The 115,343-nt window shown below is 63.4% G+C and carries 79 protein-coding genes (2 of these 79 running past the window's edge); 36 read left to right on the forward strand and 43 right to left on the reverse strand.

The features are described from left to right. A protein-coding gene (locus HKK54_RS31915; protein WP_169389051.1) for a sugar MFS transporter crosses the window boundary here: on the forward strand, positions 1–1,065 show its 3' portion. 159 nt of this gene lie to the left of the window's left edge; only the last 1,065 of its 1,224 coding nucleotides appear in the window; the start codon falls outside the window, past its left edge; its stop codon occupies positions 1,063–1,065. A 285-nt stretch (positions 1,066–1,350) separates the two neighbouring features. Beyond that, entirely contained in the window at positions 1,351–2,502 is a 1,152-nt protein-coding gene (locus HKK54_RS31920; protein ID WP_169389052.1) for an MFS transporter, read from the forward strand. 45 nt (positions 2,503–2,547) lie between these two features. Here HKK54_RS31920 and HKK54_RS31925 read toward each other — a convergent pair whose 3' ends face one another. The 8 genes from HKK54_RS31925 to HKK54_RS31960 all read right to left on the reverse strand — a co-directional run bounded on the left by HKK54_RS31925 (position 2,548) and on the right by HKK54_RS31960 (position 11,104). Further along, a complete protein-coding gene (locus HKK54_RS31925; RefSeq protein ID WP_169389053.1) occupies positions 2,548–3,162 on the reverse strand; it encodes a type III secretion effector protein in 615 nt (204 codons plus the stop codon). After that, entirely contained in the window at positions 3,152–3,499 is a 348-nt protein-coding gene (locus HKK54_RS31930; protein WP_169389054.1) for a hypothetical protein, read from the reverse strand. Before HKK54_RS31930 ends, HKK54_RS31925 begins: the two co-directional genes overlap by 11 nt. 161 nt (positions 3,500–3,660) lie before the next feature. Then, on the reverse strand, positions 3,661–3,987 hold the full coding sequence (locus tag HKK54_RS33760) for a hypothetical protein (RefSeq protein ID WP_237151034.1): 327 nt from the start codon (positions 3,985–3,987) through the stop codon (positions 3,661–3,663). 94 nt (positions 3,988–4,081) lie between these two features. Further along, positions 4,082–5,062: a type III secretion protein gene (locus HKK54_RS33765; protein ID WP_237151035.1), complete on the reverse strand. Its 981-nt coding sequence runs from the start codon at positions 5,060–5,062 to the stop codon at positions 4,082–4,084. 216 nt (positions 5,063–5,278) lie between these two features. Beyond that, positions 5,279–7,684, reverse strand: coding sequence for a TonB-dependent siderophore receptor (locus HKK54_RS31945; RefSeq protein WP_169389055.1), 2,406 nt, complete (start codon positions 7,682–7,684; stop codon positions 5,279–5,281). Between the two features lie 96 nt (positions 7,685–7,780). Next, positions 7,781–8,755 carry a FecR family protein gene (locus HKK54_RS31950; protein WP_169389407.1) on the reverse strand — a complete coding sequence of 325 codons (975 nt, stop codon included), beginning with the start codon at positions 8,753–8,755 and terminating at the stop codon, positions 7,781–7,783. Between the two features lie 32 nt (positions 8,756–8,787). Beyond that, positions 8,788–9,288 carry a sigma-70 family RNA polymerase sigma factor gene (locus HKK54_RS31955; RefSeq protein ID WP_010172852.1) on the reverse strand — a complete coding sequence of 167 codons (501 nt, stop codon included), beginning with the start codon at positions 9,286–9,288 and terminating at the stop codon, positions 8,788–8,790. A gap of 67 nt (positions 9,289–9,355) precedes the next feature. Then, positions 9,356–11,104: a helix-turn-helix domain-containing protein gene (locus HKK54_RS31960; RefSeq protein WP_010172854.1), complete on the reverse strand. Its 1,749-nt coding sequence runs from the start codon at positions 11,102–11,104 to the stop codon at positions 9,356–9,358. Positions 11,105–11,293: 189 nt separating this feature from the next. Between HKK54_RS31960 and HKK54_RS31965 the strand changes: the two genes are divergently transcribed. From HKK54_RS31965 to HKK54_RS32025, 13 genes are all read left to right on the forward strand, one after another. Continuing rightward, positions 11,294–11,893, forward strand: a complete 600-nt coding sequence (locus tag HKK54_RS31965; protein ID WP_010172856.1) for an amino acid synthesis family protein — start codon at positions 11,294–11,296, stop codon at positions 11,891–11,893. 300 nt (positions 11,894–12,193) lie between these two features. Continuing rightward, positions 12,194–13,141, forward strand: a complete 948-nt coding sequence (locus HKK54_RS31970; RefSeq protein ID WP_169389056.1) for a flavin reductase family protein — start codon at positions 12,194–12,196, stop codon at positions 13,139–13,141. Positions 13,142–13,163: 22 nt separating this feature from the next. Further along, positions 13,164–14,675, forward strand: coding sequence for an aldehyde dehydrogenase (locus HKK54_RS31975; protein WP_169389057.1), 1,512 nt, complete (start codon positions 13,164–13,166; stop codon positions 14,673–14,675). Between the two features lie 18 nt (positions 14,676–14,693). Beyond that, entirely contained in the window at positions 14,694–15,770 is a 1,077-nt protein-coding gene (locus HKK54_RS31980; RefSeq protein ID WP_169389058.1) for an LLM class flavin-dependent oxidoreductase, read from the forward strand. Continuing rightward, positions 15,770–16,582: an alpha/beta fold hydrolase gene (locus tag HKK54_RS31985; RefSeq protein ID WP_169389059.1), complete on the forward strand. Its 813-nt coding sequence runs from the start codon at positions 15,770–15,772 to the stop codon at positions 16,580–16,582. The genes HKK54_RS31980 and HKK54_RS31985 overlap by 1 nt, the downstream gene beginning before the upstream one ends. Next, on the forward strand, positions 16,575–16,970 hold the full coding sequence (locus HKK54_RS31990; protein WP_169389060.1) for a carboxymuconolactone decarboxylase family protein: 396 nt from the start codon (positions 16,575–16,577) through the stop codon (positions 16,968–16,970). The genes HKK54_RS31985 and HKK54_RS31990 overlap by 8 nt, the downstream gene beginning before the upstream one ends. Positions 16,971–17,149: 179 nt before the next feature. Then, positions 17,150–18,346 carry a quaternary amine ABC transporter ATP-binding protein gene (locus HKK54_RS31995; protein ID WP_029615997.1) on the forward strand — a complete coding sequence of 399 codons (1,197 nt, stop codon included), beginning with the start codon at positions 17,150–17,152 and terminating at the stop codon, positions 18,344–18,346. Next, a complete protein-coding gene (locus tag HKK54_RS32000) occupies positions 18,339–19,235 on the forward strand; it encodes an ABC transporter permease (RefSeq protein WP_169389061.1) in 897 nt (298 codons plus the stop codon). The genes HKK54_RS31995 and HKK54_RS32000 overlap by 8 nt, the downstream gene beginning before the upstream one ends. Before the next feature lie 72 nt (positions 19,236–19,307). Then, on the forward strand, positions 19,308–20,333 hold the full coding sequence (proX, locus tag HKK54_RS32005) for a glycine betaine/L-proline ABC transporter substrate-binding protein ProX (protein ID WP_010172868.1): 1,026 nt from the start codon (positions 19,308–19,310) through the stop codon (positions 20,331–20,333). 226 nt (positions 20,334–20,559) lie between these two features. After that, on the forward strand, positions 20,560–22,047 hold the full coding sequence (locus HKK54_RS32010; RefSeq protein WP_169389062.1) for an NAD-dependent succinate-semialdehyde dehydrogenase: 1,488 nt from the start codon (positions 20,560–20,562) through the stop codon (positions 22,045–22,047). Next, positions 22,044–23,429 carry an aspartate aminotransferase family protein gene (locus HKK54_RS32015; RefSeq protein ID WP_169389063.1) on the forward strand — a complete coding sequence of 462 codons (1,386 nt, stop codon included), beginning with the start codon at positions 22,044–22,046 and terminating at the stop codon, positions 23,427–23,429. Before HKK54_RS32010 ends, HKK54_RS32015 begins: the two co-directional genes overlap by 4 nt. A gap of 166 nt (positions 23,430–23,595) precedes the next feature. After that, complete coding sequence (locus tag HKK54_RS32020) at positions 23,596–24,084, forward strand: Lrp/AsnC family transcriptional regulator (RefSeq protein WP_169389064.1); 489 nt, start codon at positions 23,596–23,598, stop codon at positions 24,082–24,084. Between the two features lie 63 nt (positions 24,085–24,147). Next, positions 24,148–24,705: a GNAT family N-acetyltransferase gene (locus HKK54_RS32025; protein WP_169389065.1), complete on the forward strand. Its 558-nt coding sequence runs from the start codon at positions 24,148–24,150 to the stop codon at positions 24,703–24,705. Here HKK54_RS32025 and HKK54_RS32030 read toward each other — a convergent pair. Beyond that, a complete protein-coding gene (locus tag HKK54_RS32030; protein ID WP_169389066.1) occupies positions 24,683–25,567 on the reverse strand; it encodes an EamA family transporter in 885 nt (294 codons plus the stop codon). The genes HKK54_RS32025 and HKK54_RS32030 overlap by 23 nt on opposite strands. A gap of 116 nt (positions 25,568–25,683) precedes the next feature. On the opposite strand from HKK54_RS32030, the gene HKK54_RS32035 reads away from it, so the two are divergent. Continuing rightward, entirely contained in the window at positions 25,684–26,469 is a 786-nt protein-coding gene (locus HKK54_RS32035; RefSeq protein WP_169389067.1) for an AraC family transcriptional regulator, read from the forward strand. Positions 26,470–26,535: 66 nt separating this feature from the next. On the opposite strand, the gene HKK54_RS32040 is transcribed toward HKK54_RS32035, so the two are convergent. From HKK54_RS32040 to HKK54_RS32075, 8 genes are all read right to left on the reverse strand, one after another. Continuing rightward, a complete protein-coding gene (locus tag HKK54_RS32040; RefSeq protein WP_169389068.1) occupies positions 26,536–27,519 on the reverse strand; it encodes a hypothetical protein in 984 nt (327 codons plus the stop codon). Positions 27,520–27,707: 188 nt separating this feature from the next. Continuing rightward, entirely contained in the window at positions 27,708–29,063 is a 1,356-nt protein-coding gene (locus HKK54_RS32045; protein ID WP_169389069.1) for an MATE family efflux transporter, read from the reverse strand. A 22-nt stretch (positions 29,064–29,085) separates the two neighbouring features. Beyond that, the gene (locus tag HKK54_RS32050; RefSeq protein ID WP_169389070.1) at positions 29,086–29,649 is read right to left on the reverse strand and encodes a DUF2239 family protein; all 564 of its coding nucleotides are present in this window, start codon (positions 29,647–29,649) and stop codon (positions 29,086–29,088) included. A 50-nt stretch (positions 29,650–29,699) separates the two neighbouring features. Continuing rightward, complete coding sequence (locus HKK54_RS32055; protein WP_169389071.1) at positions 29,700–30,656, reverse strand: AAA family ATPase; 957 nt, start codon at positions 30,654–30,656, stop codon at positions 29,700–29,702. Positions 30,657–30,659: 3 nt separating this feature from the next. Next, positions 30,660–31,703, reverse strand: a complete 1,044-nt coding sequence (locus HKK54_RS32060; RefSeq protein ID WP_169389072.1) for an aliphatic amidase — start codon at positions 31,701–31,703, stop codon at positions 30,660–30,662. A gap of 15 nt (positions 31,704–31,718) precedes the next feature. Next, positions 31,719–32,066 carry an FmdB family zinc ribbon protein gene (locus HKK54_RS32065; protein WP_010172894.1) on the reverse strand — a complete coding sequence of 116 codons (348 nt, stop codon included), beginning with the start codon at positions 32,064–32,066 and terminating at the stop codon, positions 31,719–31,721. A 2-nt stretch (positions 32,067–32,068) separates the two neighbouring features. Continuing rightward, positions 32,069–33,298, reverse strand: coding sequence for a formamidase (fmdA, locus tag HKK54_RS32070; RefSeq protein ID WP_010172896.1), 1,230 nt, complete (start codon positions 33,296–33,298; stop codon positions 32,069–32,071). A gap of 937 nt (positions 33,299–34,235) precedes the next feature. Then, the gene (locus HKK54_RS32075) at positions 34,236–34,706 is read right to left on the reverse strand and encodes an Lrp/AsnC family transcriptional regulator (protein ID WP_169389073.1); all 471 of its coding nucleotides are present in this window, start codon (positions 34,704–34,706) and stop codon (positions 34,236–34,238) included. Positions 34,707–34,830: 124 nt separating this feature from the next. Here HKK54_RS32075 and HKK54_RS32080 point away from each other — a divergent pair, with 124 nt between their 5' ends. Continuing rightward, the gene (locus HKK54_RS32080) at positions 34,831–36,075 is read left to right on the forward strand and encodes a methionine gamma-lyase (RefSeq protein WP_010167187.1); all 1,245 of its coding nucleotides are present in this window, start codon (positions 34,831–34,833) and stop codon (positions 36,073–36,075) included. A 185-nt stretch (positions 36,076–36,260) separates the two neighbouring features. After that, positions 36,261–36,962, forward strand: coding sequence for a helix-turn-helix transcriptional regulator (locus tag HKK54_RS32085; RefSeq protein ID WP_169389074.1), 702 nt, complete (start codon positions 36,261–36,263; stop codon positions 36,960–36,962). Positions 36,963–37,025: 63 nt separating this feature from the next. Here HKK54_RS32085 and HKK54_RS32090 read toward each other — a convergent pair whose 3' ends face one another. The 5 genes from HKK54_RS32090 to HKK54_RS32110 form a co-directional block, all read right to left on the reverse strand. Then, positions 37,026–38,984 (reverse strand): MacB family efflux pump subunit, encoded by a 1,959-nt coding sequence (locus tag HKK54_RS32090; RefSeq protein WP_169389075.1) that lies wholly within the window; start codon positions 38,982–38,984, stop codon positions 37,026–37,028. Positions 38,985–38,987: 3 nt separating this feature from the next. Further along, on the reverse strand, positions 38,988–40,139 hold the full coding sequence (macA, locus tag HKK54_RS32095) for a macrolide transporter subunit MacA (protein WP_169389076.1): 1,152 nt from the start codon (positions 40,137–40,139) through the stop codon (positions 38,988–38,990). 831 nt (positions 40,140–40,970) lie between these two features. Next, positions 40,971–52,388 (reverse strand): non-ribosomal peptide synthetase, encoded by an 11,418-nt coding sequence (locus HKK54_RS32100; RefSeq protein WP_169389077.1) that lies wholly within the window; start codon positions 52,386–52,388, stop codon positions 40,971–40,973. After that, positions 52,385–65,305 (reverse strand): non-ribosomal peptide synthetase, encoded by a 12,921-nt coding sequence (locus tag HKK54_RS32105; protein WP_169389078.1) that lies wholly within the window; start codon positions 65,303–65,305, stop codon positions 52,385–52,387. Before HKK54_RS32105 ends, HKK54_RS32100 begins: the two co-directional genes overlap by 4 nt. A 1,043-nt stretch (positions 65,306–66,348) precedes the next feature. Next, positions 66,349–72,627, reverse strand: coding sequence for a non-ribosomal peptide synthetase (locus HKK54_RS32110; protein WP_169389079.1), 6,279 nt, complete (start codon positions 72,625–72,627; stop codon positions 66,349–66,351). Positions 72,628–73,113: 486 nt separating this feature from the next. On the opposite strand from HKK54_RS32110, the gene HKK54_RS32115 reads away from it, so the two are divergent. Further along, the gene (locus tag HKK54_RS32115; protein WP_010167166.1) at positions 73,114–73,908 is read left to right on the forward strand and encodes a helix-turn-helix transcriptional regulator; all 795 of its coding nucleotides are present in this window, start codon (positions 73,114–73,116) and stop codon (positions 73,906–73,908) included. Then, the gene (locus HKK54_RS32120) at positions 73,908–75,395 is read left to right on the forward strand and encodes an efflux transporter outer membrane subunit (RefSeq protein WP_237151036.1); all 1,488 of its coding nucleotides are present in this window, start codon (positions 73,908–73,910) and stop codon (positions 75,393–75,395) included. Before HKK54_RS32115 ends, HKK54_RS32120 begins: the two co-directional genes overlap by 1 nt. Before the next feature lie 783 nt (positions 75,396–76,178). Here HKK54_RS32120 and HKK54_RS32125 read toward each other — a convergent pair. The 6 genes from HKK54_RS32125 to HKK54_RS32150 form a co-directional block, all read right to left on the reverse strand. Next, positions 76,179–77,519, reverse strand: coding sequence for a PQQ-dependent sugar dehydrogenase (locus HKK54_RS32125; RefSeq protein ID WP_169389080.1), 1,341 nt, complete (start codon positions 77,517–77,519; stop codon positions 76,179–76,181). Positions 77,520–77,653: 134 nt separating this feature from the next. Further along, a complete protein-coding gene (locus HKK54_RS32130; protein WP_169389081.1) occupies positions 77,654–78,619 on the reverse strand; it encodes a pyridoxamine 5'-phosphate oxidase family protein in 966 nt (321 codons plus the stop codon). Between the two features lie 2 nt (positions 78,620–78,621). Further along, positions 78,622–79,521 carry a LysR family transcriptional regulator gene (locus HKK54_RS32135; protein ID WP_169389082.1) on the reverse strand — a complete coding sequence of 300 codons (900 nt, stop codon included), beginning with the start codon at positions 79,519–79,521 and terminating at the stop codon, positions 78,622–78,624. After that, positions 79,521–80,441: a LysR family transcriptional regulator gene (locus tag HKK54_RS32140; protein WP_169389083.1), complete on the reverse strand. Its 921-nt coding sequence runs from the start codon at positions 80,439–80,441 to the stop codon at positions 79,521–79,523. The genes HKK54_RS32135 and HKK54_RS32140 overlap by 1 nt, the downstream gene beginning before the upstream one ends. Positions 80,442–80,629: 188 nt before the next feature. Next, positions 80,630–81,250 carry a glutathione S-transferase family protein gene (locus HKK54_RS32145; protein ID WP_169389084.1) on the reverse strand — a complete coding sequence of 207 codons (621 nt, stop codon included), beginning with the start codon at positions 81,248–81,250 and terminating at the stop codon, positions 80,630–80,632. Between the two features lie 124 nt (positions 81,251–81,374). Then, complete coding sequence (locus HKK54_RS32150) at positions 81,375–82,247, reverse strand: LysR family transcriptional regulator (RefSeq protein ID WP_169389085.1); 873 nt, start codon at positions 82,245–82,247, stop codon at positions 81,375–81,377. Positions 82,248–82,388: 141 nt separating this feature from the next. Between HKK54_RS32150 and HKK54_RS32155 the strand changes: the two genes are divergently transcribed. The 3 genes from HKK54_RS32155 to HKK54_RS32165 are packed head-to-tail and all read left to right on the forward strand — an operon-like array spanning position 82,389 to position 85,594. After that, positions 82,389–83,741 carry a GntP family permease gene (locus tag HKK54_RS32155; RefSeq protein ID WP_169389086.1) on the forward strand — a complete coding sequence of 451 codons (1,353 nt, stop codon included), beginning with the start codon at positions 82,389–82,391 and terminating at the stop codon, positions 83,739–83,741. A 19-nt stretch (positions 83,742–83,760) separates the two neighbouring features. Beyond that, positions 83,761–84,534, forward strand: a complete 774-nt coding sequence (locus HKK54_RS32160; protein WP_169389087.1) for a glucose 1-dehydrogenase — start codon at positions 83,761–83,763, stop codon at positions 84,532–84,534. A 13-nt stretch (positions 84,535–84,547) separates the two neighbouring features. Further along, positions 84,548–85,594: an L-idonate 5-dehydrogenase gene (locus HKK54_RS32165; protein WP_169389088.1), complete on the forward strand. Its 1,047-nt coding sequence runs from the start codon at positions 84,548–84,550 to the stop codon at positions 85,592–85,594. Positions 85,595–86,560: 966 nt separating this feature from the next. Here the strand turns inward: HKK54_RS32165 and HKK54_RS32170 are convergent. The 3 genes from HKK54_RS32170 to HKK54_RS32180 form a co-directional block, all read right to left on the reverse strand. Then, positions 86,561–87,355: an ABC transporter permease gene (locus HKK54_RS32170; RefSeq protein WP_169389089.1), complete on the reverse strand. Its 795-nt coding sequence runs from the start codon at positions 87,353–87,355 to the stop codon at positions 86,561–86,563. Then, positions 87,352–88,029, reverse strand: a complete 678-nt coding sequence (locus tag HKK54_RS32175; RefSeq protein ID WP_169389090.1) for an ABC transporter ATP-binding protein — start codon at positions 88,027–88,029, stop codon at positions 87,352–87,354. The genes HKK54_RS32170 and HKK54_RS32175 overlap by 4 nt, the downstream gene beginning before the upstream one ends. Before the next feature lie 198 nt (positions 88,030–88,227). Beyond that, complete coding sequence (locus tag HKK54_RS32180; protein ID WP_169389091.1) at positions 88,228–88,692, reverse strand: metallophosphoesterase family protein; 465 nt, start codon at positions 88,690–88,692, stop codon at positions 88,228–88,230. Positions 88,693–88,885: 193 nt separating this feature from the next. Between HKK54_RS32180 and HKK54_RS32185 the strand changes: the two genes are divergently transcribed. After that, positions 88,886–90,091, forward strand: coding sequence for a DUF1835 domain-containing protein (locus tag HKK54_RS32185; RefSeq protein WP_169389092.1), 1,206 nt, complete (start codon positions 88,886–88,888; stop codon positions 90,089–90,091). Here the strand turns inward: HKK54_RS32185 and HKK54_RS32190 are convergent. Beyond that, positions 90,088–91,029, reverse strand: a complete 942-nt coding sequence (locus HKK54_RS32190; RefSeq protein ID WP_169389093.1) for a LysR family transcriptional regulator — start codon at positions 91,027–91,029, stop codon at positions 90,088–90,090. The genes HKK54_RS32185 and HKK54_RS32190 overlap by 4 nt on opposite strands. A gap of 98 nt (positions 91,030–91,127) precedes the next feature. Here HKK54_RS32190 and HKK54_RS32195 point away from each other — a divergent pair, with 98 nt between their 5' ends. The 12 genes from HKK54_RS32195 (at position 91,128) to HKK54_RS32250 (ending at position 106,665) form a co-directional block, all read left to right on the forward strand. Next, positions 91,128–92,345 (forward strand): MFS transporter, encoded by a 1,218-nt coding sequence (locus tag HKK54_RS32195; RefSeq protein ID WP_169389094.1) that lies wholly within the window; start codon positions 91,128–91,130, stop codon positions 92,343–92,345. Between the two features lie 119 nt (positions 92,346–92,464). Next, the gene (locus tag HKK54_RS32200; protein ID WP_010167111.1) at positions 92,465–93,385 is read left to right on the forward strand and encodes an ABC transporter substrate-binding protein; all 921 of its coding nucleotides are present in this window, start codon (positions 92,465–92,467) and stop codon (positions 93,383–93,385) included. After that, positions 93,382–94,500: a phosphotransferase gene (locus HKK54_RS32205; RefSeq protein ID WP_169389095.1), complete on the forward strand. Its 1,119-nt coding sequence runs from the start codon at positions 93,382–93,384 to the stop codon at positions 94,498–94,500. Before HKK54_RS32200 ends, HKK54_RS32205 begins: the two co-directional genes overlap by 4 nt. Next, the gene (locus tag HKK54_RS32210) at positions 94,497–95,369 is read left to right on the forward strand and encodes a sulfurtransferase (protein WP_169389096.1); all 873 of its coding nucleotides are present in this window, start codon (positions 94,497–94,499) and stop codon (positions 95,367–95,369) included. Before HKK54_RS32205 ends, HKK54_RS32210 begins: the two co-directional genes overlap by 4 nt. Positions 95,370–95,495: 126 nt before the next feature. Next, positions 95,496–97,643 (forward strand): TonB-dependent siderophore receptor, encoded by a 2,148-nt coding sequence (locus HKK54_RS32215; protein WP_169389097.1) that lies wholly within the window; start codon positions 95,496–95,498, stop codon positions 97,641–97,643. 12 nt (positions 97,644–97,655) lie between these two features. After that, a complete protein-coding gene (locus tag HKK54_RS32220) occupies positions 97,656–98,492 on the forward strand; it encodes a 5'-nucleotidase, lipoprotein e(P4) family (RefSeq protein ID WP_010167104.1) in 837 nt (278 codons plus the stop codon). A 15-nt stretch (positions 98,493–98,507) separates the two neighbouring features. Beyond that, a complete protein-coding gene (gene pnuC / locus HKK54_RS32225) occupies positions 98,508–99,089 on the forward strand; it encodes a nicotinamide riboside transporter PnuC (RefSeq protein ID WP_010167102.1) in 582 nt (193 codons plus the stop codon). 139 nt (positions 99,090–99,228) lie between these two features. Further along, positions 99,229–100,047 (forward strand): ABC transporter substrate-binding protein, encoded by an 819-nt coding sequence (locus HKK54_RS32230; RefSeq protein WP_010167100.1) that lies wholly within the window; start codon positions 99,229–99,231, stop codon positions 100,045–100,047. Beyond that, the gene (locus tag HKK54_RS32235) at positions 100,044–100,874 is read left to right on the forward strand and encodes an amino acid ABC transporter permease (protein ID WP_010167098.1); all 831 of its coding nucleotides are present in this window, start codon (positions 100,044–100,046) and stop codon (positions 100,872–100,874) included. The genes HKK54_RS32230 and HKK54_RS32235 overlap by 4 nt, the downstream gene beginning before the upstream one ends. Before the next feature lie 25 nt (positions 100,875–100,899). After that, entirely contained in the window at positions 100,900–102,273 is a 1,374-nt protein-coding gene (locus HKK54_RS32240) for an LLM class flavin-dependent oxidoreductase (protein WP_169389098.1), read from the forward strand. Between the two features lie 82 nt (positions 102,274–102,355). Next, positions 102,356–103,087, forward strand: a complete 732-nt coding sequence (locus tag HKK54_RS32245; protein ID WP_010167094.1) for a UTRA domain-containing protein — start codon at positions 102,356–102,358, stop codon at positions 103,085–103,087. A 107-nt stretch (positions 103,088–103,194) separates the two neighbouring features. Then, positions 103,195–106,665 (forward strand): hypothetical protein, encoded by a 3,471-nt coding sequence (locus tag HKK54_RS32250; RefSeq protein ID WP_169389099.1) that lies wholly within the window; start codon positions 103,195–103,197, stop codon positions 106,663–106,665. Positions 106,666–107,140: 475 nt separating this feature from the next. Here HKK54_RS32250 and HKK54_RS32255 read toward each other — a convergent pair whose 3' ends face one another. The 11 genes from HKK54_RS32255 to sctJ all read right to left on the reverse strand — a co-directional run. Next, positions 107,141–107,599: an REP-associated tyrosine transposase gene (locus HKK54_RS32255; RefSeq protein ID WP_010167089.1), complete on the reverse strand. Its 459-nt coding sequence runs from the start codon at positions 107,597–107,599 to the stop codon at positions 107,141–107,143. A 435-nt stretch (positions 107,600–108,034) separates the two neighbouring features. Next, complete coding sequence (locus HKK54_RS32260; RefSeq protein ID WP_169389100.1) at positions 108,035–109,081, reverse strand: EscU/YscU/HrcU family type III secretion system export apparatus switch protein; 1,047 nt, start codon at positions 109,079–109,081, stop codon at positions 108,035–108,037. Between the two features lie 3 nt (positions 109,082–109,084). Next, a complete protein-coding gene (gene sctT, locus HKK54_RS32265; RefSeq protein ID WP_003208312.1) occupies positions 109,085–109,897 on the reverse strand; it encodes a type III secretion system export apparatus subunit SctT in 813 nt (270 codons plus the stop codon). A 6-nt stretch (positions 109,898–109,903) separates the two neighbouring features. Continuing rightward, positions 109,904–110,173 (reverse strand): EscS/YscS/HrcS family type III secretion system export apparatus protein, encoded by a 270-nt coding sequence (locus HKK54_RS32270; protein WP_010167085.1) that lies wholly within the window; start codon positions 110,171–110,173, stop codon positions 109,904–109,906. Between the two features lie 10 nt (positions 110,174–110,183). Further along, positions 110,184–110,837: a type III secretion system export apparatus subunit SctR gene (sctR, locus tag HKK54_RS32275; RefSeq protein WP_169389101.1), complete on the reverse strand. Its 654-nt coding sequence runs from the start codon at positions 110,835–110,837 to the stop codon at positions 110,184–110,186. Then, on the reverse strand, positions 110,834–111,835 hold the full coding sequence (gene sctQ, locus HKK54_RS32280) for a type III secretion system cytoplasmic ring protein SctQ (RefSeq protein ID WP_169389102.1): 1,002 nt from the start codon (positions 111,833–111,835) through the stop codon (positions 110,834–110,836). The genes sctR and sctQ overlap by 4 nt, the downstream gene beginning before the upstream one ends. Next, positions 111,832–112,281 (reverse strand): YscO family type III secretion system apparatus protein, encoded by a 450-nt coding sequence (locus HKK54_RS32285; protein WP_169389103.1) that lies wholly within the window; start codon positions 112,279–112,281, stop codon positions 111,832–111,834. The genes sctQ and HKK54_RS32285 overlap by 4 nt, the downstream gene beginning before the upstream one ends. A gap of 16 nt (positions 112,282–112,297) precedes the next feature. Continuing rightward, positions 112,298–113,620, reverse strand: a complete 1,323-nt coding sequence (locus HKK54_RS32290; RefSeq protein ID WP_169389104.1) for a FliI/YscN family ATPase — start codon at positions 113,618–113,620, stop codon at positions 112,298–112,300. Beyond that, on the reverse strand, positions 113,617–114,195 hold the full coding sequence (locus HKK54_RS32295) for a FliH/SctL family protein (protein ID WP_010167076.1): 579 nt from the start codon (positions 114,193–114,195) through the stop codon (positions 113,617–113,619). The genes HKK54_RS32290 and HKK54_RS32295 overlap by 4 nt, the downstream gene beginning before the upstream one ends. Continuing rightward, positions 114,188–114,805: a type III secretion protein gene (locus tag HKK54_RS32300; RefSeq protein WP_169389105.1), complete on the reverse strand. Its 618-nt coding sequence runs from the start codon at positions 114,803–114,805 to the stop codon at positions 114,188–114,190. Before HKK54_RS32300 ends, HKK54_RS32295 begins: the two co-directional genes overlap by 8 nt. Further along, on the reverse strand, positions 114,802–115,343 hold the 3' portion of the coding sequence (sctJ, locus tag HKK54_RS32305; RefSeq protein WP_169389106.1) for a type III secretion system inner membrane ring lipoprotein SctJ. The gene runs 241 nt beyond the window's last position; the window shows 542 of its 783 coding nt (coding positions 242–783); the start codon falls outside the window, past its right edge; its stop codon occupies positions 114,802–114,804. Before sctJ ends, HKK54_RS32300 begins: the two co-directional genes overlap by 4 nt.

The raw sequence follows: 115,343 nt of genomic DNA on the forward strand, positions 1-115,343 counted from the left end.
AAGGCCCAGTCCGGGCTGTTGCAAGGCGCGTATTTCGGCGCGTACTTCCTGATCGCCCTGCCGGCGGGGCTGTTGATGGACCGCCACGGCTACAAGGCGGGGATCCTGCTGGGCTTGTGCCTGTATGCGGTGGGCGCATTGCTGTTCATGCCGGCGGCAGCGGCGGCGAGCTTTGCATTTTTTCTGTTCGCGCTGTTCGTCATCGCCTGCGGGCTGGGTTGCCTGGAGACCGCGGCCAACCCGTACGCCACAGTGCTGGGTGAACCCCAGGGCGCCGAGCGACGGTTGAACCTGGCGCAGTCTTTCAACGGCCTGGGTCAGTTCTTCGGCCCGCTGATTGGCGGCGCGATGTTCTTCAGCGCCGGCAGCACACCGGCTTCGGACATGAGTTCGTTGCAGACCACCTATGTCGTCATCGCCGTTCTGGTGTTGCTGGTGGCGCTGTTGATCGCCCGTACGCCGCTGCCGGATCTACGCGCCCAGGAGCAGGCCCTGCAACCCGTGGCCGGCAAGGGGCTGTGGCAGTATCCGGAATTCGTCGGTGGGGTGATCACGCAGTTTTTCTACGTGGCGGCCCAGGTCGGGGTCGGTGCATTTTTCATCAACTACGTCACCGAACATTGGGCGCAGATGGGCAGCCAGCACGCGGCCTACCTGCTGTCGATCGCGATGCTGGCCTTCATGTGCGGGCGTTTTTTCAGTACCTGGTTGATGGGCCGCGTCAGCGCGCAGAAACTGTTGCTGATTTACGCGCTGATCAACATCGCGCTGTGCGCGCTGGTGGTGATTGGGTTGGAGGGCATCTCGGTGATCGCGCTGATTGCGGTGTTCTTCTTCATGTCGATCATGTTCCCGACGCTGTTCGCCATGGGCGTGAAAAACCTCGGCCCCCATACCAAGCGCGGCAGTTCGTTCATGATCATGGCGATTGTCGGCGGTGCGCTGATGCCGTACCTGATGGGCAAGGTAGCGGACAACAGCACGGTTGCGCTGGCGTACCTGTTGCCGATGGGATGTTTCGTGATTGTGGCGGTGTATGCCCGTAGTCGCCTGCGCCATCAATGAGGCCGCTGGAGGGTCGGCCTGGAAGGTGGTAATCCGCCGCAAGAAGCCCGGGGTTCGCCAGTTCTCGCAGGGATTACGCACCTTCCAGGCCACCTCGCACATCAAGCGATTACTCGTCCTACACGCTGATAGTGGTGGGAAAGGCCAATCGCGTTCCATGCTTCTGAAAAAATGGTTGGCTCGCTGTTCAGGCACGCCAAGGGAACCCGGCTCGCTCGATACGGCCTGATGTGCAAGGATGTTGCGCTGCACATCGTTCGTTGAACGCAAAACCAAGGATTTTTCATGACTGCCATCAGCACCCCAGCGCCCGTGGTACCCGGGCGGCTGGAGCAAATGTCGACCCGCATCGCCTTTTTTATCGCAGGTTTCGGCATCGCCGCCTGGGCCCCGCTGGTACCTTATGCCAAGGCCCGCGCCCAACTCAATGAGGGCACCCTCGGTCTGTTGCTGCTGTGCCTGGGGGTGGGTTCGATGATCGCCATGCCCGTCGCGGGGGCCCTGGCATCGCGCTACGGTATCCGGCGCGTGGCCACCGGCGGGACCATTCTGATCTGCCTCGGCCTGCCGATGCTGGCCACCGTCTCTTCCATTCCGTTGCTGATGGCCGCACTGTTTGTATTTGGTGCCGGTCTGGGCATGGTGGATTCCACCGTCAACCTGCAGGCGGTGATCGTCGAACGGGTCAGCGGCAAGACCATGATGTCGGGCTTCCATGGGTTGTTCAGCCTGGGCGGGATCGTCGGTGCGGCAGGTGTCAGCGGGCTGCTGGGGCTGGGCTGGTCGCCGTTCCAGGCCACTCTCGCCGTCATCGTCGTGATGGCGGTGGCCTTGCTCAAGGCCGGGCCGCACTTGCTGCCCTACGGCAGTGAAAGCTCCGGGCCGGCCTTTGCCGTGCCCCACGGCGTGGTGCTGTTTATCGGTTGCCTGTGCTGCATTGTGTTTCTCGCCGAAGGCGCCGTGCTGGACTGGAGCGCGGTGTTCCTGAGTGCCGAGCGCGGCCTGGATGAAGCCTATGCGGGCCTGGGCTACGCAGCCTTTGCCTTGACCATGACCGTCGGTCGCCTGACCGGCGACCGGATTGTCCGGCGCCTGGGCGCCACCCGGGTGATCGTCTTCGGCGGCGCCCTCGCCGCAGCCGGCATGCTGCTGGCCACGCTGTTCCCGGCGTGGGAAACCGCCCTGCTGGGGTATGCGCTGGTAGGTGCCGGGTGTTCGAACATCGTCCCGGTGTTGTACACCGCCGTCGGCAAGCAGACCGTCATGCCGGAACACATTGCGGTGCCCGCCATCACCACCCTGGGTTATGCGGGCATTCTTGCCGGCCCTGCGGTCATCGGCTTTATCGCCCACGGCAGCAGCCTGAGCACGGCCTTTGTGCTGATCGCCGTGTTGCTGATCGGTGTGGCGATCAGCGGAAAGATACTGCGGGTATAACCGGCATTCCCCTACCGCCTCCTACCGTGAGGCGGCACCCGGGGCTTATCGGTTTTTGTGGTGCTCAAGCCAGCGATCAAGGGTTTTGTTGCTGAGCCAGCCCGCCTGATGATGACTGCCAAACATCCGCAGGCCACCGCCATGGGCGCTTTCCAGTGACTGGAGCAACCCGGGGCGGTCGACAATATTCTTCGCCATATACACCTGCTGTTCATCGTATTTCTTCCGCGCCAGCCCTGTGGCGGGGTCCAGGACCGGTTCACCGTGACCATCGAGCTCGTCCGGGTCCTTGCTCATGGCAACCAGCAACTCAATGTTGACGTAGCCGATGTGTTCAAAGAACCCCTTGCGGTCCCGGGACCTGTCACGCAACTCGGTAAACATCGCCTTGAACACCCGCACGAGTTCAGCGTTGCTCTTGGCGTGGAAAGGGTCCGGGCTGAAGGCACTCGGATCGCTGTTGCCGAACACCACACTCTCGGCCTGCGCCAGGCTTTGCGTGGTGATGTAGCCATCCTGATCGGTGATCGCATCGATCAGGCGCGGGCGCTGGACAAGCGCCTTGGCCAACAAAATCGCACGGTCGAACTTCTGATTGTCGCCGACTCTTTTGGCGGCGATTCGCTGCAGCGAAGACAGCCTCAGTCCGTCACGTTTCATGGAGTTCTTTCAGCGTGGCAAAACTGATTTTCAACGCTTTCACCAACTCGCTGTCCGGCAGGTGAAGGTTGGGATTGGGCTGGCCGGCGCGCGGGGCAACACCGTTCTGCAGCGTTCGATGATGCGGCACGACTTCATAGGGCCTGGCCGACCGCAACGGTGGCCGGTAACCGGAAGAACGAACAGACGTGGCGCCGGGTGAGTGGCTGGCTTGTCGGCCACCACCCGTGGCTTCACTTGAAGCGGCCTGGACAGTGCGCAATGCCTCATCCGGTGTTGCGTCAAACCGGCCTGTACCGCCGGGCTGCAGGTAGCCTGACCCGCCATCAATTCTCATGTTTTATCTCCACCAATTTTAGATCCACGCTTGCCGCTTCATCACACCCGGTGACAGCCGTATCGCGCGCGCGACCAACAAGCCAAAGATCTGTGGTGCGCGGGCGGCGATGGTTCCGCAGTCGCGAAGTGTTCCAATGACAACATGTAAAAACCGAAAACTCAGTCAGCTTTTCGTGCCTGCGGCGCCCCCGGTTTCGCCGCCTGCCAAAGGCGTTTGATCGCGCCGACCATAGCCCCCAGCACTGAGCACAACGGGCTTGGCACAGACGCTTGGGTGGAAGGCAACTGCCCCTGGGGCAACATGCCTTTGATGAAGTCGTCAGCAGCCGGGGCCTGAAACTTGCGCTGCCCCGTGAAGTTCTTCACGCGCCGGGCTTCGGCACCCTCTTCATGTGTGTTGCCCGGCGGCAAGGCCGCTGTGCCCGCCGGCGGATTACAGGCTGGCCGGGAGCCGGGATTGCGCGATCCAAACGACGTTGAATTCATGTCTGAGCCCTGGCGGGGAGTTTAAACACAGTGGAATGATCAACGCGGGAAATCGCGCCACGAAGGGTTCGCGGCGTGATCGGGTTCAACGGGTTTAGCGCGACAACCAGCGCAGGGCGTCCTTGACGATCTTGCCGTCGTTATCCCGGCTGCCGATATTGTCCATTTGCTTCAACAGGCTGGAGCGTTGGGTAACTTCCCGGGCCAACTGGATGAGCGAGTCCTGCCTTGGGTTCCCGGTCAAAGGCGATGCGGCCATGCGTTGCAGGTCTTTGATACTGATGGAGCTGCTCCAGAAACCGCCCTTCAGGGCATTGAAGTCCTTCAACATCTGCTCGGCGATCTGTTTGTCGCTCTGGTACTTCAACGGGTTGTCGGAATTGAGCACGGCGTCGAGGTCTTGCCGGGTGATTCGACCATCCAGATTGCCGGTCCCGCCACGTCGATCAAAAGCCTGCATCACCTCGGGACGGCGCAGCAGTTCCCGGGCCAAAAGGATGTTCTGGTCACTGGCCTCGTTACCGGTCAACCGTTTGCCCGCCACACTCTCCAGGCTTTCCCGAGTGACGTAGGACTTGCCCGGCGCCCTGAACGCGTTGAAGTTGTCCTTGAGCAACTCCCCCAGTTGATCGTTGCTGCGCCTCGAATAGTGGGGGTCCGGGCGACCGAAGCCAGGCTCGGGCTTGCCGGGGGTCGGACGGCAACACGCGGGATCTGGCCGGTGTGGATTGAAAGGGTCAGGACGGCCATAACCGGGGCCGGGACGGAAGGGGTTGAACATCGACGTCAGGCTATTCAGAAGCCCCTGCAACTGTCCAATCAGCCCACCCAGGAAGCTGTTGGGATTTGACGCAGGGAATGAACCGGGGGCAAAGCCACGGGGATCCACAGTGCTCTGCACCTGCGGGCCGGCGAACATCGGGCCGGCTTTATTATCCGGGGTGCCGAAACTGACGGCGACCGACTCTTGGCCGGAAGGTGAGCGTGTCAGCGTTAACGTGACGGTATCGGCCTTGGACTGCTCGGGTGTATTGGAGGAAGTGGAAGGGGATTGATTGAGTGAGGGTACCGACATAAGCATCTCCGGTTCGGCGTATTGACACGATTCACTCTCGGATCAAAGGCACCTCGACGATGCAAGGTATCCCATGGAAAGTGGGCACCTCCTTGTGTGGCAGACCTGTCGGATTCAGTTCCTGCGGACGCAGAAAATCGTTCGCAAAAGAGTAGGAAGAAAGGCTGTGGCGAGGAAGCGTGTCCCCTCGCCACAAAGAACTACCGATACCAGGGATCAGAACCCTACGCTGGCCTGCACAAAGAATGTGCGCGGTTCGCCCAGGTAAATCCCCGAGTTGTTGTCGCTGGAGCGGGTGTAATGCTCCTGGTTGAATACGTTCTTGACCCCAACGCCCAGCTTCAGGTTCGACAGCTGCGCACCGAAGTCATAACCGCTGCGCACGTTGACCGAAACATAGCCGGGAATATCCCCGTACTGGCCGTCGGCAGTCGGCTGGGTGATATAGGTGGTACCGGTGCCCGGCGCACGCTGGCCGGACTGCGCGTAGACGTCCAGGTTGTGGGTCCAGTGGTTGACGTCGTAGCGCAGCCCAACGGTGGCCACTTCACGGGAGTACAGCGGCAAGTCGCGGCCCTTGAAGGCAACGTCGCCTTCGGAGGTAGCCTTGGTGTAAGTAAAGCCGGCGTTGGCGGTCAGGCCGTCGAGGCGCGGGTCCAGGTTCGACAGGTCGTAGTGGGCCGAGGCTTCGATACCTTCGTGCTTGGTGGCGCCGAGGTTGGTCCAGCCCACATCGTTGCTGACGTATTGCAGCTCGTCCGAGAAGTCGATGTAGAACAACGTCACTTCGCCGCCCCAGACGTTGTCGTTGTAGCGGGTACCGATCTCGTAGGTCTTGGCTTTTTCCGGGTTCAGGCCGTTCGCGGTCTGGTCGCCGTTACCGCCCTGGCCCAGCTGGAAGTACTGCAGGCTGCCGAAGGACGTTTCGTAGTTGGCGAACAGTTTCCAGGCATCGGAGACGTGGTACATCACGCTCAGGGCCGGCAGCGGTTCGTTGTTGTGGATCTCGCGGCGCTTCTCCTGAACCATCGCGCCGTTCAGGCCCACCACCGGGCGGTCGTGCCATTCGGTGCGGATCTGCTCAAAGCGAATGCCCGGGGTGACGGTCCATTTGCCGATATCAATCTTGTTATCGATATAGAACGAGTTGGCCTCGGTGCCACCGGTACGGTCCTGGTAAACGTGGCCGTCACTCTGGCCCACAGGCGTCGGCACGTTGTTGACCAGCGCCAGGCTGGTGGCCTGCTCGTGCATGCCTTCCTTGAGGTAACGATACCCGACGCTGACTTCCTGGGTGCTCGGCCCCACGTCAAACACATGGGACACCCGCGGCTCGATGCCGAAGGTGTAGTAGGTGCGCGGGTAGGAACCCAGGGTCTTCAGGTCGCGGTTGGCGATGTTGCTGCCGCGGAAACTGTCGGAGTAGTAGGTCAGCACTTCAGCCTGGGTGCGGTCGTCGATCTGCCGGATGTACTTGAACGACATATCCTTGCGCCGGCCATTGAAGTTGTCCCAGTCACGCACCGATTGATACGGGTTGGCGTCGTACTGCTTCTGGGTCAGGCCACCGGGCATGTCAGCGCTGGCGTCGTAGTAGTGGAAGTTCAGCGAGAAATCGTCTTGATCGGTCGGCGCCCAGTGGGTCTTGAAGATCACGTCGTCGATGTCGTTGGAGTTGTTGCGGTCGCGGTAGCCGTCACCCTTGGTCCCGGAATACAGCAACGCAGCGCCGATACCGTTGTCGGCAGTGCCGCCGATGAAGGCGTTTTCAATGTGTTTCCAGCCGCCGTGCGCTGCGGTTTCCAGCGTGGTGCCGACTTCACCGGAAAACTTTTCCGGGATGGCACGGGTCACGAAGTTGATCACGCCGCCGACGTTCTGTGGCCCATAACGCACGGAACCCGCGCCGCGAACCACGTCGATGCTGTCGAGGTTGCCCGAGGAAATCGGTGCCATCGACAACTGCGGCTGACCGTACGGAGCAAATGCCGCCGGTACGCCATCGATCAAAACAGTGGAGCGCGGAGACAGGCGCGACGTCAGCCCGCGTACGCCGACGTTAAGGGAAATATCGCTGCCGCCGGTGCCGTTGGCTTCCTGCACCTGCACACCGGGAATGCGCCGCAGCACGTCACCGACGTTCATCGCGCCCTGCTCCACCATGGCCTCACGGCGCACAACGGTACGCGCGCCCGGGTGGTTCTGCACCACTTCGGCATTCGCGTCGCCCAGCCAGTCGCCGACCACCTTGATGTCGGTGGCGCCCAGCTCCAGCGGCGAACCCGCCTCACCGGTGCCCTTGGCGAGCGGGCGCAAGGTCACGGAGCCGGCATCGATCTGGTAATCCAGGCCGCTGCCTTGCAGCAATTGGCGCAGGGCTTGCTCCGGCGACAGGTTGCCGTCCACGGCCGGGGCTTGTTTGCCGGCCACCATGTCGGGGCTGAAAAACACTTGCAGGGACGTTTGCTGGCCCAACTGGCTCAAGGCCGAGCCCAGGGACTGGGCCTGGATATGAATCGCGTCGTCGGCATAGGCAGCCGGCAGTGCGGCGCTGACGGCCAGGGCGAGGGCAAGGGGTGCCCAGCGGGATGATTTATTGTTTTTCACGGCGAGTTTTTTCACGTCGAACGGAGTCCTGTGATCGCAAGAGAGTGCGGCTGTTAATGCAAACCAGTTGCAGTTGCACAAGAAGACGAAGAACTCGGAAAAAACCTGAATCTATCGTGAAATTATTTCCTGGCTACCGTCAGGCAAGGTGCGCAGGGCCACCGGAAGAATGTGCGGCAAGGCCTTGAGCAAGGCGTCGGTGTCGGTGGATTTGAACACGCTGGTCAACCGCAGGTTGCTCACCGCAGGCGCACTGACCCGCAACGGTTGCTCGCGGTAACGCGAGACTTCCCGGGCCACTTCACCGAGGGTGGCGTTGTTGAACACCAGTTTGCCAGTGCGCCAGGCCGTCAGCTCTTCTGGGTTGACCGCGTAGGCAGTCGCCACCTGACCCTGGGCATCCACATGGGTGCCCCGACCGGCCGTGAGCATCACGATTTCATCGGGTGAGCGCCCTTGCACCTTGACCGTGCCGGCCTCGACCACCACGCGGGTCTGGTCGTCATCGCGGCGCACGTCGAAACGCGTACCGGTGACCGTCACCTGCCCTGCCCCGGCCTCCACCACAAAGGGCCGGCTGGTGTCGTGCTCGACGCTGAACATCGCCTCACCCTGCTTGAGTTCGATGCCACGCTGGCCTTTTACATAGTGCACCGCCACTACACTGCGGCTGTTCAAATCCATCAGCGAACCATCGGGCAACGCCACCTGCCGGCGCTCCCCCAATGCGGTGCGGAACTCGGCGTTGTACGTCGCCGGATGATCCAGGCCGCTGAACAACCCAAGGCCCAGGGCCACCGCCAGCACACTGGCCGCCACTGCATAACGCAGCACGGGCCGGCGTTTCGCGCGGGGTTGCGGGGCATCGCACAACGCCTGCAAGCGCGCCTTGGGCAACAGGTCGGTGGCGCTCCACAAGCCTTGCAGCACATCAAATTCATACTGGTGTTCGGCATGCTCCGCACGCCAGGCATCAAAACGCTCGCGTTCTTCGACGCTCAGTTGGCTGTCCTGCACACGCACAAACCACTGCGCCGCCTCGTCGCGGGCCGTCGCACTGCCGCAGGCACACTCACGGGTATCCATCATGGAAGATCCTGTTTCAAAGCGGGCATTGGTCATGGTGCCATCGCATCCAGGCGGTCACGTAGATGCCGCAGGGTGCGGATCATATACTTTTCCACCATGTTTTTAGACAGGCCCAGGCGCTCGGCGATTTCCTGCTGGGTCAGGCCCTCGATTTTCTGCCAGATGAAAATCTTGCGGCAATTGAGCGGCAGCTCGGCCAGCGCCCGCTCGATGGAGTCCGCCAGCTGGATTGCGTGCATGAAATGCTCCGGGTCGCCACTGTGGGGCGAACGCTGATCAAAGGCTTCCAGGGCCATCGCCTCCCGACGGTCCTCGCGGCGATAAGCGTCAACGGCGATATTGCGCGCCGTTTGATGCAGATAGGCGCGAGGTTGCTCAACCTCGGTGGACCTCGACTCAAGCACCCGCACAAAGGTATCGTGGGCCAGGTCTTCGGCCTGCTGACGGTTTCTCAGGCGGCGCGTCCAGGTCCCGATCAACTCTTCGTAGTGCTCGAAAAAGCCTGGTCTGCGGGGCGGCTGAGGAATCATCAAGGGAGCACTGGGAAGGCGGGACGTGAATAGTAATGCTTCCTATTAAGTGGAGCAATGCTACCCGTCAGCTATCAATCACCCGCTGCAAATGAATCGCCAACTCCGTGGCAAACCGCCGCTCCGGCGTTTCCACATCAATCCCGAACAACTCCTGGATCCGCGCCAGCCGGTAGCGCAGCGTCGTCACATGCACCCCCATCGCGTCCGCACAGGCCTGGCTGCGGCAGCTTTCCCGCAGGTACGCTGTCAGGGTTTCCAGGTACGGCGTCTGGTGCTTGCGGTCATGGGCGAGCATCGCGCCGACGCTGTCGTTGACGAAGGTGCGAATATCCTCGCCGCCCACGGCCGCGACGAAGATCGGGATCGGCCCGAAATCCTGATCGGAGATCGGCCCGCTGCGGCCGAACGAACGGGCAATCTCGATCAGCCGCCGGCAGCGCTCCCACGCAGCCGGATAATCCGCCAACACCCGGCACACGCCGCTGGCCAGCAGGATCGGCTCGGCGCCCAGGTAGTGCGCCAGGTCGTCCGCAATCTGGCGTTTGATTTTGCTCAGGCGCTCGCCTTCCGCCGGCACCAGGCACACCAGCCCGTTGTCGACGATGATCACCGTGGCCTGCATCCCCGCCCGTTGCAGGATGCGGGCAACGTTGTGGTGCAGGTTCTTCGCCTCCCGGGCCTTGGCGCCGTAGTCGATGATGATCATCTGCTGCGGCGTGCTGAAGCTGATGCCCAGGCGTTGGGCGCGTTGCTGGATGTCATCGGCATCGCGCCAGCGGCCTTCGAGCACTTCGAACAGCAACTCGGTCTGGGTGCGGGTTTCAAACCGAAAGCGGATAAAGCTGCGCATCATCTGCACGCTCAAAGCGAACTTGGCGCTTTCCAGCATCAGCAAATCCAGCTCGTTGACCGGCACCGCCACCGGGAACAGCACCAGCGCGCCCACCAGTTCGTGGTCGACCATCAACGGTTCGATCTGCGCCCGCAACGTAAACTGGCGCTGGCCATCGTCAAGGAACAGGTTGACCGTGTTGCGCAGGGCGCTGCGCAAGCTTTCCTGGGCCGCCTTGGTGATCTGCACGCTGAGCACCCCGGCGACCGCGGCCTGCCAGGCGTTATCGTCGAACAAGGCGGTATCCGGCGAGCGCCCCGCCACCACCTGGTTGGCGGTGAAGTCCACGGCGATCACCGGGTTGGGCAACTGGTCGCCCACCATCAGCGACAACGACGTCACCGAGCCGCCGCCCAACACGTGTTCCAGCATCGTGGTGTGCACATGCAACGCCTGCTGCAGGCGCTCGGCGGCGCGACGCTCGGCTTCCAGCTGGCGCTGGCGCTCCACGGCAATGGCGCCCAGGTGGATGATCATGCCAAGGAACACCCGGTCTTCTTCCGACACGTCCATCAGCGTGCGGGAAATCACGCTGAGCACCATGGGCCGACCGTCGAAGTCGGTGCAGTTCATCGGCATCACCATCACCGTGCGGTAATCACGCTCCAGGGATTCACGGCGGTAGCCGGGGTACTCGCATTCGCGCACGTCGCGGATGAACACCGCCTCGTTGCGTTGCAGGGCGGTCATCACCGGGCTGGACGACAGCTCCCAGCAATCCACCAGCGGGCGCTGCACCAGGGTCGGGTCGTGGCGGGCGATGACGTGGCCGAAGCCGGCGTCCATGTCGATGGCCATGATCGAGCTCATGGTCCAGTGGGTGTGGCGGCAACTGGCGTACACCAACTGGTGCAGCATCGACTGCAGATCACCGCCGGAGTTGATCTGACTGGCCACATCGCGCAACGACAGTATCTGCATTTCTCGATTCAAGGCACTCACCCGAACAAGGAGGTCACGGCAGCCACGTTGCCTGCCAGGCCCGCCCGATACTTGCGCCGGTTCAGAGCAATGTCCAGCGGATTTGCACTCGTAAACCATGGAAGACGCTGTTGGCCGATGCTCCTAGCCTAAGGCCACAACCAACAGCCACAAGGGCGACGAGTCATCATGAATCTGGAAAATCTGGGCGTCAGGAAGTACTGCACCTTTATCGAAGAAACCTTTATCGAAGGCGGCAAGGACGCCGGCAAACCCATCACCCTGATCGTGGTCGCCGCCGTGTTGAAAAACCCTTGGGCCGGCCAGGGCTTCGTCGAAAACCTGCGCCCCGAGATCCTGCGCCTGGCTCCGGGCTTGGGTTATGAAATGACCCGCCGCCTGATCGCCCTGATGCCCGGCGGCAAGGTCGAAGCCTTCGGCAAGGCAGCCGCTGTGGGGGTCAACGGTGAAATCGAACATGCCTCGGGCCTGATCCACACCCTGCGCTTCGGCAACCTGTTCCGCGAAGCCGTGGAAGGCACCGCCTACCTGAGCTTCACCAACACCCGCAACGCCCCCGGCGCCCTGCTCTCGCTGCCGATGGTGCACAAGAGCGAAACCGGCAAGCGCTCGCACTTTCTCACCGCCAACTTCCAGGTCGCCGATGCCCCGGGCCCCGACGAAGTGCTGATCGCCATCGGCGCCAGTGATGGCTCCCGTGCCCACCCACGGATTGCCGACCGCTACCAGGACATGGCGGAGATGGAAGCGGAACAGCCGAAGGACTGACGTTTGACTGAAAAACTACGCTCAATTGTGGCGAGGGAGCTTGCTCCCGCTGGGTCGCGGAGCGGCACCATGAGTCCCGCCATGGTCCGCCTGAAAGAACCCGGTTGCCTTTGTGGAGCTGCTTCGCAGCCCAGCGGGAGCAAGCTCCCTCGCCACAGGGTTGATGTATTTGCCATAGAAATGCCGGAGCACTGCGAACCGAAGCAAAACTTTCACCTTCGTTACCATTTTTCGACGCAAGCCCACGGTTTCCCTTCCTCGTAGGCTTGCTTCACACCACAAGAACAAAGGAGTACCCCGATGCCGAGCACCGTGATCAGCGCCAACGTTGCAGCCGTCGATCCGGGCGCCTTGCGCCAGGCCTTCGGCACCTTCGTCACCGGCGTCACCGTCATCACCACCCATGACGCCGACGGCAACCCTCGTGGCATGACCGCCAATTCGTTCACTTCGGTGTCCCTCGACCCGCCGCTGCTGCTGGTGTGCGTGGGCAAGTCCGCCGCCAGCTACACCGCGTTTGCCGGCACCGAACAGTTTGCCGTGAACCTGCTGCATGAAGGCCAGGTCGACGTCTCCGGCACCTTTGCCTCCAAGTCGCCGGACAAGTTCCACACCGTCAACCACGACACGGTGCACACCGGCGCGCCGATCCTCACCGACAGCCTGACCTGGTTCGACTGCAGCGTGCACCAGCGCATCGAAGCCGGCGACCACCTGGTGCTGATCGGCCAGGTGCGCGCCTTCGGCACCAGCCCCAAGCTGCCGCTGTGTTTCTGCCGGGGCCGCTACGCCAACATCCAGGACCCGCTGCCCGCCAGCTGGCTGGACTCCCACAAGATGATCATCGGCTACCTGATCGAAGCCGGCGGCGGGATCCTGTTCCGCGCCGATGGCCAAGGCGGCTGGACGCTGCCGGTGGCCGGCAAGCGCAAAGGCTTTATCGACGCCGGTCACAGCGCGCTGCCGGTGGAGCAGGAATCGACCTTCCTGTACTCGGCCTTCGATGTCGACGACACCGACCCCGGCTACCTGATCTACCGCGCCCAGCTCGGCCCGTTCGACGCCGAGCTGCCCGACACCCTGCGTTTCTTCCCGCTGGACGACTTGCCCATCGAACAGATGCCGGTCAATGAACTGCGCTCGGTGGTGCGCCGTTATGCCCGCGAGCGCCAGAACCAGCAGTTCGGCATCTACACCGGCTCCGCCGCCAGCGGCCGCATCGCGATGCTCGAAAACGCGCCCCTTTGACACGCACCTACAGGACTCCTGCATGAAAACCACGGTCAGCGCCCTTGAGGGCAACCGCCTCAACCTGTTTATCGACGGCCGCTTCGTTGCGCCTGCCAGCGAAACCTACGTCGACAGTTTCGACCCCACCACCGGCCAGCCCTGGTACCAGTTTGCTCAGGCCGATGCCGGTGATGTCGCCCGCGCGGTCGCCTCGGCCCACAAGACCTTCAACGACCCGCACTGGCGCAACATGACGCCCACGGCGCGGGGCAAATTGTTGTACCGCCTGGCCCAACTGGTGGCCGAGCACGCCGAAGAACTGGCCCTGCTGGAAACCCGCGACAACGGCAAGCTGCTGCGGGAAATGCGCGCCCAGATGAGCGCCCTGCCCGATGCCTACATCTACTTCGCCGGCATGGCCGACAAGCTGCAAGGCGAGGTGATTCCGGTCAACAAGCTCAACCAGCTCAACTACAGCAGCCGCGAGCCGTTGGGCGTCGTCGGCATGATTACCCCGTGGAACTCGCCGCTGATGCTGCTCACCGGCACCCTCGCGCCGTGCCTGGCCATCGGCAACACCGTGGTGATCAAACCGTCGGAACACGCCAGCGCCTCCACCCTGGCCCTGGCCGAGCTGATCATCGAAGCCGGCTTCCCGGCAGGCGTGGTCAACGTGGTCACCGGCAACGGCGCCGTCACCGGCGATGCATTGACCCGCCACCCGGACATCGCCAAATACGTGTTCACCGGCAGCACCGAGACCGGTCGGCGCATCGCCGGCAACGCCGCCAACAACCTGGTGCCGTGCCAGATGGAATTGGGCGGCAAATCCCCTCACGTGGTGTTTGCCGATGTCGATATCGACACCGCCGTGAACGGCGTGGTCTCCGGGATATTCGCCGCCGCCGGGCAAAGTTGCGTGGCCGGTTCGCGCTGTTTTGTCGAGGCGCCGATCTACGACAGATTCGTCGAAGCCCTGGTTGCCCGCACTCAACAGATCACCGTCGGCCACCCGATGGAAGAACACACCGACATCGGTCCGCTGGCCCTGCAAGCCCAACTGCAAAAGCTCGAAGGCTACATCGCCAGCGGTGCCAACCAAGGCGCGCAGATTGCCGTCGGCGGCAAACGCCCCAACGCTGCGAACCTGTCCGAAGGCTGGTACTTCGAACCCACGGTGATGGCCAACGCCAGCAACGACATGCCGTTCATGCGCGACGAATTGTTCGGCCCGGTAGTGGGCGTGATGCCCTTCACCACCGAAGCGCAAATGCTCAGCCTGGCCAACGACACCCACTACGGCCTGGCCTCCGGCATCTGGACGCAGAACATCGACCGCGCAATGCGTTTTGCCAACCGCATCGACGCCGGCACGGTGTGGATCAACACCTACCGCAGCTCGGCCTACATGTCCGCCAATGGCGGTTTCAAACACAGCGGTTATGGCCGTCGCGGCGGCTTTGACGTGATGCGCGAGTTTTCCCGGGCCAAGAACGTGGTCATCGATTACTCCGGCGAAATGCAGGACCCCTTCGTCATTCGCCTGCGCTGATTATTCAAGGAGCACCTTATGAAATTCGCCGTATCCCTGAGCATGGAACGCTTCTCGCCGGACGTGCCGATGCAGACCGTCATGGCCAACCTGCTGGAGCTGGCAAAGATCGCCGATGCCGGCGGCTTTGAAACCCTGTGGACCTCCGAGCACCACACCCTGGAATGCACCATCGCGCCCAACCCGTTCCAGACCCTGACCTGGCTCGGCCAGCACACCGAGCGCATCCGCCTGGGGACCGCGACCCTCGCCGCGGCCTACTGGCATCCGATCCGCCTGGCGGGCGAAGCCGCGCTGTGTGATCACCTGACCCAAGGCCGGCTGGAGTTCGGGATTGCCCGGGGCTCCTACCAGTACGAATTCGACCGCATGACCCCCGGCCTGCAACAGCAGGAAGGCGTGGGCTACATGAAGGAACTGGTGCCGGCGGTGCAAAAGCTCTGGACCGGTGACTACGCCCACGACGGCCACTACTGGAAATTCCCGCAGACCGCCGCCGTGCCCAAGCCCTTGCAAAAAGGCCACCCACCGATCTGGGTGGCCGCACGGGACCCGGGCACGTTTGATTGGGCGGTGAGCATCGGCGCGAACATCCTGTCCACCCCGCTCTCGCTGCCGGCGGCCGAAATCGCGGTGCTCGGCGAGAAGTTCAACAAGGCGGTGGCCGACAACCCCCACGTGCCGCGCCCGCGCTTCATGATGCAGCGCCGCACCTGCGTGTACGCCAATGCCAACGACTGGGAACTGCCGGTCAAGCACAGCATGGACTTTGGCCGCGCCTTCGAAAACCTGATGCAGAACATCGGCACCGTGCACAACGGTTTCCCCGAGCCGGTGCCGTTTGAAAGCGTGCGCGGCAAAGACAACTACAACCCGGAAAACCTGCGGCGCAACCTGATGTTCGGCACCCCCGAGGAGATCATCGAAAAACTGCTCGACTACGAAGCCGCCGGCGTCGACCAGTATTGCCTGGGCCTGACCTTCAACCTGCCGTTCGAACTGCAGAAGCAGACCCTGCGCCTGTTCATCGATGAAGTGATGCCGTTCTTCGCCGAGCGCGAACGCGCAAAACAACGCGACAAGGTCAGCGCGTGATGAGCCAGGCACAACGTTTCAGCGTGGCCAACGTCACGCTCAACTACCGCCTGGACGGGCATGGGCCGCGCCCGCTGGTGTGCATCCATGGCGTGGGCTCCAGCCTTGAGGCGTGGGCCGAGACGGTGGCCGGCTTGCAGGAGCAATTCACCGTGCTGACCTTCGACCTGCGCGGCCACGGCCAGTCGTCCCGTACACCCGGGCGTTACGAGATTGATCACTTGGTGGGTGAGGCGCTGGCCCTGGCGGATCACGTGGGTTTCAAGCAGTTCGACCTGGCCGGGTTCTCGTTGGGCGGGTTGATCGCCCAGCGCATGGCCCTGACGCACCCGGCGCGGGTGCGCCGGTTGGTGCTGCTGTCGACCGTGGCCGGGCGTAACGCCGAGGAGCGCGAGCGGGTGCAGGCGCGGCTCGCCGCCTTGCAGGCAGGGGAGCCCGTGGCCCACTACGAGGCGTCGTTGTCGCGCTGGCTGACCGAGGACTTTCAGGCACGCCATCCCGAGGCCGTCACCCGCCTGCGCCAACTGAATGCCGAGAATGACCCCGGCTGTTATGCCGCGGCGTATCGCATCCTCGCCGAGTCGGATTTCGGCGAGCAACTGTCACGGATCCACTGCCCCACCCTGATTGCCACCGGTGCCGACGATGCCGGCTCCAATCCGCGCATGGCCGCGTTCATGCATGCGCACATCGAGGGCTCGCAATTGCAGATTCTGCCGGGGCTGCGCCATTGCATTCTGATCGAGGCGCCGCAACGGGTGGCCGCCCTGATACGCGATTTTCTAACCGATTCGGAGACCCATCATGGATAAATCATTGCAGGCCCAAGGCGAAAGCGTTCGCCGCCAGGTCCTCGGCGATCGCTACGTCGACCAGGCCCTGGGCCGCGCCGACGACTTTTCCCGGCCCTTCCAGGCGGTGCTCAACGAGTACTGCTGGGGCATGGTCTGGACCGACGACAGCCTGGACCTCAAGCAACGCAGCCTGCTCAACCTCGGCATGCTCGCGGCACTGGGGCGCATGGACGAATTCGGCACGCATTTTTGCGGCGCCATTCGCAACGGCCTGACGGACGACGAACTGCGTGCCGCCCTGGTGCAGATCGCGGTGTACTGCGGTGTGCCAGCGGGTGTCGAGGCGTTTCGCGTGGCCCGCAACGCCCGGGAAAGCATGGTTCCATCGGATACCACGACCGGTTGACGCCCAACCCTTGCACTCGCCACACCGCTCATGCTGTAAGTGCCCAGGCACCCCAACAAGAAATTTTTGCGACTGCACCTTGCGTCGTCATAGCTCGAAGATTTTTAACTGCCAGTAGCCCAAAAATTTCTATTGATGAAGTTTTCCGCAGATAGCAAAACAACAATTGGAGGCAATTGGTGAGCGAACGACTAAAGATTGAGAACCTCTACAAGGTCTTCTCCTCCACGCCCGACAGAGCCATGCAGCTCTTGACCGCCGGGGCCAGCAAAGATCGGATCCTGGCCGAGACCGCCACCGTGGTCGGCCTCAACAACGTATCGCTGTCGATTCCAAGCGGTGCGATCTACATGATCATGGGCCTCTCGGGCTCGGGCAAATCCACCCTGGCGCGTTGCATCAACCGCCTCAACGAACCGACCGCGGGCAAGATCCTGCTGGACGGCGAAGACCTGGTGACCCTCGACGAACACCAGCTGCGGGAAGTGCGCCGCACGCGCATCTCCATGGTGTTCCAGCACTTTGCCCTGCTGCCGAATAAAACCGTGATCGAGAACACCGAGTTCGGCCTCAAGCTGCGGGGTGTCTCGGCGGCCGAGCGGCGCAAACGCGCCCTGGAAGTGCTGGCCATCGTGGGCCTGGCCAAGTGGGCCGATCACCCTCCCCACGAACTGTCCGGCGGCATGCGCCAGCGCGTCGGCCTGGCCCGTGCACTGGCCACCGACGCCGACGTGCTGATCATGGACGAAGCCTTCAGCGCCCTCGACCCGCTTATCCGCACCGAGATGCAGGACGAGTTGCTGCGCCTGCAACGCACCCTGAAAAAAACCATCCTGTTCATCACCCACGACTTCCAGGAAGCCCTGAAGCTGGGCACGCGCATCGCGATCATGGCCGACGGCCAAGTGGTGCGCGAGGGCACGCCCCAGGAAATCGTGATGGACCCGGGCAGCGATTACGTCGCGGCGTTCACCCGGGAGGTGGACCGTTCGCGGTTGTTCGACGCGCGCTCGATCATGGAGCAGGCACACACGCTGCTGGTACAGGGCGACACCCGGGTGGTGGGCAATGACAGCGCGGCTGCCTTTGTGCTCAACACCAGTGGCAAGGCCGTCGGCGTGCTGGACTCGGCGGCGCTGCTGGCGGTGGGCGGCGGTGCCGATGCGCTGCAACGGTTGTCGAGCCAGTTTGTGTGCGTGCCGGCCAGCGCCAAACTGGTGGAAGTCGCACGCCTGCTCAAACCGGGTTTGCCGGTGGCGGTGGTGGACGGCGACGGGCTGTTCGTCGGCACCCTTAACAGCGCGCACATTCTTGATTGCATAGCCAGCGTCCCGGCCCCGCGCCCTGCCGCTGCGGAGGTTGCACAGCATGCTTAGTTCAGAAGACCTCGCGGTTTTACCCGTAGACCAATGGATCAGCCAGGGCGTGGAGTGGCTGGGGATTCATCTGCGCCCGATGTTCCAGGCGATCCGCTGGCCGGTGGAGCATTTGCTGGGGCTGAGTGACACGGTGATCCATGCGATCCCGTTCCCGATCATGGTGCTGCTGATGTTCCTGATCGCCTATCGCGCCGCGAGCCTGGGGGTGGCGGTGTTCAGCGCCGTGGCCCTGGTGGTGATCGCAGCGCTGGGGGTGTGGGACGAGGCCATGACCACCTTGTCGCTGATCACCACGGCGATCGTGATCTGCATGGTGGTGGGCATTCCGGTGGGCATCTGGTGCGCCCGCAGCGAGCGGGTGTGGGGCGTGATGCGGCCGATCCTCGACATCATGCAAACCACGCCGACCTTCGTGTACCTGGTGCCGGTGGTGATGCTGTTTGGCGTCGGCACGGTGTCGGGTGAAGTGGCGGTGGTGATCTCCGCCTGCCCACCGCTGATTCGCTTTACCTACCTGGGCATTCGCATGGTCGACACCGAACTGGTGGAAGCCGGCCACGCCTTTGGTGCGGACAAGCGCCAATTGCTGTGGGAGATCCAACTGCCCCTGGCGATCCCGACCATCCTCGGCGGCCTCAACCAGACCGTGCTCACGGCCATGGTGATGTCGGTGGTGGTGGCAATGATCGGCGCCGAAGGCCTGGGCCTGGTAGTGCTGCAAGGCCTGGGGCGGATGGACGTGGGCCGCGCGGCCGTGGGCGGGATTGCCATCGTGCTGCTGGCGATGATGCTCGACCGAATCACCCAGAACCTGGCGCAACCGACCGTGCGCAAGCGCAAGTCGCTGTTCAAGCGCCTGCTTAATCCCAACCCGGTAAACGCTTAAAACTACAAGAAATCATGAATGCCCGTTGTTGACTGCCAACCCTGACCATAACGAGAAAAAAAAGAGGAAATCATGATGCATCCATTCAAAGCCTTGCTTGGATTTGCAGCAGTGTTGTACCTGGCAAGTACGCAGGTGTGGGCCGAGGATTTGCCAGGCACCGGCAAGACCATCCGCTTCGTGCAATCGGAAAGCACCGGCGGCAACTACGTACTGACCAAAATCGCGATCGAGGCCACCAAGCGCCTGGGTTACGCGAGCAAGTTGAGCACCGTGAACACCACGCTGTTCTTCCCCGCCGCCGCCCAGGGTGACCTGGATTTGTCGATGGACGTGACCTTGCCGATGCTGCAACCCAGCTTTGACAAGGTGAAGGACCGCACCGAGGTGGTGGGCGCAGGCTTCATTACCGGCGCGGGCTACAACGGCTACATGATCGACAAGAAAACCGCCGACGCGTATGGCATTACCAGCCTGGAACAAATGAAAGACCCGAAAATCGCCGGGCTGTTTGGCAAGGACGGCAAGGCCAACCTGATCAGCTGTGACCCGGGTTGGGGCTGTGGCGACGTGGTGGATTACCAGCTCGACAAGTTCGGCCTCAAGGACACGGTGAACCCGGTGCGCGGCAAGTACGAAGCGCTGATGTTCGAAAACGTCGCTCGTCTGAAACGTGGCGAGCCGGTGTTTTTCTATGCGTGGGCGCCGTCGTGGATGACCAACACCATGGTGCCGGGCAAGGACGTGGTGTGGCTGCCGACGCCGTTTGATGCATTGCCGGGGAATGTGCCGAGCACCACGTCGGCACTCACGCCCGGGGTTGCCGGGTGTGCCGGCGGGGCTGATCCGTGCCGCATGGCCATGGCGGCGTGGAACTGGTACGCGATCGGCAACAAGCAATTCATCGCGGCGAACCCGGCGATCAAGAAGCTGGTGGAGCAGATGACGTTCTCCCAGGCCACCTGGAGTTACTGGGAAAAAACCATCAGCGCCGACGGCTCCAGCGAACGCAATATTCGCAAGCTGGCGGAGGACTGGATGAAGGACAACCAGGCGACGTTTGACGGCTGGGTAGCCACCGCAAAAACCGCGAAGTAACACCGATTCAATGTGGGAGCTGGCTTGCCTGCGATAGCGATGTTGAATTCACCGTCGCCATCGCAGGCGAGCCAGCTCCCACAGTTGATTTTCACCCGCCGCAAAAAAAACTGTTTTGGCGGGAGCAATCAGAAAAAACCCACTGCCCCACCCCCACCAAACCACCAATCCCGACTGCGCCCCTGCCCTAGCATTACTCCCACTCAGACGAACCGGAGTGAACCCCATGACCTACAACCACCCGCTGCTGTTCAAGGCCCTGTGCTACGTCGACGGCCATTGGGTCCACAGCGCCAGTGCCAGCACCGTGGCCGTGCATAACCCGGCGAACCAACAGTTGATCGGCCATGTGCCGATGCTGGAAAAACCCCAGATCATCGCCGCCATCGACGCCGCCCACCGCGCGTTTGCCGCGTGGCGCGAACAGAGCCTTGATACCCGCGCCACACTCCTGCGGCGCTGGGCAGCACTGATCCTCGAACACCAGGAGGACCTCGCCCGCATCCTCAGCCAGGAGCAAGGCAAACCGCTTGCCGAAGCCCGCGGCGAAATCGCCTATGCCGCAAGCTTCATCCCGTGGTTCGCCGAAGAAGCCCGGCGCCTCTACGGCCAGAACATTCCCAGCCATATACCCGGCGCGCACCTGGGCACGGTCAAGGAACCCGTGGGCGTCTGCGCCCTGCTCACGCCGTGGAATTTCCCCTCGGCGATGATCACCCGCAAGGCCGCCGCCGCCCTCGCCGCCGGTTGCACGGTGGTGGTCAAGCCGGCCCATGAAACCCCCTACTCGGCCCTGGCCCTGGCGCAACTGGCCGAGGAAGCCGGCTTCCCGCCGGGGGTGTTCAACGTGGTGCTGGGCGAACCGCAGATGGCCATGCAAACCCTGGTGCAGGACAGCCGCGTGCGCTCGGTGAGCTTCACCGGCTCGACCCGGGTCAGCAAGCTCGTGCTGCAAGCAGCGGCCCGGGAGGTGAAAAAGGTCGCGCTGGAACTGGGCGGCAATGCGCCGTTCATTGTGTGCGCCGACGCCGACCTTGGGCAGGCGGTGAAGGTCGCGGTCGAAGCCAAGTTCCAGACTTCCGGCCAGGATTGCTGCGCCGCCAACCGGATCATGGTCGATCGCTCGATCTACCCCGAATTCCTCAGCCGTTTTGCTGCCGCCGTGCGTGAGTTGCGGGTCGGCCCGGCCGTGATCGACGGCCAAGAGCAACGCGTCGACATCGGCCCCCTGATGCACCAGGCCGCCTTCGACGTCACCGCCGAGCGCGTGGCCGACGCCCTGGAGCTGGGCGCGCAACGCCTGGCAGGCGGCGAAGCCCACGCCTTGGGCGGGCTGTTTTACCAGCCCACGGTGCTCGCCGACGTGACCCCGCAGATGCGCATCTACCGCGAAGAAAACTTCGCGCCGATTGCCGGGGTGATGCCGTTCGACTCGATTGAACACGCCATCGAGATGGCCAACGACACCGAATACGGCCTGGCCGCCTACATTTGTTCCAACCGCCTGGACCTGATCTACCCGCTGATCCGCCGCCTCGACCACGCCATGATCGCGGTCAACGGGGTGAAATTCACCGGTCATCCGATTCCCTTCGGCGGCATGAAAGCCTCGGGCCTGGGCCGTGAAGGCGGCGCCGAGGGCTTCGAAGCCTTTGTCGAAACCAAATACTTTTGCCTGCACCACCAAGGCCAATTCCAAGGAGAGCAACCATGAGCCAAGCACTCGAAAGCCTGTTCGAACAAGACCGCGCGCACTTCATGCACCCGTCCACCCACGCCCATGATCACGCCAGCGGCGCACTCAAGGGCCGCATCATCCAGAGCGCCTCGGGCATCCGCATCCGCGACCACGAGGGCCGTGAATTCATCGATGCATTCGCCGGCCTGTACTGCGTGAACATCGGCTATGGCCGCACCGAAGTCGCCGACGCCATCTACAAGCAAGCCAAGGAACTGGCCTACTACCACACCTACGTCGGCCACTCGACCGAGGCGATCATCGAGCTGTCGAGCCGCATCATGGACTGGGCGCCCGAGGGCATGAAAAAGGTCTACTACGGCCTGTCCGGCTCCGACGCCAACGAAACCCAGATCAAGCTGGTGCGTTACTACAACAACGTGCTGGGCCGCCCGCAGAAGAAGAAAATCATCTCCCGTGATCGCGGTTATCACGGCTCGGGCATCATGACCGGCAGCCTCACGGGTCTCGCGGCGTTCCACCAGCATTTCGACCTGCCGGAACAAGGCATCCAGCACACCGTTTGCCCCCACTGGTACCGCAAGGCGCCGGCGGGTATGGACGAGGCCGCGTTCGTGCGTTACTGCGCCGATGAGCTGGAAAAAATGATCCTCGCCGAAGGCCCCGACACCGTCGCTGCCTTCATTGGCGAACCGGTGATGGGCACCGGCGGCATCGTGGTGCCGCCGGCCGGTTACTGGGCAGCGATTCAGGCGGTGTTGAACAAGTACGACGTGCTGTTGATCGCCGACGAAGTGGTCTGCGCCTTCGGCCGCCTGGGCTCGAAAATGGGCAGCCAGCGCTACGGCATGCGCCCGGACCTGATTACTACCGCCAAGGGCCTGACCAGCGCCTATGCGCCGCTGTCGGCGGTGATCATCGGTGAGAAGGTGTGGGACGTGATTGAAAAGGCCTCCACTCATGAAGGCGCCATGGGCCACGGCTGGACCTACTCCGGGCACCCGATCTGCGCGGCCGCGGCATTGGCCAACCTGGATATCCTGGAGCGGGAAAACCTCACCGCCAATGCGGATGAAGTCGGCGGCTACCTGAACCGTCGCCTGCGCGAAACCCTCGAAGGCCACCCGCTGGTGGGCGAAGTGCGCGGTGACGGCATGCTCGCCGCCGTGGAGTTCATGGCCGACCGGGAGCAGCGCACGCCGTTCGATGCGGCCTTGAAAGTGGGCCCCAGGGTATCGGCCGCCTGCCTTGAACGCGGCATGATCGCCCGGGCCATGCCCCATGGCGACATCCTCGGCTTTGCACCACCGCTGATCCTGACCAAGGCCGAGGCCGACCTGATCGTCGACATCACCAAGGGCGCGATCGACCAGGTGGCCGGCGAAGTGTTGGGCTGATGAGGTAGCCTGTGGGAGCTGTCGAGCTTTAGCGAGGCTGCGATAGCGGTGGGTCAGGCAACATCAATGTTTGCCGTCCCGACGCCATCGCAGCCTCGCTAAAGCTCGACAGCTCCCACCCTTTAGTGGCCTGATATTTACCCGCCCGCTTCAGAGTCTGTTCGCAATGCACAAGCTTGACCGCTACGACCTGAAAATCCTGCGCATCCTCTCCGAGGACGGGCGCATCACCAAATCAAGCCTGGCCGAGGCCATCAACCTCTCGGTAACGCCCGCCTGGGAGCGCGTGCGCAAGCTGGAAAGCGCCGGCCTGGTCAAAAGCTATCGCGCCGTGATCGACTGGAACCAGGTGTTCAAGAGCCAGCAACTGCTGGTGGAAATCACCCTCGCCCGGCACACCGCCCAGGACATGCGCCGCTTCGAACAACGCATGAGCGACGCCCCCGAAGTGGAGTTCTGCTACGCCACCGGCGGCGGCGTGGACTACATCGCGATGATCCGCGCTGCCGACATCGATCAGTACCAACGCTTCATCGACCAGCTACTGATGGAAGACCTGGCCATCGAGCGCTACTTCACCTACATCGTCACCAAAACCATCAAGACCACCGGCGCATTGCCGGCCCAGGCGCTGGACGACCCGGCCTCCTCCTGACCCTTGTACAACCCCCGCAATCCCGGCAGGATTGCGCCCGTGACTTTCACGGACGAGCACCTTATGACCCTGCCTTTTTTCGCCCCTGTTCTCCTCACCACCGAGCGCCTGGGCCTGCGCCCTCCCCATCAGGATGATTGGCGCGCGCTGTTCGCGATCTGGTCCGACCCCGAGGCCATGCGCTACTTCTCCTTCCCCACCATGACCCGTACCGAGCAGGCCGTCGAACGCTTCGGCCAACTGATGGAAGCGTCGGTTGCCGGTGAAGACCTGGTGTGCATGGTGGAGTTGCTGGCCACCGGCGAGGTGATCGGCAGCTGCGACCTGTTCAATGTCGACGAGCAATGCCGCCGCGCCGAAATCGGCTTCACCCTGAACCGCCAGCACTGGGGCCAGGGCTACATGAGCGAAGCCGCCCACGCCGTGATCGACCACGGCTTCAATACTGCCGGGCTGCGTCGCCTGGAAGCCGACATCGACCCGCGCAACCTGGGCTCGGCAAAACTGCTTGAGCGCCTGGGGTTTGTTCGCGAAGGCCTATTGCGCGAGCGCTGGGTGGTGGGCGATGAGGTCTCGGACAGCGCACTGTATGGCCTGCTCAAGCGTGACCGCCCTGCCTGACCCACAACGGGCGCCCCTTTCTCAGGCCCACGAACAAGGCCAGCAGAATCAGGCCCATGGCCTGCCACTGCGAAACCCCGGGGCGCTCGCCCAGAATCAGCATCGAGCTGACGATGCCGAACACCGGGATCAGCAGCGACAGAGGCGCCACCCGGGACACCGGGTACTCGCGCAGCAGCAAGTTCCAGCCCCAGTAACAGAAGTGCGTCGCGCCATACACCTGGAACGCCAGCGAGAACACCGCCACACCGTTCAACTGGGCCGGCAACGCGATAAAGGCTTGCGGGCCGTCCAGCCACACCGTCAACAGCACCAGCGGCAGCGGTGCAAACAGGCTCGCCCAAACCACGAAGGCAAAGATCTCGCGCACACCGGAAACCTTGATGATGATATTGCCGATGCTCCAGGCCAGCGCGCTGAACAGCACCAAGGCAAACCCCAGCATCGTGGCCGACCCTTGTACGCCCACCAGCATGCCCAGCAAGCCCATGGCCGCCAGCAGCACGCTGATCAATTGCGGCAGGGAAAGGCTTTCGCGGAACAGCAGCACACCCCAGCCCATCGTGAAAAATGCGCTGAACTGAATCAGCAGCGATGCACTGCCGGGCGGCACGCCCATGGCGATCCCGAGGTTGATCAGGGCCCACATCGCCACCCCGAATATCAAGCCGTAGGCGGCCAGCCACTTCAGCGCAACCTGGGGTCGTTTCACCAGGAACACCCAGGGCAACGCCGCCAGGGTGAAACGCAGGGCCGTCAGCAACAGCGGGTTGATCTCGGCCAGACCCAGCTTGGTGATGGGGAAGTTGAGCCCCCACACAGCCGTCACCAGGACGGCCAGTAACAGGTGTTTGTGCTTCATGGTGACGGGGTCCGTTTGCTCGGTGGCACGGCGAGGGGCCATGCGTTCGGGCAATTTTTTCGCAAACTGTCATGGCCCGCCTGCGATTGTGGGTCAACAAAGGCTAGAATCAGGCCATGCCCGATATTCATCCCTACGAAAACACCCCCCGCGACGTGGTCGTGACCGCGATCGACTATGCCGACGGCGAACTGTTCCCCGCCCACGCCCACCCGCGCGGGCAGTTTGCCTATGCCAGCCGGGGTGTCATCACCGTCTACACCGCCACCGGCAACTGGGTCGTGCCGCCGCACCGGGCCATCTGGGTACCGCCCCATGTGTCACACGCCATGCTGATGCGCGGGCCAGTGACGATGCTCAACACCTACATTCGCCCGCAGGCGGCGCGGCGGCTGGCACTGCCCCAGGCGTGTCAGGTGCTGGACGTATCACCGTTGCTTGGGCAGTTGCTGGAGAAGGCCGTTGAGGTGCCTGCGCGTTATGCGGCGGGGGGGCGCGACAGTTACCTGATGGGTTTGCTGCTGCACGAAATCGCGCAGATGCCGGTGTTGCCACTCTGCGCGCCGTTGCCCGCCGAGCCGCGATTGGCAAAGGCTTGTGAGACGTTTCTGGCCGAGCCCTCACTGGAAGTCAGCATTGATGCCATGGCCCTCGACGCCGGCATGAGCCGCCGGACCTTTACCCGGCAGTTCCGCCAGGCCACGGGCATCAGCTACCTGCAATGGCGCCAGCAAGCCTGCCTGCTGGCGGCGATTGTGCGTCTGGGTAACGGCGAACCGGTGACGAGGGTGGCGCTGGACTTGGGGTATAGCAGCCCGAGTGCCTTTGCGACGGTGTTCAAGCGTGTATTGGGCGAGGTGCCCAGTCGGTATTTCAGCGGAGTGCGCACACAGGGCGGCTAATGCGACGAATCAGGCCCGCCTGACGAAGCCAAGGCCGCCTGACGGCAACCTTGACGTGCCCTGTCGTCATTCAGATGGTTTAGACAAACTGGATTTCAAGTTCGTGAGATCGCTCGTGCCGATCAGGCCGTCCACTTTTCCGTCATCCGTAGCCGCTGAGTCCATGCGACGTATCAAATCAGGGTGTTTAAGAAGCGCTTTGGCCAGTGCTTTTGCTTCATCGCTAAATACCCTCGTTGTCGGCCGTTCCCCAGCGGCCTCCCTGATGTCATCCGTACTTACAAATCTCTCATCCGGCCTCAGAAACGTAGAGAATAAGTTGTCGAAGTTTTCAACAAGTTGTAACTCACTCATGTAGTCGTGTGGATTGGAAACCTTATCTAGAGCGTCTCTGGTGATACGACCATCAAGTGTCCCATCGCCCTTGTCGAGTTGGTTAAAGAAGGTGCCTTTTTCCAATAGCGCGTTGGCCAGGTTTATCTCTGCCTTGGACGCTGGCTTACCATCCGAGCGCTCTCCGGAAGCGACGGAGGTAAGGGAATCATGGGTGATGGCCCCGTCTTTGTCTGCCAGTGAACTGAAGGCGGCGAGCGCGTAATCGGCAAGTTGCGCGTCACTGTTGCCGGCAAACGGATTTGCCTGCCCCGTGCCCTTGTCAGAGTTCTCTACCCTTTGGCGCTGCAGGCCGTCGCCCTTCCCCCCAACTGGCAAGTCCTTATTTTTTTCATCGGCCTTGGGCGGTTCCCACTCAGACTTCGGCACCAACTTACTGTTCAATTCAGGGCGTCGCAGAACTTCGTTGGCCAACATCGTCATATTGTCCTCGGCCACCCTGCCGGTCATTGGGCGATTGGCAATTTCACGAAGTTGTTCTTGCGTGACGTTCCCGGTATCGGGGTCCCGGAACAGGTCAATGTTGGCATTGAATACCCCGCCTATGTCTCGCTTGTTTGCATTGACATAGGGGTTGGAGCCCTGTGAAGAGTTAGTGCCCTGACCGAATTGATTCGAACCAGGTGCTTGCGTCTGCGGCATGTTCACTGATGACATGAATATTTACTCTCTAATGGGTTGGGTCGTCTGCTTCCCTCCAAGACCAACGTAGATCAGCGCCCTGACAAGTCGCCTTCATACGTCAGTACTTGGACCACTGTTCTGTGGTAATCAGCCAAAAAAGAGTTCCAAATCAACGTTCCCCCTGAGGGACACTGTTCATCATCTTGTAAGAAAGCCGCCCCTCACACCAGTCGCTTGATTTGCTTGTGCCGCCATACCAACCGGTAATACGCCGTCTGCAACGCCAACATCGCCAGGTACGTCACTGGAAAGGCCATCCACACCCCTTCCAGCCCAAACCGCGCATTGAGCAGGTACGCCACCGGCAACTCCACCCCCAACACACAAAAGATCGAAATCCCCACCGGCACCAGCACCACCCCGCTGGCCCGCATGATCCCGCCCACCACCGCCTGGAAGCCAAACACCAGGATGCTCCAGAGCATGATGTGCAGCAGGTGTTCAGCCTTCACCCGCGCGTCCACGTCGGTAATGAACAACCCCAGCAGCCAGTGTGATAACCCATACCCCAGCACAATCAAGCCGCCGGTCAGGCACAGGTTAATCAGGATCCCGGTGCGCAGGATCGGCCCGATCCGCTCCAGTCGCCCGGCCCCGATCGCCTGCGCCCCAAGAATCGAGGCGGTGATGGCGATCGACAGCGCCGGAAACTGCACATAGTTGACGATCTGCGTCACCGCCCCATACGCCGCTGTCGCCTGGGAACCATGGCTGTTGACCAGCGCCAGAATCACCAGCTCCGACAGCGACAACACCACCATCTGCAAGCCGGTGGGCAGGCCGATACGCAGGACCTTGCCGAGGATCACCCGGTCCAGCCGCAGCGCCGCCATCAACTCGCGGTCCGGCGCCATCACGTGGTTTTTATGGCGCAGGCGCAGTACCAGAAAGGTCATCGCCAGGGCGTTGCCCACCAGCCCTGCCAGCACCGCGCTCTGGATACCCATCGGCGGCAAACCCAGCCAGCCCTTGATCAACGCCGGGGTCAGCACCAGGCCCACGGTGGTCGACACCACCAGCGCCAGCAACGGCGACACCGTGTCGCTGACGCCCCGCAGCAGTTGGGTGAACAGGATGAACACCAGCAGCAGCGGCATGATCAACATCATCATCTGCGCATAACCCACCGCGTCGTCCAGCACGTCCACCGGCGTACCCAGCGCGAGCATGGCCGGGCGGGCGAACACGCTGCCCAGCACCGCTGCGATCACCCCGATCAGGGCGCCAAGGGTCAGGGTGGCGCCGGTGATCGACTTGACCATCGAGGTTTCCTGGGCGCCCCAGGCCTGGCCGATCAGCACCGAAGCACCGGCCCCCAGGCCAATCACCAGGGCGATAAAGAAAAACACGATAGGGAACATCCCCGACACCGCCGCCAACGCCTGGGTGCCGAGCATCTGCCCGACATAGATGCCGTTAAGCGTGCCGGAAAAGCTCTGGAGGAAATTGGACAGCACCATGGGTGCCAGAAAGATCAGGTAGATCTGCCACAACGGTCGTTGCTGGGTGACTTCCATGAAGGTTCGGATCTCGATGCAATTAGGCAGGGAAAGCGTTGCGTGATAACCAGGCCAGGTACAGCTGCACATCCACCGGCCAGTGCGCAATCTTGTTGGAAAAGTCAGCGCCGTCCTGGGCAAACAGGGCCCGCGAGGCTTCTTCAAACCCCGGCAGGTCGCCGCCGATGGCGCTCATGAAACGATAGCTGGATTCCTTCGCCTGACGTCGCTGATCGTGCTCGGCATGGGCATTGCGTGCTTCATCCACCAGCCGGCGCAAGGCCGCCGAGGCGCCGCCGCGTTGTTGCCCCAGCCACTCCCAATGCCGGGGCAACAGGGTCACTTCACGCGCGACCACCCCAAGCTTTGGTCGGCCTACGGAAGGTGACGCTGGCACTTCGGGCTCGGTCACCGCGACCGCCGGCTGTTGGGGGGCGTAGCCGGCCGGCCAGGGATAGTCGACCTGGGCACCGCTGGCGTCATCGAACACCAGCAAACTGCCCGCCGACAGATCGAGGCTTTTCAGGTTTTTGGCGACGTCGGCATAAGAGCCGGCGGCCACGCGTTGGTGGCCAAGGAAGGCAGTGCAGTGTGATGCGCTCATGACTTTTACCCGGAGTATATTGTTTTACCCGGGTTATATTAGCCTGAAATTCAGGGGATGCAAGTCGCCTGTTGCGAAACCACCAAACGATCGCTGCCGACCGTCGCCCCCATGGGCCCCACACTTGGTTCGCGCAAAACGCATTCGGCAATCGCCGGTTCCAGCTCGACCCGCAGCCGACGGCCCAGGGCGCGCGCACCAAAGCGCGCGTCATGGTCGCGGCACAGCCAGGCCCGCGCCGAGTCATCCAGCACCAGCGAGCGTTGCTGCGCCGCCAAGCGTTGATTGAGTTTGCCGAGTTCCACCTCAAGCAGCGCTTCAAGCCATTGATGGTCGATGGGCTCGAACATCAGGATGCGGTCGATGCGGTTGAGAAATTCCGGCTCGAAATGGCGGTGCAAGGCGTCCTCCAGCACCCCCGCTTCACCACGGCCCCACCAGCGCAGCGGAGCAAAACGCTGCCGATGCCGACGCGCCTGCTGGGCGCCGATATTACTGGTCATGAAGATCAGGCTGTTGCGAAAGTCCAGGGTGCGAGCGCCGCCCGCCAATGTCAGCTGGCCGTTTTCAAGAATGCCCAGCAGGCTGCGCACCACTTCCTGGCTGGCCTTTTCCAGTTCGTCGAACAGCACGATACCCGGGCGGCTGTAGCTGCCCTGAATCAGTTCACTGTTGAACAGGCTGATGCCCTCCTTGCTGCCGACATAACCCGGCGGTGCGCCGGTCAGGGCGGCGGCGTAATGCTCCTGGGCCAGGGTGTGCATGTCGATACGGCAGAACCCGTCGGCCCGCCCGTGCAATGCCTGGGCCAGCAGCCGGACAATTTCCGTCTTGCCGACCCCGGTCGGCCCCATGAACAGGTTGACGCTCAATGGCCGCTCCCGCTCGCCGATGTCGGCCTTGACCACCTTGAGCAAGCCTTCCACCTGGGCCAGGGCCGCGTCCTGGCCGACAATCCGGCTGCGCAGCAAGGCCATGACCTGGGCCGGTTCAAAGGTAAACCGCATGCCTTAACCCGCCGTTTTTTCTTGACCGCCATGGGGCAGTTGCCCCACCGGGCATTCGGCGACACCGACCGTACTGCGGGTGAAGGCCTCGACATTCTCCCGGGCCTTTTGCGCGTCCAGCACCCAGGTGCGGTAGAACTCGAACGGACACTCCGCCACGCCCTTGTCCCCGTCGCCCGAGGCGTGCATGCCGGTGTAGCCACGGTGCAGCAGCTTGAACAGGTGGTTCTGCGACTGGTCGTTGGCCCGCGCATCGCGAATCTGCGAGACCGAGAGCTGGGCGTACTGAATGCCCATTTCTTCCTCGCCGCACTCCCCCAGGGTACGGCCATCGAAACCAATAATCGCCGAGTGCCCGAAGTACGAATACACCCCGTCGAACCCCGCCGCATTCGCCACCGCCACATAGCAGTTGTTCGCCCAGGCCATGCTCTTGGACATCTGCACCTGCTGCTCCTTGGCCGGGTACATATAGCCCTGGCAACGCACGATCAGCTCGGCGCCTTTCATTGCGCAGTCACGCCAGATCTCCGGGTAATTGCCGTCGTCGCAGATGATCAGGCTGATCTTCATGCCCTTGGGCCCGTCGCACACGTAGGTGCGGTCGCCCGGGTACCAACCCTCGATCGGGCACCACGGAATGCACTTGCGATAACGCTGGACGATCTCCCCCAGGTTATTGATCAGCACCAGCGTGTTGTACGGTGCCTTGTGCGGGTGTTCTTCGTGGCGCTCACCGGTCAGGGAAAACACGCCCCAGGTGTTGGCCTGGCGACAGGCCGCCGAGAAAATCGCCGTCTCCTCGCCGGGAATGCTCGCGGCGGTGGCCATCATCTCGTCGTGGTCGTACATGATGCCCATGGTGCTGTATTCGGGGAACACCACCAGGTCCATGCCGGGCAAACCCTGCTTCATGCCGACAATGATGTCGGCAATCTTCTTCGCGTTATCGATGACCTCGGCCTTGCTGTGCAGGCGCGGCATCTTGTAGTTCACGACAGCAACGCCGACCGTGTCCGGGCTGCTGGAAATGTCGCCATGGCGCATTGCAAATCTCCTCGGTCAGTGACTGATCATCCAGGGCCGCGGCCCGGTCTTGGTCTTGAGCCCCAGCGGGTTGGCCTTGCTCGGCACCACCGGTTTGCTGGTGCCACAGCAACTGCAACCTGCCGGGTGCTTGCGCGCCTCCTGATATTCGCCGACGGTTTGTGGCGCATGGGCGCTGCGCTCGTTACCGGCAATGGCCTTGCGCTGGTTGGCCGACAGCGTGGTCAGCGCCGGCGCCGACAGCAGCAACTGCCCGCCCGGGCTGTCGCAATACGGGCACTGGCTGGGTTCGTGACGCTGGGCCATGGGCCGCAGCATCGTGAAGGTGCCGCAGGACTCACAGGCGTATTCGTAGGTCGGCATGGCTACAGGTCCGGTGCGATGGGCAGGTCGATACTGCCGTCGAGGAATTTGGTCGGACCGCTGGCGTTGGGGTTGATGTCGAACTCGAAGATCTCGGTCGGCAACCACAACGTCGCGCAGGCGTTGGGAATGTCCACCACGCCGCTGATATGTCCCTGCACCGGTGCCGAGCCAAGCAACGCATACCCCTGGGCTGGCGAGTAGCCGAACTTGGTCAGGTAGTTGATCGCATTGAGACAGGCCTGGCGGTAGGCGACGTTGACGTCCAGGTAGTGCTGCTGGCCCTGTTCGTCGACGGAGATGCCTTCGAAGATCAGGTAATTCTTGTAGTTGGGAGTGATCGGGCTTGGCTTGAACACCGGGTTCTTGATCCCGTACTTGGCCATGCCGCCCTTGATCAGCTCGACTTTCATGTGCACCCAGCCGGCCATTTCGATAGCGCCGCAGAAAGTGATTTCGCCGTCGCCCTGGCTGAAGTGCAAGTCACCCACCGACAGGCCGGCGCCGTTGACGTACACCGGAAAATAGATCTTCGAACCGCGGGACAAATCCTTGATATCGCAGTTGCCGCCATGCTCACGGGGCGGCACGGTGCGGGCGCCGGTGGCGGCGGCATCGTCACGGGCCGAGCCCTTGAGCTTGCCCATGTGTGCAGTGGCAGCCAGCGGCGCGTTGGCCAGGGGCGGTACGCGGGTCGGGTTGGTGTCGATCAGTTCCTGCTCGCGGCGGTTCCAGTCGGCGAGCATCACCGGGTCGGGCAGGCAGCCGATCAGGCCGGGGTGGATCAGGCCGGCGAAGTTCACGCCCGGGATGTGCCGGGAACTGGTGAACATGCCCTTGAAATCCCAGATGGCTTTTTGTGCGCTGGGGAAGTGGTCGGTAAGGAAGCCGCCGCCGTTCTGGCGCGAGAAGAAACCATTGAAACCCCACTGGGAGTCGGCCTTGGCGCCGATGTCGAGCAGGTCGACCACCAGCAGGTCGCCGGGTTCGGCGCCGTGTACGCCCACCGGGCCGGACAGGTAATGCACGGTGGACAGGTCGACGTCGCGCACGTCGCTGGCGTCGTCGTTGTTCTTGATGGCGCCGGCGGTCCAGTCGTAGGTTTCGAGGATGAAGTCATCGCCGGGTTTGACCCAGCAGGCCATCGGGATGTCCGGGTGCCAACGGTTGTGGATTTGCTCGTTTTCGGTGACGGGTTGGTTGAGGTCGACTTTGATCAGGGTGTCGGTCATCGAGGTGCTCCCGGAGGGTGGGTTGGCTGTCGGGAGCAGTCTCGCGGGATGGGGTTGGGCGGGGAATACGTTGGATGACGTATGCGTCTTTGGGGTTGGGGGGTATATCCGTTTTTTGGGTGATGGCTGATATGGGTTCCGCTCTTACAGCGGGTCACTTTTGAAAGGAGCCCAAAAGTAACCAAAAGGCTCTTGCCCCACCACTCGGCACCTCGCTAATGCTCGGTGTGCCCTCACTCCGGCATTACTCCGCGGGCCGCCGCGACGGGGCGTCCCTGCCCCGTCGCGGCTAAACCGGCGTCCTGCCGGTTTACCCGCTCCGTACTACCTGCGTTCGGCCAGCGTGGTTTAACGGGGCGCCTAAGATCAAGATCAAAAGCAGATCAACAGCACAGCGGCCTACAGGCCGGCTTGAGTGGTGTGAAGCAAAGGCAACATCAAGATCAACATCTACAGCGGGCACGGTCAAATGTGGGAGCTGGCTTGCCTGCGATGGCATCGCCTCGGTGTACCTGAAAAACCGAGGTGTCTGCATCGCAGGCAAGCCAGCTCCCACAGAAAAGCAGAGGTGCATCAGTTTCAGCTTTGGCTTTCGCTTTGGCTTTTGCTCTGGCTTCTACCACTCAAGCCGGCCTGTAGGCCGCTGTGCTCTTGCTTTTGATCTTGATCTGGCTCTGACTGCCCCAATAAGCCCGAGGCCGAACGCAGGGGGTGCGGAGCGGGTAAACCGGCAGGACGCCGGTTTAGCCGCGCTGGGCCAAGGATGGCCCATCGCGGCGGCCCGCGGAGCATCGCCGGAGTGAGGGAACACCGAGCCTAGGCGAGGTGCCGACAGGCGGGGCAGAGCCCTTTGGTTACTTTGGGGCTTTTCCAAAGTGACCCGCTGTAAGAGCGGAACCCATATCAGCCGTTACCGCAGAAATGGATATGTACACCCTCACTCCGGTAAAGGAATCACCCGCAACGGCCTCACCGACTTATAAGAAAAACTCGAATAAATCTCCTTAACACACGGCAAGCTCTGCAACACCTCCCGCGCAAACTCCCCAAACGACTCCAGATCCTTCGCCACCACTTCCAGCAAAAAATCATACCGCCCGGAAACGTTATGGCACGCCACAACCTCGGGAATCTCCAGCAACCGCTGCTCAAACGCCCGGGCAACCTCGCGGGTGTGCGTGTCCATCATGATGCTGACAAACGCCGTCACCCCATACCCCAGCGCCTTGGGCGACAGGATCGCCTGATAACCGCCGATCACCCCGCTGTCTTCAAGGTTCTTCACCCGCCGCCAACACGGCGAAGTGGTCAGCGACACCCGCTCCGCCAACTCCGCCACGGTCAACCGCGCATTGCCCTGCAAAGCGTTTAAAAGCGCCTTGTCAGTCCGATCCAGATGAACAGGCATATCTTGCCTCAAAACGTCATTTTTATTGTTTTTCATCCCAATCTACCGGGTTTTCCCGGCAAACTATGGAACGTTCGGCCGCAGTTATAAGCATAGCATTGTAGGAAATAAGGAGCGTCCGACCATGAAAAATAAACACAATACGTTCGGCTTTTCCACACGTGCCATCCACCACGGCTACGACCCCCAGGACCACCACGGCGCCCTCGTGCCGCCGATTTACCTGTCGGCAACCTTCGCCTTCCCCACTGCCGAATACGGCGCCGCCTGCTTTGCCGGTGAAGAGAGCGGGCACTTCTACACCCGCATCTCCAACCCCACCCTGGCCCTGCTGGAAGCGCGCATGGCCACCCTGGAAAACGGCGAAGCGGCCGTAGCCTTCAGCTCCGGCATGGGCGCGATTGCCGCGACGTTCTGGACCCTGCTGCGCCCCGGTGACGAGATCATCGTCAGCCAGACGCTTTACGGCTGCACCTTCGCCCTGCTGCACCACGGCATCGGCGAATTCGGCATCAAGGTGCGCCACGTCGACCTCACCGACCCGAACGCCCTGCGTGAGGCCATCAACCCGGCCACCCGGATGATTTACTTCGAAACCCCGGCCAACCCCAACCTGCAACTGGTGGACATCGCCGCCGTCGCCGAGATCGCCCACCAGCAACCCGGCATCACCGTGGTGGTGGACAACACCTACTGCACGCCCTACCTGCAGCGCCCGCTGGAAATGGGCGCCGACGTGGTGGTGCACTCGGCCACCAAATACCTCAGCGGCCATGGCGACATCACCGCCGGGATCGCGGTCAGCAGCCAGGCCCTGGCCCAGCGCATTCGCCTGCAAGGGCTCAAGGACCTGACCGGCGCGGTGATGTCGCCCCAGGACGCCGCCCTGCTGATGCGCGGCCTCAAGACCCTGGCCCTGCGCATGGACCGCCATTGCAGCAATGCCCTGGCCATCGCCGAAGCCTTGCAGGCCCATCCCCTGGTGGAATGGGTGACCTACCCCGGCCTGCGTTCCTTCCCGCAGTACGAATTGGCCGCGCGGCAGATGAAGCAGTCCGGCGGCATGATCGCGTTTGAACTCAAGGGCGGCATCGACATGGGTCGACGCTTCATGAACGCCCTGAAGCTGTTTACCCGGGCGGTAAGCCTCGGGGACGCCGAGTCACTGGCCCAGCACCCGGCCAGCATGACCCACTCCACCTATACCCCGGAACAACGCGCCCACCACGGGATTTCCGAAGGGCTGGTGCGGCTTTCCGCCGGCCTGGAAGATGTCGCTGACTTGCTGGCCGACGTTGCCCAGGCACTGAACGCCTGCGCCGTGAAGCCCAAATCCCGGGCGGTGCAACAAAACGTTCATCACGCTTGAAGTAAATTCACCAGCAGGCGCGACGTTTATCAATAGCCCGGCCTGAAAAGGTCGGGCTTTTCCCGTTGCGCCCTGCACCGCAAAAAATTTGATCCATTCATTGGCCCGTTTGCGACAGCCTGTACTAGCATACGAGGCGGCAGTCATGGATATCACTGCCCTGTACGCCGCCCTCCTTGAAACTCATGGATGAAATGATGAACTCACACCTGTTCCCTCACATTGGCAAAGTCATCGCCAGCACCGGCAGCCGGCATTTCCCGCGCATGCTGCACGACCTGATCCTCACCCAGCTGGCGGTCGACGCCACGCACATCACCCAGATGCCCGTGAGTTCAAAGGCACACGCTCCGCGCAAGGCCGGCAGTGCCCGTGTACAGGGCATCAGCCCGGTGTACACCGACCCGGTGCTCGAACTGGACGAGGCCCAGGCCGCCGCACAACTGCACCTGACCCGGCGCAAGGATGACGTCAGCTACGTGCTGTCGGTGTATCGCGCCAACCCGTCACAGAGTTTTTCCCAGCAGGAACGGATCATCCTGCAAGACTTCTCCTCCCTGCTGCTGCCCATGGTTGAAAAGCACATCAGTGCCCTGCAACCCACTGGCCCGGACAGCGAAGCACCGCAGCAACAAGGCATCGACACCTTGCGCCGGCGCTTTGAAGAACGCCTTGCGCAATCGGGCCTGGCCCTTTCCAGCCGCGAGCTTGAGGTATGCGTAGGGTTGCTGGCCGGGCGTACCGCACCGGAACTGGCGGAGCAACTGGCATTGAAGGTCAACACCATCGAGAGCTACCTCAAGCGGGCGGCGATCAAGATGGGCATCAGCGGCCGGCATTCGTTGATGCGGTGGATGTATTCCGCAGAAGAAAACACAGCTCTCTAGAACACCGAGGAACAAATGTGGGAGCGGGCTTGCTCGCTCCCACATTTTGATCCTCTATTCAGCTTAATCCCGCGCCAGGGCCTCGATTGGATCCAGCCGCGCCGCATTCCTCGCCGGCACAAATCCGAACACAATCCCGATCAACGTCGAGCACGCAAACGCGGTGACCACCGAGCCCAGGGAAAACACCATTTCCCACTCTTTCACAAACAACGAAAACAGATAGCCAATGGCGAATGACAGCGAGATGCCGATCATCCCGCCAATCAGGCAGACCATCACCGCTTCCACCAGAAACTGCTGGCGAATGTCCGATTGCCGTGCGCCCACCGCCATGCGAATCCCGATCTCGCGGGTGCGCTCGGTCACCGACACCAGCATGATGTTCATCACCCCGATGCCGCCCACCAGCAATGAAATCACCGCAATCAACGACAGCAGCAACGCCAGGGAACGGCTGGTTTTCTGCACCGTCTGCATGATGCTGTCGAGGTTGTTGGTGAAGAAATCCTTGGTGCCGTGTCGCTGCAACATCAGCTTGGTGACGTTCTCTTCCACCACCTTGCTGGGCTGGCCGTCCTTGATGCGCACGGTGATGCTGTCCAGATGGCGCTGGCCCAACAGCCGCCCCGCTGCCGTCTCATAAGGCACCCACACGTTCAGCGCCTTGCTGGCGGCGAACATGTTTTTGTTGTCCGCCGTCACCCCGATCACCGTGCACGGCAGGCTGCCCACCAGGATCACCTGGCCCAGCGGATCCACGCCGGGACCGAACAGCCGATGGCGCGTGTTGTGGTCAATCACCACCACCTGGGCCTGGCGCCGGGCGTCGCTTTCACTGAAGGTAATCCCGGCTTCGAGCTTCAGGCCCTTGACCTGGAAATAGCGGTCGCTGACGCCGTTGACCTGGGCGTCCAGGTCGATGTTGCCGTAGCGCAGCAACAGGTTGCGCCCCACCACCGGCGTGGCGCTGTCGACGTAATACAGCTGGTTCAGCGCGTCCACATCCGACGGCAACAGCGTCTCGATGGCCGAGGCACGGCTGTCACCGAAACTCTTGCCGGGAAAGATATCGATGGTGTTGCTACCGATGGCCTGGATGTCCTTGAGCACGTAGCGCTTGGCGCCTTCGCCGATGGCCGAGATCGACACCACCGACGTGATGCCGATGACAATACCGAGCATGGTCAACAAGGTGCGCATGCGATGGGAAATCAGCGCGACCCAGGCCATGTTGAAGGCCTCCTTGAACAGCCCGAGGCTCGCCACCAACTTGCGCGCACCGCTGCGCTTGGGTTCGATGGGCGTCTCGGTGGGCAGGTCCAGGCCGACACTGTCATTGGCGCGGTCACTGACAATCTCCCCATCGCGCACCTCAATGATTCGCTGGGCATTGGCCGCCACTTTCGGGTCGTGGGTGACGATGATCACCGTGTGCCCGGCGGCGTGCAGCTCGGCCAGGATGCGCATCACTTCCTTGCCGCTGTGGGTATCGAGGGCGCCGGTGGGTTCGTCGGCGAGGATCACCTCCCCGCCGTTCATCAAGGCCCGGGCGATACTCACCCGCTGTTGCTGGCCGCCGGACAGCTGGCTCGGGCGATGGGTCAGATGCCCCGACAAGCCCAACCGCGCCAGCAATTCTCCCGCGCGGCTATGCCTGGCCGTTTCCGGCGTACCGGCATAAATCGCCGGCATCTCAACGTTGTGCAACGCGCTCAGATGCGCCAGCAAGTGGTAACGCTGAAAGATAAAACCGAAGTAGTCGCGGCGCAGCTCCGCCAGTTGCTCATCACCCAGGGTGCGGGTTTCGATGCCATTGATCTTGTAGCTGCCGGCCGTGGCGTAGTCGAGGCCACCGAGGATGTTCATCAGGGTGGATTTACCCGAACCCGAGGCCCCGGTGATCGCGACCATTTCCCCGGCATGGATGGTCAGGTCAATACCCTTGAGGGCAATGAATTCGCGGTCACCGGCCATGAAACTGCGGACGATGCCTTTAAGTTCCAACAGTGGCTGAGTCATCAATCAGCCCCCCGCCACGGCGGGCGACGGGTCGCCGATCACCACCTTGTCGCCTTCGGCCAGGCCATCGAGGATCTGCACCTTGACGTTGTTGTTGATGCCGGTCTGCACCTGCCGCGTGTTGGCCTTGCCCTTGGCGTCCACCACCCGCACCGGGAAACTGCCGTCGGCATTACGCGGGCCGAGTGCGGCCACCGGCACCGTCAGCGCCGCCTTGGCGGTGTCGAGCACGATGCGCACCTGGGCGGTCATGGCGATGCGCAGGCGGTGGTCGGGGTTGGGTACGTCGAACAGTGCGTTATAGAACACGGCAGTGTTTTGCTTAGGCGTGCCGGCGGTCTGGGTTTCGAGGAAGTTTTGCGGGGCCGGTTCGGTGCCGCGCAGTTTGGCGTAGTAGCGCTTGTCGGCCTCGCCGAGGATGGTGAAGTACACCTGTTGGCCGGGGCTGATGTGGATCACGTCGGCCTCGGAGACCTGGGCCTTGACGGTCATGGTGTCCAGGTCGGCGAGCTTGAGCAGCACCGGCGCCAGTTGGCTGGCGATCACGGTCTGGCCTTCCTGGGTGACGATGCCCACCACATCGCCGTCGATGGGCGCGACGATGCGGGTGTAGGCCAGGTTGATCTTGGCGGTGTCGATCTGGATATGGGCGCTTTTGATCTGGGCGTCGAGGGACAGCAGGTTGGCGCGCTGCACTTCATAGTTGGACTCGGCGGTCTCGAAGTCCTGGCGGGAGACGGATTCGTCCTCTTGCAGGCCCTGATAGCGTTCGTAGACGGATTTGGTTTCCTTGAGTTGAGCGGCGGTGGCGCGGCGTTGGGCCTGGAGGTTTTCTTCATCGACCTCGGCTTTGCGCAGGGTGTTTTGCAGGATCAACGGGTCGATTTCGGCGAGCCATTGGCCCTTCTTGACCTTGTCGCCGACCTTGACCTTCAGGGACTTGAGCTGGCCGGAGACCTGGGCGCCGACGTCGACCTGTTTGACGCCTTCCAGCAGGCCGGTGGCCAGGACCGCGTTTTCGATGTCACTGCGTTCGGCGGTCGCGGTCAGGTATTGCGGCGCGTCTGCGGGGGCCTGCACGGTGTAGATGATCAGGCCCGCTGCGACGGTCAACACCAGGGCCAATCCTGCTTTTCGATACTTTGACTTTTCCATAAATGACCATGAGAGGTGTTGAAGTTGTCCGGCTTTTGGCTCGGGGTACATATCCGTTTTTTTGGTAACGGCTGATATGGGTTCCGCTCTTACAGCGGGTCACTTTTGAAAAGCGCAAAAGTAACCAAAACGCTCTTGCCCCACCACTCGGCACCTCGCTCAGGCTCGGTGTGCCCTCACTCCGGCATTACTCCGCGGGCCGCCGCGACGGGGCGTCCCTGCCCCGTCGCGGCTAAACCGGCGTCCTGCCGGTTTACCCGCTCCGTACTACCTGCGTTCGGCCAGCGTGGTTTAACGGGGCGCCTAAGATCAAGATCAAAAGCAGATCAAGAACACAGCGGCCTACAGGCCGGCTTGAGTGGTGTGGAGCAAAATCAAAAGCTAAAGCGGGCACGGTCACCTGTAGGAGCTGGCTTGCCAGCGATGGCATCAAATGGGTCTGCCTGATGCACTGAGGTGTCTGCATCGCCGGCAAGCCAGCTCCTACAAAAAAGCCGCTCTTGCCTTTGCTCCTACCACTCAAGCCGGCCTGTAGGCCGCTGTGCTCTTGCTTTTGATTTTGATCTGGCTCTGACTGCCCCAATAAGCCCGAGGCCGAACGCAGGGATTGAGGAGCGGGTAAACCGGCAGGACGCCGGTTTAGCCGCGACGGGCCAGGGACGGGCCGTCGCGGCGGCCCGCGGAGCAATGCCGGAGTGAGGGAACGCCGAGCCACAGCGAGGCGCCGACAGGCGGGGCAGAGCCCTTTGGTTACTTTGGGGCTTTTCCAAAGTGACCCGCTGTAAGAGCGGAACCCTAAGTGGCCGTTACCGCAGAAACGGATATGTACACTCACAAAACCCGCTCCCCAACAAAAACCCCATCCCGCCACCAAGCCGCCAAACTCAACACATTCGGCGCCTTGAGCAGCGAAAAATGATTCCCGGGCCCATACCAAACTTCCAACGACCCGGTGCACTGGCGCCACCCCTCAACCATCAACCCCTGCTCCCGCAGATTCCCCGCCGCATCCAGGGTCGGATCCTCCGCCAACACCAGCCGCACCGGCCCGTCATACCGCCGAACAGGCCGATAAACCGTGCGCAACGCCGAGGCATACGTCCGCGCCGGCCCATCCATTGCGTCCACCGAAGACCGCGCCGGCAACAGCCCAACCCCAACCATCCCCCCATGCAACAACCGCCGCTGCTCCACTTCATCGCGCCCGGCAAAATCCACCGCATCAATCCCCAGCGACTTACCCGACGCGATCTGCATCGACTCCACCAACCGCAGCAACGCCGCCGTCGTGGTATAGGGCCTGCCCACCACCCCATTCCCCCCGGGCGCCTCGCTGTCGATCAACGTCAACGATGCCACCTCACGCCCCTGGGCCTGCAACCGCGTGGCCATCTCAAACACCACCCAACCGCCAAACGAATGCCCGACCAAATGCACCGGCCCCTGCGGGCACTCCTGCTCCAGCGCCTGCAAATAACAACGCGCCGCCGCCTCGACCTGGCTGTGAGGCACCGCCTCCCCGTCCAGCCCGCGCGGCTGCAAACCAAAGACCGGCCAGTCCCGGCCCAGCGCCTCGGTCAAGCCCACAAACCCGGTCACGCTGTCCCCCGCACCCGGCACGCAGAAGATCGGTGCCTGCCCGGGGCGCCCGCCCTGGATCCGCAACAACGGCTGGTGCACCACCACACCCGGTGCCTCACTCAACGCCAGGGCCTCGCCCAACGCTTGCCCCAGCGCCTGGATATGCGGCGCCTGCATCATGCTCTGGTGATCCCCCGGTACTTCAATGCGGCGCAATTGGCCCACGGCCAGCGCCTCATCCCATCCCAAATCCAGGCTGCGCCGCGACAGTTCCGTCGGCCGCTCGGCAGCGCTGAACAAGTGCACCGCCAGTGGCATCGGGAACAGGCTGTAATGCGCCAACGCATGCCCGTGCCCGACTTCCCGCTCGATAAAGCTCAATAGATCCGCGTCCGTTGCCGCCGCCATCTGCGCGTACAACAGATGCCGATCGCGGCAACGTTGCAGCAAGCCCGCAAAGTCCAGCCGTCCAATTTCCGCGTCCAGTTGCTCAAGGCTCGCCAGTTCATCCACACCTCCCTGTGCCTTCCAATACGCCGTGCACTGCAGCAGCAAATGCCGCTTGAGGGCATCCGGCCCGGCCCAGCGCGCTTTGCCCTGGTCGGTCATGCGCGGCACATAGCTGTCGATCAACCCAAGGAACGCCACCGGCTCGTCCAGCCCCTGCAGTTGCATCGCCACTTCATAGGCCAACACCCCGCCGAACGACCAACCCGCCAGGCGATAGGGCCCATGGGGTTGCACCGAACGAATGATCCCCACCAGCCGCGCCGCCAACCCTTCCATGGTCTGCAACTGCACCTCGCCAAGGGGCGCGCCGGGCAGGCCATAGATCGGGTAGTCACCCGGCAGATGCCGGCCCAGCGCCGGGAAGTACACGTCCATGCCGCTGAACTCATGCACCAGGAACAACGGTGGCTGGCTGCCGCCGGCGCGCACGGTGATCAGCGCGCTGTCCTGCGCCCACACCGTGCGCTGGCCGAGCATCGTGGCCACCGACGCCACGCTGGCATGCTGGAACAGCTCCGCCAGCGACACCGCCAGCCCCGCCTCTTCCATCAGGTTGACCAGCCGAATCGCCAGCAACGAATGCCCGCCCAGCTCAAAGAAACTGTCATGCCGACCGACCTGTTCCAGCCTCAACACCTCGGCCCAGAGTCGGGCCAGGGTCTGCTCCAGTTCATTCGCCGGGGCTTCGAATACGCGGCTGGCCAGCGCCTCCAGCGCCGGCACCGGCAGGGCCTTGCGGTCGACTTTGCCGTTGGCTGTCAGGGGCATTTTTTCAAGCAGCACATAGGCCGACGGCACCATGTAGTCCGGCAGGTACTGCAGCAGATGGCTGCGCAGCACATCGTTGGCCAGCGGCTCGCCGGTGTAATACGCCACCAGGCGCTTGTCCCCCGGCTCATCCTCCCGCGCCAGCACCACCACCTCCTTGATGCCCACACAGGTCGCCAGGCGTGCTTCGATTTCGCCCAACTCGATGCGGAAACCACGGATTTTCACCTGGTCGTCGTTACGCCCGATGCACTCCAGCAGCCCGTCCGCCGACCAGCGCCCCAGGTCACCGGTGCGGTACAGCAAACCCTCGCCAAACGGGTCGTCGACAAACTTTTCGGCCGTCAGCTCAGGCCGGTTCAGGTATCCCTTGGCCACGCCGTGCCCACCGATGCAGATTTCCCCGGCCACACCCAGCGGTACCGGCTGCAAGTGCGCGTCCAGTACATGGATTTGCGTATTGGAAATCGGCCGGCCTATGGGCACGCTTTCGGCATCGGCGGCGAGGGCCTGCACTTCATACGTGGTGGCGTAGGTGGTGGTTTCCGTCGGCCCGTAGCAGTGCACCAGACGCACCGCCGGCGCCTGGGCCAACAAGCTGCGGAACGCCGCCGGGTCAGCCCGCTCGCCGCCACACAAGAGGATGCGCAGCCCGGCCAGGGCGTCGGGAATCAGCTGCACGTACTGGTTGAACAGCGCGGTGGTGACGAACAGGATCGTCGCCCCGCCCGCCTTCAGCGCGCGACCAAAAGCGCCTGGATCGAGCAGCGTGGCATGTTCGATCACCCGCACCTGGCCGCCGTTGAGCAAGGGCCCCCACACGTCCATGGTGCTCGCGTCGAACGCCGGGTTGGAGGCGAACGCCACACGGTCATGGGCGTTGAAATCGGCGTAGCCGTTATTGATCACCAGCCGCGTGATGCCCCGGTGTGGCACCAGCACGCCTTTGGGGGTGCCGGTGGAACCGGAGGTGTACATGATGTACGCCACGCGCTCAGAGGACTGTGACAGGTCGGGGTTGTGGCTCGGTTGCGGGTCCAGCGCCAGGGTGTCGAGGTCGATACGCCGTGCCGGGTAATCAATGGACTCACTGCTGTGGGTCAACAGCCAGACCGCGCCGCTGTCCTGCACCATAAACGCCTGGCGTTCGGCCGGGGCGTTGATGTCCAGCGGCACATAGGCGGCTGCGCACTTGAGGATCGCCAGTTGGCTGAGCAGCAGGTCAACCGAGCGCGGCAGCAGCAGGGCCACGTGGTCGCCGGGCTGCACGCCCTGGGTGCGCAGGTGATGGGCCAACTGATTGGCCCGGGTGTTCAGCGCGCCGTAACTCAAGGCGTGCTCGCCATGCACCACGGCGATGGCGTTCGGGCGCGCCTGGGCCTGGGCTTCGAACAAGCGCTGAACGGTGTGCTCGTGAGGGCATTCACGTTGGGTGGCGTTGAATGCCACCCGCAGCTTTTCCTGCTCCGACGACGGCAGAATCGACAGTTGGCGGATCGCAACCCCGGCGTTCTGTTCCAGGGCCTGCACCAGCTGTTCCAGGGCGACATGCAGGTACTCACAGAGGCGTGGCGCGCCCTGCCCCATCGCATCAAAGGCAAACCCGTCGCCCAGGTCATCCACACTCAGCGACAGTGCAAAGTTGGTACGTTCCTCGGCCTTGAGCACTTGCATGCCCTGCCAGGCCTCGGCCTCACCGCCGGCGTGCGGTGCACTGTGGCGATAGTTGAACAGCACGCTGAACAGCGGCGTATTGGCCGGCAGCGCGCTGCAACGCTGGGCCAGGGTCAAGGGTGCGTGCTCGTGACTGAGCAGTTGGGTCAGGCTCGCGTGGGTCGCAATCAGCGCTGATTGCACGCTGCGTTCACCCAGATCGACCCGCAGCGGCAGGGTGTTGATGAACACCCCCAGCGCGCGTTCGGCCCCTTCACCCCCTTGCAACCGGCCCAGCAACACGGTGCCGAACACCACCTGCTCGCGCCCGGAAACCTTGCCCAACACCTGAGCCCAGGCCAGGTGCATCAGGCTCGCAGCACTCACCCCCAGATGACGCACCAAAGTACGCAGGCGCTGGCTCAACAGCGAGTCGACGCTCAGGCGTGCATGCTTCGGTTCATCCGCGGCGTTGAGTGGCAAGGTCGGCTCATCAATATCACCGAGCATTTCGCGAAAGAACGCTTCGTGCTCTTCCTCACGCATGCCCAGTCGCGTCTGCGCCACATAGTTGCGATACGGCACCGCCGCCCCCAGCTGCTCGCGCCGGCCCAGCAAGCAGGCTTGCATTTCGTGCTGCAGCACTTCCAGGGCGACGTGGTCCATCACCACATGATGGAACAGCAACAACGCGACCACCCGTTGGTTGGCCGGATCCTCGGCGTACACCAGGCGCATCAACGGTGCCTGAGCCAGGTCCAGCCGATGCTGAGCGAAGCGCTCCTGCAAATGCCCCAGCACATCGCCCGCCGCGTCAATCGCCTCGACCTGCAACGACGCCTGGCGCCACACCACTTGCACCGGTTCTTCCAGCCCGTCCCAGTGCATCGACGAGCGCAAGATGTCCTGGCGCTGGATCACCGCCTGCAACGCCTGGGCAAACACTTCAAGACGCTCGACGCTGGCAAAGGCGAACTGCGCCTGCAACAGGTACGCATCACCCTGCTGCACCGCGCGGTGGTGGTACAGGATCCCGGCCTGCAACGGCGCGAGCGGGTAGATGTCCTGTACGTTGGCCGCGCCGCCGGGAATGCTCGCCACCAGGCGGTCGATGGCGGGTTGCTCAAGCGTCACCAGCGTCAGCATGTCCGGGGTGATCCGCGTGCAATCCGCCGCAATGCCATTGGCTGGCACCGCCACCTCACGGCCACCGCCCACCGCAGCGGCCAACGCCGCCAGCGTAGGCTGACCAAACAACACCTTCACATCCGCCGACAGCCCGGCCCGGCGCATGCGGCCAATCAGGCTGGCGGCCAGCAGCGAGTGGCCGCCGAGTTCGAAGAAGTTATCGTGACGGCCCACCCGCTCCACCTTGAGCAGGTCCGCCCACAGGCCGGCCAGGGTAATTTCGGTCTCGCCCACCGGCGCCACGTACTCCCGGACGATCACCGACTCCAGGCCCGGCGCAGGCAGGGCCTTGCGGTCGAGCTTGCCATTGGGGCTCAGCGGCAAGGCATCCAGGTGCATGAAGGTCGCCGGCACCATGTAGTCCGGCAGGTGTTCCAGCAGATGGCTGCGCAGGGCGTCGATGTCGGCCTGCATACCGGTGTAGTACGCCACCAGGCGTGAATCCCGGGCCACCACCGCAGCTTCGTGGAGTTGCGGGTATTGCAGCAGTCGCGCCTGGATCTCGCCCAGTTCGATGCGCAAGCCACGGATTTTTACCTGGTCATCATTGCGGCCCAGGTACTCGATAGTGCCGTCCGGCAAATAGCGCCCGACGTCGCCGGTGCGGTACATCCGGCCGGCACTGAACGGGTCCTGGAGGAAGCGTTCGGCGGTAAGTTCGGGACGGTGCAGGTAACCCCGCGCCACTTGCACACCGCCGATAAACAACTCGCCCACCACGCCCAATGGCACCGGCTGCATCTGCCCGTCCAGCAGGTACATGCGGGTGTTGGCAATCGGTTTGCCGATGGGGGTGTTGTCCGGTGTAACGGGCCCGGTGCAGTCCCACGCCGTCACGTCCACTGCCGCTTCAGTCGGGCCGTAGAGGTTGTACAAACCGATGCCGGGCAACTGCTGTTTAAAGCGGCGCACCAGGCTGCCGGGCAAGGCTTCACCGCTGCACATCACCCGCACCAGCCCAGCACTCTGGCTGACATCACCGTGGGCCAGGAACACGTCGAGCATCGACGGCACAAAGTGCAGCGTGGTGATCTGCTCCGCCTCGATCACCTCACACAGGTAAGCCGGGTCTTTATGCCCGCCAGGGCACGCCATCACCAACCGGGCGCCGGTGAACAGCGGCCAGAAGAATTCCCATACCGACACGTCAAAGCTGAACGGGGTTTTCTGCAACACCGCGTCCTGCGCGGTGAGCCCGTACTCGTCCTGCATCCACAGCAAACGGTTGACCACCCCGCCATGCTCGTTGATCACGCCCTTGGGCAAGCCCGTGGAGCCGGAGGTGTAGATCACGTAAGCCTGATGCTGCGCAGTCAACCCCTCGACCTGCGGGTTGGTCAGCGGCTGGTGCTGCCAGGTGGTCCGGTCCAGGTCCACCACGGGCACCGTTACCTCACCCAGCAGCGAACGGGTGTTGCCCTGCACCAGCACGGCGGCCGGGGCGCTGTCCTTGAGCATGTAGGCGATACGTTCCAGCGGGTACGCCGGGTCCAGCGGCACATAACCGCCGCCCGCCTTGAGAATCGCGAACAGCCCGATGACCATCTCCAGGCCGCGTTCGACGCAGATCGCCACCCGCGAATCCGGCTGTACGCCCAGCTCGCGCAGGTGATGGGCCAGCTGATTGGCGCGCTGATTCAGCTCGCGATAGCTCAGGCACCGGGTGCCCGCCTTCACCGCCAGCGCATCGGGCGTGCGCTCCACCTGGGCTTCGAACATACCGTGCAGGGTCTGGTCGAGGTTGTAATTCACGGCGGTGTCGTTGAAGTCGAACAGCAGGTGCTCGCGCTCCTGATCCTCCAGCAAATCCGCGTGCTCCAGCACCGCCTGATCGTTATCGACCATCGCCTGCAGCACACGGGTGAAGTAGCCGACATAACGCTGCATCGTCGACTCATCAAACAACGCGATCGCGTACTCCAGCGTGCCGCGGATTTCGCCCCGGGCCTCGCCGAGGTTCAGGGACAGGTCGAACTTGGCAAAGTGGCTGTCCTCCACGATCCCTTCAAGACTCAAATCGCCGAGGGCCAGTACCGGCGCATCGCTGTCCTGCCAGGTCAGCATCGTCTGGAACAGCGGGCTATGGGCCAGGCTGCGCAGCGGCCGGGTGATTTCCACCACCTGTTCAAACGGCAAGTCCTGATGGGCCTGGGCGTCCAGGGTCAGCGCCTTGACCCGCGCCAGCAGCGCCTCGGCACTCAGCTCGCCCGAGGTATCAATGCGTACGGCCAGGGTGTTGACGAACAGCCCGATCAAACCTTCCACCTCGGCCCGCTGACGGTTGGCGACCGGCGAGCCGATCACCACTTCCTGCTGCCCGGCGAGCCGCGCCAGCAACGAGGCCCACGCGGTCATCATCACCCTGTACAGCGTGGTGCCATGGCGCTGGCTCAGGGCCTTGAGCCCGGCGGTCAGGCGTTCATCCAGGCGCACCTCGACAGTGCTGCCGGCGTAATCCTGCTGGGCCGGACGCGGACGGTCGGTGGGCAACATCAACAAGGGCGGAGCACCGGCCAGGGTTTGCTGCCAGTAGCTGCTTTGGCGGTGCAGGACTTCGCCGCTGAGCCACAGGCGCTGCCATACGGCGAAGTCGCTGTACTGGATCGGCAATGGCGGCAACGGGTCGGCTTCACCGCGACTGAAGGCCTGATACAGCGCCATCAGCTCGCGCGTCAGTACGCCCATGGACCAGCCATCGGACACGATATGGTGGATTGTCAGCAGCAACACGTGATGATCGTCCGCCATGATCACCAGGCGCCCGCGCAGCAGCGGGCCGCGTTGCAGGTCGAACGGTGCCGAGGCTTCGCCCTGGATCAACGCGTCCAGCACTTGTTGCGCTTCGGGGTGCCGACGCAGGTCCTGCACTTGCAGGGGCATCACTTCTTCAGGCGGCACGATCAGCACATGGGCGTCATCGTCCTGCTGGGCGAAACGGCTGCGCAAGGTCTCATGCCGCGCGACGATCCGCGCCAAAGCCCGTTGCAGCGCCTCGACATGCAACTGCCCGCGCAGGCGCAGGCCAATGGGGATGTTGTAGGCGGTGTTGGCCCCTTCCATCAGCGCCAGAAACCACAGGCGTTGCTGGGCAAACGACAACGGCAGGACCGCGTCGCGAGGTGCCAGCAGGATATCCGGCAAAGTGCTGCGCCCGGACTGGGCCAAGACCTGCGCGACCGCTGTCAGCTCGGGATTGGCGAACAACTCGCCCAACGCCAGGTCGACTCCCAGTTGCTGACGCACCTGGGACACCATGCGCATGGCCAGCAACGAATGGCCGCCCAGCTCGAAGAAATGATCCTGGCGCCCGACGCGCTCCACGTGCAGCACCTCGGCCCAGATCTGCGCGAGGACGGTTTCGATGTCGCCCTGAGGCACTTCGTATTCGCGGGTGAAGACGGCAGCCAGGTCCGGTTTTGGCAACGCCTTGCGGTCCAGCTTGCCGTTGGCGGTCAGGGGCAATGCGTCGAGTTTTACGTAGGCCACCGGGACCATGTAATCCGGCAAGTGCGCCACCAGATGGGCACGAATCTCGCCCACCTCAAGGGCCTCGAACTGCGGATTTTCGGTGAAGTAAGCCACCAGCCGTGGCTGGCCGGGTTGGTCTTCACGGGCCAGCACCACCACTTCCTGGAGACCGGGCAACTGGTTGAGGCGGGTTTCGATCTCCCCCAGTTCGATGCGCACACCACGGATTTTCACCTGGTCGTCGTTGCGGCCCAGGTACTCGATATTGCCGTCCGGCAACCAGCGCGCAAGGTCGCCGGTGCGGTACAGGCGGCCCGGGCTGAACGGGTCATCCAGAAAGCGTTCGGCAGTCATTTCAGGGCGGTTGAGGTAACCCCGCGCCACGCCCTTGCCGCCCACATACAGCTCACCGGCCACCCCCAGCGGCACCGGGCGCTGCTGTTCGTCCAGCAGGTAAACCGTGGCATTGGCGACGGGTTTGCCGATGTGCAACGGCTGCCCGGGCTCGATCCGGCCGGAGGTGGCAACCACCGTGGCTTCGGTGGGGCCGTAGTTGTTGATCACCTCGAAACGCTGGGCCCGGGTGAACTGGCGCAGGCGGTCGCCACCAATCAGCAAGGTGCGCAGGGTCGGGTGTTCGATGTTCTGGCTGAACGCGTATTCGGCCACCGGGGTGGGCAGGAAGCACACGTCCAGCGGTTGCGCGCGCCACCAGTCCAGCAGCGCGTCGATGTCTTCGGCGCCGTCATGGGCCGGCGGCAGGTGCAAGGTCGCGCCCACACACAAGGCCGGCCAGACTTCCCAGGCCATCGCGTCAAAACCGAACCCGGCGACGCTGGCGGTATGCCGGCCTGCACACAGGTCAAACGCGCTGCAATGCCAGTCCACCAGGTTGGCCACGGTGTGGTGCTCCACCATCACGCCCTTGGGCAGGCCGGTGGAACCGGAGGTGTAGATCACGTAGGCCAGGCTGGACGGCGTGACCGCGACGTGCGGATTGCTGGCCGAATGGTGATGCCAGGTGAAGCGGTCCAGGTTGATCACCGGCACGTCGAGCGCGGGCAGGCGTTCCAGCAGTGCCTGCTGGGTCAGCACCGCGACCGGTGCGCTGTCGTTAAGCAGGTAGCTCAGGCGCTCGGCCGGATGCGATGGATCCACCGGCACGTAGCAGGCGCCGGACTTGAGGATCGCCAGCAACCCGGCCAGGGTGTCCAGCCCGCGCCGGGCGACGATGGCCACGCGGTCGTCGGGTTTCACCCCCAGTGCCAGCAGATGATGGGCCAGCAGGTTGGCTTGTTGATTCAGTTCGGCGTAGGTCAGTTGGCGGCCTTCATACACCGCAGCCACCGCGTCCGGGGTCCGCAGGGTTTGCGCTTCGATGCGCCCGTGCAGGGTGGTGCCCTGAGGAAAGTCGACGGCTGGGGCGTTGAGCTGCTCCAGCAAGTGCCGCCGCTCGGTCTCGGGCAACACCGACAGGCGGTTCAGAGGGGTGGCGGGCGCCTGTTCCAGCGCCTGCACCAGGTTTTCCAAAGCGGTTTGCAGATAACCGCACACCCGCTGCGGATCCACCTGGGTGCTCGCCAGCAAGCGCAGGATAAAACCGTCCCCCACATCATCCACACTCAGGGTCAACGGGTAGTTGGTGCGCTCCTCGGAACTCAAAATCTCGATGCCTTGCCACGCTGACTGCGCTTCAGTGCTGGTGCCCGCGCCGCTGTGGCGGTAGTTGAGCAACGCACTGAACAGCGGCGTAGGCGCGGCCACGCCACTGCAACGCTGGGCCAGGGCCAGGGCGGCATGCTCATGACGCAGCAAAGTGGTCAGCCGGGCGTGGGTGGCCTTGACCCCGGCGCGCACATCCTCGGCGCCGACATCCACCCGGAACGGCAAGGTATTGATAAAAATCCCCAGGGCCCGGTCCGTGGCATGACCGCCCTGCATACGGCCCATCAGCACCGTACCGAACACCACCTGCGCCTTGCCTGCCAAGGCGCTCAACACCTGTGCCCAGCCCACATGGAACAGGCTGGCGGCGCTGACCCCCAACTGGCGCGCCTGGGCCCGCAGTTGCTGGTTGAGCGCCGACGGCAACGGCCAATCGACTTCGGCAATATCCTGGCCGTCGCCCTGCACATCCTGCAAGCCAAATGGCAGGGTCGGCTCGGTGATGTCGCCGAGCATCTCGCGAAAGAACGCTTCATGCTGCTGTTCAGTGACCCCCAGGCGCGCCTGGGCCACGTAGTTGCGAAACGGCACCGCGTGGCCCAACTGATCCGCGCGGCCCTGCAAGTACGCCTGCATTTCGTGGCGCACCACGTCCAGGGCGCTGTGGTCCAGGGCCATGTGGTGGAACAACAGCAAGGCGACCATGCGCTGGCGGGCTGCGTCCCACGCACCGACCAGCCGCACCAGCGGTGCACGGGTGACGTCCAGGCGGTAATGCCGGCCATCAAACAGTGCATGCAACTGGGCCGCGATATCACCGTCGGCAGGGTTCAGCTCTATCACCTGCACGGGCAATCGGGCCGTACGCCACACCACTTGCGAGGGCTCCTCCAGACCTTCCCAGATCACGGCGGTGCGCAGGATATCGTGGCGGTCCATCACGCCCTGCAACGCCTGGGCAAACCCCTTGAAACGCTCAAGGCTGTCGAAGGCGAACTGCGACTGCATGATGTACGGGTCGCCGTGCTCGGCACTCACATGGTGATAAAGAATGCCTTCCTGCAGCGGCGCCAGCGGGTAGATGTCTTGCACGTTGGCGACGCCACCGTCGACGGTCTCGATGATCCGGTCGATCGAGGCCTGGCTCAGGCTCGACAGCGTCAGCATCGCGGGGGTAATTCGCTGGGCGCCCACGGGAATGCCATTGGCCGGCACCTCCACTTCACCGGCCTTGGTGGCCGAGTATTCGCCGGCCTGGATAAGCTCGATCAGCGCGGGCTTGTGTTCACGCAGCGAGGCCACCAGGGCCGGGTCGCTCAGGGCCTGTTTGTTGCCCTGCACCGACAGCTGGTCGCCCTTGAGCGCCAGTTGCACGTCCTTGGCCTTGAGTGTCGCCAACAGTTCGATGATGCTCACAGGACGATCTCCATTCGTTCGGTAATTGCGGCGTAGCCGGCCAGGGTTGGCTGTTCAAACAGGCCCCGCACATCGGCTTCCATGCCTTCCTGACGCAAGCGTCCAATCAAACTGACGGCCAGCAACGAGTGCCCGCCCAGTTCAAAAAAGTTGTCAAAGCGCCCTACCCGTTCCACCTTCAGCAGCTCGGCCCACAGCCGCGCCAGCAAGATTTCGGTGTCGCCCACCGGCGCCTCGTACTCACGCACGATCAGCGACTCCACACCCGGCGCCGGCAGGGCCTTGCGGTCGAGCTTGCCGTTGGGGCTCAGGGGCAAGGCCTCCAGATGCACAAACACCGCCGGCACCATGTAATCCGGCAAGCGCGCCAGCAGGTGCGCCCGCAGGTGTTCGATATCGGCCTGCACGCCGGTGTAATACGCCACCAGCCGTTCGTCCCGGGCCAATACCGCCGCTTCGTTGACCTGCGGGTATTCGGTCAGGCGCGCCTGGATTTCCCCCAGTTCGATGCGCAGGCCACGGATTTTCACCTGGTCGTCGTTGCGGCCCAGGTACTCGATATTGCCGTCCGGCAGGTAGCGCCCGATGTCACCGGTGCGGTACAGGCGGCCGGCGCTGAACGGGTCCTTGAGGAAGCGTTCAGCCGTGAGTTCCGGGCGGTGCAGGTAGCCGCGGGCGACCTGGACGCCACCGATGAACAGCTCGCCCACCACCCCCAATGGCACCGGCTGCAAGCGGGCGTCCAGCAGGTACATGCGGGTGTTGGCAATCGGCTTGCCGATGGGGGTGTTGTCCGGCACCACGGGCCTGGCGCAGTTCCACGCCGTCACGTCCACCGCCGCCTCCGTCGGGCCATAGAGGTTGTACAAACCGATCCCTGGCAGCTGCTGCTTGAAGCGACGCACCAGGCTGCCCGGCAAGGCTTCACCGCTGCACATCACCCGCAGCAGCCCCGCGCCCTGGCTGACATCGCCATGGGCCAGGAACACATCGAGCATCGATGGCACGAAGTGCAAGGTGGTGATCTGCTCCGCCTCGATGACTTCGCACAGGTACGCCGGATCCTTGTGCCCGCCGGGACGCGCCATCACCAACCGCGCGCCGGTGAACAAGGGCCAGAAGAACTCCCACACCGACACGTCGAAACTGAACGGGGTTTTCTGCAAGACCGCGTCGCGGGCGGTCAGGCCGTAGGCGTCCTGCATCCACAGCAGGCGGTTGACCACCCCCGCGTGCTCGTTGATCACGCCCTTGGGCTGGCCGGTGGAGCCGGAGGTGTAGATCACGTAGGCCTGATGCTGCGCGGTCAACCCTGGAACCTGAGGGTTGGAAGCAGGCTGGTGCTGCCAGGTGTTCCGGCCCAGGTCCACCACGGGCACCGTCACGTCACCCAGCAACGAGCGGGTGTCACCCTGCACCAGCACCGCTGCCGGGGCGCTGTCTTGCAGCATGTAGGCGATTCGCTCCAGCGGGTACGCCGGGTCCAGCGGCACATAACCGCCGCCCGCCTTGAGAATGGCGAACAGGCCGACGACCATTTCCAGGCCACGCTCGACGCAAATCGCCACCCGCGAATCGGGCTGCACGCCTTGATCACGCAGATGATGGGCCAACTGATTGGCCCGCTCGTTCAGCTCGCGATAGCTCAGGTGTTGGTCACCCGCCTTCACCGCCAGTGCATCGGGCGTGCGTTCAACCTGGGCTTCAAACAGGCCGTGAAGGGTTTGATCGAGGTTGTAGGCAACCTCGGTCGCATTGAACCCGGACAGCAGTTGCTCGCGCTCCTGCGGGCCCAGGATCGACAGCTGATCCAGCGGCCGTTGCGGGGCGTGCTCCAGCGCTTCGACCAAGCCGTGCAGCGCCGCCTGCATGTAACCGCAGATACGCTGCGCGCCGATCTGCGCGGGAGTCATCGCGGTCAACCGGAAACCGTCGCCCTGATCATCCACGTTCAGGGTCAGCGGGTAGTTGGTGCGCTCCTCGCTGGCCAGGGTTTCGATGCCCTGCCAGGCCGGCGATACCGGGGCTTGCTGGCTGTCGCTATGGCGATAGTTGAGCATGGCGCTGAACAACGGCAATGGCGCCGCCACACCGCTGCAACGCTGGGCCAGTGCCAGGGACGCATGCTCGTGCCCCAGCAACGTGGTCAGTCGGCCATGGGTGGCCTTTACCGCCGCACGCGCGCCGATGCCGCCGACGTCCACCCGCAATGGCAAGGTATTGATGAACATCCCCAGCGCCCGGTCGCTGCCTTTGCCGCCCTGCATCCGGCCCAGCAGCACCGTGCCAAACACCACGCTGGCCTGGCTCGACGTGCAGGCCAGGACCTGCGCCCAGGCCAGGTGGAACAGGCTGGCCGTGCTGACGCCGAGTAACCGCGCCTGAGCCCGCAGGCGCCGGGTCAAGTCTGGCGATAACCCTTCACGGGCTTCCTCGATGGCACTGCCATCGCCCTGCACATCCTGAAGGCCGAAAGGCAGCGTCGGCTCATGGATGTCCGCCAGCATCTCGCGGAAGAACGCTTCGTGCTCCTGCTCACTCACACCCAGGCGCGCCTGGGCCACGTAATTGCGGTACGGCGTGGCCACATCCGTGATGCCGGGCAGGCCCAGCAGGCTGGTTTGCATCTCGTGGCGCACGCCGTCCAGCGCCGTGTGGTCGAGGGCGATATGGTGGAACAGCAAGATAGCCACCACCCGCTGTTGCAGCGGGTCTTCGGCGTACACCAGGCGAACCAGCGGCGCCTCGGACATCGGCACACGGTAGTGGCGAGGATCAAACTGGCGATGCAACTGCGCGAGCACATCACCGGCGCCCACCCGTACCGCCTGCACCGACAGCCGGGCCTCACGCCACACCACTTGCAGCGGCTGTTGCAAACCTTCCCAGACCACGCCGGTACGCAAGATATCGTGGCGGTTGATCACCGACTGCAACGCCCGGGCAAACGCCTGCAAACGCTCGACACTGTCAAACGCCAGGTGCGATTGCAGCAGGTACGGATCGCCCTGCTGAGCACTGATGTGGTGATAGAAAATCCCTTCCTGCAACGGTGCCAGCGGATAGATGTCCTGCACATTGGCCGCGCCACCCGGCACGCTGGCGACGATCTGGTCGATGGTTGGCTGATCAAGCGCCACCAGCGACAGCATCGACGGCGTGATGCGTTGGCAATCGGCCGGGATGGCGTTCACCGGCACCACCACTTCCCGACCACTGCCCACCGCTGCTGCCAGGGCGGCCAGTGTCGGCTGGCTGAACAGCACCCGCACATCGGCGCTCAGCCCGACCTGGCGCATGCGCTCGATCAAACTCACCGCCAGCAACGAATGGCCGCCCAGTTCAAAGAAATGGTCATGGCGCCCGACCTGCTCCACCTGCAACACCTCGGCCCAGATCCGCGCCAAAGTGGTTTCGACTGCGCCGCTCGGTGCCTCGTAGTCCCGGCTGAGCATGGCGGCCTGATCCGGCGCCGGCAGGGCCTTGCGGTCGAGTTTGCCGTTGGCGGTCAGCGGCCAGCTGTCGAGTTTTACGTAAGCCACCGGCACCATCGCCTCGGGCAACTGGTTGTGTAGCTCGGCGCGCAGGGTTTCGATGTCCAACGGGGTGTGTTCGGTGAACCAGGCCACCAACCGGCCGTCGCGCACCAGCACCACGGCATCCTTGACGCCATCGACGGCGGCCAGGCGGGTTTCGATTTCTCCCAGTTCGATGCGCACACCACGGACTTTTACCTGGTCATCGTTGCGGCCCAGGTACTCGATATTGCCGTCCGGCAGCCAGCGCGCCAGGTCACCGGTACGGTACATACGGCCCGGGTTGAACGGGTCGTCGAGGAAGCGCTCGGCGGTCATCTCCGGGCGGTTCAAGTACCCGCGGGCCACGCCGCTGCCGCCCACAAACAGCTCGCCGGCCACGCCCACCGGCACCGGGCGCTGTTGCTCATCGAGCAGGTACACCGTGGCATTGGCCATCGGCTTGCCGATATGCAGCACCTGGCCGGCGTGCACGCGGCCAGAGGTGGCGACCACCGTGGCTTCGGTGGGGCCGTAGTTGTTGATCACCGCAAAACGTCGCTCGACACTGAACTGGCGCAAGCGATCACCGCCGATCAACAGGGTGCGCAGGCTTGGGTGCTCCAGGTTCTGACTGAAGGCGTACTCGGCCACCGGCGTGGGCAGGAAGCTCACGTCCAGCGACTGCGCCAGCCACCAGGCCAGCAGTTCGTCGATGTTTTCATTGCCCATATGGGCGGGGGGCAGGTGCAGGGTCGCGCCGATGCACAACGCCGGCCAGACTTCCCAGGCCATCGCGTCAAAACCAAACCCGGCCACGCTGCTGGTGTGGCTGTGGGCATGCAGGTCAAAGGCTTCGCAGTGCCAATGCACCAGGTTTTCCACGGTGCGATGCTCCACCATCACCCCTTTGGGCTGACCGGTGGAGCCGGAGGTGTAGATCACATAGGCGAGATTCGCCGGGGTCAGGCCGGCGACGTGGGGACGGGTCGCGTTGGCGTAAGTGCCGTGCAGGTCGACGATGGCGACATCACCGAGCACGCCACGGGTGCTCTCCTCGGCCAGTACCGCGACCGGGGCACTGTCTTGCAGCAGGTAAGCGATGCGCTCGGCCGGGTAAGCCGGGTCCACCGGTACGTAGGCGGCGCCCGCCTTGAGGATCGCCAGCAGGCCCACCAGCATCTGCGGGCCACGTCGGCAGCAGATCGCCACGCGATCGTCGGGCTGCACACCCAGTCCCAGCAGATGGTGGGCCAGTTGATTGGCGCGTTGGTCGAGGGCCTGATAGGTCAGTGGCTGGCCGTCCTGGATCAGCGCAATCGCGTGCGGCAGGCGTTCGGCCTGGGCTTCGAAGGCGCCGTGCAGGGTCTGCCCTTGCGGGTAGTCGCGCACGCTGGCGTTGAAGGTGCGCAGCAGCATTTCGCGTTCGGCGGCCGGCAGGACCGGCAGCTGATTCAGCGGCGTTTCCGGGGTTTGCTCAAGGGCGGCCACCAGTTGCTCCAGTGCGCTGTGCATGTAGTCGCACAAGCGCTGCGCACCGATGGACTCCAGGGCCAGCACCGTCAGGCCGAAGCCCGCGCCCAGGTCGTCCACGCTCAAGGTCAGCGGGTAGTTGCTGCGCTCTTCGCCGCCGAGCAACTGCACGCCTTCCCAGATACCCTGGCCGTCTCGGGCCATTTCACCCGGGGTGCTGTGGCGGTAGTTGAGCAAGGCGCTGAACAACGGCATCGAGGCGGGCACACCGCTGCAACGCTGGGCCAGCGCCAGGGACGCATGTTCATGGCCGAGCAGTGCGCTGAGCCGGGCATGGGTTGCCTTGACCCCGGCGCGTACGGCGCTGGCGCCCACGTCCACCCGCAACGGCAAGGTGTTGATGAACATGCCCAACGCCCGGTCGGCGCCCTCGCCCGCTTGCATGCGGCCCATCAAGACGGTGCCAAACACCACGTCCTGACGGCCCGACACCCGCCCGAGCACCTGGGCCCACGCCAGGTGCATCACGCTCGCAGCGCTGACCCCCAGTTGCCGGGCCTGCTCGCGAACCCGCAGCGCCAATGCCGCGTCCACCGGCCGTTCGGCCTCTTCAATGTCCCGGCCATCGCCCTGCACATCCTGCACGCCAAAGGGCAGCGTGGGCGCGTCGATGTCGGCGAGCATTTCCCGGAAGAATTGTTCGTGCTCCTGAGCGCTGACACCCAGACGGGCCTGAGCCACGTAGGTACGAAACGGTGCCGCAACCGGCAATGCATCGGCCTGATTGAACAGGAACGCACGCATTTCCTGGCCGACCACTTCCATGGCGGTGTGGTCCAGCGCCAGGTGATGGAACAGCAGGATGGCTGCAACGCGCTGGTTGGCCGGGTCCTGTGCATAGACCATGCGCAGCAGCGGCGCCTGGGTGAGGTCCAGGCGATAGTGGCGGGCATCGAAGCGCGCATGCAGTTGCTCGATCACGTCGCCGTCGGCCGGGTCCAGCGCAACGTTCTGCACCACCAGCTCGGCATGGCGCCAGACCACTTGCACCGGGCTGTCCAGGCCTTCCCACACCACGGCGGTGCGCAGGATATCGTGGCGCGCCACGACCTTTTGCAGCGCGCCCATAAAGGCCTGCAAACGCTCGACGCTGTCAAACGCCATGCGCGATTGCAGCAAATAAGGGTCGCCCTGTTCGGCGCTGACGTGGTGGTAAAGAATGCCCTCCTGCAACGGTGCCAGCGGGTAGATGTCCTGCACATTGGCCGCGCCGCCGGGCACCGTGGCCACAATGCGCTCGATGGCCGGCTGGTCGAGCGTGACCAGGGTCAGCATCGACGGCGTGATGCGCTGGCAGTTCGGCGCAATCCCATTGGCCGGCACCACAATTTCCCGTCCACTGCCCACCGCCGCGGCCAGGGCCGCCAGGCTTGGCTGGTTGAACAACACCCGTACGTCCGCGCTCAGGCCGGCCTGGCGCATACGCTCGATCAGGCTCACCGCCAGCAAGGAATGGCCGCCGAGTTCAAAGAAGTGATCAAAGCGCCCGACGCGCTCAACCTTCAGTACGTCCTGCCAGATTTGCGCCAGCAGGGTTTCCACCTCGCCCTCGGGTGCTTCGAAACCACGGCTGAGCAGCGACGCCTGATCCGGCGCCGGCAAGCCCTTGCGGTCCAGCTTGCCATTCGCCGTCAGCGGCAACAGCTCCAGCCAGACATAGGCCGACGGCACCATGTAATCCGGCAGTCGGCTTTGCAGGTGTGCGCGCAACGCATCAATGCCCAACGGCGCCTGGGCGGTGTAGTAAGCCACCAGGCGTTTGTCGCCAGGCTCGTCTTCACGGGCCAGCACCACGGTGTCTTTCACGCCGGGAAAGCCCGCCAGGCTGCTTTCGATCTCACCGGGCTCGATCCGGAAACCACGGATTTTCAGTTGATGGTCATTGCGGCCCTGGTACAGCAAGGTGCCGTCCGCCTGCCAACTGGCCAGGTCGCCGGTGCGGTACAGCAGGCCATCGCCGAAAGGGTCGACGATAAATTTCTCGGCGGTCAGTTGCGGCTGGTTCAGGTACCCCTTGGCCACGCCCGCCCCGCCGATGTACAGCTCGCCGACCACACCCAGCGGCACCGGCTGCTGCCGCGCGTCCAGCACGTAGGCGCGGCTGTTGCCAATGGGGCGACCAATGGGAATGCCGCCCTTGCCCAGCGCCTTGATCTCGTACGTGGTGGAAAACGTCGTGGCTTCGGTGGGGCCGTAACCATTCAACAGGTGCTGCGGCGCGCCATGCTCAAGCACCCGGCCGATCACCTGCGGGTCGAGCACATCGCCGCCGACGATCAGGTAGCGCAACTGGCGGAACATCGGCATCAAGCCGTCGGCGTACTGATGGAACAGCCCGGCGGTCATCCACAACACGCTGACGGATTGCTCCTGCAGCAACGCGGCGAACGCGGCCTGGGACAGCAGCGTGGCGTGCTCGACCACCACCACGCAGCCACCATTGAGCAGCGGCGCCCACACATCGAGGGTGCTTGCATCGAACGCCGGGTTCGAGGCAAAGGCCACCCGGTCACGGTGATTGAAGTCGGCGTAGCCGTTGTTGATCACCAACCGGGTCACGGCGCGGTGCGGCACCTGCACGCCCTTGGGCGCGCCGGTGGAGCCGGAGGTGTACATGATGTACGCGACGCTTTCGGCAGACTGGGCCAGGTTCGGGTTGTGCGTCGGCTGCGTGTCGAGGTTCAGCGCGGCGAGGTCATTCAGCACGTACCTGGCGTGGCTGTCCTGCACCATGAAAGCCTGGCGCTCGTCCGGCGCATTGACGTCCAGCGGCACGTAGACCGCCGCACACTTGAGGGCCGCCAACTGGCTGACCAGCAAATCCATGGAGCGCGGCAACGCAATGACCACGCTGTCGCCGGGTTTTACATCCTGATCGATCAGGTAGTGGGCCAGGCGATTGGCCCGCAGGTTGAGTTCGCGGTAGGTCAGTGACACGTGGCCGTGCACCACCGCCAGCGCGTCCGGACTGGTCTGGGCCTGGGCTTCGAAGATCCCGTGCACGGTGTGCGCAGCCGGGTAGGCACGGGCAGTGGCGTTGAAGTCCACCAGCACTTGATGGCGCTCGGCGGCGGGCAGGATCGACACGTGATGCAGCGGCGTGGTCGGCGCCTGTTGCAGCGCCGTCACCAGGTTGCGCAAGGCACTGAGCATGTAGTCGCCGACGCGTTGCACATCCACCTCGGCCACGCCTTGTACGGTCAGGGCGAAGCCTGTGCCCAGGTCATCCACGTTGAGCACCAGCGGGTAGTTGCTGCGCTCCTCGGAGCTGAGGATTTCGATCCCGGCGTCGGCGAACGGGCTGGCGCCCGGCGCTTCACCCGGCGCGCTGTGGCGGTAATTGAGCAAGGTGCTGAACAGCGGCAACGCACCGGACACCCCACTGCAACGCTGGGCCAGGGACAGGGACGCATGTTCGTGCCCCAGCAACTGTGCCAGGCACGCATGGGTGGCGCGTACGCCGGCCTGCACACCCACCGGGCCGACGCTGACCCGCAGCGGCAGGGTGTTGATGAACATCCCCAGCGCCCGGTCGGCGCCCTCGCCGCCTTGCATGCGGCCCAGCAGCACGGTGCCGAAGACCACATCGTCCTGGCCCGACACCTGGCCGAGCACGTGCGCCCACGCCAGGTGCACCAGGCTCGCGGCGCTCACACCCAACTGCCGCGCTTGCTCGCGCAGGCCCAGGCTGAGGACCGGATCCAGCGGCACGTGCGCTTCCCGCACACCGCTGCCGTCACGGTTCACGTCCTGCAAGCCGAAGGCCAGGGTCGGCTCGTCGATATCACCGAGCATCTCGCTGAAGAACGCCTCATGCTGCGCGGCGCTCACACCGAGGCGTGCCTGGGCCACGTAGTTGCGGTACTGCACGGCGTCCGGCAGTTGCTCGGTGTGGCCGGCAAGGCTCGCGCTCATTTCTTCCACCAGCACGTGCAGCGCGGTGTGGTCCAGCAAGATGTGGTGCAGCAGCAGGATGCCGACATGGCGGCCCTGATCCTCGGCGTAGGCAAAGCGCATCAGCGAGGCGCGGGACAGGTCAAGGCGGTAGTGGCGTGGGTCGAAGCGCTGTTGCAGTTGCGCGAGCACGTCGCTGGAAGGGTCGACCTCAATCTGCTCCACCACCAGCAGCGCCTGGCGCAACACCACCTGCACCGGCTCGTCCAGGCCTTCCCAGACAATGCCGGTGCGCAGGATGTCGTTGCGTTCGATCACGCTTTGCAGCGCACGGATAAACGCCTCGACCGGCTCCTGACCGTTGAAGCTGAACTGCACCTGCAATACGTAGGGATCGCCCTCGGTGGTCGCCAGGTGGTGATACAGAATGCCGGCCTGCAACGGTGCCAGGCCGTAGATGTCCTGCACGTTGCCGATACCGCCGGGGACACTGGCGACGATATGGTCGATGGCTTGTTGGTCCAGGTCCACCAGCGGCAGCATGTCCGGGGTGATGCGTTGGGTCGCCTCACTGATCAGGTTGGCCGGCACCTGCACTTCATGTTGCCCGCCTACCGCAGCGGCCAGCGCAGCCAACGTTGGCTGGCCGAACAGCACCCGCACATCGGCGCTCAGTTCCAGCTGGCGCATGCGTTCGATCAATTTGACCGCCAGCAGCGAATGGCCGCCCAGCTCGAAAAAGTTGTCCTGGCGCCCGACCCGGTCGACCTTCAGCAGGTCTTGCCACAGGTGGGCAATCGCGGTTTCCACGCTGCCTTGTGGCGCTTCGTAACCACGGCGGGCCAGGGCTTCGGCGTCGGGTGCCGGCAAGGCCTTGCGGTCGAGCTTGCCGTTGGTGGTGAGCGGGAACGTGTCCAGCAGCACGAAGGCGCTGGGTACCATGTACTCGGCCAGGGACTGCAGCAGATGATCCCGCAATTCGGCGGCAGTGGGCGTGCGGCCCTGTTGGGCAATCACGTACGCCACCAGGCGCTGGTCGCCCGGCTCGTCTTCGCGGGCGATCACCACGGCTTCGCGCACGCCGTCACAGGTGGCCAGGCGCGCTTCGATTTCCCCCAGTTCGATACGGAAACCACGGATCTTCACCTGGTCATCGTTGCGCCCCAGGTACTCGACACTGCCGTCAGCCAGCAGGCGGCCGAGGTCACCGGTCTTGTACAGGCGCTGGCCGGTCGCCGGGTCCGCCAGAAAGCGCTCGGCGGTCAGCTCGTCGCGGTTGAGATACCCCCGCGCCACGCCGGCACCACCGACGTACAACTCCCCCACCACGCCCATCGGCACCGGCTCGCGGCGGGCGTCCAGCACATACAACTGCAAGTCGGGAATGCGCACGCCAATCGGGCTGACGCCCACCAACTGTGCATCCGCTGCCTCCAACGCACGGTAGGTCACGTGCACGGTGGTTTCAGTGATGCCGTACATGTTGACCAGGCGCGTACCGGCGTTGGTCACCCGGGCGTACCACGGCTTGAGAATGCCCGGCTCCAGGGCTTCACCGCCGAAAATCACCTGGCGCAGCGAGTGCAACTGCTGGCTGCGGCCCTGTGCCGCGATCAACTGGCGGAACGCACTCGGCGTCTGGTTGAGGATGCTCACACCGGCTTCGCACAGCAGCGCATAGCACTCGTCCGGCGAGCGGCTGACCAGTTGCGGCACCACCAGCAACTGCCCGCCGTGCATCAACGCCCCCCAGATTTCCCACACGGAGAAGTCGAAGGCAAACGAGTGAAACAGCGCCCAGGTGTCATTCGCGTTGAAGGTGAACCAGTGCTCGGTGGCGCTGAACAGCCGCGCGACGTTGCGGTGTTCGATCATCACGCCCTTGGGCAGGCCGGTAGAACCCGAGGTGTAGATCACATAGGCCAGGCTCGACGGGCTGAGCGCGACGTTGGGGTTAACGATGGGCTCGTGCTGCAGGCTGTTGAGATCAATCGGTGTGACGTCACCCACCAGGTGGCGGGTATTGTCCTGCACCAGCACCGCCAACGGCGCGCTGTCTTGCAGGGTGTAGCGGATGCGGTCCAGCGGGTAGGCCGGATCGATCGGCACGTAGCCCGCGCCAGCCTTGAGAATACCCAACAGGCCGATGATCATTTCCAGGCCACGCTCGACACAGATCGCCACCTGGTCGTCGGGGCGAATACCGTGCTTGAGCAGGCAGTGCGCGACCTGGTTGGCGCGTTCGTTCAGCTCGCGATAGCTCAGGCGTTCGTGCTCGAAACGCAGCGCGACGGCTTCGGGATGGCTGGCAGCATGGGCTTCGACTTGCTGGTGGATCAGGGCTGAATCGGCGTAGTCCCCGGTAACGGCGTTGAGGCCGTGCAGCAGGTGTTGGCGTTCGGCGGCGGGCAGGATACTCAGGCTGTGCAGCGATGCGTCTGGCGTCTGTTCCAGAGCCAGCACCAGGTTTTCCAGGGCGGTGTGCAGGTAATCGGCAACACGCACGGCGCCGATGGAGGCGTCCACCATCACGGTGAAGGCAAAGCCCTCGCCCAGGTCATCGACGTTGACCGTCAGCGGGTAGTTGGTGCGCTCTTCGGCGCCCAGCACCTGGATGCCTTCGGCGATGTCGATCACGGCCTGAGTGTCCGAGGCATCGCTGTGACGGTAGTTGAGGATTGCACTGAACAACGGCGTGGGTGCGGCCACACCGCTGCAACGTTGGGCCAGGGCCAGCGATGCGTGTTCGTGGTTGAGCAATTCGGTCAGGCGCTTGTGGGTGGTTTGCACCCCGTCGCGCACGCTTTGCGCACCCACATCGACCCGTAGCGGCAAGGTGTTGATGAACATGCCCAGGGCCTGATCGGAGCCCTCGCCTGCGCCCATGCGCCCGAGCATCACACTGCCAAACACCACGGCTTCGCGGCCGGAGACCTTGCCCAATACCTGGGCCAACGCCAGGTGCATCACACTGGCCGGGCTGACGCCCAACGGTCTTGCCTGGGCCCGCAGGCGACGGCTTAGATCGCTGTCGACGGCGATGCGGGTTTCATCAATGCCATGGCCATCGCCCTGCACATCCTGGAGACCGAACGGCAAGGTGGGCGCGTCGATGTCGGCGAGCATCTCGCGAAAGAATGCCTCGTGGGCCTGCTCACTGACACCGTGGCGAACCTGGGCGATGTAGTTGCGAAACGGCACCGGCGCGCCGGCCTGTTCGGTCTGCCCGGCGAGGTGCAGCTGGATCTCGCGGCGCACCACGTCGAGGGCGGTGTGGTCGAGGATGGTGTGGTGAAACAGCAGCATCGCAACCACCCGCTGGTTGCGCGGGTCTTCGGCAAACACCAGGCGCAGCAGCGGCGCCTGGCCGAGGTCCATGCGGTAATTACGGGCGTCGTAGCGGGCTTGCAGTTGGGTCAGTGCATCGCCGTCGAGGTGGGCTTCTTCGCAGACCAGCGAGGCTTTGCGCCAGACCACCTGGAGGGGTTCGTCGAGGCGTTCCCAGGCCATCGAAGTGCGCAGGATATCGTGGCGGTCGATAACCCATTGCAGGGCCTCGGCGAAGGCTTCAAGGCGGGTGCGGCTGTCGAACACGAACTGCGCGTGGAGCACATAGGGGTCGCCCTGGTGGGCGGACAAGTGGTGGTAGAGCATGCCTTCCTGGAGCGGGGCCAGGGGGTAAATGTCTTGCACATTCGCCGCACCCCCGGGGATGCCGGCGACGATGCGGTCGATGGCCGGCTGGTCGAGGTTGACCAGGGGTAGCATGGCCGGGGTGATGCGATAGGCCGGGCTGAGCCAGTCGCCGCCGTGTTGGGCGACGAGGTCGAGCAGTTGGGGTTTGTGGGCGATCAGTTGGTCCCATAGGGCGTCATCCAGCGCGTCGTCGTCACCCAGGATGATCAGGTCGCCGTCTTCCATTTGCAGGCGGATCGGGTGGGTGGAAAGAGCTGCCAATAATTTGCTGAACTGCATGGGGGTAACCTGCTTTTTTGAGTCGGATACGGTTGAGGAGAAAGTCCGTTTTCAGCTGTCGCGTAAGTGCCTGGGAGGCCCGGTTTAAAGCGCGGGCGCGGTCAAAGGCCGGGAGGCTTCCCGCAGGGTTGGGAAATTAGAGGATTCGGGGGGTGGGGGGTGACATGGGAAGCGGGGACAAAGGGGATGGGGGTGGGGAACTTTCGTATTTTTTGGAGCGTGCATATCCGTTTTTTGGGTGATGGCTGATATCGGTTCCGCTCTTACAGCGGCTCACTTTTGAAAAGCGCAAAAGTAAGCAAAACGCTCTTGCCCCACCACTCGGCACCTCGCTAATGCTCGGTGTGCCCTCACTCCGGCATTACTCCGCGGGCCGCCGCGACGGGGCGTCCCTGCCCCGTCGCGGCTAAACCGGCGTCCTGCCGGTTTACCCGCTCCGTACTACCTGCGTTCGGCCAGCGTGGTTTAACGGGGCGCCTAAGATCAAGATCAAAAGCAGATCAACAGCACAGCGGCCTACAGGCCGGCTTGAGTGGTGTGAAGCAAAGGCAAAATCAAAATCTAAAGCCAGAGCGGGCACGGTCAAATGTGGGAGCTGGCTTGCCTGCGATGGCATCAACTGGGTGTACCTGAAAAACCGAGGTGTCTGCATCGCAGGCAAGCCAGCTCCCACAGAAAAGCAGCTCTGTTTTCGCTTTGGCTTTTGCTCTGGCCTCTACCACTCAAGCCGGCCTGTAGGCCGCTGTGCTCTTGCTTTTGATCTTGATCTGGCTCTGACTGCCCCAATAAGCCCGAGGCCGAACGCAGGTGGTGCGGAGCGGGTAAACCGGCAGGACGCCGGTTTAGCCGCGCTGGGCCAAGGATGGCCCATCGCGGCGGCCCGCGGAGCATCGCCGGAGTGAGGGAACACCGAGCCTAGGCGAGGTGCCGACAGGCGGGGCAGAGCCCTTTGGTTACTTTGGGGCTTTTCCAAAGTGACCCGCTGTAAGAGCGGAACCCATAGCCGCCGTTACCGCAGAAACGGATATGTACACGGTAAAAGCTCAAATCCTGCGCCGCCGCCCCAACTGCGGAATCCCCACAGAAGGCACCACCTCCACCCGCTCCACCCGCCTCCCCACAACCCCCGCCAACCCCACCACCGTCGGCTGACTGAACAACGAGCGAGCATCCACCTCCAACCCCGCCTTACGCATCCGCGCCACCACCCCCACGGCCAACAACGAATGCCCCCAACTCAAAAAATGATCCCGGCGCCCTACCCGGTCCAGCTTCAGCACCTGCGCCCACACCCCCGCAATCACCGTCTCCACCTCCCCCAACGGCGGCTCATAGGCGCGACTCAAAACAGCCTCCACCCCAGGCTCAGGCAACCCCTTGCGATCCAGCTTCCCCGCCGGATTAAGCGGCCACGCCTCCATCCGCACAAACGCCGAAGGCACCATGTACTCCGGCAACCCCTCCACCATGTAAACCCGCAACGCTTCAAGACTCGGCACCGTCTCACGAACCGTGAAATAGGCGACCAACCGCTCATCCCGAATCAACACCGCCACCTCCCGCAACGCAGGGTGCGCCGCCAACCGCGCCTCAACTTCTCCCAGCTCCAGCCGCACCCCGCGCAGTTTCACCTGGAAGTCATTACGCCCCAGGAATTCCAGATTCCCGCCCGGCAAATACCGCACCAGATCCCCGGTGCGATACAACCGGTCCCCCGCCACAAACGGGCTATCGATAAACCGCTCGGCCGTCATTTGCGCCAACCCCAGATACCCACGGGCCACGCCAACGCCGCCGATGTGCAATTGCCCGCTGCATCCCATCGGCACCGGCCGGTCGTGCTCGTCCAGCACATACAGCCGGGTATTGTTGATGGCCCGCCCAATCGGCAACTGCACCGCAGGCACCGGCGCTCCCGGTTCCAGGGTCCAGGCGCTGCTGTCTACCGTGGCCTCGGTGGGTCCATAGACGTTGTGCAAGCGCACCTTGGGCAACCGTGCCTGAACTCCACGGGCCAAGGCCTCGGTCAGTTCCCCGCCACCGCATAAAACGTCGGTGAGGCTGGTGCAAAGCGCAGACTCTTCCAGCTCCAGAAATTGCTGCAACATCGCCGGCACAAACTTGATCACACTGATCTGTTGCTCACGAATCACCTGCGCCAGATACGCCGGCTCGCGGTGACCATCGGGGCGTGCCAGGACCAGGCGCATGCCATTGGTCAGCGGCCAGAACAGCTCCCACACCGAACCGTCAAAGCTGAACGGCGCCCGCTGCAACAACGCGCCACCCTCGGCATTCGGGCACAGTTGCGAACCCCAGTGCATGAGGTTGCCCAGGCCACGGTGTTCGATCATCACCCCTTTGGGCGTGCCGGTGGAGCCGGAGGTGTACATCACGTACGCCAGGTTGCCGACGCTCAAGCCGGGCACCAAAGGATTGCCCTCGGGCGCCTGGTGCCAGGCGCAGTGGTCGAAGTCGATCACCGGTATCGACACTTCCCCCGGCAACTCGCGGGTCGCGCCGTGCACCAGTAACGCTACCGGCGCGCTGTCCTGCAGCATGTAAGCGAGGCGCTCGCGGGGGTAACCCGGGTCCAGCGGCACATAGGCGCCGCCGGCCTTGAGGATGGCCAGCAACCCCACCACCAGGTCCAGCCCGCGTTCGACACACAGCGCCACGCGCGAGTCCGGCTGCACCCCGCGCTCACGCAGGTGATAGGCCAGGCGGTTGGCGCGTTCGTTGAGCTGACGGTAGGTCAGCTGGTGCTCGCCGGCCTGCACCGCCACCGCGTGGGGGGTGTGCCGGGCATGGGCTTCGAACAGGGCGTGAACGGTCAGCTCCTCGGGGTAATCGGTTTCGGTGGCGTTGAAATCCACCAGTTGCTGTTGCAGTTCGGTCGCGGGCAGCACCTGCACCTCGAACAGCGGCGCTTCGGGCGTTTCCACCAAGCCCGACAACACCGTGCCCAGGTAATCCAGCAGGCGTTGCGCGCCGACCTTGCGCGGTGCCTTGGCCTTGAGCCGGAAACCGCTGCCGAGGTCGTCCACCGACAGCATCAGCGGGTAGCTGAGGATGTCTTCACTGCTGAGCAATTCGATGCCGGGCTGCAGCTCCTGCAACGCCTCGGCCGAGGCATGCCGGTAATTCAGCAGGCTGTTGAACAGCGGTGTGACGCCGCTGCAACGCTGGGCCAACGCCAGCGAGGCTTGCTCATGGGCGAGCAAGGCGCTCAGTTGCTGCTGCGTCTCCTTGATCGCCTCGCGCACCGTTAATCCGGCCAGGCTTACCCGCAGCGGCAAGGTGTTGATGAACATGCCCAGGGCACGGTCCGCACCTTCGCCGGCCTGCAAACGCCCCAGCAATACGGTGCCGAACACCACGTCGTCACGCCCCGAAACGCGCCCCAGTACCTGGGCCCACGCCAAGTGAAACAGGCTCGCCGCGCTGACGCCCAGGCTGCGGGCCTGCTCACGCAGTAACTGGCCAAGGCTGTCGGGCAGCAGCACATGGGCTTCTTCGGTCTCGTGGCGATCCGCCTGGCGTTCCTGCAAGCCGAAGGCCAGGGTCGGCTCGTCGACGTCCGCCAGCCGCTCGCGGAAGAATGCCTCGTGCGCGGCCTGGCGTGCCGGTGAACGGGTCTGGGCGACCACATTGCGATAGGGCACCGGTTCCGGCAGTTGCTGTTGCTGGCCTTGCAGGTGCGCCTGGATTTCCGCCATCAGCACCTGGGTCGACGTGGCGTCATTCACCAGATGATGGAAGCGCAGCATGCCCACCCAGCGCCGGTTCAGCGGGTCTTCAACGTAGTCCAGGGCCATCAGTGGGGCCTTGCGCAAATCCAGCGGGCGCTGACGCTCGCGCAGTTGCTCGACGATTGAATCACCCTCAAGGCTCACCGGTTCCACGCGCAGGCGTGCCTCGCGCCACACCACTTGCATCGGTTGCTCAAGGGCATCCCATACCAGGCTGGTGCGCAAGATGTCATGGCGGTCGATCACCTGTTGCAGCGCCTGGGCGAAGGCATCCAGTTGGTCACGGCGGGCGAAGCTGAACATTGCGTGTTGCTGGTAGGGATCGCGCTCGTCGGTGATGTGGTGATACAGCAAGCCCTCCTGCAACGGCGCCAGCGGATAGATCTCTTGCACATTGGGGGCGCCGCCGGGAGTGGCGGCGACGATACGCTCGATCGTCGGCTGGTCCAGCTCGGCCAGCGTCAGCAGGTCCGGGGTGATCGTCGTGCAGCCCGAAGGAACACGGTTTTGCGGCACATCGAAGCCCGCGCCGTCGCCGACCGCTGCCGCCAGCGCGGCCAATGTCGGCTGGCCGAACAGCACCTGCACATCCGCCTGCAACCCGGCCTGGCGCATGCGCTGCACCAACTGGACCGCCAACAACGAATGGCCGCCCAGCTCGAAGAAATGATCATGGCGCCCCACTTGTTCGACGTGCAGCACCTCGGCCCAGATCTGCGCCAGGGTGTTTTCCATGGCGCCTTGTGGAGCCTCGTAGGTTCGGCTGACAAACGCCTCTGCACCGGGCGCGGGCAAGGCCTTGCGGTCGAGCTTGCCGTTGGCGGTCAGCGGTAACGCGTCCAGCTTTACGTAAGCGAGCGGTACCATGTAATCCGGCAGTCGCGATTGCAGCCAGGCACGTAGCGAATGGATCTCCACCGCGGTGTGTTGGGTAAACCAGGCCAGCAGTTGCCCGTCCCGTACCTGGACCACGGCTTCAGTGACGCCCTCATAACCGGCCACAGCGGATTCGATTTCACCCAGTTCGATACGCACACCACGGATTTTTACCTGGTCGTCGTTGCGGCCCAGGTACTCGATATTGCCGTCCGGCAACCAGCGCGCCAGGTCGCCGGTGCGGTACATACGGCCAGGGCTGAAAGGATCATCGAGGAAACGTTCAGCGGTCATTTCCGGGCGATTCAGATACCCCCGGGCCACGCCTTTGCCGCCAACGTACAACTCGCCCGCGACACCGATGGGCACTGCTCTTTGCCGCTCATCCAGCAGATAGACCGTGGCATTCGCGATGGGCTTGCCGATGTGCAGCGGCTGCCCGACCTCTACGAGCCCTGAGGTGGCAACCACCGTGGCTTCGGTGGGACCGTAGTTGTTGATCACAGCAAAACCGCGGGCATTGTTGAACTGGCGCAGGCGGTCGCCACCAATCAGCAAGGTGCGCAGGGTCGGGTGTTCGATGTTCTGGCTGAACGCATACTCGGCCACCGGCGTGGGCAGGAAGCACACGTCCAGCGGTTGAGCGCGCCACCAGTCCAGCAGCTCGTCGATGTCTTCGGCGCCGTCGTGGGCCGGCGGCAGGTGCAGGGTCGCGCCCACGCACAGCGCCGGCCAGACTTCCCAGGCCATCGCATCAAAACCGAAACCGGCCACGCTGGCGGTGTGGCTGCCTGGGTGCATGTCGAAGGCCTGGCAATGCCAGTCCACCAGGTTGGCCACGGTGTGGTGTTCCACCATCACGCCTTTGGGCAGGCCGGTGGAACCCGAGGTGTAGATCACATACGCGAGGTTGGCGGGTGTCATCGCCACCTGCGGGTTGCTCGCCGACCGGGCCGTGGCCTGGTCCAAGTGGATGACCGGCACCTGCAATACCGGCAAGCGCGCCAGCAACTCCGTCTGCGTCAGCACCGCCACCGGCGCGCTGTCATTAAGCAAGTAGTTCAGGCGCTCAGCGGGATAGGCCGGGTCTATCGGGACATAGCAGGCGCCGGACTTGAGAATCCCCAGCAACCCCACCAGCGTTTCCAGGCCGCGCCGGGCGACGATCGCCACACGGTCGTCCGGCTTCACCCCCAGCCCCCGCAGCTGATGAGCCAGGGCATTGGCCCGTTGATTCAACTCGTCATACGTCAGGCGCCGGTCTTGATACACCGCTGCCACCGCCTGCGGAGCCAGCGCGGCCTGGGCTTCGATACGCCCGTGCAGCGTCTGCGCGGCAGGATACGCCTGGGCGGAGGCGTTCCAGCGTTGCAACTGCGCGGTTTCCTCAGGCGTTACCAGGGAGAAATCCGCCAGGGTCAGTTCGGTATTTTCCAGCCCCTGCTCCAGCACATACACCAGGCGTTCGGCCAGGGCCTGCACCTCGTGCGGCTGGAAATACGCCTCGTTGTAGACGCAATGCAGGCACGCCGTGTCGTGGTAGCGATTGCTGCGCAAGTGAATCGCCAGGGGCAATGGCTCATGGTGGTTCGACACCTTGATCGCCCGGGCCGATGCCTGGCCGTAGCGGAATTCATGGTCGTCCTGTTCATAGGACACCGACAGGTCGAACAGTTGGCCACGGTCGGCGCGCAGCAAACCCAGCTCGCGATTCATCTCGCTCAGCGGGAAGCGCTGGTGCCGGAAATCCTGCTTGAGCTGGTCCCGCACACCGCGCACCAACGCGCTGAAAGGCATGTCTTCGCTGAACTGCAAACGCACCGCACTGACCTGGGTGAACAGCCCCAGGGTCGAACGAAACTGCGCATTGGAACGGTTGAGGATCGGCAGCCCCACTACCCACTCCTGGCGCTGGCCGGTGCGGCTGAAGTACAGGTACAGGGCGGCCAGTAACACATGAAACGCGGAGGCCTGGTAACGGTTCGCCACACGCGCCATGCGGTTGAGCAGCGCCGCCGGAAATGGCGCCACCAGGGTGTTGCTCGGCGCCAGGCCCCTGGCCTGATAACGGGGGGTCAGCAGCGGCTCGGGCAGAACCCGGTATTTGTCCAGCCAGTAGCGGCGGTCCCGGGCGTAACGGGGCGACTCGCGATACTGTTCATCGCTGTCGATGAAGTCGATATACGACGGCGCCGACAGGTCCGGTTGCCGGCCCTGCTCCAGGGCGCTGTAGATACCGGCCAGGGATTGCAGCATCTGGCCGAAGCCCCAGCCGTCGAGAATCAGGTGGTGGGCCTGGGTGCCGAGGCGGTAATGCAGGTCATCGAGCTTGACCAGGAAGAAGCGGAACAACGGCTCATCCACCAGGCTATAGGCCCGGGCCATTTGCTCCTGCAGCAAGGCCTGGGCGGCAGCCTGGGGATCGGGCAACCGCGAGAAGTCATGCTGCGGCACCGATACCGCCATCACCTCGGCAAACGCCTGTCGGGGAAAACCATCGGCCGCCACCTGCAACACCGTACGCAACGCATCGTGCCTGGCCACCAGTAGTTCAATGGCACGCTGGATCAATTCGGGGTTCACCGGGCCTGTGAGGTCGACATAACCGCCGATGTTGTACAGCGGCGAATCGCCGAGGCGCAGTTGGTCCAGCCAGATATCCCGCTGGGCGGCGGTCAGGGGGAAAAACGTCATAAGATCCTTCTCATGTGAGGTGTCGATAAGGCGCACAACGCCCCATTGAGGCGAAATCAATGGAATTTAAGCATCGCCCCCAAGGCCCGTATGTCACCCGAAACCCGGACAGCCGGGTACCGCGCCGGGGTTGGCTGATGGTTCAGTGCTGAAACGATTAAATGAATGTAGGAGATTGGCTACATCTGGCCGATGCCTGACTGCCGACGAATTTCAAAAAATCCAATAAAACTGTTTTATATCAAATAGTTAATAAACTCTAAAATACTCGAAGCGCACCCCCTCGCCATATTTCACTGTCAGACATGACGAAATAATGGCGCGTTTTTTATGGCAGGTTGTGTCCCTCGTTTCCGCTACATACGTAGGACAAATCCCCGTGGCTAAATAAAGCCTCGAGCACCGACCCAGGTTCAAGGAGAACGGGAGGCCTGCACACGTACGGGGCAACCGTTGACGGTTTTCGACATCAAGGATGAGATGGCTATGAGTCTGACCAGCAGTATTCGGAATGTGGAAAGTCCGCATTTTTATTTCGAGTTGGGGGAGTTGATTTCCAGTACCGGCACTGAACACTTTGCGGCGAACATGCTGCAACTGGTCGACAAGCTGGTGCCGGTGCACCTGGTGGACCTCAGTGAATGGACCCTCGACGAGCACCAGGCCTGTGTGCTCGATATCAAGTTACTTGGCAGCGATGGGTTGAAGCAGGACTTGCCACCACCGCGCACCCTGCATCACCGCGACGACCATCCGCTGCTGAAAAAAATGCTCGGCATGAACGACCCGCTGCTGATCCAGATGAATGCCAAGGCCAACAGCACCCACGCCCGCGGCACCTCCCACCAGTGCAACCTGGTCTCGCGCCAGGCCAATCGGCGCTGCGTGATTTCGTTCTATCGGCCCCACACCCAACGCGCCTTTTCCCTGGCCGAGCTGTCGTTTCTCAAGAGCCTTTCGGAGACCTTGCTGCCGTTGATGGAGCGCCACGCGCAGATCAACCGCCAACTACCGCTGGTGGCGCCCGAGCCCTCTAAAACCCCGTTGGAGCAGTCGCAATTGCAGCGCGAATTCTATAAACGCCTGTCACTCAGTGACATCACCTTGTCGGCGCGGGAGCAAGAGGTTTGCCTGGGGTTGTTGACCGGTGGGACCGTGCCGCAGATGGCCGAGAAGCTCAGCGTGAAAAACAGCTCCATCGAAACCTACCTCAAGCGCGCGGCGGCCAAACTGGGTGTCAGTGGCCGGCATGGCCTGGCCAAATGGATGGTTGGCGCGTGATGAAAAAACTCATGCTCGGTGTGGTGTGCGTGCTTGGCGGGTGTTCGCTGATCCCGGATTACCAGCGGCCCGAGGCGCCCACGCCGGCGCAATACCCGCAGTACAACGCTGACAAAGTGGGCCCTTCGGTCGCCGGGCCCGACTGGCAACAGTTATTCCGTGACCCGGTGATGCGGCAGTTGATTGGCCAGGCGCTGGTCAACAACCGTGACCTGCGGGTGGCGGCGCTGAACGTCGAAGCGTTCCAGGCGCAATACCGTATCCAGCGCGCGGACCTGTTCCCGGCGGTGTCTGCCACGGCGGCCGAAAACCGGCAAAAAGTCCCCCGACGCGCCACCGGTACCGGCAAGTCCGCAATCACCTCCACCTATTCGGCGACGCTCGGCGTGAGTGCCTACGAGCTGGATTTTTTCGGCCGCGTGCGCAGCCTCAGTGAACAGGCGATGTTGCAATACCTGGCCACGGAAGAGGCCCGGCGCAGTGCGCAACTGAGCCTGGTGGCCAACGTTGCCAACGCCTACCTGACCTGGCGCGCCGACCAGGAACTGCTGGCCCTGGCCCAACAGACGCTGGCCTCGGACGAACACAGCCTGCGCCTCACCGCCCGCAGCAAGACCGCAGGCAAGGCGACGTCGATCGACGTGATCCAGGCCCAGACCAGCGTCGAGAGTACGCGGGCGAGCATCGCCCGCTATCAGCGCCAGGTCGCCCAGGACCTCAACAGCCTGGCGTTGCTGGTGGGTGGGCCGGTGCCGGATTCGCTGCCGGCACAACCACTGTCCGACGACCTGGTGGCCCGGGTGCCGGCCGGGTTGCCGTCGGACCTGCTGCAACGGCGGCCCGATATTGTCCAGGCGGAGTACCAGCTTCAGGCGGGCAACGCCAACATTGGCGCGGCGCGGGCGGCGTTTTTTCCGTCGGTCACGCTGACGGCCAACGCGGGCACTTCCAGCAAGGACTTGTCGGGGTTGTTCCAGGGGGGCTCGGGGAGTTGGGCGTTTCAGCCGCAGATCAACCTGCCGATCTTCAATGCGGGCAGCCTGCGGGCCAGCCTGGATTACGCGAAGATCCAGAAGAACATCCTTGTTGCGCAGTATGAGAAGTCGATTCAGACCGCGTTTCAGGAGGTCTCGAATGGGCTGGCGGCGCGGCAAACGTACAACGATCAACTGGCGGCGCAGCGGGATTTTGTTCGGGCCAACCAGAAGTATTACGACCTGGCGCAGCACCGGTATCGCAGTGGGGTGGACAGTAATCTGGTGTTTCTGGATGCGCAGCGGTCGTTGTTCAATTCGCAGCAGGCGTTGATTGTTGACCGGTTGGCGCAGTTGGTGGCGGAGGTGAATTTGTATACGGCGTTGGGTGGGGGGTGGGATGTGGGGGCTGATGGGGCGGGGTCGAGGGCGGGGGGCATATCCGTTTCTTCGGTCACGGCCTCCTATGGTTTCGCTCTTACAGCGACTCACTTTGGAAAAGCCCCAAAGTAAGCAAAGGGCTCTGCCCCGCCTGTCGGCACCTCGCCTAGGCTCGGTGTTCCCTCACTCCGGCATTGCTCCGCGGGCCGCCGCGACGGGGCGTCCCTGCCCCGTCGCGGCTAAACCGGCGTCCTGCCGGTTTACCCGCTCCTCAATACCTGCGTTCGGCCTCGGGCTTATTGGGGCAGTCAGAGCCAGATCAAGATCAAGATCAAGATCAAAAGCAAGAGCACAGCGGCCTACAGGCCGGCTTGAGTGGTAGAAGCCAGAGCAAAAGCCAAAGCGAAAACCAAATCTGAAACTGCTGCGGCTCTGCTTTTCTGTGGGAGCTGGCTTGCCTGCGATGCAGACACCTCGGTTTTTCAGGTACACCCAGTTGATGCCATCGCAGGCAAGCCAGCTCCCACATTTGACCGTGCCCGCTCTGGCTTTAGATTTTGATTTTGCCTTTGCTTCACACCACTCAAGCCGGCCTGTAGGCCGCTGTGCTGTTGATCTGCTTTTGATCTTGATCTTAGGCGCCCCGTTAAACCACGCTGGCCGAACGCAGGTAGTACGGAGCGGGTAAACCGGCAGGACGCCGGTTTAGCCGCGACGGGGCAGGGACGCCCCGTCGCGGCGGCCCGTGGAGTAATGCCGGAGTGAGGGCACACCGAGCCCAAGCGAGGTGCCGAGTGGTGGGGCAAGAGCCTTTTGGTTACTTTTGGGCTCCTTTCAAAAGTGACCCGCTGTAAGAGCGGAACCCATACCCGCCATAACAAAAATAACGGATATACCCCCAACATCAGCAAAACCTTAGGGCTTCACCCCCGCCACCCGCCACACCGTGTTCCCCACATCATCCGCCACCAGCAACGCACCCTGCCCGTCCAGCGTCACCCCCACCGGACGCCCCTGAGCTTCCCCATCGCCATTCAAAAACCCGGTCAGAAAATCAACAGGCGTCCCCGCAGGCTTACCGTCCTTGAACGGAATAAACACCACCTTGTACCCCGCCTGCGGATTACGGTTCCAGGACCCATGCTCCCCCACAAACACCCCATCAGCGAACGCAGCAGGCATCCCCCGCGCATCAGAAAAGGTCAACCCCAACGGCGCAACATGCGTCCCCAGCGCATAGTCCGGCGCAATCGCCTGGGCCACCTTGTCCGGCCGCGGCGGCTGCACCCGGCTATCGACATGCGCACCGTAATAACTCCACGGCCAACCGTAGAACGCGCCATCCTGCACCGACGTCAGGTAATCCGGCACCAGGTCACTGCCAATCTCATCCCGCTCGTTGACCACCGTCCACAATTGCGTAGAGCCAGGCTTCCACGCCAGACCATTGGGGTTACGCAACCCACTGGCAAACAGCCGTTTCTGGCCACTGCCAAGGTCCACCTCCCAGATCGCCGCACGCCCGTCCTCGGCTTCAAGCCCGTTCTCACCCACATTGCTGTTGGACCCCACGGTCACGTAAAGCCTGGTGCCCTGAGGATTGGCGAGAACGTTTTTGGTCCAGTGATGATTGATCCCGGCCGGCAGATCGGTGACCTTCGCCGGGACAGCATCAATGTGAGTCTGCCCCCGCACATAAGGCACCTTGACCACCGCATCGGCATTCCCGATATACAACTCATCCCCCACCAATGCCATGCCGAACGGCGAGGTCAGACCACTGAGAAAAAGGCTTTTCACCTCGGCATGCCCATCGCCATCGGCGTCCCGCAGCAGGGTAATGCGATCAGCACTCGGCGCATCGGCGCCCACCCGGCCCATCACAAACCCCATCGCCGTACGACGCGCCCAGGCGAGCAGACCAGTGCCGCCGTCGGTGGCACCTTCAGGCATGGGCGGATGGTTACTCTCGGCGACCAGTACGTCACCGTTGGGCAAGGTGTACACCCAGCGCGGGTGGTCAAGGTCTGCGGCCAGCGCCGTCACCGTGAATCCCTCGGGTGCCTTGGGCTGGGCATGTTCCGGCCAGCCCACGGCCTTGGACACCTTGAGCGTCGGGATCAGCGAGGTGGTGGGTTCGGGCAGTTGCGGGCTTGGCCCCACACCGGCCTGAAACGGCAGTTTGGAGGACTCACCACAAGCGCTGAGGGCAGCAGTGGCGGTGATCAGCAGCGCAAGGCGGCTTGGTGCATTCATTGGGAAACCTCGGTACAGCCCATCATTGGGCAGGCAAAATCCCGACGAAGTATTACGTCATTCCCCGGCACCAAACACCGCCTCCCGCGCAATTGAGTTTTAACTCAGTCGCACGAGTGGCTCGGCAGCGCCTCTCAGGCTTTCCAGGGCCCCAACGGCAGGCTGTACGGAGAAAAACCCTCGAACTGCCAACGCAACGCCAACGCCGCCTCCCGCCGTACCACCTGCTCCACGGTCACCCGCCACAACCGCTCCGCGCCCTCGAACGTGGCCAACTCCGCCCCGCCCAGAATCACCTCGGCACGCCCAGCAACCTGCAACACATCACCCGAAGCAAAATCCACGAACAACAACCCCGCCACCGGGTTGAGCTGCAAATTGCCCAAGGTGTTGAAAAACGAGTTGCCGGTAAAGTCGGGAATCGTCAGTACATCACCGTCCACCCGCACAAACCCGGTATTGCCACCCCGGTGTGAAACGTCCACCGAACGCTTGGCCGCATCGCCCTCCAGGTCCACATAGCTGGCGACGAAGAAGGTGTCGGCATTGCGAATCACCGCCCGGTCGGCGTCATCGAGTGAATGGGCGCGCTGCACGGCGCCTTGGGCCAGGCGCCGCCCCTGGGCACCCGGGTCCACCGCACGCAGCTGAATGTACTTCGGGCAGTTGCCAAAGGTGTGCACCACCTCCACGGCAAAACCATCGGCGCCCGCCGAAGCCACGACTCCGTTCATGCGGTTGCGCCGCCGCGTGTTCAGATCGATGCCCAACAGCCCCACGGCCGCGCCACTCTTCAAACCGGCCGCGGCGGGGTCACCCACGGCAGGCTGGCTGTCGATGCGTAAACGGTAAGGATCGGGCGAGTGGACAAACCCCGGCGAGCCTTCCAGCAGCGTGGCCCAGGGCAGCCCCTGATTATCCACGGCACCCACCACCAGATAGGGCAACAACTCATAAAACGCCCGATGCTGTTCCGGCAAATGATCACGTATGACCTTGGCGCCAATCACCTCCATGCGCTCGGCCACGCCGGCACTTTGCTGCAGTTGCCGTTCGCCGGCATGCCATGGCGATACGGGAGACGCGTCCAGATGATTCATGCTCAAGCCCTCGGTGGATGAAACGCCGGTTGTTCACGCAATGCCGCCACGCAAAAATCAACAAAACTGCGCACCCGCATCGACGCGTTGCGCCCTTCGCGGTAGACCACATGCACCGGCAGCGGCGGCGGTTCATAGGCCTGCAATACCCGACGCAATTGGCCGCCGGACACGTGCTCGTGAACCGGATAACTCAGGCAACGGATCAACCCGGCACCCTGCACCGCCGCATTGATCGCGCCCTGCACCGTGGTGCAGCCGAGGCGCGCCCGGGCCTTGATGCTGGTGCCTTGGAAGTCCCATTGCACCCAATCCGAATACGCCTGGGTTGCGACCAGCCGATGCTGCTTGAGCGCCTCGGGTTGCAGCGGTTCGCCATGGGTGTGCAGATAGCCGGGGCTGGCGCAGACGATGTTGCGCACATGGCCCACAGGCCTCGCGATCAGGGATGATCCAGGCAGTTCTCCCACGACCACCGCTACGTCCAAGCCGTCTTCATTCAGGTTCGGAAAATGATCGTGGTAGTGGGCAAACACCCGGACCCCGGGATAGCGCTCCAGGTAGTCGGCCAACAGCGGCGCCATCACATAACGGCTGAACAGAAACGGGAAAAACACCCGCAGATTGCCCTCTGCCTGCACGTGCGCGCCCTTGGCAGAGGCTTCGGCGGCGCTCACGCCGTCAAGGATCCGCGAGCAGTCCGCCATGAACCTCACGCCCGCCTCGGTGAGGCGAATGCCCCGGGTGCTGCGCTCCAGTAATTGCACGCGCAAGCGCGCCTCCAGACGGGCAATCGCGCGGATCACCGTGGGCCCCGAAATGCCCAGGCCACGGGCCGCCGCCGCCAGGCTCGGCTGGCGGGACAGCGCCTGGAAAATCTGCATGTCGCGATAGCGGTCCATCAGGCAGGCCACTGCATCGCGGGGTTGAGCGCTGCATCCTGCCCCAGCCGACTGACCAGGAAGTCCACGAAGGTGTTGACCTTCGCCGGTACCCGGGCGCTGTTCTGGAACACCACGTGGATCGGCAATGCCGGTGGCTCGAACTCTTGCAGGATGATTTCCAGTGCGCCGGCACGCACATCGCTGGCCACCTGATAGGACAGCACCCGCGTGACGCCCCAGCCCAGGCGCGCCAGGTTGATGGCTGCGTTGTTGGCGGTGACTACCAGGCGTGGATCAACGGCCACGTTCAGCGGCTGGCCGCCTTCGATGAACTGCCAATCGCTGACCAATTGGCTGGAAGACGACGTGACAATCTTCGCCTCTCGCAGTTGCCCGGGGTGCAGCGGCCGGCCGTGCCGTTCAAGGTACGCCGGCGCGGCGCAGACCACGCGGCGCACCTCGCCGACCTTGATCGCCTGCTGGCCGGTTTCCTGCAAATGCCCGATGCGCACGGCCACATCCACGCCTTCGTCGGTCATGTTGACCACGCGGTCCACCAGCAAGGCGTTGATGTTGACCTGGGCAAACAGGTCCAGGTATTCCCCCAGGACCGGCGCGACAAACAACTCGCCGAACAACACCGGCGCGGTGACCGTCAGGTGTCCCCACGGCACCGAGAAGCTGCCGGCGGCAGACTCTTCGGCCTCCGTCAGTTCGGCGAGGATGCGTCGGCAATCGTCCAGGTAACGCTGGCCGGCCTCGCTCAGGTGCAGGCTGCGGGTGGTGCGCGACAGTAACTGCGTGCCGATACGCGCCTCCATCGCGGCGATCGCGCGGGTCACGCTGGGGGGCGAGATATTCAGGCGCCGGGCCGCCACCGCAAAGCCCTGCTCTTCGGCAACAGCGAGGAAAATCTGCATTTCCTGGAAACGGTCCATGGGTCCCCTTTAATCGAATGTCATGCACCAAACCTGTGGTTTGGGAGCGGTTGTGGCGAGGGAGCTTGCTCCCGCTGGGCTGCGAAGCGGCCCCAAAATCTTGGGAGCGCTGCGCACTCCAGCGGGAGCAAGCTCCCTCGCCACAGCAAGCTCCCTTACCACAGCAAGCTCCCTCGCCACAAAAACCTTTAATCCTTTGTTAAACCTACGGCCGTGCGTTGCATGCCGACAAACCCCGGCAGCGCCTCGATGCTGCCCAGCCAGGCACGAATGTGCGGGTAGTCGTTCAGCGCGACGTTACCTTCCGGCGCATGGGCGATGTAGGTGTAGTGCGCGATATCGGCAATCGACGGCAGGTCGCCGGTCAGGAAGCGGCTCTGCGCCAACTGTTGCTCCACCACATTGAGGAAGGCATGGGAGCGGCTGATGGCTGCCTCGGCATCCAGCGCCGCGCCAAACACCGTGACCAATCGGGCGGCAGCCGGGCCGGCGTGCAGTGGCCCCGCTGCGGCCGAGAGCCAGCGCTGCACCCGGGCCAGAGCCAGGGGCTCGGTCGGCAGCCACTGGGTGTTGCCATAGTGGCCGGCGAGGTACACCAGGATCGCGTTGGAGTCCGCCAGCACCACACCGTTGTCATCGATCACCGGCACCTGGCCGAAACTGTTGAGGGTGGCCAGGAACTCGGGGGTTTTGTGTGCGCCTTGCTTCAGGTCGACCAGCACCAACTCGGCCGGTACGCCCAGCAGCGACAGCATCAATTGGACCCGGTGGGAATGGCCGGACAATGGGTATTGGTAGAGTTTGATCATGACAGGCTCCGCGGTGTGCCAGGAACTCGACCCGGTGATCGGGTCGATGGCGCTATCTTCCGCCGCTACGGCATGCAACAGAATAGCCAGCTTTTGCAATCCAGCATTTCACCCGGTGAAACAATCACTCGCCAAACAACTCGTCGATCAGGTTGAACAAGGTGGTTTTTACCGCGCTGTCGAGTTCGGTCCAGGCCAGGCCGGTCCTGGCCTGGAACGCACCCAGCTGCAGGTGCCGGGACACACAATTGGCCGGCAGCGCCCGGGCGGCCTGCAACGGCAGCACACCGACGCCCAGCCCGGCCGAGACCAGCGCCAGCATGGTGGTGAACTCCCCAAGTTCAGAGGCGATTTCCAGGGGCACGCCCACGGCCTGAACGAACTCGTCGTAGAACCCCGGGGCATAGCGCCGGGCCAGGATGAACACCGGGACCTTGAGCAAGTCGTCTGGCTGGATGACGTGCTGTGCCGCCAACGGATGATCGCTGGGCAAGGCCACCACAAAGCTTTCTTGCAGCACCGCCCGGGTGTGCACGCCGGGATAGGCCGCCGGCAAGCGCATCAGGCCAAAATCCAGCTGGCCGTTTTTCAACGCCGCCGCCTGGTCCGGGCCGGGCATGTCCTTGAGCTCCAGTTCAATGCGCGGGTAGCGCTGATGCACCGCGCGAATCAACCCCGGCAGCAATTCCGGCAACACCGACGAGACAAACCCCAGGCGCACCCGGCCGATCTCCCCACGGTTCGACGCCCGGGCAGCATCGGCGGCGCGGGCGGCCTGGTGCAGCGTGGCCTGGGCTTCGGGCAGAAACACCCGCCCGGCTTCGGTCAGCGTCACCGAGTGCCGGTTGCGGTCGAGCAGGCGCACGCCCAGGCCGTCTTCGAGCAATTTGATCTGCATGCTCAAGGCCGGTTGCACGATCGACAGCTGCACGGCAGCCCGGCCGAAATGCAGTTCCTGGGCGAGCACGACGAAAGCGCGCAGGTGCTTGAGTTCCATCAGGAGGCTCCGGTTATCACGGTTTTTGATCACCCGATCACAAATAAAAATTGGACGCTGAACCCGGGCTGCGGTGAAGTAAGGCCCGTCATACACGATATGACAGGGTTTGGCCTATAACAATGAGAACAAGGAGGCACCATGCTCGGCATGGCTAACGACACCTATCTGCTGCTGGACGCGCTGGTCACGATTATCGGATTGATATTGTTGATCACCCATTTCAAGGTTCACCCCTTCGTCGCCCTGACCCTCGCCGCCGGTTTTCTCGGCCTGACCTCCGGCATGCCGGTGGACAAGGTCATGAAAGCGTTCCAGGACGGCTTTGGCGGAGTGCTGGGGTTTGTCGGGATCATCCTCGGCCTGGGCACCATGCTCGGCAAGCTGATGGCGGATTCCGGTGGCGCCGACCAGATTGCCCGCACGCTGATCCGCGCTTTCGGCAAACAGCGGGTGCACTGGGCGATGATGTTTTCCGCGTTCCTGGTGGGCATCCCGCTGTTTTTTGAAATCGGCTTTGTGCTGTTGATTCCCCTGGTGTTCATCGTGGCCCGGCGTACCGGGCTGTCGCTGATCAAGATCGGCATGCCGCTGCTGGCCGGGTTGTCGGTGGTGCACGGCCTGGTGCCGCCGCACCCGGGGCCGTTGCTGGCCATCGGGATCTTCGGCGCGGATATCGGCAAGACGATTTTCTACGGGCTGGTGGTCGGCCTGCCCACGGCAATCATCGCCGGGCCGCTGTTCGGCAACCTGATCTCACGCTACGTGCCGGGCAGCCCGTCCCCGGAATTGATGGAGCAACTGGCCAAGGAATCCTCCGGCGAGAACCTGCCGGGTTTCGGCATCACCGTGACCACGATCCTGCTGCCGGTATTCCTGATGCTGCTCAAGACCTTCGCCGATGTGGCGTTTGCCGCTGACAGCACCTTCCGCGTGTGGATGGACCTGATCGGCCACCCGATCACCGCCCTCCTCGCCGCCTTGCTCCTGGCGTTCTATACCTTTGGGGCCGCCCGTGGATTTTCCCGGGAGCAACTGAGCAAGCTGCTGGATTCGAGCCTCGCACCCACCGCTGCCATCGTGCTGATCGTCGGCGCCGGCGGTGGTTTCAAACAGATGCTGGTGGCCAGCGGCGTGGGCGACGTGATCGGGCACATGGCGGTGCGCGCCGAGATCTCACCGATTCTGCTGGCGTGGCTGGTAGCAGCGGTGATTCGCGTGGCGACCGGCTCGGCCACCGTGGCAACCATCACTGGCGCCGGGATTGTCGCGCCGGTGATCGGCTTGATGCCCGGGGTCAACCGGGAGCTGCTGGTGCTCGCCACAGGCGCCGGTTCGCTGGTGCTGTCCCATGTCAACGACGCCGGGTTCTGGCTGGTCAAGCAGTACTTCAACATGACCGTCGTCGAGACATTCAAGACCTGGACGCTGATGGAGACCGTGCTCTCCTTCGCCGCCCTGGGATTCATCATGCTGCTGTCGTTGGTGGTGTGAAGCTTTAGGAGATCGACCCATGCAAAGCGTTTTAGACAACTTCCGCCTCGACGGCCGCCTGGCGTTGATTACCGGCTCCAGCGCCGGTATCGGCCTGGCCATTGCCCGTGGCCTGGCCCAGGCCGGTGCAAGGGTGGTGCTAAACGGGCGCAACCGCAGCACCTTGCGTGACAGCGCCGCATTGCTGGCGGCGGAAGACCTTGAGGTGCACACCCAGGCGTTCGACGTCACCGACGGCGCGGCGGTGCTGGCCGCCGTGGCGGATATCGAAGAGCGCCTGGGCCCGCTGGACATCCTCGTGAACAACGCCGGCATGCAACGGCGCGGGCCGCTGGAGGACTACAGCGAAACCCACTGGCGCGAGTTGATGAGCACCAACCTCGACAGCGCCTTCCTGGTCGGCCAGGCCGTGGCCCGGGCGATGATCCCGCGCAAGCGCGGGCGCATCATCAATATCTGCTCGGTGCAAAGCGAATTGGGCCGCCCGGGCATCGCGCCGTACGCCGCCAGCAAAGGCGCGCTGAAGATGCTCACCAAAGGCATGGCCATCGATTGGGGCCCCCACGGGCTGACGGTCAATGGCATCGGCCCCGGCTACTTCAAGACCGAACTGAACGCCAACCTGGTGGCCAACCCCGAGTTCAGCGACTGGCTGGTGCAACGCACGCCGAGCCGACGCTGGGGTGACGTGGCCGAACTGGCCGGCGCTGCGGTGTTCCTGGCCAGCGACGCGGCGAGCTTCGTCAACGGTCATATCCTGTACGTGGACGGTGGCATCACCGCCTCGCTGTAACCCGGAGAACTTCATGCACGCTATCGTCTGCCATGCCTCAAAAGACCTGCGGGTAGAACCGCAAACCGAACCCCGGGCACTCGCCCCCGACCAACTGCGGGTGCGCATTGCCCGGGGCGGGATTTGCGGCTCGGACCTGCATTACTACCAGCACGGCGGCTTCGGCACCGTGCGCCTGCGCGAGCCGATGGTGCTGGGCCACGAAGTGTCGGCGGTGATCGAGGCCGTGGGCCGTGAAGACGGACCCTTCACGGTGGGCCAACGCTTGTCGGTCTCGCCGTCGCGGCCTTGTGGCGGCTGCCGTTATTGCCATCAAGGGCTGCCGAATCATTGCCTGAACATGCGCTTTTACGGCAGTGCGATGCCCTTTCCCCACGTGCAAGGTGCGTTTCAGCAAAGCCTGGTGATCGAGACCCACCAGGCGCACCTGCTGGCCGATCATGTCAGCCTTGCCGAAGGTGCGATGGCCGAGCCGTTATCCGTGGGTTTGCACGCCATCCAGCGCGCCGGGGCGGTCTTCGGCAAACGGGTGCTGGTCACCGGCTGTGGCCCCATCGGCAACCTGTTGATCGGCAGCCTGCGGGCAGCGGGTGCGGGAGAAATCGTCGCAGTGGACCTGGCCGCCGGCCCCTTGGCCTGCGCCGAAAAAATGGGTGCCAGCCGCACCCACAACCTGGCGGAAGACGCCGACGCGTTGAAGCGCTACACCGCCGAAAAAGGCTACTTCGACGTGATGTTCGAAGTCTCCGGCAGCGCCCAGGCCCTGCGCAACGGCCTCGAATGCATGGCCCCGCGCAGCGTGCTGGTGACCGTCGGGTTGGGCGGTGAAGTCTCGCTGCCGCTTAATATGCTGGTGAGCCGGGAGATCGACTTGCGCGGCACGTTCCGCTTCCATTCGGAGTTTGCCCAGGCGGTGGATTTGCTCAACCGCCAGGTGATTGATGTGCGCCCGGTGATCTCCCATACCGTGCCGTTCAGCGAGGCGGTTCAGGCCTTTGAACTGGCGGCGGACAAGAGCCAGGCGATGAAGGTGCTGCTGGATTTTGGCGTGGGTGATTGAGCCGGGCCATCCAAACCGACGTTCCTGTGTTCGGACATATTGTCCCGCGCCACCTGGCCCTGCATCACAGCGGCGGCGATTTGGCTGGTGGATGGGGGTGTTTGGGGATGGGCTGGGTGTATATCCGTTATTTAGGTGATGGCTGAGATTGGTTCCGCTCTTACAGCGGCTCACTTTTGAAAAGCGCAAAAGTAAGCAAAACGCTCTTGCCCCACCACTCGGCACCTCGCTTGGGCTCGGTGTGCCCTCACTCCGGCATTACTCCGCGGGCCGCCGCGACGGGGCGTCCCTGCCCCGTCGCGGCTAAACCGGCGTCCTGCCGGTTTACCCGCTCCGTACTACCTGCGTTCGGCCAGCGTGGTTTAACGGGGCGCCTAAGATCAAGATCAAAAGCAGATCAACAGCACAGCGGCCTACAGGCCGGCTTGAGTGGTGTGAAGCAAAGGCAACATCAAGATCAAAATCTACAGCGGGCACGGTCAAATGTGGGAGCTGGCTTGCCTGCGATGGCATCAACTGGGTGTACCTGAAAAACCGAGGTGTCTGCATCGCAGGCAAGCCAGCTCCCACAGAAAAGCAGAGCTGCATCAGTTTCAGATTTGGTTTTCGCTTTGGCTTTTGATCTGGCTTCTACCACTCAAGCCGGCCTGTAGGCCGCTGTGCTCTTGCTTTTGATTTTGATCTGGCTCTGACTGCCCCAATAAGCCCGAGGCCGAACGCAGGGATTGAGGAGCGGGTAAACCGGCAGGACGCCGGTTTAGCCGCGACGGGGCAGGGACGCCCCGTCGCGGCGGCCCGCGGAACAATGCCGGAGTGAGGGAACGCCGAGCCACAGCGAGGCGCCGACAGGCGGGGCAGAGCGCTTTGGTTACTTTGCCGCTTTTGCAAAGTGACTCGCTGTAAGAGCGAAACCATAGGTAGCCGTTACCCAAATAACGGATATGTACACAAAAGCCCCCACCCAACTCACACCCGCTCTTCAAGCCGATAACGCAAAAACCGATGCCCCGGAGAAAACAACCGCCGGTAGGTGAGCAATACCGCACCTACCGTGCCCAACGCCGACGACGCGGCGATCAAAAACATGATCACGATCTGGTACCGCACCGCGTCCACCGGGCTTTCCCCAGCCAGCACCTGGCCGGTCATCATCCCCGGCAGGCTGACAATCCCTACCACCGTCATCTGGTTCAGGGTCGGGATCATCCCGGCCCGCACGGCCTGGCGAATCGAGTCCTGGGCCGCTTCCCAACGTGAGCCACCCAGGGCCAGGATCATCTCGATGGTGTTGCGCCCCGAGGTCAGTTCCTGGGTCATGCGCTCAATCCCCAGGGACACGCCGGTGAGGGTATTGCCGAGAATCATGCCGAGGATCGGGATCGCATACTGCGGCTCGTACCACGGGTGAATCCGGATGATCGCGAACAGGCCGATGGCCGTCACCAGCCACGAACTGCCCCACACCGACACGATGCTGTCGGCCCGCTGGCCGGCGTAGGTACGCTTGCCGCGACCGGCAGCCGAGAGGCCGGCGATCAGGGTCATCAGGCACATCAGCGGCAGCACCACGTACCAGTAGGCGAATTCGAAGACCCAGCCCAACAGGTAACCGATTGCCAGCAACTGCACCACCGTGCGCACGGCGGCCCAGAACAGTTGGCGTTCCAGGCCCAGGCGCAACAGCAGTGACAGCGCGCCGTTGATCAGGATCAGCGAGGCGGCGATGGCCATGTCCAGGGCCGTCAGGTCGTGATAGTTCATGGCTGCACGGCCCTCTTCAGCACGCCGGCGTCCATGTGCAGGCGGGTGGTGCTCATGCGTTGCGCCTGCTCAAGGTCGTGGGACACCCAGACATAGGCGTGGTCTTTGTCCGCTTCGGCCCAGGCGTTGATCAACGCCTCGACTTCCCGGGATGAGGCCGGGTCGAGGGCGGCGGTGGGTTCGTCCAGCAACAGCACATCGGGATTGAGTTGCAGGGTGCGGATCAGCGACACCACCTGGGACTCGCCGCCGGATAAATCCCCGGCATTTTTTGCCAGGAAGCCCGGCTCTTTTCCTGCGTGGGCCAGCAGCGCATTGACCGCCTGCGGGTCGAAACTCAGGTGATGCAAGGCCTTGAGGCCGTAGGGGAAACGCAGATTGTCTTCCACGCTGCCCTCGATCAGCGCCGGACGCTGGGAAAGGTAGCTGATGCGGCTGCGGTACTGCGGGATCTGCACGTTGGCGATGGGTTGCCCATTCCAGAGGATATCCCCGGAGGTGGGTGCATCGAGCAGGGCCAGCGCCCGCAGGAACACACTTTTGCCGGAGCCGGATGACCCGGTGATGGAGAGGCGGTCGGCGCGGTGCAACTGGAAGTTCGTCGGGTGCAGCAGTTGGAGCTGGCGGCGCTCGTCCATCCGCGTGAGCGCCCGGGTTTCGACTAATACGCTCATGGAGTTGAAATCCTTACCTCTGGTTTATACACAATGGCCAAGCAGGATAAGCAACCCTGTGGCGAGGGGGCTTGTCCCCCGCTGGGCTGCGAAGCGGCCCCAATAAGGCAACTCCGGTACACCTGAAAAAACTCGCTGAATTTGCTGGGGTTGCTTCGCAACCCAACGGGGGACAAGCCCCCTCGCCACAGGTGTTCTTCAGCGCTTGGGCTCCAGCGACACCAGGCGCGGCTTGATGGATTTCTCGCGCACCTCAAGCAACGCCAGGGTCACCGGCAATTTGAAACGCCGCCGCCCTGCACTGCCGGGGTTCAGATACAGCCGCTCGCCGTGCCACTCGATCAATGGCGTGTGGGAATGGCCGGTGATCACCAGCCTGATGCCCGGATCAAGCGCCTTCGGTACATCGGCAATGTCATGCACCAGCAGCGCCCGCCAGCCATTCAGGTCGAAATCCAACCGATCAGCCAGATGCTCTGCCCAGGCCGCGTCGAGGTCGTTATTGCCGCGCACCACATGCAACGGTGCAATCGAGGCCAGCAGCTCAAGAATTTCCGGGCTGCCGATATCCCCGGCGTGAACAATCTGCTCGCACCCCTCCAGGGCGGCCAGGGCCTCGGCGCGGAGCAGGCCGTGGGTATCGGAAATCACACCAACTTTCATGAACGTCTCCTGTGCACGACACCGGCGCTGTCCGCCGGGCGGCTTGCAATCCAACAGTGCACTGCCTATATTTCCCGCCTGGCGTCATCTACGCCACCATCCGCGGAAAGGGCTGCGCCCAAGACCTTGACTGAATATCACATTTCTACGACTCCCAACCTTAAAGCGGACAAGGTTTGTGCAAGGAGATCGTATGTCGCAATCATTCTCGTCCACCAACGGCCGTATCAACCTTGAGCAGCAACGCAAGCGCGCCAAGGAGCTTTTGCAGCGCCTGAAAAACGCCGATACCGCCGCAACCCCGACCTTGTCCGAGGCTCAATGGCTGATCGCCAAGGAACTCGGTTTCCCCAGTTGGCCCAAGCTCAAGGCCCACGTCGATGCGGTGGATTTTGCCGCCCGCCATCCAGGTTTCGACGCCAGCGATGAAGCCCGCACCACCCACTGGCGCTGCGGCAATGACATCGCCCACAGCCTGGGCTTGGCGGGGTTCAAGGGCCGCTTCCGGATGCTGATTGACCCATTGTGCATGGGCCCTGTCCAGGACCTGCCAGCCGACCAATACCAGGCCATACGCAGCCGCTACATCAGCCAGGTGTTTGCCATGGATGAGGCCGAAGTGGCGCGCCGGCACGCGGACGAATACACCCATCTTGGACAACTTGGCAGCGCCGGGCACAGCGTGTTGTGGTGTGAGGCGGATGCGTACGATCAGTTGTTCCTGATTCGCGCATTGGCGGGGCTTGAGCGCCTGCCTGAAAAGCTTGAGTTGATCGAAGTCGACCGTATCCCCGGCGTGCAGCGTTTTATCGGCATCGGCCAACTGGCACCCGACGTATTGGCGTGGTTGTGGCCGCAGCGCCGGCAGGTCGACGAGGACATGCTGCAACTGGCGCGACAGGCCTGGCTGGCGTATTGCGACAGCTCGCCGGTCAAACTCGCGGAACTGGCCCGGGGCAACCACCCATCCCTGCCCTTCCTGGCCCCGGCGTTGCGCCGGCAGTTGCAGGAATTGCCGGGGACGCGGGACGGTTTATCACTGACCGAACGCCTGGCCCTGCACTACGTGGACGAGGCCGGGCCCGTGCCGTTTGGCAGGGTGTTTGCCGAGTTGATGGCCAAGCGTGAGCCGCTGCCGTACCTGGGGGACATGATGTTTCATGCGCTGATGCGGCCGTTGATTGATGGCGATAATCCGCTGTTGATAGAGTCCGAGGCTCAATTGCCATGGCCTCAACGGGTGTTGGCATTGACTGCGCTGGGTCGCCAGGTTCTGAACGGGAAGGCTTACTGGCCGGATCATGCCACCCGGGAACGCTGGATCGGCGGCACCTGCATCAGCCCAGGTAAACCTCACTGGATGATTGACGAGCATCTGGTTCCCGCCTGGCGCAACTAAAGGCGCGGCGCCTCTATGTCGCGCAACAGCTCGTCTGTTGCGTGACCGAAGCGCTCGACCAAAAAATCCAGCAGCACACGCACACGGGGCGAGCGGTAGTGAGTGCCGTGCAACAACGCATACACACCCGCCTCACGCACGCTGAACTCCGACAACAGGACCTTCAGCCGGCCCTCACGAATATCGTCAGCCGCATCCCAAATGGTCTTGCGCGCAATGCCATGGCCGGCCAGCGCCCAGGCGCGCGCGAGGGCGCCGTCGTTGGTTTCCCAGGCCTGCTCCATCGCCACCGTATGGTCCCGGGCCTGGCCATCCACCCTGAAGTGAAACGTGTTCAGCGGCCCCGCCCCGGTCACCAGCACGATGAACTGATGCCGAGCGAGGTCCGCCGGCGTTTGCGGTTCGCCGTGCCGCGCCAGGTAGTCAGGCGAGGCACACAGCACGCGCCAATTGGGCGCCAGGTGTCGCGCAACCAGCGAGCTGTCACGCAGGGCACCAAAGCGGATGGCGAGGTCCACATCGTCCTGCACCAGGTTCGACATGGAGTCGGACAACGTCAACGCCACCTTCACCTGCGGATGCTGGCGGCTGAAGGCTTCAAGCCAGTCATTCAGCAGATGCCGGCCAAAATCCGCCGACGCAGAAATTCGCACCTTGCCACGCACCTCTTGCTGGCTGGCTTGAAGCCCTGCCTCGGCCTCATCAATCGCCGCCAACGCAATCGCACACTGCTGCAGGTAAAACCGGCCTTCGTCAGTCAAGCGCAACTGGCGGGTGGTGCGTTCGAACAGTTTGGTACGCAGTGCCGCTTCAAGCTTGATCAGCCGTGCGCTGGCGGCAGCAGGCGACAACGCCAGCTTGCGCCCGGCAGCCGTGAGACTGCCCAAGGCTGCCGCCTCGACGAACAAACGCATATCACCCAATCGGTCTGTGGCCATTTCAATTCAGATTTGAAAGTTCATCAAATGGTAGGCCAATTATCAATTTCTCTACAAGCCACCACACTCGCGTCCTTGCCTTCCAACGAGTACAGGTCATGACCGACATCGACGCGCTATCGGCAGCCGAAATGGCTACCCCTCCCCCGGCTGAACGGCTTCCGCTGATCGCCCTGCTGGCGCTGACCCTCAGCAGCTTTATTGCCACCGCCAATGAAACCATGCCCGCCGGCCTGCTACCCCAGATCGCCCAAGCCTTCAATGTGTCGCAAGCCTGGGCCGGCCAATGGGTAACCTTCTGCGCGCTGGGCTCGGGGCTGGCGGCTATTCCATTGACACTGGCCCTGCAGGGCTGGCGCCGTCGGCGTGTGCTGTTGTTGGCTGTCGGCGTGTTTTTTGTGTGCAATGCCGTGACCGCGCTATCGCCCTGGTTCGGCCTGACCCTGGCGGCGCGCCTGGTGGTGGGCCTCGCCACCGGACTGGCCTGGAGCCTGCTGGCGGGTTATGCCCGGCGCATGGCACCACGCCCGTTGCAAGGACGCGCGATGGCCGTGGCCATGCTCGGCATTCCCCTGGCGCTGGCCGTGGGCGTACCGCTGGGGGCGTGGCTCGGCAAGCTGTCGGGCTGGCGCAGTGTGTTCGGGATACTCTCGGCGGCCAGCCTGATGCTCATGCTGTGGATACGCGTGAACGTGCCCGACTATCCCGGGCAAAAAGCCGACCGACGCCTGCCTCTGTCGACGGTTGTGCAAACACCCGGCGTGCGGCCTGTGCTGCTGGTGGTCATGCTCTGGATCATGGCCCATTACATTCTCTACACCTACATCGCGGCGTTCCTGGCGTCTGTCGGTCTGGGCGAGCATGTGGACGCCGCCTTACTGATTTTCGGCCTCGCCGCACTGCTTGGCATCTGGCTCACCGGTGTGTTGATTGATCGCTGGCTGCGGCGGCTGGTCCTGCTCAGTCTCGTCGCGTTTGCTCTGGTAACGCTTACGCTCGGGCTCGGCCGTTTACCCGTCGTCCTCACCTGTATCGCCACCGCCGTATGGGGGTTGAGCTTTGGTGGGGCACCGACCTTGCTGCAGACCGCCCTGGCGGAAACGGCTGGGGACGGTGCCGATGTGGCGCAGTCGATGCTGGTGACTGCATTCAACCTGGCATTTGCCGGCAGTGGAGTGATTGGCGGCGTGGTACTGGCAACTCACGGACCCGCGTGGTTTCCGTGGCTGTTACTGGCGTTGCTGATGCCCGCCCTGTGGATTGCCCAGCGCTGGATGCACTCACCCAACACTGAATCGGCGCTGCCACGTGCATAGTGCGATGCCTGTGTTCAACGTTTAGGGCATATCCATAGCAATAAACGATATTGGTATATACCAGATTGCTCCCTTATAAATCGCCCCCATCACAAGACTGCAAGCTGGAGTAGCAAGCGATGGTGTCGGTAAAGGTAATGCTGGAGTACTTTCATCCCTGGCCGAATTCGGCGGGTTTGTACCTGGCGCGGGAACGCGGTTGGTACGCCGAGCTGGGCCTGGATGTGGAGTTGGTGGTGCACGATCCCTATCGTGGCGACACCCTTGAACACCTGCTGACCGGCGCAGCGGACTTCGGCATTTTCCCGAGCAACCGGCTGCTGGTCCGGCGCGGCCTGGGGCAAGCGCTGCAAGGCATCGCGGCGATCAATCATGCGGGGCTAGAGTCGATTCAAACCCTGACCGACTCCGGTATCCAGCGTCCTCGGGACCTGGTGGGCAAGCGCCTGGCGCTCAATCCCACACCACGGGGTTTGGCGATGGTGCGCCATCTGGTGAGCAACGACGGTGGCGATCCCGATGGCGTGATCCTGGTGGACAGCGGTGTGCGTGAGCTACGCCCCGAGCAGTTGGCCGAAGGCATCGCCGACGCCAGTTTCGGTGGCTACTGGGCCTGGGAAGCCCTGATGCACAGCCCTATCGAGGCCGAGCGCCGGGTGGTGTTGCCGGTGGATGAGATCGGTGCACCGGCGTATCACAGCTACCTGTTGGGCGCCCACGAACGGACCCTCGTCGAGCGGCCCGAGTGCGTACGTGATTTCCTCGCGGCCACTGCCCGGGGCTATCTCGCCGTGGCCGAGGAGCCGGCGATTGCGCTGGCGGCCTACGAGCACACTACGCCATATTTCCCGGCGGAATTGCTCAGCGCGTCCCTGCATAAAATAGCCCCGACCTGGCTGCATGACGGCCGCTGGGGCGAGCAACGCCAGGCGCTGCTCAAGCCTTACGCCGAGTGGCTGCACGAGCACGCGGTGCTCGACAATCCCCAAGTGTGGCAAGGGGCAACCAGCAACGCCTATCTGCCCGGAGCGGCGGCATGAACCCACAACGCACGGCCCATGGCCTGGGGCTTGATCCGGTGGCTGCCGACTGGCCAGCGCTGCACGAAGCGGATATCCGGCACCTGCTGCGCGAGTACCCGCACCTCGGGCAACTGCGCAGTTTGCATTGGCACAGCCCGCGACCGTTTTCCGCTGCCGGGCTGATCACTACCCGCAGCGCGACCCTGTTCGTCAAACGGCATCACCAACAGGTGCGGCAAGCGGCGTGGCTGGAAGAAGAACACCGCCTGATCGCTCACCTGCATCGCCAGGGCGCGCCGGTTGCCGCAGTGGTGCCCAACCGCCAGGGGGCGACGGCCACGACGCAGGGCGAATGGACCTACGAGATTCATCGTGTCGCCGAGGGCCTGGACCTGTACCGGGATGCGCTGTCGTGGTCGCCGTTCCAGACGACCGAACACGCCCTGGCGGCCGGCGTTGCCCTGGCTCAACTGCACCACGCGGCCGAAGGTTACACCGCGCCTCGCCGCCAAACCCAAGTGCTGCTGGCCAACGCCCGGTTGATCGAACAACCCGCGCCACTGGCCGCGATCGCCAGCACCCCGGCACTCACCGAGTACCTGGCCGACAAGGATTGGCACGCACGACTCACCGAGCTGCTGTTGCCCTGGCACGCACCGTTGCAACCCTTGCTGCAACAGCAACCGGCGCTCTGGACCCACAACGACTGGCACGCCTCGAACCTGCTATGGAATGAAGACGGCAGCGTGTCCAGCGTGCTGGATTTCGGCCTCGCCGACCGCACTTTCGCGCTCTACGACCTAGCCACCGCCATCGAACGCAACGCCGTGCCCTGGCTGGACCTGGACAGCGGTGGCCCGGCCATCGCGGACCTCGACAGCGTCGACGCACTGCTTGCCGGCTACCACCAAATCCGGCCACTGAGCGCGCAAGACCTGCACACCCTGAGCGCCCTGCTGCCGTTGGTGCATGTGGATTTCGCCCTGTCCGAGGTCGCGTACTACCACGGCGTGGTGGGTTCTACCAGCAGCGCCGACGTGGCCTATCACGCCTACCTGCTGGGCCATTTGCAGTGGTTTGCCGGGGCCCAGGGGCAACGCTTGCTCGGTCATATCCGGCGCAAATCCGTATGAGCATCCTGGTCGATACCGATTGGCTGCATGCCCGCCTCGGGGAGCCAGGGCTGGTGATACTGGACGCTACCGTGGTGCTGCCGTCGCCGCGTTTTGACGGTGATTACCGGGTCGCCAGTGGCCAAGCCGGCTGGCTGCAGGCGCATATCCCCGGCGCACGGCATGCCGATTTGATAACCGATTTGGCCGATGTTCACGCGAGCTACAGCTTTGCCCTGCCCACACCGGAAACATTCGTTCAGGCGCTGGCAAATCTGGGCGCAGGCGCCGGCAGCAACGTGGTGATCTACGACCGCGCCGACGGTTTCTGGGCCGCGCGCCTGTGGTGGATGTTGCGCGGGCTGGGCATTGATGCGTCGGTGCTGGACGGTGGTTTCAACGCCTGGCAACGGGCGGGCTTACCGCAGCACAGCGGGCAGCCGGCAACAACCAGCGCCGTCGAACCCTGGCCAATTCACGCCTATGCGCCACTGTGGATCGACCGCGCAGGCGTTGAAGCGGTGGTCGCAGGGGACTCACCCGGCGTACTGGTCTGCGCATTGGGCGCCGCCTTGTTCGAAGGCACTGCACCCACTCGCTACGCCCGACGCGGGCACATCCCCGGCAGCCACAACCTGCCGGCGCGCACGCTGTTTGATGCCCAGGGTCGCTACCTGCCCAAGGACGCCCTGGCCCTGGCCATCGGACCCACGCTGCTGCACAGCGACGGTCCATTGATGCTCTATTGCGGCGGCGGAATTTCCGCGGCGGCCAACGCCCTGGCCCTGACCCTGCTGGGTCGCCAGGACATCGCACTCTACGACGGCTCGCTCCAGGAATGGGCCGCCGATGCACGCCTACCAATGACTACCGGAGCAGCTCCGGCCTGACGTCCTTTGTGGCGACCCCGGCTTTTTAATTTCGTACTGGCAACCTGTCCGTTGCGCAGCGCTGGGCCCTTTTGCGCCCGATAAAGCGTGATGTGCCAGCGGGCAGGCCCTTGGAGCGCTCCTTTTATGGCAACACCGTACCGTCACACCCTGCTCGCCCTGAGCATCACCCTCGCCGCCACGGCCACCCACGCCCAGGACGCGACCCTGGACACCGTCACCGTAGTCGGTGAACAGGCCACCGACTATCAGGCCAAAAAAGCCGCCGTCGCCGGCTTCGATAACGCGCCGTTGCTGGACACCCCGGCGTCAGTGGCGGTGATCACCGAAGGCCGCCTGAAGGACCAGCAAGCCCGCCTGCTGAGCGAGGTGTTGAAGAACGACGCCTCGGTCGGCGACAGCTACGCACCGGTGGGTTACTACGAAAATTTCGTGGTGCGCGGCTTCTCGTTGAACCCGGCCAGCAGCTACAAGATCAACGGCCGCACCATCACCGGCGAACAGAACGTCGCACTGGAAAACAAGCAGCAGGTGGAAGTGCTCAAGGGCCTGTCCGGGCTGCAAAGCGGCGTGTCGGAGCCCGGCGGCCTGGTGAACTACGTGAGCAAGCGCCCGGAGAATGTGCGCTCGGTGACCGTGTCCACCAACGAACACGGCGAGCGCTACCTGGCCACCGACGTCGGCGGCTGGCTCGGCGCCGAACAGCAAGTGGGCGTGCGGGTCAACCTGGCCCACGAAGACATCCGCTCCTACGTCGACCACGCTGACGGCCAGCGGGATTTTGCGTCCCTGGCCCTCGACTGGAACATCAGCCCCAACGCCCTGCTGCAACTGAACGCCGAGTACCAGAACCGCGAGCAACGCTCGGTGCCCGGTTATCAATTGCTCGGCGGCACCACCGTACCCCACAACGTGTCCCCACGGGACTTGCTGGGCTACCAGAGCTGGTCGAATCCGGTGGGCATCAAGTCGCTGAACCTCGACGGCCTGTTCGAATACCGCTTCAACGAGGCCTGGAAAGCCAGCTTCAGCGCCTCCCGCAGCCGCGTGGTGATCGACGACTACAGCACCTTCGCCTGGGGCTGCTACGGCGCCGCCAGTTGCGCCAACACCGCAGTGCCCAACCACTTCAGCGCCGAGGGCGACTACGACATCTCGGACTACCGCAGCCCCGACGACACCCGCAGCAACGAAGAAGCCCAGGCCGCGCTCAATGGCCAGTTCGACACCGGGTTTCTCAAGCATGACCTGACCTTCGGCACCACTGCGTTCCGCCGCCTGGTGGACCGTCGCCAGTCGGTCAACGAGTACATCGGCGAAGGCAACATCTACGAAAAACCCCCGGTGCTTGAACCCTACCAGGGGCCGCTGGGCCATACCTACCGGCGCCTGGACAGCCGCCAATACGGGCTGTTCGCCAGCGACCGCATCAGCTTCAACGAGCAGTGGCAAACCATCCTCGGCGGGCGCCAGGTGCGCCTCGACGAAGAAACCTACGACCAGGCCGGCGACACCACCCGCCATACCCAGCGCAGCGTGTTCCTGCCTCAAGTGGCGCTGATCTACAAGCCGCGCCCGGACACGACCCTGTATGCCAGCTACAGCAAGGGCCTGTCCCTGGGCGGTACGGCTGCGTGGTTCAGCAGCAACGCCGATGAGGTATTGCCGCCGACTACTTCGCGCCAGCTGGAAGTGGGGATCAAGCGCGACTTCCAGCGCCTGAGCCTGACCGCCGCACTGTTCCAGATCACCCAGGACCTGCAATACAACCGGCCCAACGATGACGGCACCCTCACCTTTGTGCAGCAAGGCAAGCAGAAGAACGTGGGTCTGGAACTCTCCGCCAACGGCCGAGTGACCGATAACCTGCAAGTGTCGGCCAGCGTCGCGGCGATTCGCGCCCGGGTCAGTGGCAGCGGCACCGACGACTACGACGGCCACCAGGCGATCAACGTGCCCAAGCTGCGCGCCAGCCTGCACGGCGACTACAGCATTCCCGGGATCAAGGGCCTGGCCCTGCTCGGCGGGGTGCAATACAGCGGCAGCAAGTACGCAAACCGCGAGGCCAGCGTGAAGGTCGACGACTATGCGGTGTTCGATGTGGGTGGTCGCTACAGCACCAAAGTCGGTGATTACGATACTGTGCTGCGCCTGACCGTCGACAACCTGTTCGACAAACGCTACTGGCGCGATGTGGGTGAATCGGCGGGCGATGGCTACCTGTTCCTGGGCGCGCCACGCACCGCGCGGTTATCCGCCACCGTCAATTTTTGAGGCTGACTGTTCATGCGTAATCTGATTTTTGCCAGTGTGTGCCTGCTCTCGACTGCCCTGGTCGGCTGCCAGCAGCAACCGCCCGCCAACGACCAACTGGATGCGGTGCTGTGGACCCAGACCTCGATCGAGCACGAGCTGATTTACCGCCAGGTATTCGCCAACGCCACCCGGCAACTGGACGTGGCCCTCAACACCCCGGACTGGGACGCCCTGCCCTTGCCCCCGCGCAACCTCTCCGGTTTGCCGCCGGCGGTGATTGTCGACATCGACGAAACCGTGCTCGACAACATCCCGCTGAATGCCCGGGACGTCGTCAATAACCAGGTCTACTCCTACGACCGCTGGAACACCTGGGTCGACCAGGCCAAGGCCCAGGCGCTGCCCGGCGCCGTCGCGTTCCTGCAGGCGGCCAAGCACAAAGGCATCACGGTGTACTACATCACCAACCGTGAGCAAAGCCAGGTCCAGGCCACCGTCAACAACCTGCGCCTGCGGGGCTTTCCGGTAGACAGCGACCAGCAGGTACTGGCCGCCGGCACCCCGATTGGCGGCTGCGAACAGGCCGGCTACGGCAAGAACTGCCGCCGCCAATGGGTCGCCCAACACGCCCGCGTGCTGATCCTGGCCGGCGACTCCCTGGGGGATTTCGTGCAGGCCGAACACAACACCCTGGAGGCCCAGCGCAAGGCCGCCGAACCCTACCTTGGCTGGCTCGGCCAACGCTGGTTCGTGCTGCCCAACCCGACCTACGGCAACTGGTACAGCGCGCCGTATGGCGATCAGGAAAAACTGCCCTTTGAACGCAAGCGCCAGCTCAAGCAACAGGCGCTGCACCTGCAAAATTGACCCTGGGGGAACCGTATGACGCCGCTGGAAATAGTCGCTGTAATCTTCAATATCGCCGGGGTGTGGCTCACCGCCCGACGGGTGCGCTGGTGCTGGCCGGTCAGTGTGGTCGCGGTGTTGTTGTACGGCTGGATCTTCTTCGACGTGAAGCTGTATTCCGACATGCTCCTGCAACTGGTCTTCGCCGTATTGCAGGGCTACGGCTGGTGGCGCTGGAGCACCGGGCGCATCGACGCGGGCAAGGTGCGGGTCGAGCGTCTGCCAGTCCAGGAAGCCTGGCGTCATTTATTCGCAGGTGTGATCGGCGCCCTGCTGCTGGGCGCCGCCATGCACCACTTCACCGATGCCGCATTGCCGTGGCTGGACTCGCTGCTGACTGCCTTCAGCCTGGTGGCCAGCCTGTGGGCGGCGCGCAAGTACGTGGTGAGTTGGTGGCTGTGGATCGTGCTGGATACGGTCTACGTGGGACTGTTTGTGTACAAGGACTTGCAATTGACCGCCGCGTTGTATGCCGGGTTTGTGGTGCTGGCGGCGTATGGGCTGGTGTCCTGGCAGCGTGATTTGCGCCAACAGGAACAGCAACTTTCAGTTGCTTGAACACGGTGTTTGTTTCCCAACTGTTGCCAGGCCAACAGTTGGGAAAACATATAACTAAAACAGCGCCTTACAGTACATAAAATCATTAAACATAAAGCCCTTATCGCGTTTAAATATAAAAAATCCCATGGGTATATTTATGAATTTACGTACTGTCGTGACCTTGGGCCTGGCCCTGTTAGTGGCCAGCCCGGCGGTGTTCGCCGGGGCAACGCTGGATCGCATCACGCAATCCAGACAGTTGGTTGGCGTGCTGATGGAGAACTATCCGCCCTTCTCTTTTCTCAATGAACAAAACCAGCTGGATGGCTTCGACGTCGACGTGGCCAAAGCCGTGGCTGACAAACTTGGCGTCACCCTGAAGTTGGAAACACCCTCTTGGGAAGTGATCGCCGCTGGCCGCTGGCAGGGCCGTTATGACGTGTGCATCTGCTCCATGACCCCAAGTGCCGCCCGTGGCCAAGTGTTCAATTTTCCTGTCGAGTATTACGCCTCACCGGCGGTCATCGTGGTCAACGCCGATGAATCTTCCATCCACTCGGCCAGTGACCTTTCCGGGAAAAAAGTCGGCGTCGGCAGCGCCTCGACCTACGAGGCCTACCTGAACAAAGACCTGGTGATCGAAGGCGCCAACACGCCAATCGAATACCCGTTCAGCCAGATTCAAGCCGTGCCTTACGACAATGAAATCGTGGCCTTCCAGGACTTGGCGCTCGGCACCGGCAAACGCCTGGACGCAATGCTCACCAACCTGGTGACCGCCAATGAGCGCATCAAGCATGACCCACGCTTCAAGGTCGTCGGCAAACAGCTGTACAGCGAGCCCAACGTGGTCGCCACCGAAAAAGGCGACCCCCAATGGGACGCGAGGCTGACCCAAGTACTGGCCGACCTTAAAAGCGACGGCACGCTGACGAAGATCTCCCAGAAATGGATTGGCGCAGACATCACCCAATGAGCGTCTTCCCCACCCCGCCCTCTGTGGTGAAACCGCCGCCCGTCAAACGCCAGTGGTTGCCCTTCCAGGTACGCCTGTGGCTAACCTGGGGCGTGATGCTGTGCCTGTTCGCCGGGCTGTTCATGAGCTTCGACCTGCAGTTTGCGATCGTCGCGGCCAAGTGGCAGAACCTGGTGGGCCTGCACCTGTCGCCCAACGGCTTTCTGCAGGGTGCGGCGCTGACGCTGTTCCTGTGTTTCTGCTCGATCTGGCTGTCCCTGGCCCTGGGGTTTGCGACGGCCCTGGCGCGCTTGTCGAACAGCGCGGTGGCGTTCGGGATTGCCAGTTTTTACGCCTCGTTCTTTCGCGGCACGCCGCTGCTGATCCAGATTTTGCTGATCTACCTCGGCCTGCCCCAGTTGGGCGTAGTGCCGGGCGCCATCAGCGCCGGGATCATTGCGCTGTCGTTGAACTACGGGGCGTACCTGAGCGAGATCTTTCGCGCCGGCATCATCGGAGTGTCCCAGGGCCAACGTAATGCTGCGGCGGCACTGGGCATGGGCCCGGCGGTGACGTTCTGGCAGATCGTGCTGCCCCAGGCGATGCGCACCATCATTCCACCGACCACCAGCCAGTTCATTTCGATGCTCAAGGACTCATCGCTGGTCTCGGTCATGGGCGTCTGGGAAGTGATGTTCCTCGCGCAGTCCTACGGCCGCTCCTCATACCGCTATATCGAAATGCTCACCACCGCTGCCGTCATCTACTGGCTGCTCTCCATTGGCCTGGAACTGATCCAGGCACGCCTGGAGCGGCACTACGGCAAGGCCTACCTTCACGGGCGATAACCGCTTTTTACCTGCAGGAAGCACCATGTCTGATCCAACCCCGTTGTTATTCGGCCTGTACGAACAAGCCAGTGTCGGCTGCGGCGGCGCGCCCAGCCTGTGGACTCACCCGGCGGATGAACGCCTGAGCATCAACACCCTCAAGTACTGGTCGAACCTGGCCCGCACGGCAGATGAAGCCAACCTCGACCTGATGTTCTTCGGCGATGTGCTGGGCTTCTACGATGTGTTTGGCGGGTCCGAAGCGGCGGCGTTGAAATGGGCGGTGGAAGCGCCGGCCAACGACCCGCTGACGATCATTCCCGCACTGGTGGCCCTGACCGAAAAGCTCGCCTTTGGCGTCACGGTCAGCACCACCTACGAACACCCATTCACCCACGCCCGGCGCTTCAGCACCCTGGACCATTTGTCCGATGGGCGTATCGGCTGGAATATCGTCACCTCTTACCTGTCCAGCGCCGCACGCAATTTCGGCCTGGAGCAGATGATCAAGCACGACGACCGTTACGAACGCGCCGAAGAGTTTCTCGACGTGGTGTACAAGCTCTGGGAAGGCAGTTGGGCCGATGACGCGGTGCTCGCCGACAAACTCGCACGCACCTATGCCGATGGCGCGCGTGTTCGACCGATCCAGCATGCCGGCGACCATTACCGGGTGGCTGGCCCGCACCTCACGTCACCCTCGCCGCAACGCACGCCGCTGCTGATCCAGGCGGGTTGGTCGGGCCGTGGCCGGCAGTTCGCGGCCAAACATGCAGAGCTGGTGTTTATCGCCAAATCCAACCCACTGGAGATACGCCAGGGGCTGGAAGATATCTGGCGCCAGGCCGAGGCCCGCGGGCGCAGGCAGCAAGACGTCAAATCCCTGACCGTGTTGCGCATCGTCACGGCCCCCACCGCCATCGAAGCACAAAAGAAATACGAGACCCTGCAAAGCAACTATCACCTGCAGGCGCAGTTGGTGAGCTACGCGGGCGACACCGGTATCGATATCAGCCGCTACGCCGACAGCGAAGCACTGTCCACCCACACCGAGGGCATGACCTCCTACGTGATGAAACCCGATGGCAGCGGCAAACCGCTGACCGCCGGCGAGGTCAAGCAACGCTTCGCCAACGTGACGCGGGGCAGCGACCTGATCCTGGTGGGCACGCCGGAGCAGGTGGCGGAAAAAATCGAGGAACACGCCAGAATTTCCGGCACCAGCGGCTACATGCTCAACCCGTTGATCAGCCCCGGCTCGCTGAATGACTTTGTCGAACTGGTGATCCCGGCCCTGCAAAAACGTGGGCTGTATCGCACCACGCCGCAGACCGGCACCCTGCGTTCGCGGCTCAGCGCCGAGGGCAGTGACCGCTTGCCAGCCTCGGCCCATGGGGCTTCGTTCCGCTTTGAGTAAGGTGCTCGTGGGCACTGCGTGACCTGCGCCAACAGGAACGGTAGAGTCACGCCCACGTCATGCCTGCACACGGAACCCCAGGATGCCTTTCGACCCGATTTCACCGCACTACCAGCGCATTCGCGAACAAATCGCCAATGATATTGCGGCGGGTGTGCCCCAGGCCGATGAGAAATTCCCGTCCGAACGGGAGATGATCGAGCGCTTCGGCTGTACCCGGGTCACCTTGCGCCAGGCTTTGCAGCAGTTGGAAGCGGAAGGCCTGGTGTACCGGGAAAACCGTCGCGGCTGGTTTGTCAGCCCCCGGCGTATCCGCTATGACCCGACGCGCATCAGCGGTTTTATGGATTACGTAAGTGCCCAGGGCCGTACGCCCCGCACCGAATGCCTGCACGCAGAGCTGCGCCCGGCGGGCGACTGGCTGGCCAGGCGGATGGGCCTCGCCTCGGCGGATGAGCCGGTGTTTTTCCTGCAACGGCGGCGCTGGATTGACCGGCGGCCGGTGCTGCTGGAGTTCAACGCGCTGCTGGCAAGCTGGTGCCCGGGGCTGCTGGAGGCCGACTTGAATACCTCGCTGACCCAACTGCTGCGGGAGCGGTTTTCCCGAGTGCAATCGCGGTGTGAGCTGGAGATGCACATTGGCACGGTGAATGAAGAACAGGCGGAGTTGCTGCAATTGTCGCAGGGGTCCACCAGCGTGTACCTGGAACGCTTGAACTTTGGCGAGGATGACCAGCCGGTGGAGTTCGACCAGGAGTTCTGGCGCCCGGATGCGTTGTCGGTCGTGATGGAGACGCGCTACCCAGGGACGTGAATTTCACACCTGTGAAAGCTTGTGACTTGTTGCCAATAAACCCGTTTTCACCCGCTGCCAGCCCCTAATATCGAGTCCTCGTGCGCCCCATCACATGGACTGAACCGATGATCACCCGCCCCGAAAAACCCGCCTTGCCCCGCGTCGATCAACCCAAAGCGCCCGAGCGCGTTTTCGACGCCGTCCTGAACAAAGCCAAAATCCTTGCCAGTACCGGGCCGGGCGACAAAACCGTCAAGCCCGAGGACTACAAGGAAGTCACCGCCCTCCCGGCCAAACTCGACATCGACAAGCTCAAGGTCATTTCCGAAGACAAAGACGCCGGGGTGATCTACTTCGAACAGGACGGCGCCAAATACAAGATCAGCGCCGAGGGTGCGGCCAACGCCCAGGACGGTTTCGATGTGTTGAAAAACCTGCGCTTCGGCCATGCCGTGGCCCCCGTCAACCAGGGCGGCCCCGACGAAGGCACCCCGCTGTACACCTTCCTCCAGACCCTGGCCGAAACCCAGGGCACCCCGGCCGGCAAGGCCATTGTCGAAAGCCTGAAGAACCCCGATCAGCAACTGCTGCGCGAAGACGGCGACAGCGTACGCCTGGCCAATATCAAATCCGTGGGCAAGGCTGAAGATGGCATCCTCAAGGTCAGCCTGGAAAACGGCAAGACCCTGGTCATCTCCGAACAGCTCACGCCCCAGGCGTTCAGTACCTACACCCAGGCCGGGGTGACCAAGCAGGCCCTCAATGAGGGCAAGGCCAAGGGCTATGAGGAAGTCACCAGCCTGCCAGGAGACCTTGATTTCAGCCAGTTGAAAGTCGTGTCCGAAGACAGCAGCGCCGGGGTGATCCTGTTCGAACATCAGGGCCACAAGTACGCGATCAGCAAGTCCGAAGCCGACCTGCCGCAACCCGGCGCCGACCTCAGCAACCCGAACCCAAACGCCGGCGGCACCTTCTACAACTTCCTGCATGCCGTGCACGCCAGTGAAGGCTCGCAAGCCTTCGACTACATCAAGAACGCCCAGTCCCTGCCCGGCCAGGAACTGCTGCGCAAGGACGAGGCCAGCCTGAAGCTGGGCGACATCAGCAAGGTCGACGCGCCCATGGACGGCATCCTGGTGGTCAACCAGGCCGACGGCAAATTGCTGGTGGTGTCCAAAGACATCACCCCCGAGGCCTTTGCCGCCTACACCACCAAGGGTCAAACCCTGGCCGGCATCGAAAAAGCCAAGAGCGACGGCTACACCCTCGCAGGCCCGGACGCTTACCTGGCCTCTACCGAAGACATCATGAGCGTCGGCGGCGCCGGGGATTATGGCCCGGGGCTGATCGCCTTCACCCAGCACAAGCCCGGCGGCAGCGAAGAGAAGATCGTGGTGTCGGAAGACAGCAACCCGCAGATGTTCGAACAGATTTCCGGCTACCGCAGCGACATCGCCGCGCAAACCACCGACGTCGACAAGCTGCGCACCGACAACGGCCTGCCGCCCCTCAAGGATGTCTCCGTCGACAACCTGACCACCACCGAGAAAGATGACAGCGGCAACCCGCTGTCGGTGCAGGACCTGTCGATGAAGACCCTGGTGGACAGCTACCGCGCCGGGGTCAAGGACGGCAGCATCGGCAAGGACGACCCGCGCGCCAAGTTCCTGCGGGCGGTGGAAGCCCGGAGCATGGCCGACAACGGCATGTCGATCATTCCCGAGCACGGGTTCGGCAACCAGGGCATCGCCACCACGCCCATCGACGTGACCTCGCGGGACGTACGCGACAACATCTTCGACACCAAGGCCATCGACCAGACCATCAACGACCTGCTCGGCGACTCGACCATCCAGCACGACATCAAGGCCAACCACGACGCGGCGCTGGGCAAGGTCGACGGCGGCCAGGCCAAGGTCGATGAGACCAGGCAGAAGCTGATCGACAGCACCTCCTCGGAGAACTTCACCAAATACATCAAGTCCCTGCAGGACAGCGGCAAGACCGAACTGGCCACCCAGGAGATCCAGACCGCCTACACCGCGCTGGCCGACATCGACCCGGCCAAGGCCGACAGCTTCCTGCAAAACCTGCAAATCGACGGCTATACCGACGCCGTTGAAAAGCTGATGGACGACCCGACCAAGATCTCTGACGACAACACTGCGTTGGCCACCACCGATAACACCATGGCGATCCTGTCGATGCTCAAGGGCAGCGCCGACGGCCTGCCGCGCCAGGCGCTGGGGGTGTATTCGAAGTTCGTCGACCAGCTGCTCAAGGACAAAAACGCCGCCGCCGACTTCGGCAAGGCGATGATTTCCCTCGGCGACACCTGGCAGAAAAATGGCGTGATCAGCTTCAGCGACATCGACAAGGCCGTGAGCAAGGAGATCATGCCCGGCCTCAGCGAAGAGAACCGCAGCGCGTTCGTGAAGAACCTCAACTTCCTCAAGGACAACGGCGTACTCGGCTCGGTGGGCGGCGCAATCGGCATGGGCCGTATCGTTTACCAACTCGCCGGGCAAGGCGGCAAGCTGGCGGATACGCCGATGAAGCGCCTGGGCATCGCCAACGACTTCCTCGGCTTCCTGGGCACCGGCTCGCACTTCGCCACGCTGGGCTTGAAGGTCTACGACAAATTGCGCGGCACCAACGCCTACAAACTGATGGGCTTCGACCGCTCCCTGCCCGACCTCTGGGCCAAGCCCGGCGAGGGTTACCACGCGCTGCCCAAGGACGCCGAGGCGGTGCAGAAGAAGTACTTCGAGATCGTCGACCAGGCCATGGATGACGGCAAGGACGTGGGCAAGGCCCTCAACAGCGGCGGCTGGAGTGACGAAGGCGCGAAGAAGGTCCAGGAAGGCATCGAAAAAGGCATCGCCAGCCGGGGCGGCGTTGCCGGTGCGGGGTTTGGCGCGAAGTTCGCCAGCAGCGCGATCAAGGTGATCGGCATGGCCACCGACGTGGCGGGCGGCGTGATCAGCGTGGTGCAGGCGGCGTTTACCCTGCGTGATGGTGTGCGCGAGAAAGACCCGGTGAAAATCGCCTCCGGCTCACTGTCCATGGCCGGTGGCGTCAGCAGCCTGGTGGGCGCGGCAGGCGGCGTGCTGGGCACCCTGGGGGTGACCGGGCGAATCATTCCGTTCCTGGGGCCGGTGGGCTTCTTGATCTCCGGCGCGTTGTCGTTTGTCGGGGCGATCCTGAGCACGGTGCAGTCCCACAAACTGCACAAGATCTCGATGCAGAACTGGAACCAGATCCAGGACTTCAAGCAGGACGGGTTGCTCAAGCCCAACGGTGATGAGGCGTATGTGTGGTTGCAGACGTACCTGTCCGACTGGGGCCAGCGGGATGCGCCACAGGACCAGAGTATTTTTGATTTCCGCAAGGAAGAGTGGGATGCACGCTCGAGCATTCGCGGGGGCGACCATCGACGGGACCATCCGGACTTTATCGGCGACGGGAACAACCGCAATTCAGAGGACTACAAGTACTCGCTGAAACCGTCGGAATGGACCAATGAGAACCACGACATTATCTGGCGGGTGGGGGATGGGTATGGGGGTGAGTATCATGATGTGGATAAGCCCTGACTTAACCTCCTGACACCCGGAAGATCGAATGTCCCAGTGGGCTTTCTTTGGTGAGCCTGGCTTTCGTTGGTGAGCCGCTATTCTGTGGTGAGCCTGGCTTTCTGGGTGAGCCGCTTTTCTGTGGTGAGCGGGCTTGCCCCGCGCTGGGCTGCGAAGCGGCCCTATCAAGAACACCACGTCTTTCCAGGCAAATTGGGGCGTCAGGTTTTGGGGCTGCTTCGCAGCCCAGCGCGGGGCAAGCCCGCTCACCACAGAAAGCCAGGCTCACCACAGAAAGCCCTCCTCACCAAAGAAAGCCAGGCTCACCACAGAAAGCCCTCCTCACCACAGAAAGCCAGGCTCACCACAGAAAGCCCCCTCACCACAGAAAGCCAGGCTCACCACAGAAAGCCCCCTCATCAAAGAAAGCCCAGCTCACCACGGAAAGCCAGGCTCACCACAACAGCGCCACCAACCACACGCCTAATCCCAAGCATCAGATCCAGCAGGCATCCCAAAGCGAATAGTCGCCTACATGCTCAACCAACCCGGCGCGCAGCGGATTAGCGATGATATAGCGAGCCATTTTGCGAATGTCATCCTCTGCCCGCACAGCCCTATCGTGATAACCCGGCTGCCACACCCGCTCTTTGCTGTGACGGCGCTGATTGATGGTTAACGTGCTGCGGGATTTGGTACGGCGCACTACATCGGCCAACGTTTGTTGCTTCAGCTCGAATAACCAATGGATATGATCAGGCATGATCACCCAGGCCAGGGAGTCGACCAGCCCTGACTCTTGAGCCCGCCGGAACTCGGCAACCAGTAGACGGCCGAGGAACAAATCGTGGAACAGCCGCTGGCGGTGATGGACGACGATGGTGATGAGGTAGCTGCGCCCGGGCTCTGAGTAACGGCCCTGGCGCAAGCGATGAGATTGGGGGGTGGGGCGCATTCCATTGCTCCAGGAAAAGGTCCTAAAGAGCATTAACGCTAGCGTGTGGTTGCCAGTGAGCCAGTGGCACAAGGTGACTGGATATATCTGATGAGTGGGTTCATGGAACTGAGTGCCACCTCCCCTCTGTGGTAAGCAGGACTGTTGTGGTGGGCTGGGCTTTCTGTGGTGAGCGGGCTTTCTGTGGTGAGCGGGCTTGCCCCGCGCTGGGCTGCGAAGCGGCCCTATCAAGGACACCGCGTCTTGCCAGGCAAATTGAAGCGTCAGGTTTTGGGGCTGCTTCGCAGCCCAGCGCGGGGCAAGCCCGCTCACCACAGAAAGCCCACTCACCACAGAAAGCCCAGCTCACCACAGAAAGCCCGCTCACCACAGAAAGCCCAGATCACTATAGGAAGCCCGCTCACCACAACAGCCCATCAATGCAAGACGCAGCGATCAGATCAACCGCGCCGCCACCAGCCAGTCCGCCACCGCCTGGAACGACGCATCCGGCACCGGGTCTCCCGGTACGGTCTTCCTGGCAATCGCCTCCGCCAACCCCCTGTCCGGCGCCTGCGGTATGCCGAGGTCAAACGCTTCCTGCAACATCCCCAACGCTTCCTCCGGCGCCGCCCGGCATACCACCACCGGCACCGGCGTCTCGCCACGCACATAACGCACGCCAATCACCCAGCCATCGGTGGTGCCAATCATCATCGACGCCCGGCCCAGCCCCAGTTTGGTGGCCAACGCCTGCATCTCCTGGCGCTGGCGCCGCCGTTCGCTCTTGATCAGCGGGTCGCCATCAATGTCTTTGCGCTCGCGCTTGGTCTCGCTGCGGGTCATTTTCATGTCGCGGCCGAACAGCCAGCGCTGCATCAGCACGTCCACCCCGCCCACCAGGATGAAGGCCGCGAGCACGGTAAACACCAGAGGCTTGAGCACCAGGAAAAACGTCGACTCGATACACCCGGCGCCACACCGCGATGACTCCATCAGCGCCTGCAACGCATGCCGCCCCACCACGTAGAACGCCACGGCCAGCACATGCACCTTGATCAGGCCCTTGATGAACTCCACAAAGTTGCGCAGGGCAAACAGCTTCTTGAAGCCTTCCGCCGGGTTGATGCGCTTGAACTCGGGCTTGATCGGTTCCACGGAGAACACAAAGCCACGCATGGTGATGATATTGGTCAGGATCACCACCCCGGTGGTCACCGCCATCACCGGCAGGGTGATGCCGATCACCAGTTGCTCGGCATGGTCCAGCACCCGTGGCCACACGGTGGCGAAGGGTTCGATGTAGATCTGTGCGGTGAGGTCGATCAGTGCCGTGACCTGGGCCTGGGCCCGGGGCGCGAGGATGGAAATGCACAGGGTGCAAAACAGGATGACCATGCCCGAGACCAGGTCCTGGCTCTTGGCGACCTGGCCTTTTTTGCGCGCGTCCTTGAGTTTTTTGTCCGTGGCCGGCTGGGATTTTTCTTCGCTGGTATCGCCCATGCCCTACTCCATGCCCGCCAGGGTTTTCAGCAGCTCCACCGTGCCGCGAAATTCCGCCAACTGGTCCAGCATCAACGGAATCAGGAAGCCGATGTAGATCACCATCAGGATCGAGAAAAACAGGTTTTTCACCGGCAACGACAGGTCGAAAATATGCAGGTTCGGCGCCATCCGCGACAGGTACGCCAGCATCAAATCGGTGACCAGCAGCGAGATGATCAGCGGCGACACCATCAGCACCCCGACCCGCATGATCTGGTCGAGAATCGACAGCACCGCCAGCAACGCCGAGCTGGCGAACACCGGGGTAAACGCGGTTACCGGCCACAACTGGTAGCTGTGGTAGTAGCCGTCGACCATCAGGATAAAACCGCCGGACATGAAGAACAGCGTGATCAGCATCACCGTCAGCAAGGTGGACATCACACTCGATTCCCCGGTGGACAGCGGGTCCACCAGTTGCGCCATGGTCGAGCCGCGCTGCAGGTCGATCAACTCCCCCGCCACTTCCGCCGCCCAGAACGGGATGCCGAACAACAGGCCGATCAGGATGCCGATCAGGAATTCCTTGATCAGCAACCCGGCGATAAACAGGCTGCCGTGGTTGGGCATCGAGGTCATGGCGTCGAACACCGGCATGAACATCGGGATCGAAATGGCCACGGCCACGCAACCCCGAATCATCCCGGTCAGCCCCAGGCGGTTGAACGCCGGGGTGATCACCACCACCCCCATGGCACGGCAGGCCGCCAGCGAGGCCGAGCTGATCACCGGGTAGGCGACTTCAAGAAACTGCGCGGTAAGGCTGGCGTCCATGGGCAGTCAGCGCGTCCACAAGGGGAAGTTGTCCAGCACCTGGCCGCCAAGCTCCGCCACTTGCCCGGCCAGCACCGGGCCCAGGAACACAATGGTCAGCAACACCGCCACCAGCTTCACCACCTGGGGCAGGGTCTGGTCCTGGATCTGCGTCAGCGCCTGGAACAGCCCCACGCTCAAGCCAACAATAATCGCCACCCCCAGCGCCGGCGCAGAGAGCATCAGCACGGTCATCAGTGCCTGTTTCATCAATGACAGGAAAACGTCCTGGCCCATGGGTCGTGCCTCAGCCGTAACTCAGAATCAAACCGTGCATCAGGCGCGACCAGCCGCTCAATGACACGAACAGGAAGATTTTCAGCGGGATCGAAATCAGGTTCGGCGAGACCATCGACATGCCCATCGCCATCAACACGTTGGACACCAGCAAGTCCACCACCAGAAACGGGATGTACAGCAGGAACCCGATCTCGAAGGCGCGGGTCAGTTCCGAGCTGACGAACGCCGGGATCAGCACCACCAGGTCGTCATCCCGCAAGTCGGCACGGGCTTCCGGCGACCAGATGGTCTCGGTGGCCTGCACGAAAAAACCGCGCTCGGACTCGTTGGCAAAGCGCGCCAGGTGCGCCTGCAACGGCGGGCGCAAGGCATCGCCTAGGTCCTTGAGTTGCTCGACGTGCTCGATGTTCAGGTCGCGCCCCTCCACCTGGCGGTACATGTCGCCAATCAACGGCGTGGTGACGTACACCGACAGAATCAGCGCGACGCCGTACAGCACCAGGTTCGGCGGCGTCTGCTGCACGCCCAGGGCGTTGCGGATGAGGAACAGCACCACCGAGATTTTCATGAACCCGGTGAGGGTCACCACCGCCAACGGGATCAACCCGATGGTGGCGACCACCAGGATGATCTCGATCAGGTTCGGCTGATAACCGGTCATGGGGTAGCGAAACTCAACAGGCGCACGCCCAGGCCGTCACCGATTTTCACCAGTTGGCCCTGGCCGACGCGGCGGCCGTTGACCATCAGGTCGACGCCATCCACCGTGGGGGTATTGAGTTGCAGCAGGCTGCCCGCGCCCAGTTCCCGCAGTTGCGCCAGGGTCAGTTCCAGGCTGCCGACCTGGCACACCAGCTTGAGGGGCAAATCGTCCAGGGCCGCGGCGGCATCGACATCAGTCATTGTGTTCTCCATGTCCAAAAGGGGCGATTTCAAAGATTCCTGTAGCTGCAGCGACGAGCCGTCGCGCTGGCAGCGGGCTTGCAGGCGGCCCTCAAGGTCCAGCAACCAGCCACTGCCGGGTTCGAGCATCAACACATCGCCAGGCTGCAAGCTGCGCAATTCGCCGAGGCTCAGCCATTGCCGCCCGGCCACCACCGCCAGGGTCTGGCGCAGCGCCGGTAAAGGGTCGGCCTCAATCTGGCCGTGTTGCTCCAGCATCTGCGCCACCAGCAGCGCGGCGCTTTCGCTCAAGTCCAACTGGGCGGCCATGGGTGGGCTGTTGCCGAAGGTCAAGGTCAGCGCCAGGTGCACGGCGTAAGGCCGCTGATCGTCACTGGCATCGAGCAACTGCACCGGGTGGCCGAGCAACGGCTCAAGGCGCTCGATCAGATCCAGCACCGCCAACTCCAGCAGCAACGAGCGCGGCAATGACGGCAGCACCTGCGCGTCGAACTGCAACGCCAGCGGCACCAGCACCTGCTCCACCGTGTCGGCCGAGAGCCGCAGGCGCGCCGGGGATTGCCCGAGTAGCAGCCATACATCCCGAGGTGTTTTCAGCGGCTGGGGATCGGCGGCCCAGGCGACGCTCAGGTCCTGGTCGGCGCACCGGCCCTGCCACGCGTGGCGCCGGCGGTGCAGTTGGTTATGCACCGCGAGCAACGCCGGGTCGTAGTGTTCAAGCCAGGGCGCCAGCGGGTCGGCAAGGGCCACGATCATGTGCCGAGCCCTTGTTCTTCGCGCAATTCACCGGCGACCCGCTCGCTGCTTTCGCGGCCGTCCAGCAGGCTTTGCCAGGCATCGGACTGGCGCTGGCGGTTCAGGCGTTCCTGACGGAACAGGTCGCGCTCACGCTCTTGGGTTTGCAGGGTGCCGGATACGTGGCTGACGTCGCCCTCAAGCAGTTGCTCATCGTCGGACAAGCCCCGCAGGCGATCCTGGGCCGCCTGCCAACTGGCCACCGACAGGCCTTCGGTCAGCGAGGCGTAAATCTCGCTGGCTTCACGGGCAACGGCTTCGCGGTGCAGGCGCAATTGCTCCTTGGCGTCGGTCAAGGCGCCGTGGGTTTGCGCGCAGCGTTGCTGTTGCGCCGCCAACTGGCTGGCCGCCCGTTGTTCACGCAGCACCCGCAGGGTTTGCAGGGTGCGCAGTTGTTCGGTCTTCATGGGTTGCTCTCCATCGTCATGCCAGCACCTGGCGCATGCGGATCAAGGTGTGTTCGGGGCTGCTGGGCTCGTCGGCGTTCTGGCGCAGGAAGGCTTCGATCGCGCTGTGGCGGGTGATCGCCTCGTCGGCCAGCGGGTCGCTGCCGGCGGAGTACTCGCCGACGCGGATCAGCATTTCAATTTCGCCGTAGCGCGCCATCAGTTCACGGATGCGCATTGCCAGGCGCTTGTGTTCTTCACCGGCCACCTGCTCCATCAACCGGCTGCGGCTGCGCAGCACGTCCACCGCCGGGAAGTAGTTGCGCTGGGCCAGTTCGGCGCTCAGGGCGATATGCCCATCGAGGATCGAACGCGCTTCCTCGGCCACCGGGTCACTGGCGGCGTCACCCTCGGTAAGCACGGTATAGAGCGCGGTGATGCTGCCGCTGGGGCCCGGCCCGGCGCGCTCCAGCAGCTTGGGCAAGGTGGCAAAAAACGACGGCGGATAACCGCGCCGGGTCGGCGGCTCACCCACCGCCAGGCCGATCTCGCGCTGGGCCCGGGCGAACCGGGTGAGGCTGTCCATCAGCAGCAGCACGTTGCGGCCCTGGTCGCGGTGGTACTCGGCCAGGGTGGTGGCGACAAAGGCCGCACGCACCCGCTCGGCGGCGGGACGATCAGAAGTGGCGACAACAGCGACCGTACGTGCGCGGGCCTGGGCGTCCAGTTGCACGTCCAACAGTTCGCGCACTTCCCTGCCCCGCTCGCCGATCAGGCCGATCACAATCACATCGGCCTCGCTGTTGCGGATGATGCTCGCCAGCAACGAGGATTTGCCCACGCCGGGCTCGCCGAAGATGCCCATGCGCTGGCCTTGGGCGAGGGTCAGCAAGCCGTCGATGGAGCGAATGCCCAGGGCCATGGAACGCACGATCAATTGCCGGGAGAACGGCGCCGGTGGCTCGGCATGCAGGGGATAGGTCTGCAAGTTCAGGGTCGGCGGCACGCCGTCACCGTCAAGAAAATCGCCCATGGGGCTGATCACCCGCCCCAGTTGCGCATCCCCTACCGCCACGCCGAGGCTTTCACCGGTGGCGATGATCTGGGTGCGGGTCGACAGGCCTTCCATGGAACCGATAGGCGACAGGATCGCTTCGTCACCATCAAACCCGATCACCTCGGCACTGAGGCTGCGGCCGCTGACCGGGTCGCGCAGGTGGCACAGCTCACCGATGCTCGCGCCGGCCACACTGGCCCGCAACAACACCCCGCGAATACTCAGCACGGTGCCCTGCATCGGACGCAAGCGCGCCTGGGACAGCCGCTCGGTCAGGCGCGGCAGCAAATGGTTGAGGTTCATGCCACGCCCTCTTCGGCGAAGGGCAACAGGCTGCGGCGCAAGGTCTGCAGTTGGGCCTCCAGCCCCAGCTCAACTGAACCCGCCGGGCTGCTCAGGCGGGCCTGGCCGGCGCTCAGTTGCGCGTCGGCCTCCACGGCGATGCCGTCCTTGAGGAGTTGTTGGCGCAAGGCATTCACTTCGGCGGGCGGCACCCACAAGGTCAAGGCCTGGCCCTGGCGAAACGCGCTCAGGGCCTGGCGCGTGCAACGCACCACGCGGTCGGTGTCGTCCAGCTCGCCGAGCACTTCACGCACGATGCCCAGGGCCAGGTCCGCCAGCGACGCTTCCAGCCCGGCGAGGTAATGCTGCACCTGGGCCTGGGTCTCCAGCAGCAACTGCGCGACCTGCTCTGCGCCTTCTTTGCGTGCACGTTCAAAACCTTCAGCGCGCGCGCTGTGCAGCCACTGGTCGCTGTCGGCCTTGATCTGCTCGGCGTGGTCCCTGGCGGCTTGCACAAAGGCAAAGCCATCGGTCCACAACGCCGCTTCTTCGGCGCGCAAAATCCGCGCGGCGGGACGGCTGGGTAATTCACTCATGGGCAAGCTCCTCGGCGAGCAACCGGGCGGCAACGGTCTGGACAATTTCCAGGTCGCGGGGCAAGCGCCCGCTATAACCTTTCGGCGCGACAAACCGCAGTTGCAGCCAGCCTTGCAACTCGGCGGGCTGGGCCTGCAGCCAGGCGGCGACACAGGTGAGCCCATCGCGGTCGATGGCGTCGATCAACTCGGCGGGCTCGCGCAGCAGGTCGGCCGCGCCGCCCAACTGGCGGTGCGCCAGGGCCAGGGCAAAAGCTGCCTGGCCGAGGCCTTCGCGCAGCTCATTGACCACTTCGCGGCGGATCTCCCGGCTCAGGGTCGAGGCATGCCAGATCGCGCCACACAGCCTCGGCAGGCGCTCGAATTGCGCCGGGTTCAGCAGCAACACCGGTAAATCGGCAGCTGGCGGGGTGACCAGATGCGCCAGCGGCGCCAATTGATAATGACTGGCCAGCAACTGCTCCAGCCGCGACCGAAACCGCGCCTGCCCGTGCAGGGCTTGCAGCACCTCGGCCGGCAGGCCTTCGCCGAAACACTCGCCCAGGCTTTGCTGGCGCACGAACTGCAACGGCTGGGCGATCAGGCCCTGCCAACGTTCAACCAGGCTCATTCACCCTCCTTGAGCACATACAACGCCTGGGACTGGCGCCGCGCCCAATAATGGCGGGCCAGCACGCCACCGGCGCCCAGGGCGACCAGCAGCAAACCGCCGAACAGCAACCGCGCCTGGCTGAGGTTGTCTTCCAGCAGCCACAAGCCCATGAAGCGCGCGAGTCGCGGTTGGGCCGGGTTCTGGCTGACGGACACCGCGGCCTTGATCGCCGTCACCGACACGCCCTCGTAGCTCAGGCCGGAAATGCCGTTGGCCACCAGGGTCTTGATCTGCGGGATCAAGGTGTTGATGTCGGTGCCCGGGTCGTAGCGCACCAGCACCGAGGCCGACGACGGTGAGATCACGCGCTTGAGCAGGTCATTGTCCGGCAGCACCACGTGCACCCGCGCCGAAACGATGCCGTCGATCTGCGACACCGAGTGGGACAGCTCTTCGCTCAAGGCGTAGATCATCTGCGCCCGTTCCTGCACCGGCGACGACACCAGGCCGTTGCCCTTGAACACCTCGCCCATGTTGGAAAAGCTCTGCTGCGGCA

It is taken from the genome of Pseudomonas sp. ADAK13 (assembly GCF_012935715.1).
GTDB lineage: Bacteria > Pseudomonadota > Gammaproteobacteria > Pseudomonadales > Pseudomonadaceae > Aquipseudomonas.

Excerpts from the sequence above, each read along its gene's own strand:
- HKK54_RS31920 (WP_169389052.1), top strand. The coding sequence starts at position 1,351 with ATGACTGCCATCAGCACCCCAGCGCCCGTGGTACCCGGGCGGCTGGAG.
- HKK54_RS31925 (WP_169389053.1), bottom strand. The coding sequence starts at position 3,162 with ATGAAACGTGACGGACTGAGGCTGTCTTCGCTGCAGCGAATCGCCGCC.
- HKK54_RS31930 (WP_169389054.1), bottom strand. The coding sequence starts at position 3,499 with ATGAGAATTGATGGCGGGTCAGGCTACCTGCAGCCCGGCGGTACAGGC.
- HKK54_RS33760 (WP_237151034.1), bottom strand. The coding sequence starts at position 3,987 with ATGAATTCAACGTCGTTTGGATCGCGCAATCCCGGCTCCCGGCCAGCC.
- HKK54_RS33765 (WP_237151035.1), bottom strand. The coding sequence starts at position 5,062 with ATGTCGGTACCCTCACTCAATCAATCCCCTTCCACTTCCTCCAATACA.
- HKK54_RS31950 (WP_169389407.1), bottom strand. The coding sequence starts at position 8,755 with ATGGATACCCGTGAGTGTGCCTGCGGCAGTGCGACGGCCCGCGACGAG.
- HKK54_RS31955 (WP_010172852.1), bottom strand. The coding sequence starts at position 9,288 with ATGATTCCTCAGCCGCCCCGCAGACCAGGCTTTTTCGAGCACTACGAA.
- HKK54_RS31960 (WP_010172854.1), bottom strand. The coding sequence starts at position 11,104 with ATGCAGATACTGTCGTTGCGCGATGTGGCCAGTCAGATCAACTCCGGC.
- HKK54_RS31965 (WP_010172856.1), top strand. The coding sequence starts at position 11,294 with ATGAATCTGGAAAATCTGGGCGTCAGGAAGTACTGCACCTTTATCGAA.
- HKK54_RS31970 (WP_169389056.1), top strand. The coding sequence starts at position 12,194 with ATGCCGAGCACCGTGATCAGCGCCAACGTTGCAGCCGTCGATCCGGGC.
- HKK54_RS31975 (WP_169389057.1), top strand. The coding sequence starts at position 13,164 with ATGAAAACCACGGTCAGCGCCCTTGAGGGCAACCGCCTCAACCTGTTT.
- HKK54_RS31980 (WP_169389058.1), top strand. The coding sequence starts at position 14,694 with ATGAAATTCGCCGTATCCCTGAGCATGGAACGCTTCTCGCCGGACGTG.
- HKK54_RS31985 (WP_169389059.1), top strand. The coding sequence starts at position 15,770 with ATGAGCCAGGCACAACGTTTCAGCGTGGCCAACGTCACGCTCAACTAC.
- HKK54_RS31990 (WP_169389060.1), top strand. The coding sequence starts at position 16,575 with ATGGATAAATCATTGCAGGCCCAAGGCGAAAGCGTTCGCCGCCAGGTC.
- HKK54_RS32000 (WP_169389061.1), top strand. The coding sequence starts at position 18,339 with ATGCTTAGTTCAGAAGACCTCGCGGTTTTACCCGTAGACCAATGGATC.
- proX (WP_010172868.1), top strand. The coding sequence starts at position 19,308 with ATGATGCATCCATTCAAAGCCTTGCTTGGATTTGCAGCAGTGTTGTAC.
- HKK54_RS32010 (WP_169389062.1), top strand. The coding sequence starts at position 20,560 with ATGACCTACAACCACCCGCTGCTGTTCAAGGCCCTGTGCTACGTCGAC.
- HKK54_RS32015 (WP_169389063.1), top strand. The coding sequence starts at position 22,044 with ATGAGCCAAGCACTCGAAAGCCTGTTCGAACAAGACCGCGCGCACTTC.
- HKK54_RS32020 (WP_169389064.1), top strand. The coding sequence starts at position 23,596 with ATGCACAAGCTTGACCGCTACGACCTGAAAATCCTGCGCATCCTCTCC.
- HKK54_RS32025 (WP_169389065.1), top strand. The coding sequence starts at position 24,148 with ATGACCCTGCCTTTTTTCGCCCCTGTTCTCCTCACCACCGAGCGCCTG.
- HKK54_RS32030 (WP_169389066.1), bottom strand. The coding sequence starts at position 25,567 with ATGAAGCACAAACACCTGTTACTGGCCGTCCTGGTGACGGCTGTGTGG.
- HKK54_RS32035 (WP_169389067.1), top strand. The coding sequence starts at position 25,684 with ATGCCCGATATTCATCCCTACGAAAACACCCCCCGCGACGTGGTCGTG.
- HKK54_RS32040 (WP_169389068.1), bottom strand. The coding sequence starts at position 27,519 with ATGTCATCAGTGAACATGCCGCAGACGCAAGCACCTGGTTCGAATCAA.
- HKK54_RS32045 (WP_169389069.1), bottom strand. The coding sequence starts at position 29,063 with ATGGAAGTCACCCAGCAACGACCGTTGTGGCAGATCTACCTGATCTTT.
- HKK54_RS32050 (WP_169389070.1), bottom strand. The coding sequence starts at position 29,649 with ATGAGCGCATCACACTGCACTGCCTTCCTTGGCCACCAACGCGTGGCC.
- HKK54_RS32055 (WP_169389071.1), bottom strand. The coding sequence starts at position 30,656 with ATGCGGTTTACCTTTGAACCGGCCCAGGTCATGGCCTTGCTGCGCAGC.
- HKK54_RS32060 (WP_169389072.1), bottom strand. The coding sequence starts at position 31,703 with ATGCGCCATGGCGACATTTCCAGCAGCCCGGACACGGTCGGCGTTGCT.
- HKK54_RS32065 (WP_010172894.1), bottom strand. The coding sequence starts at position 32,066 with ATGCCGACCTACGAATACGCCTGTGAGTCCTGCGGCACCTTCACGATG.
- fmdA (WP_010172896.1), bottom strand. The coding sequence starts at position 33,298 with ATGACCGACACCCTGATCAAAGTCGACCTCAACCAACCCGTCACCGAA.
- HKK54_RS32075 (WP_169389073.1), bottom strand. The coding sequence starts at position 34,706 with ATGCCTGTTCATCTGGATCGGACTGACAAGGCGCTTTTAAACGCTTTG.
- HKK54_RS32080 (WP_010167187.1), top strand. The coding sequence starts at position 34,831 with ATGAAAAATAAACACAATACGTTCGGCTTTTCCACACGTGCCATCCAC.
- HKK54_RS32085 (WP_169389074.1), top strand. The coding sequence starts at position 36,261 with ATGGATGAAATGATGAACTCACACCTGTTCCCTCACATTGGCAAAGTC.
- HKK54_RS32090 (WP_169389075.1), bottom strand. The coding sequence starts at position 38,984 with ATGACTCAGCCACTGTTGGAACTTAAAGGCATCGTCCGCAGTTTCATG.
- macA (WP_169389076.1), bottom strand. The coding sequence starts at position 40,139 with ATGGAAAAGTCAAAGTATCGAAAAGCAGGATTGGCCCTGGTGTTGACC.
- HKK54_RS32105 (WP_169389078.1), bottom strand. The coding sequence starts at position 65,305 with ATGCAGTTCAGCAAATTATTGGCAGCTCTTTCCACCCACCCGATCCGC.
- HKK54_RS32110 (WP_169389079.1), bottom strand. The coding sequence starts at position 72,627 with ATGACGTTTTTCCCCCTGACCGCCGCCCAGCGGGATATCTGGCTGGAC.
- HKK54_RS32115 (WP_010167166.1), top strand. The coding sequence starts at position 73,114 with ATGAGTCTGACCAGCAGTATTCGGAATGTGGAAAGTCCGCATTTTTAT.
- HKK54_RS32120 (WP_237151036.1), top strand. The coding sequence starts at position 73,908 with ATGAAAAAACTCATGCTCGGTGTGGTGTGCGTGCTTGGCGGGTGTTCG.
- HKK54_RS32125 (WP_169389080.1), bottom strand. The coding sequence starts at position 77,519 with ATGAATGCACCAAGCCGCCTTGCGCTGCTGATCACCGCCACTGCTGCC.
- HKK54_RS32130 (WP_169389081.1), bottom strand. The coding sequence starts at position 78,619 with ATGAATCATCTGGACGCGTCTCCCGTATCGCCATGGCATGCCGGCGAA.
- HKK54_RS32135 (WP_169389082.1), bottom strand. The coding sequence starts at position 79,521 with ATGGACCGCTATCGCGACATGCAGATTTTCCAGGCGCTGTCCCGCCAG.
- HKK54_RS32140 (WP_169389083.1), bottom strand. The coding sequence starts at position 80,441 with ATGGACCGTTTCCAGGAAATGCAGATTTTCCTCGCTGTTGCCGAAGAG.
- HKK54_RS32145 (WP_169389084.1), bottom strand. The coding sequence starts at position 81,250 with ATGATCAAACTCTACCAATACCCATTGTCCGGCCATTCCCACCGGGTC.
- HKK54_RS32150 (WP_169389085.1), bottom strand. The coding sequence starts at position 82,247 with ATGGAACTCAAGCACCTGCGCGCTTTCGTCGTGCTCGCCCAGGAACTG.
- HKK54_RS32155 (WP_169389086.1), top strand. The coding sequence starts at position 82,389 with ATGCTCGGCATGGCTAACGACACCTATCTGCTGCTGGACGCGCTGGTC.
- HKK54_RS32160 (WP_169389087.1), top strand. The coding sequence starts at position 83,761 with ATGCAAAGCGTTTTAGACAACTTCCGCCTCGACGGCCGCCTGGCGTTG.
- HKK54_RS32165 (WP_169389088.1), top strand. The coding sequence starts at position 84,548 with ATGCACGCTATCGTCTGCCATGCCTCAAAAGACCTGCGGGTAGAACCG.
- HKK54_RS32170 (WP_169389089.1), bottom strand. The coding sequence starts at position 87,355 with ATGAACTATCACGACCTGACGGCCCTGGACATGGCCATCGCCGCCTCG.
- HKK54_RS32175 (WP_169389090.1), bottom strand. The coding sequence starts at position 88,029 with ATGAGCGTATTAGTCGAAACCCGGGCGCTCACGCGGATGGACGAGCGC.
- HKK54_RS32180 (WP_169389091.1), bottom strand. The coding sequence starts at position 88,692 with ATGAAAGTTGGTGTGATTTCCGATACCCACGGCCTGCTCCGCGCCGAG.
- HKK54_RS32185 (WP_169389092.1), top strand. The coding sequence starts at position 88,886 with ATGTCGCAATCATTCTCGTCCACCAACGGCCGTATCAACCTTGAGCAG.
- HKK54_RS32190 (WP_169389093.1), bottom strand. The coding sequence starts at position 91,029 with ATGGCCACAGACCGATTGGGTGATATGCGTTTGTTCGTCGAGGCGGCA.
- HKK54_RS32195 (WP_169389094.1), top strand. The coding sequence starts at position 91,128 with ATGACCGACATCGACGCGCTATCGGCAGCCGAAATGGCTACCCCTCCC.
- HKK54_RS32200 (WP_010167111.1), top strand. The coding sequence starts at position 92,465 with ATGGTGTCGGTAAAGGTAATGCTGGAGTACTTTCATCCCTGGCCGAAT.
- HKK54_RS32205 (WP_169389095.1), top strand. The coding sequence starts at position 93,382 with ATGAACCCACAACGCACGGCCCATGGCCTGGGGCTTGATCCGGTGGCT.
- HKK54_RS32210 (WP_169389096.1), top strand. The coding sequence starts at position 94,497 with ATGAGCATCCTGGTCGATACCGATTGGCTGCATGCCCGCCTCGGGGAG.
- HKK54_RS32215 (WP_169389097.1), top strand. The coding sequence starts at position 95,496 with ATGGCAACACCGTACCGTCACACCCTGCTCGCCCTGAGCATCACCCTC.
- HKK54_RS32220 (WP_010167104.1), top strand. The coding sequence starts at position 97,656 with ATGCGTAATCTGATTTTTGCCAGTGTGTGCCTGCTCTCGACTGCCCTG.
- pnuC (WP_010167102.1), top strand. The coding sequence starts at position 98,508 with ATGACGCCGCTGGAAATAGTCGCTGTAATCTTCAATATCGCCGGGGTG.
- HKK54_RS32230 (WP_010167100.1), top strand. The coding sequence starts at position 99,229 with ATGAATTTACGTACTGTCGTGACCTTGGGCCTGGCCCTGTTAGTGGCC.
- HKK54_RS32235 (WP_010167098.1), top strand. The coding sequence starts at position 100,044 with ATGAGCGTCTTCCCCACCCCGCCCTCTGTGGTGAAACCGCCGCCCGTC.
- HKK54_RS32240 (WP_169389098.1), top strand. The coding sequence starts at position 100,900 with ATGTCTGATCCAACCCCGTTGTTATTCGGCCTGTACGAACAAGCCAGT.
- HKK54_RS32245 (WP_010167094.1), top strand. The coding sequence starts at position 102,356 with ATGCCTTTCGACCCGATTTCACCGCACTACCAGCGCATTCGCGAACAA.
- HKK54_RS32250 (WP_169389099.1), top strand. The coding sequence starts at position 103,195 with ATGATCACCCGCCCCGAAAAACCCGCCTTGCCCCGCGTCGATCAACCC.
- HKK54_RS32255 (WP_010167089.1), bottom strand. The coding sequence starts at position 107,599 with ATGCGCCCCACCCCCCAATCTCATCGCTTGCGCCAGGGCCGTTACTCA.
- HKK54_RS32260 (WP_169389100.1), bottom strand. The coding sequence starts at position 109,081 with ATGGGCGATACCAGCGAAGAAAAATCCCAGCCGGCCACGGACAAAAAA.
- sctT (WP_003208312.1), bottom strand. The coding sequence starts at position 109,897 with ATGGACGCCAGCCTTACCGCGCAGTTTCTTGAAGTCGCCTACCCGGTG.
- HKK54_RS32270 (WP_010167085.1), bottom strand. The coding sequence starts at position 110,173 with ATGGGCCAGGACGTTTTCCTGTCATTGATGAAACAGGCACTGATGACC.
- sctR (WP_169389101.1), bottom strand. The coding sequence starts at position 110,837 with ATGACCGGTTATCAGCCGAACCTGATCGAGATCATCCTGGTGGTCGCC.
- sctQ (WP_169389102.1), bottom strand. The coding sequence starts at position 111,835 with ATGATCGTGGCCCTTGCCGACCCGCTGGCGCCCTGGCTTGAACACTAC.
- HKK54_RS32285 (WP_169389103.1), bottom strand. The coding sequence starts at position 112,281 with ATGAAGACCGAACAACTGCGCACCCTGCAAACCCTGCGGGTGCTGCGT.
- HKK54_RS32290 (WP_169389104.1), bottom strand. The coding sequence starts at position 113,620 with ATGAACCTCAACCATTTGCTGCCGCGCCTGACCGAGCGGCTGTCCCAG.
- HKK54_RS32295 (WP_010167076.1), bottom strand. The coding sequence starts at position 114,195 with ATGAGTGAATTACCCAGCCGTCCCGCCGCGCGGATTTTGCGCGCCGAA.
- HKK54_RS32300 (WP_169389105.1), bottom strand. The coding sequence starts at position 114,805 with ATGAGCCTGGTTGAACGTTGGCAGGGCCTGATCGCCCAGCCGTTGCAG.